Source organism: Thauera sp. ZXT1-4 (assembly GCF_052598215.2).
Genome location: NZ_JBQWSN020000007.1, coordinates 56,279 through 167,310, shown reverse-complemented (window position 1 = coordinate 167,310; position 111,032 = coordinate 56,279). Strand labels below are relative to the sequence as shown.

103 protein-coding genes are annotated in these 111,032 nt (G+C 66.8%); 31 read left to right on the top strand and 72 right to left on the bottom strand.

Annotation, left to right across the window (positions count from 1 at the left end; genetic code table 11):
* Positions 1-479 precede the first annotated feature (479 nt).
* Together glmS and glmU are read right to left on the bottom strand one after the other, a co-directional pair.
* Complete coding sequence (gene glmS / locus ACUH78_RS08235) at positions 480-2,318, bottom strand: glutamine--fructose-6-phosphate transaminase (isomerizing) (RefSeq protein WP_445333120.1); 1,839 nt, start codon at positions 2,316-2,318, stop codon at positions 480-482.
* A 99-nt stretch (positions 2,319-2,417) separates the two neighbouring features.
* The gene (gene glmU, locus ACUH78_RS08230; protein ID WP_445333121.1) at positions 2,418-3,779 is read right to left on the bottom strand and encodes a bifunctional UDP-N-acetylglucosamine diphosphorylase/glucosamine-1-phosphate N-acetyltransferase GlmU; all 1,362 of its coding nucleotides are present in this window, start codon (positions 3,777-3,779) and stop codon (positions 2,418-2,420) included.
* Between the two features lie 299 nt (positions 3,780-4,078).
* Here glmU and ACUH78_RS08225 point away from each other — a divergent pair, with 299 nt between their 5' ends.
* The 3 genes from ACUH78_RS08225 to ggt all read left to right on the top strand — a co-directional run bounded on the left by ACUH78_RS08225 (position 4,079) and on the right by ggt (position 8,512).
* Complete coding sequence (locus ACUH78_RS08225) at positions 4,079-5,485, top strand: bifunctional enoyl-CoA hydratase/phosphate acetyltransferase (protein WP_418365420.1); 1,407 nt, start codon at positions 4,079-4,081, stop codon at positions 5,483-5,485.
* A complete protein-coding gene (locus ACUH78_RS08220; protein WP_445333122.1) occupies positions 5,482-6,666 on the top strand; it encodes an acetate/propionate family kinase in 1,185 nt (394 codons plus the stop codon). The genes ACUH78_RS08225 and ACUH78_RS08220 overlap by 4 nt, the downstream gene beginning before the upstream one ends.
* Positions 6,667-6,769: 103 nt before the next feature.
* Positions 6,770-8,512: a gamma-glutamyltransferase gene (gene ggt, locus ACUH78_RS08215; protein WP_445333123.1), complete on the top strand. Its 1,743-nt coding sequence runs from the start codon at positions 6,770-6,772 to the stop codon at positions 8,510-8,512.
* A 2-nt stretch (positions 8,513-8,514) separates the two neighbouring features.
* Here ggt and ACUH78_RS08210 read toward each other — a convergent pair whose 3' ends face one another.
* Complete coding sequence (locus tag ACUH78_RS08210) at positions 8,515-9,117, bottom strand: LysE family translocator (protein ID WP_445333124.1); 603 nt, start codon at positions 9,115-9,117, stop codon at positions 8,515-8,517.
* A 135-nt stretch (positions 9,118-9,252) separates the two neighbouring features.
* On the opposite strand from ACUH78_RS08210, the gene ACUH78_RS08205 reads away from it, so the two are divergent.
* Positions 9,253-10,710, top strand: coding sequence for an aminotransferase-like domain-containing protein (locus tag ACUH78_RS08205; RefSeq protein WP_445333125.1), 1,458 nt, complete (start codon positions 9,253-9,255; stop codon positions 10,708-10,710).
* A gap of 18 nt (positions 10,711-10,728) precedes the next feature.
* On the opposite strand, the gene ACUH78_RS08200 is transcribed toward ACUH78_RS08205, so the two are convergent.
* From ACUH78_RS08200 to ACUH78_RS08190, 3 genes are all read right to left on the bottom strand, one after another.
* Positions 10,729-12,717: an LTA synthase family protein gene (locus ACUH78_RS08200; RefSeq protein WP_445333126.1), complete on the bottom strand. Its 1,989-nt coding sequence runs from the start codon at positions 12,715-12,717 to the stop codon at positions 10,729-10,731.
* A 155-nt stretch (positions 12,718-12,872) separates the two neighbouring features.
* On the bottom strand, positions 12,873-13,313 hold the full coding sequence (aroQ, locus tag ACUH78_RS08195) for a type II 3-dehydroquinate dehydratase (RefSeq protein WP_418365414.1): 441 nt from the start codon (positions 13,311-13,313) through the stop codon (positions 12,873-12,875).
* A gap of 81 nt (positions 13,314-13,394) precedes the next feature.
* On the bottom strand, positions 13,395-15,509 hold the full coding sequence (locus ACUH78_RS08190; RefSeq protein WP_445333127.1) for a diguanylate cyclase domain-containing protein: 2,115 nt from the start codon (positions 15,507-15,509) through the stop codon (positions 13,395-13,397).
* 42 nt (positions 15,510-15,551) lie between these two features.
* On the opposite strand from ACUH78_RS08190, the gene ACUH78_RS08185 reads away from it, so the two are divergent.
* A complete protein-coding gene (locus ACUH78_RS08185) occupies positions 15,552-17,054 on the top strand; it encodes an ABC transporter substrate-binding protein (RefSeq protein ID WP_418365412.1) in 1,503 nt (500 codons plus the stop codon).
* Positions 17,055-17,150: 96 nt separating this feature from the next.
* Here the strand turns inward: ACUH78_RS08185 and ACUH78_RS08180 are convergent, their stop codons facing one another.
* The 3 genes from ACUH78_RS08180 to ACUH78_RS08170 form a co-directional block, all read right to left on the bottom strand.
* Complete coding sequence (locus ACUH78_RS08180) at positions 17,151-18,614, bottom strand: glutamate synthase subunit beta (RefSeq protein ID WP_445333128.1); 1,464 nt, start codon at positions 18,612-18,614, stop codon at positions 17,151-17,153.
* Positions 18,615-23,297: a glutamate synthase-related protein gene (locus tag ACUH78_RS08175; RefSeq protein ID WP_445333129.1), complete on the bottom strand. Its 4,683-nt coding sequence runs from the start codon at positions 23,295-23,297 to the stop codon at positions 18,615-18,617.
* Between the two features lie 299 nt (positions 23,298-23,596).
* Positions 23,597-24,466: an REP-associated tyrosine transposase gene (locus ACUH78_RS08170; RefSeq protein WP_445333130.1), complete on the bottom strand. Its 870-nt coding sequence runs from the start codon at positions 24,464-24,466 to the stop codon at positions 23,597-23,599.
* Between the two features lie 290 nt (positions 24,467-24,756).
* Here ACUH78_RS08170 and ACUH78_RS08165 point away from each other — a divergent pair, with 290 nt between their 5' ends.
* Positions 24,757-24,945 (top strand): DUF4160 domain-containing protein, encoded by a 189-nt coding sequence (locus ACUH78_RS08165; RefSeq protein WP_445333131.1) that lies wholly within the window; start codon positions 24,757-24,759, stop codon positions 24,943-24,945.
* Between the two features lie 96 nt (positions 24,946-25,041).
* Here ACUH78_RS08165 and ACUH78_RS08160 read toward each other — a convergent pair whose 3' ends face one another.
* The 3 genes from ACUH78_RS08160 to ACUH78_RS08150 form a co-directional block, all read right to left on the bottom strand.
* On the bottom strand, positions 25,042-26,166 hold the full coding sequence (locus ACUH78_RS08160; RefSeq protein ID WP_445333132.1) for a porin: 1,125 nt from the start codon (positions 26,164-26,166) through the stop codon (positions 25,042-25,044).
* 175 nt (positions 26,167-26,341) lie between these two features.
* On the bottom strand, positions 26,342-26,743 hold the full coding sequence (locus ACUH78_RS08155) for a type II toxin-antitoxin system VapC family toxin (protein ID WP_445333133.1): 402 nt from the start codon (positions 26,741-26,743) through the stop codon (positions 26,342-26,344).
* Complete coding sequence (locus ACUH78_RS08150; protein WP_445333134.1) at positions 26,740-26,970, bottom strand: type II toxin-antitoxin system Phd/YefM family antitoxin; 231 nt, start codon at positions 26,968-26,970, stop codon at positions 26,740-26,742. Before ACUH78_RS08150 ends, ACUH78_RS08155 begins: the two co-directional genes overlap by 4 nt.
* Before the next feature lie 152 nt (positions 26,971-27,122).
* On the opposite strand from ACUH78_RS08150, the gene ACUH78_RS08145 reads away from it, so the two are divergent.
* From ACUH78_RS08145 to rpoH, 5 genes are all read left to right on the top strand, one after another.
* Positions 27,123-27,431: a type II toxin-antitoxin system Phd/YefM family antitoxin gene (locus tag ACUH78_RS08145; protein WP_435751635.1), complete on the top strand. Its 309-nt coding sequence runs from the start codon at positions 27,123-27,125 to the stop codon at positions 27,429-27,431.
* Positions 27,428-27,718: a type II toxin-antitoxin system RelE/ParE family toxin gene (locus ACUH78_RS08140; RefSeq protein WP_445333135.1), complete on the top strand. Its 291-nt coding sequence runs from the start codon at positions 27,428-27,430 to the stop codon at positions 27,716-27,718. The genes ACUH78_RS08145 and ACUH78_RS08140 overlap by 4 nt, the downstream gene beginning before the upstream one ends.
* A gap of 105 nt (positions 27,719-27,823) precedes the next feature.
* Entirely contained in the window at positions 27,824-28,072 is a 249-nt protein-coding gene (locus ACUH78_RS08135; RefSeq protein ID WP_445333136.1) for a type II toxin-antitoxin system Phd/YefM family antitoxin, read from the top strand.
* Entirely contained in the window at positions 28,065-28,505 is a 441-nt protein-coding gene (locus ACUH78_RS08130; protein WP_445333137.1) for a putative toxin-antitoxin system toxin component, PIN family, read from the top strand. Before ACUH78_RS08135 ends, ACUH78_RS08130 begins: the two co-directional genes overlap by 8 nt.
* A 51-nt stretch (positions 28,506-28,556) precedes the next feature.
* Positions 28,557-29,408 (top strand): RNA polymerase sigma factor RpoH, encoded by an 852-nt coding sequence (rpoH, locus tag ACUH78_RS08125; protein ID WP_445333138.1) that lies wholly within the window; start codon positions 28,557-28,559, stop codon positions 29,406-29,408.
* A gap of 70 nt (positions 29,409-29,478) precedes the next feature.
* Here the strand turns inward: rpoH and ACUH78_RS08120 are convergent, their stop codons facing one another.
* The 11 genes from ACUH78_RS08120 to ACUH78_RS08070 form a co-directional block, all read right to left on the bottom strand.
* Complete coding sequence (locus ACUH78_RS08120) at positions 29,479-30,081, bottom strand: SCO family protein (RefSeq protein ID WP_445333139.1); 603 nt, start codon at positions 30,079-30,081, stop codon at positions 29,479-29,481.
* Between the two features lie 152 nt (positions 30,082-30,233).
* Complete coding sequence (locus ACUH78_RS08115; RefSeq protein ID WP_445333140.1) at positions 30,234-30,692, bottom strand: nuclear transport factor 2 family protein; 459 nt, start codon at positions 30,690-30,692, stop codon at positions 30,234-30,236.
* Between the two features lie 10 nt (positions 30,693-30,702).
* Positions 30,703-31,617: an SDR family NAD(P)-dependent oxidoreductase gene (locus ACUH78_RS08110; RefSeq protein ID WP_445333141.1), complete on the bottom strand. Its 915-nt coding sequence runs from the start codon at positions 31,615-31,617 to the stop codon at positions 30,703-30,705.
* Positions 31,614-32,147: a DUF3833 domain-containing protein gene (locus ACUH78_RS08105; RefSeq protein ID WP_445333142.1), complete on the bottom strand. Its 534-nt coding sequence runs from the start codon at positions 32,145-32,147 to the stop codon at positions 31,614-31,616. The genes ACUH78_RS08110 and ACUH78_RS08105 overlap by 4 nt, the downstream gene beginning before the upstream one ends.
* Before the next feature lie 11 nt (positions 32,148-32,158).
* Positions 32,159-33,649, bottom strand: a complete 1,491-nt coding sequence (locus ACUH78_RS08100; protein ID WP_445333143.1) for an MFS transporter — start codon at positions 33,647-33,649, stop codon at positions 32,159-32,161.
* Complete coding sequence (locus ACUH78_RS08095) at positions 33,646-34,194, bottom strand: chalcone isomerase family protein (protein ID WP_418365125.1); 549 nt, start codon at positions 34,192-34,194, stop codon at positions 33,646-33,648. The genes ACUH78_RS08100 and ACUH78_RS08095 overlap by 4 nt, the downstream gene beginning before the upstream one ends.
* Positions 34,194-35,435 (bottom strand): class I SAM-dependent methyltransferase, encoded by a 1,242-nt coding sequence (locus tag ACUH78_RS08090; protein WP_418365126.1) that lies wholly within the window; start codon positions 35,433-35,435, stop codon positions 34,194-34,196. The genes ACUH78_RS08095 and ACUH78_RS08090 overlap by 1 nt, the downstream gene beginning before the upstream one ends.
* Complete coding sequence (locus ACUH78_RS08085; RefSeq protein ID WP_418365233.1) at positions 35,435-36,193, bottom strand: DUF1365 domain-containing protein; 759 nt, start codon at positions 36,191-36,193, stop codon at positions 35,435-35,437. The genes ACUH78_RS08090 and ACUH78_RS08085 overlap by 1 nt, the downstream gene beginning before the upstream one ends.
* 86 nt (positions 36,194-36,279) lie before the next feature.
* A complete protein-coding gene (locus tag ACUH78_RS08080) occupies positions 36,280-37,653 on the bottom strand; it encodes an NAD(P)/FAD-dependent oxidoreductase (RefSeq protein ID WP_418365127.1) in 1,374 nt (457 codons plus the stop codon).
* 5 nt (positions 37,654-37,658) lie between these two features.
* Positions 37,659-38,465: a GTP cyclohydrolase FolE2 gene (gene folE2, locus ACUH78_RS08075; RefSeq protein WP_418365128.1), complete on the bottom strand. Its 807-nt coding sequence runs from the start codon at positions 38,463-38,465 to the stop codon at positions 37,659-37,661.
* Positions 38,462-38,701, bottom strand: coding sequence for a hypothetical protein (locus ACUH78_RS08070; RefSeq protein ID WP_418365129.1), 240 nt, complete (start codon positions 38,699-38,701; stop codon positions 38,462-38,464). Before ACUH78_RS08070 ends, folE2 begins: the two co-directional genes overlap by 4 nt.
* 202 nt (positions 38,702-38,903) lie before the next feature.
* Here ACUH78_RS08070 and ACUH78_RS08065 point away from each other — a divergent pair, with 202 nt between their 5' ends.
* The 3 genes from ACUH78_RS08065 (at position 38,904) to recQ (ending at position 43,667) form a co-directional block, all read left to right on the top strand.
* On the top strand, positions 38,904-40,586 hold the full coding sequence (locus ACUH78_RS08065) for a Na/Pi cotransporter family protein (protein ID WP_418365234.1): 1,683 nt from the start codon (positions 38,904-38,906) through the stop codon (positions 40,584-40,586).
* 125 nt (positions 40,587-40,711) lie between these two features.
* Complete coding sequence (locus tag ACUH78_RS08060) at positions 40,712-41,626, top strand: MerR family transcriptional regulator (RefSeq protein WP_418365130.1); 915 nt, start codon at positions 40,712-40,714, stop codon at positions 41,624-41,626.
* Between the two features lie 103 nt (positions 41,627-41,729).
* On the top strand, positions 41,730-43,667 hold the full coding sequence (recQ, locus tag ACUH78_RS08055) for a DNA helicase RecQ (protein WP_445333144.1): 1,938 nt from the start codon (positions 41,730-41,732) through the stop codon (positions 43,665-43,667).
* Positions 43,668-43,784: 117 nt separating this feature from the next.
* Here recQ and ACUH78_RS08050 read toward each other — a convergent pair whose 3' ends face one another.
* The 5 genes from ACUH78_RS08050 to ACUH78_RS08030 all read right to left on the bottom strand — a co-directional run bounded on the left by ACUH78_RS08050 (position 43,785) and on the right by ACUH78_RS08030 (position 48,583).
* Positions 43,785-44,567, bottom strand: a complete 783-nt coding sequence (locus ACUH78_RS08050; protein WP_445333145.1) for a VWA domain-containing protein — start codon at positions 44,565-44,567, stop codon at positions 43,785-43,787.
* A 438-nt stretch (positions 44,568-45,005) separates the two neighbouring features.
* The gene (cyoE, locus tag ACUH78_RS08045) at positions 45,006-45,914 is read right to left on the bottom strand and encodes a heme o synthase (RefSeq protein WP_445333146.1); all 909 of its coding nucleotides are present in this window, start codon (positions 45,912-45,914) and stop codon (positions 45,006-45,008) included.
* 81 nt (positions 45,915-45,995) lie between these two features.
* A complete protein-coding gene (locus tag ACUH78_RS08040; RefSeq protein ID WP_445333147.1) occupies positions 45,996-47,087 on the bottom strand; it encodes a COX15/CtaA family protein in 1,092 nt (363 codons plus the stop codon).
* Positions 47,088-47,097: 10 nt separating this feature from the next.
* Positions 47,098-47,700: a redox-active disulfide-containing membrane protein gene (locus ACUH78_RS08035; protein ID WP_435750478.1), complete on the bottom strand. Its 603-nt coding sequence runs from the start codon at positions 47,698-47,700 to the stop codon at positions 47,098-47,100.
* Positions 47,687-48,583: an SURF1 family protein gene (locus ACUH78_RS08030; RefSeq protein WP_445333148.1), complete on the bottom strand. Its 897-nt coding sequence runs from the start codon at positions 48,581-48,583 to the stop codon at positions 47,687-47,689. Before ACUH78_RS08030 ends, ACUH78_RS08035 begins: the two co-directional genes overlap by 14 nt.
* 26 nt (positions 48,584-48,609) lie before the next feature.
* Here ACUH78_RS08030 and ACUH78_RS08025 point away from each other — a divergent pair, with 26 nt between their 5' ends.
* Positions 48,610-48,831, top strand: coding sequence for a DUF2909 domain-containing protein (locus tag ACUH78_RS08025; protein WP_445333149.1), 222 nt, complete (start codon positions 48,610-48,612; stop codon positions 48,829-48,831).
* A gap of 54 nt (positions 48,832-48,885) precedes the next feature.
* Here ACUH78_RS08025 and ACUH78_RS08020 read toward each other — a convergent pair whose 3' ends face one another.
* The 6 genes from ACUH78_RS08020 to ACUH78_RS07995 all read right to left on the bottom strand — a co-directional run bounded on the left by ACUH78_RS08020 (position 48,886) and on the right by ACUH78_RS07995 (position 58,300).
* Positions 48,886-49,770, bottom strand: a complete 885-nt coding sequence (locus ACUH78_RS08020) for a cytochrome c oxidase subunit 3 (protein WP_445333150.1) — start codon at positions 49,768-49,770, stop codon at positions 48,886-48,888.
* 55 nt (positions 49,771-49,825) lie between these two features.
* Positions 49,826-50,353, bottom strand: coding sequence for a cytochrome c oxidase assembly protein (locus ACUH78_RS08015; protein ID WP_445333151.1), 528 nt, complete (start codon positions 50,351-50,353; stop codon positions 49,826-49,828).
* Between the two features lie 28 nt (positions 50,354-50,381).
* The gene (gene ctaD, locus ACUH78_RS08010; protein ID WP_445333152.1) at positions 50,382-51,992 is read right to left on the bottom strand and encodes a cytochrome c oxidase subunit I; all 1,611 of its coding nucleotides are present in this window, start codon (positions 51,990-51,992) and stop codon (positions 50,382-50,384) included.
* A gap of 3 nt (positions 51,993-51,995) precedes the next feature.
* Positions 51,996-53,162: a cytochrome c oxidase subunit II gene (gene coxB / locus ACUH78_RS08005; RefSeq protein ID WP_445333153.1), complete on the bottom strand. Its 1,167-nt coding sequence runs from the start codon at positions 53,160-53,162 to the stop codon at positions 51,996-51,998.
* A gap of 351 nt (positions 53,163-53,513) precedes the next feature.
* Positions 53,514-54,563, bottom strand: a complete 1,050-nt coding sequence (locus tag ACUH78_RS08000; protein ID WP_445333154.1) for a Glu/Leu/Phe/Val dehydrogenase dimerization domain-containing protein — start codon at positions 54,561-54,563, stop codon at positions 53,514-53,516.
* Positions 54,564-54,703: 140 nt separating this feature from the next.
* Complete coding sequence (locus ACUH78_RS07995; protein WP_445333155.1) at positions 54,704-58,300, bottom strand: indolepyruvate ferredoxin oxidoreductase family protein; 3,597 nt, start codon at positions 58,298-58,300, stop codon at positions 54,704-54,706.
* A gap of 471 nt (positions 58,301-58,771) precedes the next feature.
* Here ACUH78_RS07995 and ACUH78_RS07990 point away from each other — a divergent pair, with 471 nt between their 5' ends.
* Positions 58,772-60,112, top strand: coding sequence for a sodium-dependent transporter (locus ACUH78_RS07990; protein WP_418365145.1), 1,341 nt, complete (start codon positions 58,772-58,774; stop codon positions 60,110-60,112).
* Between the two features lie 46 nt (positions 60,113-60,158).
* Here ACUH78_RS07990 and ACUH78_RS07985 read toward each other — a convergent pair whose 3' ends face one another.
* From ACUH78_RS07985 to sucC, 15 genes are all read right to left on the bottom strand, one after another.
* Positions 60,159-60,617, bottom strand: coding sequence for an Lrp/AsnC family transcriptional regulator (locus ACUH78_RS07985; RefSeq protein ID WP_418365146.1), 459 nt, complete (start codon positions 60,615-60,617; stop codon positions 60,159-60,161).
* Positions 60,618-60,624: 7 nt separating this feature from the next.
* Positions 60,625-60,969: an FKBP-type peptidyl-prolyl cis-trans isomerase gene (locus ACUH78_RS07980; protein ID WP_435750488.1), complete on the bottom strand. Its 345-nt coding sequence runs from the start codon at positions 60,967-60,969 to the stop codon at positions 60,625-60,627.
* A 66-nt stretch (positions 60,970-61,035) separates the two neighbouring features.
* On the bottom strand, positions 61,036-61,581 hold the full coding sequence (gene msrA, locus ACUH78_RS07975; protein WP_418365148.1) for a peptide-methionine (S)-S-oxide reductase MsrA: 546 nt from the start codon (positions 61,579-61,581) through the stop codon (positions 61,036-61,038).
* Between the two features lie 104 nt (positions 61,582-61,685).
* Complete coding sequence (locus ACUH78_RS07970) at positions 61,686-65,852, bottom strand: translocation/assembly module TamB domain-containing protein (RefSeq protein ID WP_445333156.1); 4,167 nt, start codon at positions 65,850-65,852, stop codon at positions 61,686-61,688.
* 9 nt (positions 65,853-65,861) lie between these two features.
* Positions 65,862-66,662, bottom strand: coding sequence for an indole-3-glycerol phosphate synthase TrpC (gene trpC / locus ACUH78_RS07965; protein WP_445333157.1), 801 nt, complete (start codon positions 66,660-66,662; stop codon positions 65,862-65,864).
* Positions 66,659-67,702: an anthranilate phosphoribosyltransferase gene (gene trpD / locus ACUH78_RS07960; protein WP_418365151.1), complete on the bottom strand. Its 1,044-nt coding sequence runs from the start codon at positions 67,700-67,702 to the stop codon at positions 66,659-66,661. Before trpD ends, trpC begins: the two co-directional genes overlap by 4 nt.
* Positions 67,703-67,722: 20 nt before the next feature.
* On the bottom strand, positions 67,723-68,310 hold the full coding sequence (locus tag ACUH78_RS07955) for an aminodeoxychorismate/anthranilate synthase component II (protein WP_418365236.1): 588 nt from the start codon (positions 68,308-68,310) through the stop codon (positions 67,723-67,725).
* A gap of 82 nt (positions 68,311-68,392) precedes the next feature.
* Positions 68,393-69,865, bottom strand: coding sequence for an anthranilate synthase component I (trpE, locus tag ACUH78_RS07950; RefSeq protein WP_418365152.1), 1,473 nt, complete (start codon positions 69,863-69,865; stop codon positions 68,393-68,395).
* Positions 69,866-70,163: 298 nt separating this feature from the next.
* Entirely contained in the window at positions 70,164-70,838 is a 675-nt protein-coding gene (locus ACUH78_RS07945; protein ID WP_418365153.1) for a phosphoglycolate phosphatase, read from the bottom strand.
* Entirely contained in the window at positions 70,835-71,530 is a 696-nt protein-coding gene (rpe, locus tag ACUH78_RS07940; RefSeq protein WP_418365154.1) for a ribulose-phosphate 3-epimerase, read from the bottom strand. The genes ACUH78_RS07945 and rpe overlap by 4 nt, the downstream gene beginning before the upstream one ends.
* Positions 71,531-71,624: 94 nt before the next feature.
* On the bottom strand, positions 71,625-73,976 hold the full coding sequence (locus ACUH78_RS07935; RefSeq protein WP_445333158.1) for a GspE/PulE family protein: 2,352 nt from the start codon (positions 73,974-73,976) through the stop codon (positions 71,625-71,627).
* A gap of 78 nt (positions 73,977-74,054) precedes the next feature.
* Complete coding sequence (locus ACUH78_RS07930; protein ID WP_445333159.1) at positions 74,055-74,816, bottom strand: 3',5'-cyclic-nucleotide phosphodiesterase; 762 nt, start codon at positions 74,814-74,816, stop codon at positions 74,055-74,057.
* A gap of 118 nt (positions 74,817-74,934) precedes the next feature.
* Positions 74,935-75,627, bottom strand: a complete 693-nt coding sequence (locus ACUH78_RS07925; protein WP_418365157.1) for an FHA domain-containing protein — start codon at positions 75,625-75,627, stop codon at positions 74,935-74,937.
* Positions 75,628-75,784: 157 nt separating this feature from the next.
* Positions 75,785-76,678, bottom strand: coding sequence for a succinate--CoA ligase subunit alpha (gene sucD, locus ACUH78_RS07920; RefSeq protein WP_418365158.1), 894 nt, complete (start codon positions 76,676-76,678; stop codon positions 75,785-75,787).
* Between the two features lie 12 nt (positions 76,679-76,690).
* Positions 76,691-77,851 carry an ADP-forming succinate--CoA ligase subunit beta gene (sucC, locus tag ACUH78_RS07915; RefSeq protein WP_418365159.1) on the bottom strand — a complete coding sequence of 387 codons (1,161 nt, stop codon included), beginning with the start codon at positions 77,849-77,851 and terminating at the stop codon, positions 76,691-76,693.
* A gap of 460 nt (positions 77,852-78,311) precedes the next feature.
* Here sucC and ACUH78_RS07910 point away from each other — a divergent pair, with 460 nt between their 5' ends.
* A complete protein-coding gene (locus ACUH78_RS07910) occupies positions 78,312-79,967 on the top strand; it encodes a type IV pilus assembly protein FimV (RefSeq protein ID WP_445333160.1) in 1,656 nt (551 codons plus the stop codon).
* Between the two features lie 3 nt (positions 79,968-79,970).
* On the opposite strand, the gene ACUH78_RS07905 is transcribed toward ACUH78_RS07910, so the two are convergent.
* On the bottom strand, positions 79,971-80,720 hold the full coding sequence (locus ACUH78_RS07905) for a Nif3-like dinuclear metal center hexameric protein (protein ID WP_418365161.1): 750 nt from the start codon (positions 80,718-80,720) through the stop codon (positions 79,971-79,973).
* A gap of 71 nt (positions 80,721-80,791) precedes the next feature.
* Here ACUH78_RS07905 and ACUH78_RS07900 point away from each other — a divergent pair, with 71 nt between their 5' ends.
* Complete coding sequence (locus ACUH78_RS07900) at positions 80,792-81,955, top strand: Do family serine endopeptidase (RefSeq protein ID WP_418365162.1); 1,164 nt, start codon at positions 80,792-80,794, stop codon at positions 81,953-81,955.
* A gap of 53 nt (positions 81,956-82,008) precedes the next feature.
* On the opposite strand, the gene tatC is transcribed toward ACUH78_RS07900, so the two are convergent.
* From tatC to hisB, 10 genes are all read right to left on the bottom strand, one after another.
* Positions 82,009-82,830: a twin-arginine translocase subunit TatC gene (gene tatC, locus ACUH78_RS07895; protein WP_418365163.1), complete on the bottom strand. Its 822-nt coding sequence runs from the start codon at positions 82,828-82,830 to the stop codon at positions 82,009-82,011.
* Positions 82,827-83,318 carry a Sec-independent protein translocase protein TatB gene (gene tatB, locus ACUH78_RS07890; protein WP_445333161.1) on the bottom strand — a complete coding sequence of 164 codons (492 nt, stop codon included), beginning with the start codon at positions 83,316-83,318 and terminating at the stop codon, positions 82,827-82,829. The genes tatC and tatB overlap by 4 nt, the downstream gene beginning before the upstream one ends.
* Before the next feature lie 93 nt (positions 83,319-83,411).
* Positions 83,412-83,642 (bottom strand): Sec-independent protein translocase subunit TatA, encoded by a 231-nt coding sequence (gene tatA / locus ACUH78_RS07885; RefSeq protein WP_418365165.1) that lies wholly within the window; start codon positions 83,640-83,642, stop codon positions 83,412-83,414.
* A gap of 10 nt (positions 83,643-83,652) precedes the next feature.
* Entirely contained in the window at positions 83,653-84,000 is a 348-nt protein-coding gene (locus ACUH78_RS07880; protein ID WP_445333162.1) for a histidine triad nucleotide-binding protein, read from the bottom strand.
* On the bottom strand, positions 83,997-84,335 hold the full coding sequence (locus tag ACUH78_RS07875) for a phosphoribosyl-ATP diphosphatase (RefSeq protein WP_418365167.1): 339 nt from the start codon (positions 84,333-84,335) through the stop codon (positions 83,997-83,999). The genes ACUH78_RS07880 and ACUH78_RS07875 overlap by 4 nt, the downstream gene beginning before the upstream one ends.
* Entirely contained in the window at positions 84,332-84,727 is a 396-nt protein-coding gene (gene hisI / locus ACUH78_RS07870) for a phosphoribosyl-AMP cyclohydrolase (protein ID WP_418365168.1), read from the bottom strand. Before hisI ends, ACUH78_RS07875 begins: the two co-directional genes overlap by 4 nt.
* On the bottom strand, positions 84,724-85,482 hold the full coding sequence (gene hisF, locus ACUH78_RS07865; RefSeq protein WP_435750500.1) for an imidazole glycerol phosphate synthase subunit HisF: 759 nt from the start codon (positions 85,480-85,482) through the stop codon (positions 84,724-84,726). The genes hisI and hisF overlap by 4 nt, the downstream gene beginning before the upstream one ends.
* A gap of 22 nt (positions 85,483-85,504) precedes the next feature.
* Positions 85,505-86,254: a 1-(5-phosphoribosyl)-5-[(5-phosphoribosylamino)methylideneamino]imidazole-4-carboxamide isomerase gene (hisA, locus tag ACUH78_RS07860; RefSeq protein ID WP_435750501.1), complete on the bottom strand. Its 750-nt coding sequence runs from the start codon at positions 86,252-86,254 to the stop codon at positions 85,505-85,507.
* A 44-nt stretch (positions 86,255-86,298) separates the two neighbouring features.
* On the bottom strand, positions 86,299-86,937 hold the full coding sequence (gene hisH / locus ACUH78_RS07855; RefSeq protein ID WP_418365170.1) for an imidazole glycerol phosphate synthase subunit HisH: 639 nt from the start codon (positions 86,935-86,937) through the stop codon (positions 86,299-86,301).
* 61 nt (positions 86,938-86,998) lie between these two features.
* Positions 86,999-87,586, bottom strand: a complete 588-nt coding sequence (hisB, locus tag ACUH78_RS07850) for an imidazoleglycerol-phosphate dehydratase HisB (protein WP_418365171.1) — start codon at positions 87,584-87,586, stop codon at positions 86,999-87,001.
* Between the two features lie 168 nt (positions 87,587-87,754).
* Here hisB and hisC point away from each other — a divergent pair, with 168 nt between their 5' ends.
* A complete protein-coding gene (gene hisC / locus ACUH78_RS07845; RefSeq protein ID WP_445333163.1) occupies positions 87,755-88,828 on the top strand; it encodes a histidinol-phosphate transaminase in 1,074 nt (357 codons plus the stop codon).
* A 55-nt stretch (positions 88,829-88,883) separates the two neighbouring features.
* On the opposite strand, the gene hisD is transcribed toward hisC, so the two are convergent.
* Both hisD and hisG read right to left on the bottom strand, forming a co-directional pair.
* Positions 88,884-90,191, bottom strand: coding sequence for a histidinol dehydrogenase (gene hisD / locus ACUH78_RS07840; protein WP_445333164.1), 1,308 nt, complete (start codon positions 90,189-90,191; stop codon positions 88,884-88,886).
* A 10-nt stretch (positions 90,192-90,201) separates the two neighbouring features.
* Entirely contained in the window at positions 90,202-90,846 is a 645-nt protein-coding gene (gene hisG, locus ACUH78_RS07835; protein WP_418365174.1) for an ATP phosphoribosyltransferase, read from the bottom strand.
* A 151-nt stretch (positions 90,847-90,997) separates the two neighbouring features.
* On the opposite strand from hisG, the gene rnk reads away from it, so the two are divergent.
* On the top strand, positions 90,998-91,405 hold the full coding sequence (gene rnk, locus ACUH78_RS07830) for a nucleoside diphosphate kinase regulator (protein ID WP_418365175.1): 408 nt from the start codon (positions 90,998-91,000) through the stop codon (positions 91,403-91,405).
* A gap of 134 nt (positions 91,406-91,539) precedes the next feature.
* On the opposite strand, the gene murA is transcribed toward rnk, so the two are convergent.
* From murA to ACUH78_RS07780, 10 genes are read right to left on the bottom strand one after another with little or no spacing between them, the layout of a single operon-like run.
* Positions 91,540-92,790, bottom strand: coding sequence for a UDP-N-acetylglucosamine 1-carboxyvinyltransferase (murA, locus tag ACUH78_RS07825; RefSeq protein WP_445333165.1), 1,251 nt, complete (start codon positions 92,788-92,790; stop codon positions 91,540-91,542).
* Positions 92,791-92,797: 7 nt separating this feature from the next.
* Positions 92,798-93,055 (bottom strand): BolA family protein, encoded by a 258-nt coding sequence (locus ACUH78_RS07820; RefSeq protein ID WP_418365177.1) that lies wholly within the window; start codon positions 93,053-93,055, stop codon positions 92,798-92,800.
* Between the two features lie 10 nt (positions 93,056-93,065).
* Positions 93,066-93,863, bottom strand: a complete 798-nt coding sequence (locus tag ACUH78_RS07815; protein WP_510497558.1) for an ABC transporter permease — start codon at positions 93,861-93,863, stop codon at positions 93,066-93,068.
* Positions 93,864-93,885: 22 nt separating this feature from the next.
* Entirely contained in the window at positions 93,886-94,782 is an 897-nt protein-coding gene (locus ACUH78_RS07810) for an ABC transporter ATP-binding protein (RefSeq protein ID WP_418365179.1), read from the bottom strand.
* Positions 94,779-95,072 (bottom strand): STAS domain-containing protein, encoded by a 294-nt coding sequence (locus tag ACUH78_RS07805; protein WP_445333166.1) that lies wholly within the window; start codon positions 95,070-95,072, stop codon positions 94,779-94,781. The genes ACUH78_RS07810 and ACUH78_RS07805 overlap by 4 nt, the downstream gene beginning before the upstream one ends.
* Entirely contained in the window at positions 95,069-95,734 is a 666-nt protein-coding gene (locus ACUH78_RS07800; RefSeq protein WP_418365181.1) for an MlaC/ttg2D family ABC transporter substrate-binding protein, read from the bottom strand. Before ACUH78_RS07800 ends, ACUH78_RS07805 begins: the two co-directional genes overlap by 4 nt.
* Before the next feature lie 15 nt (positions 95,735-95,749).
* The gene (locus ACUH78_RS07795; protein ID WP_445333167.1) at positions 95,750-96,592 is read right to left on the bottom strand and encodes an MlaA family lipoprotein; all 843 of its coding nucleotides are present in this window, start codon (positions 96,590-96,592) and stop codon (positions 95,750-95,752) included.
* 31 nt (positions 96,593-96,623) lie between these two features.
* On the bottom strand, positions 96,624-97,091 hold the full coding sequence (mlaD, locus tag ACUH78_RS07790; RefSeq protein WP_418365238.1) for an outer membrane lipid asymmetry maintenance protein MlaD: 468 nt from the start codon (positions 97,089-97,091) through the stop codon (positions 96,624-96,626).
* 2 nt (positions 97,092-97,093) lie between these two features.
* Complete coding sequence (gene mlaE, locus ACUH78_RS07785) at positions 97,094-97,882, bottom strand: lipid asymmetry maintenance ABC transporter permease subunit MlaE (protein ID WP_418365183.1); 789 nt, start codon at positions 97,880-97,882, stop codon at positions 97,094-97,096.
* The gene (locus ACUH78_RS07780; protein WP_418365184.1) at positions 97,879-98,700 is read right to left on the bottom strand and encodes an ABC transporter ATP-binding protein; all 822 of its coding nucleotides are present in this window, start codon (positions 98,698-98,700) and stop codon (positions 97,879-97,881) included. Before ACUH78_RS07780 ends, mlaE begins: the two co-directional genes overlap by 4 nt.
* Positions 98,701-99,156: 456 nt before the next feature.
* Between ACUH78_RS07780 and ACUH78_RS07775 the strand changes: the two genes are divergently transcribed.
* The 11 genes from ACUH78_RS07775 (at position 99,157) to ACUH78_RS07725 (ending at position 110,750) form a co-directional block, all read left to right on the top strand.
* On the top strand, positions 99,157-100,605 hold the full coding sequence (locus ACUH78_RS07775; RefSeq protein WP_418365239.1) for a secretin GspD/PilQ domain-containing protein: 1,449 nt from the start codon (positions 99,157-99,159) through the stop codon (positions 100,603-100,605).
* Complete coding sequence (locus ACUH78_RS07770) at positions 100,602-102,305, top strand: GspE/PulE family protein (RefSeq protein ID WP_445333168.1); 1,704 nt, start codon at positions 100,602-100,604, stop codon at positions 102,303-102,305. The genes ACUH78_RS07775 and ACUH78_RS07770 overlap by 4 nt, the downstream gene beginning before the upstream one ends.
* The gene (locus tag ACUH78_RS07765) at positions 102,302-103,501 is read left to right on the top strand and encodes a type II secretion system F family protein (RefSeq protein ID WP_418365186.1); all 1,200 of its coding nucleotides are present in this window, start codon (positions 102,302-102,304) and stop codon (positions 103,499-103,501) included. The genes ACUH78_RS07770 and ACUH78_RS07765 overlap by 4 nt, the downstream gene beginning before the upstream one ends.
* 4 nt (positions 103,502-103,505) lie before the next feature.
* Positions 103,506-104,969: a hypothetical protein gene (locus ACUH78_RS07760; protein WP_445333169.1), complete on the top strand. Its 1,464-nt coding sequence runs from the start codon at positions 103,506-103,508 to the stop codon at positions 104,967-104,969.
* On the top strand, positions 104,966-106,195 hold the full coding sequence (locus ACUH78_RS07755) for a hypothetical protein (protein ID WP_445333170.1): 1,230 nt from the start codon (positions 104,966-104,968) through the stop codon (positions 106,193-106,195). Before ACUH78_RS07760 ends, ACUH78_RS07755 begins: the two co-directional genes overlap by 4 nt.
* Before the next feature lie 38 nt (positions 106,196-106,233).
* Positions 106,234-106,923 carry a type II secretion system protein gene (locus ACUH78_RS07750; RefSeq protein WP_445333171.1) on the top strand — a complete coding sequence of 230 codons (690 nt, stop codon included), beginning with the start codon at positions 106,234-106,236 and terminating at the stop codon, positions 106,921-106,923.
* A gap of 40 nt (positions 106,924-106,963) precedes the next feature.
* Positions 106,964-107,596 carry a prepilin-type N-terminal cleavage/methylation domain-containing protein gene (locus tag ACUH78_RS07745; protein WP_418365190.1) on the top strand — a complete coding sequence of 211 codons (633 nt, stop codon included), beginning with the start codon at positions 106,964-106,966 and terminating at the stop codon, positions 107,594-107,596.
* A gap of 244 nt (positions 107,597-107,840) precedes the next feature.
* Complete coding sequence (locus ACUH78_RS07740) at positions 107,841-108,830, top strand: KpsF/GutQ family sugar-phosphate isomerase (RefSeq protein WP_418365191.1); 990 nt, start codon at positions 107,841-107,843, stop codon at positions 108,828-108,830.
* A gap of 3 nt (positions 108,831-108,833) precedes the next feature.
* Entirely contained in the window at positions 108,834-109,415 is a 582-nt protein-coding gene (gene lptC, locus ACUH78_RS07735) for an LPS export ABC transporter periplasmic protein LptC (RefSeq protein ID WP_435750520.1), read from the top strand.
* On the top strand, positions 109,412-109,939 hold the full coding sequence (gene lptA / locus ACUH78_RS07730) for a lipopolysaccharide transport periplasmic protein LptA (protein ID WP_418365193.1): 528 nt from the start codon (positions 109,412-109,414) through the stop codon (positions 109,937-109,939). The genes lptC and lptA overlap by 4 nt, the downstream gene beginning before the upstream one ends.
* Before the next feature lie 34 nt (positions 109,940-109,973).
* A complete protein-coding gene (locus ACUH78_RS07725) occupies positions 109,974-110,750 on the top strand; it encodes an enoyl-CoA hydratase (RefSeq protein ID WP_418365194.1) in 777 nt (258 codons plus the stop codon).
* Positions 110,751-111,032 lie beyond the last annotated feature (282 nt).

Here is a 111,032-nt window from a genome sequence, read left to right as displayed (position 1 = left end):
ACAATTACATCAATGCGTTAGGCTGGATTTCCGGCTAAGCGAACACGGATTCAGGAAATAGTCAATTCGTTTGGTGTGCTCACTGGGATGTCGGAGTGTCGCGGCAGTCCCATAAACAAGCATTGAACGGCCGCTTGCGCGATAGCTCCACGTCTGCAGTGGCTCGATCACGGAAGGTTCGACAATTCGACGGCCTACCGTTCAATGGTGATGAGGGCGGTGCGGCAGCTTTCCACAATGCTGCTGCCGCTCATTCGGTGCATGTAGGCCGACAGCTTCGGCCGAGCACCTGCCGGCCACCGATCGCCCCTGCCAGCCAAGCACGCGTAGTTCAGTGATCGGAAGGCTGATCATCCACGCAAGCGAAAACGCCCGGACATCATCCGGGCGTTTTCGACTCTATTGCCACGTTTTCGACTTTATTGCCAAGTTTTCGACTTTAATGGCAAGGAACATCAGCGGCAGCGGTCCCTTGCCGCTTATTCCACCGTGACCGATTTCGCCAGATTCCTCGGCTTGTCCACATCCGTCCCCTTCACCAGCGCCGCGTGGTACGACAGCAACTGCAGCGGGATCACGTGCAGTACGGGTGACAGCATGCCGTAGTGCTCCGGCATGTGCAGGATGTGCACGCCTTCCGACTCGGGGATTTCGCTGCCAGCGTCGGCGAACACGTACAGCTCACCTCCGCGGGCGCGGACTTCCTGCAGGTTGGATTTGAGCTTCTCCAGCAGTTCGTCGTGCGGGGACACGGCGATGACCGGCATGTCCTTGTCCACCAGGGCGAGCGGGCCGTGCTTGAGTTCGCCGGCGGCGTAAGCCTCGGCGTGGATGTAGGAGATCTCCTTGAGCTTGAGTGCGCCTTCCATGGCGATCGGCCAATGGCTGCCGCGGCCGAGAAACAGCGCATGCTCCTTGCCAGCGAAGCGCTGCGCCCACTGCTCGATCTCGGGTTCGAGCTCGAGCACCTTCTGCACCGCGACCGGGAGGTGGCGCAGCGCGGCGAGGCGGCGCTCCTCGTCCTCGGCGGACAGCCGCCCGTTGATCTTGGCGAGCGCAAGCGTGAGCAGCGCAAAGGCGGCGAGCTGGGTGGTGAAGGCCTTGGTGGAGGCAACGCCGATCTCCGGGCCGGCGCGGGTGATGAAGCGCAGCGCAGTTTCGCGCACGATGGCCGACTCGGGCACGTTGCAGATCGCCAGCGTGCGCTGCATGCCGAGCGCCTTGGCGTGCTTGAGCGCGGCCAGGGTGTCTGCGGTTTCGCCCGACTGCGAGATGACGACGACCAGAGTGTCGGCGTCCGGCACGGATTCGCGATAGCGATATTCGCTGGCAATCTCTACCGTGACCGGGAGCTTGGCGATGGCCTCGATCCAGTAGCGCGCGACCAGGCCTGCGTGGTAACTGGTGCCGCAGGCCAGGATCAGCACGCGGCGCACGCCGTCGAAAACCTCTGCCGCGCGCGCACCGAAGTGCTGCGGCGTGACACCTGCGCCGCCGGCGATCAGTTCCAGCGTCTGCGCCAGGGCCTGCGGCTGCTCGAAAATCTCCTTTTGCATGTAGTGGCGGAACTTGCCCAGCTCCACCGCGTCGGCCGACAGGCTGGAGAGATGCACCTCGCGCTCGACCGGCGTGCCGTCGGGGCGAATGATGATGTAGCTGTCGCGCCGCAGCTCGGCGAGGTCGCCGTCTTCCAGATAGACGATCTTGCGCGTGACCTGCAGCAGCGCGGCCGTGTCGGAGGCGGCGTACATGCCGTCTACGCGCTCACCGCCCCCCACGCCCAGCAGCAGCGGCGAGCCGCGGCGGGCGACGATGATCCGGAACGGGTCGGCCTCGGCCACCACGCCGATCGCGTAGGCGCCGACCAGTTCGTTGGTGGCCTGGCGCACCGCCTCGAAGAGGTCCGGCGTGCCCTGCAGCTTGTCATGCACCAGGTGTGCGATGGCCTCGGTGTCGGTCTCGGACTCGAACACGTAGCCCTTGGCCTGGAGCACGGTTCGGATGGCCTCGAAGTTCTCGATGATGCCGTTGTGCACCACCGCGAGGCCACCGGAGATGTGCGGATGGGCGTTGCGCTCGGAAGGCACGCCATGGGTGGCCCAGCGCGTGTGCGCAATGCCGATGTGTGCCGAGAGCTGGCGCGCATCGGCCAGGGCAGCGAGCTCGGCCACGCGGCCGCAGGAGCGCAGGCGGGTCAGCTCACCGGACAGCACGGCCAGCCCTGCCGAGTCATAGCCGCGGTATTCGAGCTTGCGCAGACCCTCGAGCAGCACGGGGACGATGTTCTGGGTTGCGATTGCGGTGACGATGCCACACATGACGGGGCTTCCTTGTTCGGTTTTCGGGTATCGGCTGCAGGTGCGGGCTTTGGTAGCGGTGGACCTTTGCGGGAGGGCCGGCCTCGCTCCCGCGAGGGCTCAGCGCGGCTGCTTCACCGGGCGCTTCCAGTGTGCCACGCTCATCTGCCTGACGCGGGTCACGGTGAGCTGGTCGGGCGGCGCGTCCTTGGTCAGCGTGGTGCCGGCGCCCAGAGTGGCGCCGCGGCCGACGCGCACCGGCGCGACGAGCTGGGTATCGGAGCCGATGAAGACCTCGTCCTCGATGATCGTGCGGTGCTTGTTGGCGCCGTCGTAGTTGCAGGTGATGGTGCCGGCACCGATGTTGACCTTGCTGCCGACGTCGGCGTCGCCCACGTAGGCCAGATGGTTGGCCTTGGAGTGGTCGGCGATGACGCTGTTCTTGACCTCGACGAAGTTGCCGAGGTGCACGTCAGCGCCGAGCACGGTGCCGGGCCGGGTGCGGGCATAGGGCCCGATCACGCAAGCCTGGCCCATCGTGGTGCTGTCGATGTGGCTGAAGGGCTCGAGCCGGGTGCCGGCGCCGATGCGCGCGTTGCGCACGACGCAGTGGGCGCCGACGCGCACGCCGTCACCGAGCTCGACCTCGCCTTCGAATACGCAATTGACGTCGATCTCGACGTCGCGACCGACCGTGAGCGTGCCGCGCACGTCGATACGCGCGGGGTCGATCAGGGTGGCACCCTCTTCCATCAGGCGGCGGGCGACGTTGCCCTGGTGGATGCGCTCGAGCTCGGCGAGCTGCAGCTTGTTGTTGACACCCAGCGTCTCGGCGAAGGCGTCGGGCTGCACAGTGGCAACCTCGACGCCGTCGGCCACGGCGAGGCCGATGATGTCGGTGAGGTAGTACTCACCTTGGGCGTTGTCGTTGCCGATGCGGCCGAGCCAGTCGCGCAGGCGCGCAACCGGTGCAATCAGGATGCCGGTGTTCACTTCGTTCACCTTGCGCTCGTCGTCGGTCGCATCCTTCTCCTCCACGATGCGCACGACCTTGCCCGCGGCATTGCGCAGGATGCGCCCGTAGCCGGTCGGGTTGTCCATCTCGACGGTGAGCAGGGCGAGGCGTGCGTCGCCCGCGGCGGCGGCCAAGCGTCGCAGCGTGGACACGCCGATCAGCGGTACGTCGCCGTACAGCACCAGCGCCATGTCGCCATCCGTGAGGTGCGGCAGCGCCTGCTGGACCGCATGGCCGGTGCCGAGCTGCGGTGCCTGCCGCGCCCAGGCCAGATCCGGGGCGTCGAGCCGTTCGCGCACCACCTCACCGCCGTGGCCATACACCACGCAGATGCGCTGCGCATCGAGCGTACGCGCCGTTTCGAGCACATGGGCGAGCATCGGCTTGCCGGCAATGGGTTGCAGAACCTTGGGCAGAACCGAGCGCATGCGCTTGCCCTGGCCGGCAGCGAGAACGACGACTTCCATGTGGCGTTTCCGGTGGTTGGGGTGACTCGAAGAACGCCGTGCAGCGAAACGGGCGTCCGGCAAATGCAGCGTCGCGCGAAGTTTACCACCGACGTTGCAGCGCGGAATGTGAGGGAATGCATGGCGGGCGCGTCAACAAGGCTCCTGCCGCGCATACGCGATCACGCTGCGCTCACCCTCCACGCGCCTCCCGCGCATTTGATTGACGCATTGCACAATTCGATTGCGGTTCTTCTTATACTGGTCACGGACAACGTCTAGAATCCGCCCGTCGCAATACATCCAAGAACGAGTACGCCATGAAACCCGCAGCAGCACCCCAGATCATCCAGAACCGGACCTTCGACGAAATCCAGGTGGGCGACTTCGCGCAGCTCGTGCGCACCCTGCGCCCCGAGGACATCCATCTGTTCGCGGCGATGTCCGGCGACGTCAACCCGACCCACGTCGACCTCGAATACGCCCGCTCCAGCCAGTTCCGCGAGGTCGTCGGCCACAGCATGTGGGGCAGCACCCTGATCTCCACCATCCTCGGCACGGAGTTCCCCGGCCCCGGCACGGTGTACGTCTCGCAGGGACTCAACTTCTGGCGTCCGATCACGATCGGCGACACGCTGACGATCACCGTCACCTGCAAGGAAAAGTTCGACCACAACCATCACATCATCTTCGACTGTCTGGCGGTGAACCAGGACGGCCTGAAGGTGATCGACGGCATTGCCGAGGTCATGGCGCCGACCGAAAAGATCTCGCGCCAGCGCGTGGTGCTGCCCGAGGTCACCGTGTCCGACCGCGAACTGCGCTACCGCCACCTGCTGTCGGTTTCGGCCGGCCTGACACCGATCCCGATCGCTGTCGCACACCCCTGCGATCGTGAATCCCTGCTCGGCCCGGTGCAGGCCGCCGCCGCCGGCCTGGTCGACCCGATCCTGGTCGGTCCAGAGGCGCGCATCCGCGCAGTAGCCGAAGAAAACGAGATCGACCTCAAGGGCTTCCGCATCGTCGACACCGAGCACAGCCACGCCTCCGCCGAGGTGGCCGTGGGCCTGTGCCGCGATGGCGGCGCCGAAGCGCTGATGAAGGGCTCGCTGCACACCGACGAAATGATGAGCCAGGTGATCCGCCACCTGCGCACCGGCCGCCGCATCAGCCATGTCTTCCTTGCCGATGTGCCGACCTACCCGCATCCGCTGATGATCACCGACGCGGCGATCATGATCGAGCCCACGCTCGAGGATAAGGTCGACATCATCCAGAACGCGATCGAACTCGCCCACATCCTCGGGCTACCCGAGCCGAAAGTGGCGATCCTGTCGGCGGTCGAAACCGTGACCTCCAAGATCCGCTCCACCATCGACGCCGCTGCGCTGTGCAAGATGGCCGACCGCGGCCAGATCAAGGGCGGCCTGCTCGACGGCCCGCTCGCCTTCGACAATGCCGTGTCGCTGGTCGCTGCCAAGACCAAGGGGATCAAATCCGTGGTCGCCGGCAACGCCGACATCCTGGTTGTGCCCGACCTCGAATCCGGCAACATGGTCGCCAAGCAACTCGAGTACCTCGCCAACGCACTGATGGCGGGCGTGGTGCTCGGGGCGCGGGTGCCGATCGTGCTGACCAGCCGTGCCGACACTGCCGAGACGCGCACCGCGTCGTGCGCCGTGGTGCAGCTGATGGCACACAGGAAGCGCGAGGCGATGAAGGCATGAAGGCCGTACTCGTCCTCAACGCAGGCTCGTCGAGCCTGAAGTTCGCGCTCTACCCGATCAACGGCGACATTGCCGAGGCTCCCGCGGTTTCAGGTCAGGTCGAGGGCATCGGCGCCAGGCCGCAGGTCACCCTGAAGACGGCCGCGGGCGAGCGCTTCGAAGAGGCAGTCCCCACCGGAGGCAGCCAGGGCGAGCAGCACCGCGACGCGCTCAACCACGTGTTTGCGCTGCTCAACCGTCACAACCCGGCGCTCGACATCGTCGCCGCCGGCCACCGCATCGTGCATGGCGGCGAGCACTACAGCGCGCCCACCCGGCTCGACGAATCGGTGCTGCGTACGCTCGACACCTTCGTGCCGCTCGCCCCGCTGCACCAGCCGCACAACCTGCGTGCGGTGCGTGCGGTCGCGGCGCTGATGCCGGACGTGCCGCAGGTCGGCTGCTTCGACACCGCCTTCCACCGCACCCAGCCCGCGGTCGCCCAGGCCTTCGCGCTGCCGCGCAAATACTCGGCCGAAGGCGTCAAGCGCTACGGCTTCCACGGTCTGTCCTACGACTACGTCGCGCGCCAGCTGCCGGAGATCATCGGCGAGCGCGCCAAGGGTGCGGTGGTGATCGCGCACCTGGGCAACGGCGCCTCGATGTGCGCGCTGCGCGGCGGCAAGAGCGTGGCCTCCACGATGGGCTTCACCGCCGTCGAGGGCCTGATGATGGGCACCCGCACAGGGACCCTCGACCCCGGCGTGATGCTCTACCTCATGGAACAGAAGGGGCTGGACGCCAAGGCGTTGACCAACCTGCTGTACAAGGAGTCGGGCCTGCTCGGCGTCTCCGGCATCAGCCAGGACATGCGCACCCTGCTTGCATCCGAGGCCCCCGAGGCGAAGGAAGCGGTCGATCTGTTCTGCTACCGCATCGCACGCGAGCTCGGCTCGCTCGCCGCGGCCGCAGGCGGGCTCGACGCACTCGTGTTCACCGGCGGTATCGGCGAGCACGCAGCACCGGTGCGCGAGAAAGTCGCCGCCCTGTCGGCCTGGCTGGGCATCGAGATCGACCTCGCCGCCAACCAGGCCCATGCGCGCCGTGTCGACACCCCCAGCAGCCGGGCCGCGGTCGCCGTCGTACCCACAAACGAAGAGCGCATGATCGCGCGCTACACGGCGCAGACGCTCGGGCTCTGAGGCCTGACCGTCGGCCCCGCCCTCCCCCGGGGGGCGGGGGGGCTGCGGTGCTTTCACCCCCATCCCGTGCTACGGTCAGGGCTCCAGCCCCACGGAGCGCACCATGAAAGCACGCAACCTACTCGCCACCGCGGTCATGATGGCCGCCTTCGGCGCCCTGGCGAAGCAGCCGGTCGACAACGGGCACGGCGGCGCGGTCGCCACCATCTCGCACCAGGCCAGCCTGGCCGCACTGCAGATCCTCGATGCCGGCGGCAACGCCGTCGACGCCGCAGTAGCGGCGGCCGCAACGCTGGGCGTGACCGACCCGTTCAGCTGCGGAATCGGCGGCGGCGGGTTCATGCTCATCTACTCGGCGAAGGAGAAGCGCGTGATCGCGCTCGATCACCGCGAGGTGGCGCCGGCAAGCTTTCACCCCGGCGTGTTCCTCAACGCCGACGGCAGCCCGATGACGTGGAGCGATGCCGTACCCCAGGGCATCTCGGTCGGCGTACCCGGCACGGTGCGCGGCTGGCACGCGGCGCTGCGCAGATACGGAACGATGGACTTCGCGCAGGTGCTGGCGCCTGCGATCCGGGTCGCGGAAGACGGCTTCGAGGTCGGCCCCAACTTCCACCGCATCAACACGCTCAACGAAGCCAAGTTCTCGCGCTTCTCGAGCACCTCCGCGCTGTACCTGAAAGACGGCAAGGCCTTGCCGATAGGCAGCCTCCACCGCAACCCCGACCTGGCCCGCACCTACCGCGACATCGCCCACGGCGGCGTCAAGGCGTTCTACACCGGCCCGATCGCAGCCAGCATCGTTTCCACGGTGAACCATCCCCCGGTCCGCTCCGGGGTAGGCGTGGTCGCGGGCGACATGACGCTGGCAGACCTCGCGGATTACGAGGCCCGGCTGCGCCAGCCGGTGCGCTCGACCTATCGCGGCTACGAGGTCTACGGCATGCCCGCGCCCTCGAGCGGCGGCATCGCCATCGCCCAGGCGCTGAACCTGATGGAGACCTTCGACCTCGCCGGCAAGTCACGCAACGAGATCGAGCATCTGTACATCGAAGCCTCGCGCCTGGCCTTCGCCGACCGCAACGCCTACGTTGCGGATGCCGAGTTCGTGGACTTCCCGCAGGAGGGCTTGCTATCGAAGGCGTACGCACGTGAGCGCGCGGGACAGATCCGTATGCACGCCGCGCCCGGCGCGGTCGCAGCAGGCGACCCCTACCCCTTCGAGAACGACTTGTCGGTGCCGCTTCGCCCACAACAGCCGCAAGCGTTGGCGCAGGAGCCGATGCACACCACGCATCTGGCAGTGTCCGACCGCGAAGGCAACATCGTTGCCTACACCTTCACCATCGAGTCCTGGGGCGGCAGCGGCATCGTGGTGCCGGGACGCGGCTTCCTGCTCAACAACGAGCTCACCGACTTCGACTTCTCCGGCCCGCACCCCAACGTGCCCGAAGCCTTCAAGCGCCCGCGCTCGAGCATGAGCCCGACCATCGTCCTGCAGGACGGCGCGCCCGCCTTCACCATCGGCTCGCCGGGCGGTTCGACGATCATCACCACCGTGCTGCAAACGATCGTCAATCACATCGACCTCGGCATGAGCCTGGCCGACGCACTCGCCGCGCCACGCATGAGCCAACGCAATGGCGACACCACGCTGGTCGAGAAGATGCTGGAATTCCCAGGCGGCGCACAGGCCAAGGCACTGGAAGCACTGGGACATGCATGGCGCGAGACCGACCAGATCGGCGCCGCAAACGGCATCCGCTTCAATGCCGACGGCAGCGTCACGGCGGTCAGCGAGCCCCTGCGCCACGGCGGAGGCAGCGCGATCGTGCAGAAGCAATAGGTCTACAGCAGCGCCCTCGCCTCGTCCACGCCGATCCACAGCGCGGTTGCGGCGAGCAGCGCCGCCATCGTGTAGTTGAAGGCCATCAGCGCCGCCGGCTGCTGCAGCCAGGTCCGCAACCGTGCCCCCGCCACGGCCCACACGGTGATGCAGGGCAGGTTGACCGACATGCACAGCAGCGCCAGCCCGGCGGCCGTCATCCAGTCGGCGTCGCGCGGCAGAAACAGGATGGCGACGTTGAGCACCATCATCCACGCCTTCGGGTTCACCCACTGGAACAGCGCCGCGGCGACGAAGCCGAGCGGCGAGACCCGCCCGCCGCGACCTGGCTGGCCCGCGCGCGCCTGGCGCAACGCCAGCCACAGCAGATAGCCACAGCCCACCACCACCAGCGGCAGGCGCAGGGCATCGAGCCAGCCCATCACCCAGGCCAGGCCGCTGGCGACGATCAACACCTGAACGCTGTTGCCGACGCTGACGCCGAGCAGGTGCGGCAGCGTGCGGCGGAAGCCAAAATTGACCCCGGATGCCGCGAGCATGATGTTGTTGGGCCCCGGCGTCACGGACATCGTGGCGACGTAGGTCATCAGCGGCAGGTCGATCATGGCGTTCTCCTCGAGGGGCTTCGGGAGATCACTATACGAAGCGCAGCGCAAAGGTTACAGCTCCAGAAAAACAGGTTTATAGTGGTCACAGATCGTTTTACCAATCAGCTGTAACTATCCAAGGACGAGCCTACTGTGCCCCCTGCTGCTGCCACAGCCCCCCAAGGCGCCCCGCTCTACCAGGCACTGACCGAAGAACTGCGCGAAGCGATCCGCGACGGGCGGCTGGTCGCCGGCGCCCGCCTGCCCTCGGTGCGCGAGGCAGCGACCAGCCGCGGCATCAGCATCAACACAGTGCTCGCCGCCTACCGCCAGCTGGAGGCCCAGGGTCTGGTCGACGCGCGCCCGCAATCTGGTTACTTCGTGCGCTCACAGCTCGCCGTGCCACCGGCCCCACAGGCCGCTGCCGCCGAGCCGAGCTCTGCGATCGCCGCCGAGAGCGCGGTGTTGAGCCGCATCGCCAGCGTGCTCGCCGCCCAGACCCGGCCCGACACCATCGACCTTTCGCTTGCCTGCCCCAAGGGCAGCGACTTCTACCCCGGCGAGAAGCTCGGCCGCATCGTCGCCGACCTCACCCGCCGCCGCCCGGAGCTGCTGACCGACTATTCACTACCGCCCGGCCCGCTGCTGCTGCGCCGCGAGATCTGCCGCCACGCCACCGAGCTCGGCATGCAGTTGCAGCCCGACGCCATCCTGCTCACCAACGGCTGCATGGAGGCCCTGCAACTGGCGCTGCGCGCCACCACCCAGGCCGGCGACACGGTAGGCCTGGAGTCGCCGACCTATTTCAACCTGATCCCGCTGCTCGACCGCCTCGGCCTGAAGGCGATCGAGATTCCCACCCATCCGGAAGGCGGCCTGTCGCTCGATGCGCTGGAGCTGCTGCTGTCGGAAGGCCGGCTGCAGGTGGTGGTGACCATGCCCACCGTGCACAACCCGCTAGGCACGAGCATGAGCCCGGCCAACAAGCGCCGACTGGCCAACCTGGCACGCAGCTACAAGGTGCCGGTGATCGAGGATGCGCTCTACGCCGAGCTGCAGTTCAGCACGCCGCTGCAGCCGGCCGCGAAGGCCTTCGACCGCGACGGCTGGATCATCGTGTGCGCGTCCTACACCAAGACGCTTGCACCCGGCATGCGCGTGGGCTGGATGGAGGGGGGGCGCTTCGGCCGCGAGCTGGCCGAGATCAAGTTCTGCTCGTCGGTGGCACAGCCGGCACTGCTGGGCGAGGCGATCGGGCGCTTCCTCGAGAGCGGCGGGTACGCCCAGCACATCCGCCGCCTGCGCCGCACCTATGCCGCGCAGACCGAGCGCCTGCGCGGCCTGATCCACGACGCATTCCCTGACGGCACACGCGCCACCCAGCCCAGCGGTGGCTTCCTGGTGTGGGTCGAGCTGCCCGAGGGCTGCGACACCAACCGCCTGTTCGACCTTGCCCTGCGCCACGGCATCGGCATGACACCCGGCAAGCTCTATTCACCCTCAGGCCGCTACACCCGCCACCTGCGCCTATCGGGCTGCTACCCCTTCAGCGATCGCCACGTGCATGCACTGATGACACTGGGGGAGCTGGCTGGGGCGCAGCTGGGCTGAGGCCGAGTGGCGCCAAGCTCAGACCTCGGGCGCGATTTCGGCGCCGGCGCCCTGCGGTGCGGTGTCGAGCGTCGCCTCCACCGCCACCTCCTCGGCCTCGAGCTCCACCGTCTGCAGCGCCGGCTTGTCGGCTGGCGCCTGCAACGCATGCTGGGCACCACTGAAGAGATCGCGCTTGAGCACGTCGATGGCTTCGACCCAGGCGGCCGAGGACTCGCACCCCCCCACCAGCTCGCCGCTGCGACACACCGTCAGACGCTTGCCGTTGAGGGTGAAATGTACACCGGGCAAGGGGCGCACACGCACCAGATCGTCGCTACGCGCGGCAAAGCGCAACATCGTGTCGCGCTCATCGCCAAGCAGGTCGAGGATCAGCGCCGGCAGCGCGTAGATCGGCATGTCGCCCGTACGCACCGGGCCGCGCCGGCCGTCGATCACGACCAGCGGCGTGGCGACCAGGGTGCGGAACATCTCGTCGTCGAACTCACCGCGGTTGGGCGCGAGCAGACCGGACTCGACGTAGCCCCCGTGATTCCAGCCGAGCGAAGGCAGGTGATCGCCGAACAGCACGACGATTGCGTCCGGGTCGCGCCTGCGCAATTCGTTGAGGAAGCTCATAAGCTCGCGCGACTTGTAGTGCACGGTGTTGGCGTAGGCCTGCACCAGGCCGTTGTCCGAGTCCGTGGAGATAACCGCCGGGCGGGCCTCGTTGAGCGGGTAGTCGAGATGGCCGAAATAGGTCAGCACATAATTGAACACCGGCTGCGCACCGTCGAGCGCCGGGCCGACGCGTTCGAGCACCTGCCGGTACAGCGAGGCATCGCTGAGGAACTCGCGGTTCATGTCGTCGAGCACGAAGTCGCGATCGGACCAGTACTGCTCGAAGCCCACGCGCCGGTAGGCGTTGATGCGGTTCCAGAACGGCGCTGCGTTGGGGTGCGAGGCGAAGCTGCGGTAGCCAGCTTCACCGAGGTGGCGCGGCAGGCAGGGCACGTCCCGGCGCAGGCGGCCTTCGAAGAAGACCGCGTCGGTCTGCACCGGGAAGCCGCACAGGGCCTCGAACTCGGCATTCGCCGTGTAGCCGCCGAACACCGGCGACAGCGCCCGCGCGTTGCCGGTAGCCTTCCACAGCTTGCGGAACGCGGGATCGAGCGGATCGGCCGACAGGCCGGCGGCCTTCAGCGCCATCGGATCCCAGAAGGACTCGAGCACGATCATATGCACATTGCGCCCGCCCTGGCCGGGGCGCGCCGCAGCCTCGAGGAAGGGGCTGGGCTGGCGCGCGCCAAGCAGCATCATCGCCGCATCGACCTCATCTGCGGCCGGAGTGTGCCCGCGCCGGGCAAGGTTGCGGGCGGTTTCCTGCATGAGATGGATCGGCAGGCCGCGCATCTCGTAGTTGCCGCGCTGGTTCCACACCCAGTCACCGAAGCGGGCATCCAGCCAGCCAGTGACCAACGCTGGCTGCACCTGCAGACCCAGAACGCCCGCAACCACCGCTGCGAGCGCTACCCAGGCGCGCGGCCTGCGCCAGGCAAACATCCACAGCAGGCCTGCGATCGGCAGCGCAAGCATCGCCACACTGCCCCAGAGCTGCCAGCCTTCCAGCAACAGAAAGAGATTCTTCGCCGCGACGAAGTCGTCCGGCATCACCGGCCCGCCAAGCACCGCAAGCTTGATTGCATTGCCCACGGTGAAGGCGCTGAACAGCACGACCATCGCCACGCCGAAGCGCAACACGCTGCGCGACATCGTGAACAGCAGCCCACCGACGAGCAGGTGGGCGACAAGGTCGTGCCGCCAGGCCTCACGCCCCGGCGCGACCCCCAGGAAGTGCGCCAGTACCAGCTGCGCAACCACGTACCACAGCGCCACCAAGCCCAGCGCGCCCATGCATTCGCCCGCGACCGATCGCCACGACCGACCCGCCCGCGCCCGTCCGGCAACCTCGGGAGGCGACAGCGGAACAGCACCATATTCGGCGGAAAGACTTGCAGGCGCGAGCACGGCAATACTCCGGGGCAGGTTCAGGAGCCCGGATCATACGCCCGTAACATTCTTGTGAATCGAGCTGCACCTCGTTATCGCGGCAACGCAACATCGCAAATTGCGACAAGGTTTTTCAGTCCACCGGGGGCCGCGGCAACGGATACATCCCGCGTTCAGGCGCGCATGCGGGCCACGATATATTGCAGTGCGAGCGCGTAACCCTGGGTGCCGAAACCTGCCATCACCGCCTCGGCCACATCCGAAAGGTAGGAATGGTGGCGGAAGGCTTCGCGCTTGTGCACGTTGGAGATGTGCACCTCCACGAACGGAATCGCCACCCCGGCAAGCGCGTCGCGGATCGCAACGCTGGTATGCGTGTAGGCGCCGGGGTTGATGAGGATCCAGCCCACACCCTCGCCACGCGCCTGATGGATGCGGTCGACGATCGCACCCTCGTGATTGCTCTGGAAGCACAACACCTCGACCCCAAGCGTCCCACCCTGCGTACGCAGGCCGTTCTCGACATCCGCCAGCGTGGTGGCACCGTAGATCTCGGGCTCGCGCGTTCCAAGCAGGTTGAGGTTGGGGCCGTTGATGACGAGAACCGTGGACATGAAGCGAGTGCTCCGGAGACGATGAGGATCTGGGTTTGCAGCATAGCAGCCGCAGCGCAGCGCCGGGGCACTGCAGAGCGCTCAGGCCTGCGACACGGCCTCCGCTGCAGACGAGCGGGGAAGGATGGGCGCGGAAACACCGCCAGGCTCGGGCGCGGCAAACAGGATCGCCCGATTGCGGCCCAAGCGCTTGGCCTCGTAGAGCGCAGCATCGGCCTCCTCGAACAACCGCTGCGCGAGGGGCGGCAAGGCCCCACCCTCCCGCTCGCCCTCGGCATGTACGCCCGCGCAGCTCTCGCCCGCCGCTCGCACCTGGACACCCACGGAAGCGTCCGGCGCAAGCCAGGCCACACCGATACTGATCGTGACACAGGGCGCCGTCGGCGATGCGGCATGCGGAAGCTGCAGCGCCTCCACGACAGCGCACAAGCGCCGCCCCAGCGCCAGGGCCTCGTTACCGTCGGACAGGGGCAGCAGCACCGCAAACTCCTCACCGCCGTAACGCGCAACCAGGTCGCCCGCGCGTCCGACACGCGCCTGCAGGGCCTCGGCGACGGCCTTGAGGCACTGGTCGCCCGCGGGGTGACCGTAGTAATCGTTGAAGGCCTTGAAATGATCGACGTCGATCATCAGCAGCCCCAGGGGCGTGCCGCCACGAACGGCCAGCGCCAGCTGGAAGCCCGCGGACTCGTCCAGTGCTCGCCGGTTGGCGACACCGGTCAGCGGGTCGAGCCGCAACTGCGCTTCCAGGCGCACCCGGTGTTCTGCCAGCTCGGCCTCGACCGCCTTGCGCACACTGATGTCCTGCACCACCCCGATCACCCGCCGCTCGCCTTCGTCTCCCTCCTGCATGGACTTGCTCCACACTTCCACCCAGCGCCGGGTGTGCGGCGCATCGGCCGGATGGATCCGATACTGCAGGCGCTTCACTTCCTCGCCACGCGCCAGCTGCGCCGCCACCGCGGTGACACGCTCACGGTCCGCGGGGTCGATCAGCTCGACCCAGGCGGCGAGATCCAGATTCTCCTCGTCAACGCCGTAGATCTGGCGGCACAGCGCAGACAACTGGATGCGGCCCCGCTTGGGATCGATGGCGAAGTGACCGATGGCAGCAGCCTGCTGCGCGCTTTCAAGCCACCACAGGTTGCGCTGCAAGGCTTGCATCAGCTCACGCTCACGATGCGCCGCACGACGCAGCATGACGACGAAGACCCCGGCGGCGGCCAGCAGAAGCAGGCTTACCGGCAGGGAGAGGGCGAACAACTCGCGTGTGCGCACACCGGCGAAGACCTCGGCCACCTCGACCGCGGAAACCAGCAGCCAGCCGGTACCGAACACGGGACTGGCCATGGCCATCACCTCACGGCCAAGCTCGTCGCGGGCATAGAAGACGCCGCGCATGCCCTCGAGGGCCTGGGTGACGACGGTGGGCGCTGCATCCAGCGGATACGCGTATTGCAGGACCTCGACACGAACGCCCCGTGGCGCATTGAGATAGCGCGCCGCCTGCCCCTCGCGCCAGACGATGCTCGAGCGCGCGGTCTGGCTCGGTGTCGGCCAGGGCTCGACCAAGGGGAGAAGTTCAGAGCGCAGGTCCTGCACCAGCCACACCGCACCGATCGCACGCACCCCGTCGTACAAGGGCGCAAACACCCCGGCGAAGGGGAAGGCGAAGACCGGATCGGACACCGGGTCGCTCATCACTGGCACGGCGGTGGACAGGGCGCCCTGCAGGGCATGGTGCTCGGTAGCGGGCACGCGCTCGATACCCGGGCCGCTGCCCCCGGGGCGACTGCTCAAGCGCACCTTACCCTGCGGATCCACAAAATGCACCGCAGTGTAGTGCCCCAGTTCCTCGAGCGTGCGCAGGCGCTCACGCACTCGCTCGCGCGCCTCGACGTCACCCTCTCCGAGCCAGCGCCCAAGGGCTTCCGCCAGTAGCGTATCCTCGACCAGCATGCCTGCGTCGCGCAACGATTGCTGCCGCCATCCAACCATCGCCTGCAACTGCAACTGATTGATAGACTGCAGCTCACGCTCGGCCTGGTGACGATGGCGGTTCTCCCGCTCGACATAGACCCCATGCAGCCAGAAGATCAGCGCCGCGAGGACGAAGACAAGCAGGGCAGCCGCTGCGACGGCGCCCTTTCGACACTTGCGGTTCGATTCGGAAACGGGACGGGGCTTGCTGGACAAATCCGGCTCGTTGGGAAGTAATGAAAACAGGGAGGAGAACATATGCGCGCTTCCATCGCTTGCGCAGTATGGCAGACAGTCTCGCGCTGCCTGCTGATCGGCTGCCTTGTCGGCTTCGCGTACGCGCCAGCCTACGCGAGCGCGAAGGATCATGTCGTGTTCGGGATCACGCTCGAGCCGAATTCGCTCGATCCAACCAGTGCTGCCGCTGCGGCGATCGGCGAGGTCGTGCACTACAACGTGCTCGAGGGGCTCGTGAAGATCGAGGAAAACGGGGAGACCTCACCTTTGCTGGCCGAATCCTGGCAGGCCTCGGCCGACGGCCGCAGCTACACCTTCCGGCTACGCCCGGACGTCCGCTTCCATGACGGCCAGCCTCTGGATTCGGCCGCAGTGCGCTTCTCGTTCGAGCGCGCCAAGGCGCCCGGCTCGGGCAACAAATCACGCACCAAACTGTTCGACAACATCGAGCGCATCGACACCCCTGACCCACTGACCGTCACGCTTACGCTGCTCCATCGAGACCCACACCTGCTGTACCGCCTCGGCGAGAGTCCGGCGGTGATCCTGCACCCGGCGAGCGCCGGGCAAGCGTCCGACACCCCGGTCGGCACCGGCCCCTTCCGCTTCGAGCGCTGGGACAAGGGACACTCCATCACCCTGGTGAAATGGCCCGGCTACCGCAATGCCGAGGCTGTCCCATTGCAGCGTGCCGTGTTTCGCTTCGTGAATTCCTTCGTGGAGGATGCCGAGCTGCCTGCGGAAGTGGACGTGTTCTTCAATTTCGCCACCCGTACGGTGCTGCGCAATCGCCTCAACGAGCGCTACCAGGTGCTGATCGGGGGCTCAAGCAGCAAAGCCTTGCTGGCCATGAACAATCGTCATCCGCCACTGGCCGACCTGCGTGTGCGCCGGGCGATCAACCACGCCATCGATCGTGCGGCCCTGATCCACCAGGTGCTGAACGGCCGCGGCAGCGCGATCGGCAGCCACTTCTCACCCACAGAGAGCGGCTACCTGCACCTGGCCGACCGCTACCCCTTCGACCCCGAGCACAGCCGCGCGCTGCTGCGGGAGGCGGGCTTCGAGCGCGGGCTGCAACTGCAGCTGAGCCTACCGCCGACGCCCTACGCGCGGGACGGCGGCCAGATCGTGGCGCAGCAGCTATCCGCAGTCGGTATCGAGGTCGTAGCCAAGCACGTGAGCTGGGCCGAGTGGCTGGCGGGCCCCTTCACCGGCGACTTCGAACTGACGCTGATCAACCACGTCGAGCCCCTCGACTACGACATCTATTCCGACCCGTCCTACTACTTCGGATACGACAGCGCCGAGTTCCGCGCCCTGGCCACCGCCCACCGCGACGCCGACCACCCGCGCCAGCGCAATCGGCTGCTCGCCGACATCCAGCGCAAGCTGGCGGACGATGCGGTGAACGCCTGGCTCTACGCACCCCAGATATCGACCGTGGCGCGCAAGGGCCTGGAGGGTTTGTGGGTGAACTACCCCATTTACGTGCACGACCTCGCTGCCCTGCGATGGCGCTGAGATCGGGGGCCTGGATCAACGCCAGCCCCCCGAAACGGAACGAGGCGCGCCACGGGCCACCCCGCGACGCACCTCGTCAGGCACGACTCACCACCGTCAGCGCGGCAGCAGGCTCTCCCCCATCAGGAACGCATCGACCGCGCGCGCGCACTGGCGACCTTCCCTGATCGCCCAGACGACCAGCGACTGCCCGCGGCGCATGTCGCCGGCGGCGAACACCTTGGGCACGTTGGTGATGTAGCAGCCCTCGCCGTCGGTGGTCGCCCTGGCGTTGCCGCGCGCGTCCTTGTCGACCCCGAAGGCCTCGAGCACGCCGCCCACAGGCTGGGTGAAACCCATCGCGAACAGCACCAGGTCGGCCTTGATCTCGAACTCCGAGCCCGGCACCTCGGACATCTTGCCGTCCTTCCACTCCAGGCGACAGGCCTTGAGCGCCTTGACCTTGCCGTTCTTGCCGATGAACTCCTTGGTGGCGACGGCGAAGTCGCGCTCGCAGCCTTCCTCGTGCGAGGACGAGGTGCGCAGCTTGGTCGGCCAGTACGGCCACACCAGCGGCTTGTTCTCCCGCTCGGGCGGCATCGGCATCAGTTCGAACTGGGTCACGCTCGCCGCGCCGTGACGGTTGGAGGTGCCCACGCAGTCCGAGCCGGTGTCGCCGCCACCGATCACGACCACGTGCTTGCCTTTGGCCGAGATCGGGTTGGGCTTGTCGCCGGCGACCTGCTTGTTCTGCGGGATCAGGAACTCGAGCGCGAAATGCACGCCACCGAGCTCGCGGCCCGGCACCGGCAGGTCGCGCGGCACTTCGGCGCCACCCGCGAGCACGACGGCGTCGAAGTCCCGCTGCAGCTGCTCGGCGCTGATCACTTCCTTGGCGTCATTGACGATACCTGCGGGCATGTCCTTGGCCGCCACCAGCACGCCGGTGCGGAAGCGCACGCCTTCGGCCTGCATCTGCTCGACACGGCGGTCGATCAACCCCTTCTCCATCTTGAAGTCGGGGATGCCGTAGCGCAGCAGGCCGCCGATGCGGTCGTTCTTCTCGAACACGGTGACGTCGTGGCCGGCACGCGCCAGTTGCTGCGCGGCGGCCAGGCCCGCCGGGCCGGAGCCGACGACGGCGACCTTCCTGCCCGTCTTCTCATCCGCCGGCTGGGGCACGACCCAGCCCTCTTCCCAGGCCTTGTCGATGATCGCATGCTCGATCGACTTGATGCCCACCGCGTCGGTGTTGATGTTCAGCGTGCACGCCGCCTCGCAGGGCGCCGGGCAGATGCGACCGGTGAACTCGGGGAAGTTGTTGGTCGAGTGCAGAACCTCAATCGCTTCGCGCCAGTGGCCGCGGTACACGAGGTCGTTCCAGTCCGGAATGATGTTGTTGACCGGGCAACCGTTGTTGCAGAACGGGATGCCGCAGTCCATGCAGCGCGCGCCCTGGATGGACGCCTGCTCGTCGGTCAGGCGAACGACGAACTCCTTGTAGGTCTTCAGGCGCTTGTCGACCGGCTCATAGGCCTCGGACAGACGCTGATGCTCCAGAAATCCAGTGGGCTTGCCCATTTATGCGGCCTCCTTCTCTGCTTCGCGCTGCTGCGCCATCTCGGCCAGCGCGCGGCGGTACTCGTGCGGGAACACCTTGACGAACTTCTTCCGCCAGACGCCCCAGTTGTTCAGGATCTCGCGTGCGCGCACGCTGCCGGCGAAGCGGACGTGGCGTTCGATCAGGCCCTTGAGGATGAGCTCGTCGCCCATGGTCAGGTGGTCGATGTCGACACGCCCGTGGGATTCGAGCTCGTCGCCCGACTCCGAGCCCTTGCGCGCGGCGATCTCGTCGGGCAGCGGCTCGAGCGCGACCTGCGCCATGTTGCAGCGCTGCTCGAAGCTGCCGTCCTCGTCCAGCACGTAGGCCACGCCACCCGACATGCCGGCGGCGAAGTTGCGCCCGGTTTCGCCGAGCACGACCACGGTGCCGCCCGTCATGTACTCGCAGCCATGGTCTCCCACACCTTCCACCACCGCGGTGGCACCCGAGTTGCGCACCGCGAAACGCTCGCCCGCGACGCCGGCGAAGTACACCTCGCCCTCGGTCGCTCCATAGAGCACGGTGTTGCCGACGATGATGTTGGTGCCCGTATCGCCGCGGAACTCGGCCTTCGGACGCACGACGATGCGCCCACCCGACAAACCCTTGCCCACGTAGTCGTTGCCCTCGCCCACCAGCTCCAGCGTGACGCCACGCGCCAGGAAAGCGCCGAAACTCTGGCCGGCGGTGCCGTTGAGGCGGATGTGGAGGGTATCGGAAGGCAGTCCGGCATGGCCGTAGCGCGCCGCCACCTGGCCCGACAGCATCGCGCCCACGGTACGGTTGATGTTGCGTACCGGGAGGTCGATGTTGACCTTCTCGCCCTTCTCCAGCGCAGGCGCAGCAAGCGCGATGAGCTGCTTGTCGAGCGCCTTGTCGAGCCCGTGATCCTGGGTCTCGGTGTGCAGGCGCGGCACCTCCACCGGCACGTTCGGCAGGTAGAAAATGCGCGAGTAGTCCAGGCCCTGCGCCTTCCAGTGCGCGATGCCCTTCTTCATGTCGAGCAAGTCGGCGCGGCCGATCAGCTCGTCGAAGCTGCGCACGCCCAGTTGCGCCATCAGCTCGCGCACTTCCTCGGCGACGAAGAAGAAGTAGTTGACCACGTGCTCGGGCTGGCCGGCGAAGCGCGCACGCAGCACCGGATCCTGGGTGGCGACGCCGACCGGGCAGGTGTTGAGGTGGCACTTGCGCATCATGATGCAGCCCTCGACGACCAGCGGCGCAGTGGCGAAGCCGAACTCATCGGCGCCGAGCAGCGCGCCGATGACCACGTCGCGGCCGGTCTTGATCTGGCCGTCGACCTGCAGGCGCACGCGCGAGCGCAGGCGGTTCAGCACCAGGGTCTGCTGGGTCTCGGCGAGGCCGAGCTCCCACGGCGACCCCGCGTGCTTGATCGAGCTCCACGGCGAGGCACCTGTGCCGCCGTCATGGCCGGCGACCACGATATGGTCGGCCTTGGCCTTGGCCACGCCCGCGGCCACCGTGCCGATGCCGATCTCGGACACCAGCTTCACCGAGATGCTCGCCACCGGGTTGGTGTTCTTGAGGTCGTGGATCAGCTGTGCCAGGTCTTCGATCGAGTAGATGTCGTGGTGCGGCGGCGGCGAGATGAGGCCGACGCCCGGCACCGAGTGGCGCAGGAAGCCGATGTATTCCGACACCTTGTGGCCGGGCAGCTGGCCGCCCTCGCCAGGCTTGGCACCCTGGGCCATCTTGATCTGGATCTGGTCGGCGTTGACCAGGTACTCGGTGGTGACACCGAAGCGGCCCGAGGCCACCTGCTTGATCGCCGAGCGCAGCGAGTCGCCCGCGTTCAGCTCCAGGTCGCGCGCGATGCGCTTCTCGCCGATGATCTGCGACAGCTTGATCGCCTCGGTGAGCGGCTTGAAGCGCATCGGATCTTCCCCGCCCTCGCCCGTGTTCGACTTGCCGCCGATGCGGTTCATCGCCACCGCCAGCGTGGTGTGCGCCTCGGTGGAGATCGAGCCGAGCGACATCGCGCCAGTGGCGAAGCGCTTGACGATCTCCTTGGCGGGCTCGACCTCGTCCAGCGGCACCGGGGTCTCGGCGGCCTTGAGCTCGAACAGGCCACGCAGCGTCATGTGGCGCCGGCCCTGGTCGTTGATGATCTTGGCGTATTCCTTGTAGGTCTCCGCCTTGCCCGAGCGCGTCGCATGCTGCAGCTTGGCGATCGCGTCCGGCGTCCACATGTGCTCTTCGCCGCGGATGCGGAAGGCGTACTCACCGCCGGCGTCGAGCATGTCGTGCAGCACCGGATCGGCGCTGAACGCAGCCTTGTGCAGGCGGATCGACTCTTCCATCACCTCGAACAGGCCAATGCCCTCCACTTGGCTGGTGGTACCGGTGAAGTACTTGTCGAGCAGCGCCTGCTTGAGGCCGACGGCCTCGAAGATCTGCGCGCCGGTGTACGACATGTAGGTCGAGATACCCATCTTGGACATGACCTTCATCAGCCCCTTGCCGATCGCCTTGACGAAGTGCTTGACGTACTTCGCCGCGGTTTCCTCGTCGCCGGCGAGATGTTGCAGAGTCTCGAGCGCGAGGTAGGGGTGCACCGCCTCGGCGCCGTAGCCGGCGAGCACCGCGAAGTGATGCACCTCGCGCGCCGAGCCGGTTTCGACCACCAGACCGGTACGGGTGCGCAGGCCCTTCTCCACCAGGTGCTGGTGGATGGCCGACAGCGCCAGCAGAGCAGGGATGGCGATGCGGTCGGCAGCGAGCTTGCGGTCCGAGACGATCAGGATGTTGATGCCGCCCAGCACCGCGTTCTCGGCGTCGGCGCACAACGAGGCCAGGCGCGCCTCGACCCCCTCGTTGCCCCATGCGGCCGGATAGCAGATGTCCAGCTCGGCCGAGCGGAACTTGTCCTGCGTGTAGCGCGCGATGTTGCGGATCTTGGCCATGCCCTCGAAATCGAGCACCGGCTGGCTCACCTCGAGGCGGAACGGCGGGTTGATCTCGTTGATCTCGAGCAGGTTGGGCTTGGGCCCGATGAAGGACACCAGCGACATCACCATCTGCTCGCGGATCGGGTCGATCGGAGGATTGGTGACCTGCGCGAAGAGCTGGCGGAAGTAGTTGTAGATCGGCTTGTTCTTGGAGGACAGCACCGCCAGCGGCGAATCGTTGCCCATCGAGCCGGTCGCTTCCTCGCCCGCCTTGCCCATCGGCTCGAGGATGAACTTGATGTCCTCCTGCGTGTAGCCGAAGGCCTGCTGGCGGTCCAGCAGCGGCGCGACGCGTTCGGCAGCGGCGGCCGCGTCGAGGATGGCCGGCGCATCGAGCGTATCGAGCTTGATGTTGATGCGGCGCAGCCAGTCGGCATACGGCTTGGCGTGCGCGAGCGACTCCTTGAGTTCACGGTCACCGATGATGCGGCCCTGCTCCATGTCGATCAGGAACATCTTGCCCGGCTGCAGGCGCCACTTCTTGACGATCTTGCTGTCGGGAATCGGCAGCACGCCCGACTCGGAGGCCATCACCACGAGGTCGTCATCGGTGACCAGATAGCGCGCAGGGCGCAGGCCGTTACGGTCGAGCGTGGCGCCAATCTGGCGGCCGTCGGTGAAGGCCACCGCTGCGGGGCCATCCCAGGGCTCCATCATCGCCGCATGGTATTCGTAGAAAGCGCGACGCTTCTCGTCCATCTGCGTGTGCGACTCCCAGGCCTCCGGGATCATCATCATCATCGCGTGGGCGAGCGAGTAACCGCTCATCACCAGCAGTTCGAGCGCGTTGTCGAAGGAGGCCGAGTCGGACTGGCCGGGGTAGATCAGCGGCCAGATCTTCTGCAGATCGTCGCCCAACAGCGGCGAATGCACGCCCTTTTCGCGCGCGCGCATCCAGTTGTAGTTGCCGCGCAGGGTGTTGATCTCGCCGTTGTGCGCGATGTAGCGGAACGGGTGGGCGAGGTTCCACTTCGGGAAGGTATTGGTCGAGAAGCGCTGGTGCACCAAGGACAGCGCCGACACTGCGCGCGGGTCGAGCAGATCGGGGTAGTACTCGCCGACCTGATTCGCGAGCAGCAGGCCCTTGTAGTTCACGGTGCGCGCGGAGCACGACACCATGTAGAACTCCTTGGCGTGCTTGAGCTTGAGCGCGCCGATGGCGTTGGCCGAACGGCGGCGCACAACGTAGAGCTTGCGCTCGAGCGCCTCGGTGACCATGACATCGGGGCCGCGGCCGATGAAGATCTGGCGGATCACCGGCTCCATGGCCTTCACCGTCGGCGACATCGGCATGTCACGATTGACCGGCACATCGCGCCAGCCCAGGACGACCTGACCTTCGGCCACGACCGCACGCTCAATCTCCTGCTCACAGGCGAGGCGCGAGGCGGCTTCCTTGGGCATGAAAACCATGCCGACGCCGTACTCGCCCGGCAGCGGCAGGCTCACGCCCTGCTTCGCCATCGCCTCTCGGTACAGCTGATCGGGGATCTGGATCAGGATGCCCGCACCGTCGCCCTGCAGCGGGTCGGCGCCGACCGCACCACGGTGGTCAAGGTTCTTCAGGATCTCGAGGCCCTGGAGAATGATGTCATGACGTTTCTCGCCCTTGATGTGGGCGATGAAACCCACGCCACAGGCATCGTGTTCATTGGCGGGGTCGTAAAGACCCTGCTTTTGGGGCTGATCCATCTTCTGTTCCTCAAACGACACGCAAGATCACGCGCACAGGGGCCGGACCGGGGGCTTGCGGAGTGCAAGCGCCGACAAACCGAACGCGCACAAAAAAGCCGGGCGCACGCGCACCGGCTTTGCGACATGCACCATGCTGGTGCAAAGGCAACGATTTGGCATAAAAACTCAAGCACTCGAGACCTGCATGCACCAATTTGGACACACTGGCCCGGCTCGTTGCCGTCGAAAAAAACTATACCCCTCAAAGGCCTGCAGACTCAACAGTTTTTTGCAGTGCGGCATCGGGGTCAGGTCTTTCATTTGCTCACAGCCCGCCGAAGCTGCCGGGCCGAACGGCCCTTGGCTACGATCCGACTGATCGAGCTGTAATGCAGGCCGAAGAACTGTGCGAGTTGTGCGTAGGTGAACGCACCGGAATCCGCCGCCTCGAGGATCGCACCGTCTCGTGAAGAGTTCCGCTCGACGTAGGCCTCGAGCGCCAGGCTTTGTGGGCGACGCTGCAGACGAGGTACCTCGCTCAAGCCTTCGTCGTCGGCGAACCTGCTCGCCATGCGACCGGCAAAGTCCTCGCTCCCCAGGTAGATCTGCGCATTCAGTGCCTGCCAGATCGGCGGCAGCCCGACGCCGGCGCGCACGAAGTCTTCGTAACGCCCAACGGCGCGGGCGCGGGTCTCGCCGAACTGACCCAGAACCCAGTCCGTCGCCAACCAGGATGGCGGCTCAACCCGGCCGAGCAGCGCGCGATGGCTGCTCCACGGCCACTCCGCCGCCTCCTTGCACAAGCCAGCGCGCACCGGATTGAGCACGACATATCGGGCAAGCTCTACGAGGTAGGCGTCCGCCTCCACGAGAATGGCCTTGTAGCGCCCCTGGAAAACGTGCCCGACACGACCATGGCGGCGATTGACCGCCTGCGTGTAGACCCCGTTCAGCTGCCGCATGCCGCGTGAGAGGTTCGCTTCGGCGGTCTCCACGACGAGATGGTAGTGGTTGCCCATCTGGCACCACGCATGACAGCGCCAGTTGAAGCGATCGCAGACCTCACCGAAGAGATCAACCCACGTCCGCCGGTCGGCATCGTCACCATAGATCATCTCGCGCCGATCGCCGCGCGAGGTCACGTGGTACACACCGCCCGCAAGCTCGATTCGCAACGGCCGCGCCATGATGCCCATCCAATGAAAGGAGAGCTCGAATTATGCGTATGCCATTTACCGCCCGCAAGCCCGTCATGCATCTATCAGCGCGGGATGAGCAAATGAAAGCCCTTCCTGATGCCGGAGCCTCGCGGAGGCTTGGGAGGCATGCAAACCCGCGCCGCTCGAGCGCCTCGGCAAAGGACGCGCACGGGGTGTTCCTTCCGAGGCTGCGGAACTCGTCGTCGCTACGCTCGACTCGGACAGTCCTCGCCTCTTCAGGAACACCCCGCACGCATCCACGGACCGCTCGTGAGCAAATGAAAGACCTGACCCCAAAGCGCTCAGGTTTCGACATTGCGGCCAACAAGCCCATCTTCGGCGAGCTGCCGCGCAACAAGCAGATGCTGGTGAATGCGTGGATCGAGCTACACAAGGAAGAGCTGATGGCGAACTGGCACGCAGGCAGGCTGTCGGGCGAGTTCTTCAAGCTCGACCCACTGCGCTAAAGCGTCGTGTAACGCGACGGTTGATGTGGTGAGCGTGCACGAAAAAACGGGAGCCGAAGCTCCCGTTTTTACTTTCAAACCTGTCGAGAGGACAGATTAGAAGCGGTGCTGCACGCCGAGGCCCAGGCCACGCTCGTAAGCGCTCTTGTAGCCGGTAAAGCCGATCAGGTCAGCGTCGTTGCCAAGGTCAAGCTGACCATACATAGCGTAGGCAGTCGTGCGCTTCGACAGAGCGTGGGTGTAGCCCACCGCCCAACGGTCGATCTCAGCATCGACACCCGACTCGTCAAGTTCAGCTTGACCGTAGACCAGCTGAACCGCACCAGCGGCACCAATCGGAGCCGAGGCGCCGACGAACCACTGCTTGACCTTAGCAGAGTCGCCGTCGCCTTCGATCTTGTCTTGACCGTAAGCGGCAGACAGCTTCACAACACCGAAGTCATAGGCAGCAGCGAGATCCCAAACCGTTTCCTCAATGCTGTTGAGAACCGCGTTGGAGGACTTCAGTTCGACCTTGTGGTAGTTAGCACCCAGGGTGAGCGGGCCGTTCTTATAGACAGGCGAGACCGCCCACACTTGAGCATCGACGCCAGCAAGAATCTCTGCATCGGTCGGAGCGCTCGGGTCAAGCGGAGCGAAGGTACCCTCGTTGCCGTTCGACTCTTGACCCAGAGCGTCCCAAGTGTAAGCAACGGTCACGGTCAGACCCGAGAAGCTCGGCGAAACGTAGGCAACGGTGTTGTCCAGACGAGTGGTGGCACCGCCAGTAATCAGCTGAGCGCCACGGGTGTAGCCCTCACCGTAACCAGCAACCGTGTTGGCGCTAGCAAACGGATCGATCGAACCCAGCAGCTTCTCTTGCGGCGTGGTCATGCGGCCAGCGGCCACGGTGCCGAAACCACCCGACAGGAACAGGATGTTGTCGCGAGCCGAAGCGCCGCTGCTGTAATACTCGCCATTCTCCGGGTTGATACGCTGCTGCAGGTCGAAACCAGCCTTAAGGCCGTTGCCCAACTCTTCCACACCGCGGAAACCGATGAAGCTGGGATCCTTCACGCCGCTGTCGATACCGTTGCGGCTGCTGACGTTGACGCCATCCTTCGACGAACCGAAGTTGGTGTAACCCATGTCCACACGACCGTAGATGGTGACGTTGGACTGAGCGAAGGCCGGAGCCGAAACCAGGCCAGCAACAGCCAGCGCGATCAGTTTCTTCTGCATGTGTTTCTCCTCAAATTTGAAGTTGAGACCGCGGCACCTGCCTCGGCCCTACTCACCTCTCTGGCGAGAAGTCGGACCCGATTCTGCAAATCTGCCGACGGGCATGCAAGCACGGGAGCGCTAAAACACCACATTCCGGGCTTTGTTGTTGCAGGCGTGCAACAGAACGACCCGATCAGTGCCGCGCGTCGAGCCGCGGCAGGGCCGAGTTCCATGCCAGCAGCTTCTCGTCCGCCGTCACCAGCGTGGCGTTGCGAATGCTCGCGGAGGCGGCGATGAAGCGGTCTGCCGGGTCGCGATGCAGATCCGCGAACCCTGCCGCCGCCAGCACGATGCGTCCATCGAGCGCAATCTCGACCAGCCCCGCGCCCAGCAGGCCTGCCCGCCAGCTTTCAACAGCAAGCGGCAGGACGATGCGGCCCTTCTCTACAAGCATCGCGCATTCCCAGAAGCTGATCGCGCTCACCGCGACCTCGCCCGCGCGCCAGGCCTGCTCGATGCGCACACGCGCCTGCGGCCCGAGCGCGGCATCGTCGGCATCCATCCAGATGAGCGCGTGGGTGTCGAGCACGATCACGACAAGGCCTCCCAGTCCTCGTCGGCGACCGGCGCCACGATGTCACCGAGAATGCGCACGCCCGGATGCAGCCCGAAAGGCGACGATGCGCGCGCGCCCTGATAGGGGTGCAGCTCGGCGACCGGCTTGCCGTTCTTGGTGACGACGAGGATCTCGCCGGAGGCCGCCACTTGGTCCATCAGGGCGAGGCAGCGGGCCTTGAATTCGGAAGCTTGAATGGTTTGCATGGTTGCGTTCCTTGGTCAATCGACATGACCATGATCATGACCATGGTTGCTTTTGCGATCAAGCGCAATCGACCCCCGCTGACACAGACGCTTGCCGCGCCGCCTAAAGTAGCTACTATGGATCTATCTCGACACTACTCAGGACACTCGTCATGAAAGTCATGACCGCACGCGAAGCAAAGAACCGGTTCGGCGAATTCCTCGATGCATCGCGCCGGGAGCCGGTCGTCATCACCAAGAACGATCGCCCTGTCGGCATCATGGTGTCGATCGAGGACGCAGCAGACACGCTGTTGCCCGAATTCCTGCTCGACAAGACACCCGGTTACGACGGCTGGCTCTTCGAGAAGGTCACGGCGACGCTCGAACGCATAGATGCGGGCCAGACCACGCTACATGCCCACGACGAAGCCATGGCGCTGCTACGCGAGCGGGTGGCAGCACGGAATCGTCGTGCATGAACATCCTCTGGACTGGCGAGGCGCTGGACGACCTTGAGGAGATCCTTGTTTATTACCACTCGGAGGCAGGCCCCCTGACTGCGGAAGCCGTCCATTCGCGCATCGTTGCCGATATCGAAGCCTTGCGCGTCTTCCCGGAGCGTATTCGGGCAAGTACGCGAATCCCGGGGGCACGTGAGCTCGTCGTTCGCCGACTGCCCTACATTGCCTTCGTGAAAGTGACGGATGACTCGGTGATCGTGCTCAACGTCGTTCATACCGCACGGGAATTTCCTGCGCGGCGCTGACGTGCTTGGCCAAGCCCGCCGGCAGCACGCCGCAGCTCGGCAATTGCGTACAACTTGTACAAAACATACAATTCAATCTCACCAAAACGAACAGGAGTCGCCACCATGCGCACCGTATCCGCCACCGAAGCAAAGCAAGGGCTGGCCGGCGTGCTTGACCTGGCCGCGCACGAACCGGTCGTGATCCGCCGCCAGAAGCGCGATGTCGCGGTCGTTCTGTCGATGAAGGAGTACGAGCGCCTCACACGACTCAACGTCGCCGAGTTCCAGCGCTTTTGCGACGCGGTCGGCGACAAGGCGGCAGCGGCGGGGCTGACCGAGGGCAAGCTCGCCGAATTGCTCGCCGATGACTGAATTCCTGCGTTTCGTCGTCGACACGAACGTTCTCGTCAGCCGCTTGCTGGCACCGCGCAGCCCCCCCGCCCGGGCGGTCGATCAGGCGCTCGCCCATGGCAATCTGCTCGGCTCGGAGGAAACCCTGGCCGAGCTCGCCGAAGTGCTGGCACGGCCCAAGTTCGACCCGTATGTATCTCGAGAAGACCGCCGCGACTTCATCCGTCTGCTCGGCGGCGTCATGCAGATCGTGCCGATCATTCGCAGGGTGGCGGTTTGCCGCGATCCGCGCGACGACAAATTCCTGGAGCTTGCGGTCGCGGGCGAAGCGGCGGCAATCATCAGTGGGGACAAGGATCTGCTTGTGCTGAACCCATGGCACGGCATTCCCATCCTGACGCCAGCCGACTTCGTCTCGACGCGGAGCCTTCCCGGAACTCCGCCTGTCCCTTAGCACTCTCACGCCCCGAGTGCTAATATTGAGGCGCAAGGAGGACCCAAGCCCATGTCACACGCCCTGACCTTTCCCGTCCCCGCCACTGGCAGCCTGGATCAGTACATCCAGAGCGTGAATCGCATGCCGATGCTGAGCGAGCAGCAGGAGGTGGAACTGGCGACGCGCCTGCGCGACGAAGGTGACGTGAATGCGGCGCGGCAACTGGTGATGTCGCATCTGCGTGTGGTCGTGTCGATCGCGCGCGGCTATCTCGGCTACGGCCTGCCCCACGCCGACCTGATCCAGGAAGGCAACATTGGGCTGATGAAAGCGGTCAAGCGCTTCGACCCGAGCCGCGGTGTGCGGTTGGTGTCGTTCGCGATCCACTGGATCAAGGCCGAGATTCACGAATACATCCTGAAGAACTGGCGCCTGGTGAAGATCGCCACCACCAAGGCGCAGCGCAAGCTGTTCTTCAACCTGCGCGGCATGAAAACGGACAGCACCACGCTGCAGCCCGCCGAGGTGCAGTCGATCGCCACCCAGCTCGGCGTGAAGCCCGAGGAAGTGGTCGAGATGGAAACCCGCCTCACTGGCCGCGACATTCCGCTCGACGCCGGAAGCGACGACGAGGACGAGCGCTTCGCCCCGATCGCCTACCTGCCCGACCCGCACGCCGAACCGTCAGCGCTGGTAGAGCAAGCCGAGCTTGCCCACCTGCAGGACACCGGCCTGCGCGACGCGCTCGCGAGCCTCGACGACCGCAGCCGCGCGATCGTCCAGCGCCGCTGGCTCGCCGAGGGCGACAGCGCCACGCTGCACGAGTTGGCCGCCGAATACGGCGTATCGGCCGAGCGCATCCGCCAGATCGAAGCCAAGGCGATGCAGAAGATGCGGGGGCTGCTGGCGGCAGTGGTGTGAAGCGCCCTCACGGAGCCCGGACAATAATGGCAGCAATCGCTGCCATTATTCGTTTACCCGCTGACAGGCCTCACTTCCCCGCCAGCAGCGCCTTGATATCCGCCGCCATCACCTGCGGGTCTTCGGCGTGCTTCATGTACAGGCGCAGCCGGCCGTCCGGGCCGAAGGCGTAGGTGCCGGCCGAGTGATCGATGGTGTAGTGGCCATCGACGTCACCGCTCTTGCGGTAGAACACACGGAAATCCTTGGCGATCTCGGCGATCTTGTCGGCGGGGCCGTACATGCCGAGGAAGCGCTTGTCGAACAGCGGGACGTACTCGGCGAGCAGCTCGGGCGTGTCGCGCTCGGGGTCGACGGTGACGAAGATCACCTGCACGCGGTCGGCATCGGGGCCCAGCGCCTCCATGACCGCGCTCATGCCCGACAGCGCGGTGGGGCACACGTCGGGGCATTGCGTATAGCCGAAGAAGATCGTGACGACCTTGCCCTTGAAGTCGGCGAGCGTGCGCGCCTGGCCGTTGTGATCGGTGAGCGCGAAGCGCTTGCCGTACTCGGCGCCGGTGATGTCGGTGCTCTTGAAGACGGGCTCGGAAGGGGTGCAGCCGGCGAGCAGGCCGATGGCGAGCAGCGGGGCGGCGACGAGACGGGCGACGGTGCGAGGGATTGAAAGCATGCGCGAACCTGTGTGCGGTGTTCTATCAGCGCTCCATGATAATCCCCTTGCCGGGATCGGGTCAGCAGCTCCGTGACCGATCGCCGCAGGAGACGGATGCGAAGCATGCATCCGAACGAGCGCCCCGCTCCCTCGCGCATGCATGGGGCCAGTCAGCCGCTCGCACTCAGCCTGCGCTTGATCACCCGCATCGCCCCCCCGAGCAGCGGCAGCTTCTCGTACAGCTCCTCGGCGGCATCCCAGTAGTCGCGGTGCAGCGTCACCCGGCCTTCGGCGTCGAAGCGCAGGTGCGTAACGCCCCGCACCGTGAGCGCGCGCCCGCGCAGGCGGAAGTGAAACGCCCACCCGAGCATGGCCTGGGCGCCCTGCTCGATACGGTCGGTGACCACGAAGCGCGGCGACTCGGTGGTGGCGAACATGTGCTCGAAGATGCGGCGGATGGCGGGGACGCCGGCGACCTCGTTGAAGGGATCCTTGAAGCGGGCATCGGGCGCGTAGTACTGGTCGAGCGTGGCGAGGCTGGCGGGCGTCAAGGTTTCATAGAAGTCGGCCAGGCGGCGCGCAGAACTCGGATTCGCACCCCGGTCAGGCACGGCAGCCTCATCGCTCATCGATGCCTCCTCAAAGCCCGGTCGCGCGGCGCACGAGCGGGAAGTACATCCGTCGCGGCAGCCACTGCAGCAGCTTCAGCACGCGGGTGAAGCGCTTCGGGAAGTGGATCTCGAAGTCGCCGCGTGCGAAGCCTTCTACGATCGCGTCGGCCGCCTGCGCCGGCGTCTGCAGCGCCGGCATGGCGAAGTCGTTCTGCGCGGTGAGCGGCGTGGCGACGAAGCCGGGGTCGATCAGGAAAACGTCTATGCCGCGCGGGGCGAGGTCGAGGTGCAGCACCTCGGCGAAGTTGATCAGCGCAGCCTTGGACGGGCCATACACCGCCGCCTTCGGCAGTCCGCCGTAGCCCGCGACGCTTCCCACCAGCGCGAGCGCCCCATTGCCCTGCGCGAGCAGGGTCGGCAGTACGGCGGCGACGCCGCTCATGGTGCCGAAGAGGTTGACGTCGAGGGTTTCGCGTACGGCGTCGGCGGTCAGCTCCCAGGCGCGCAGCGGGCGGTAGGTGCCGGCGTTGAACACGACAAGGTCGATGCCGCCCCAGTGGGCAAGGATGTCGTCGCGGACGCGGGCGAAGGTGTCAGCGTCGGTGAGGTCCAGCGCCAGAGCGAGACTGCGATCCGCCGCAAGCTCCGGCCGCAGCATTGTGGGAGCGGTACTGGAGGGCGCGGTGGCGCTCACGGCGTGGGCAGGAGAGATGGTGTTGGCCAGCGCACGCGCAGCGTCGCAGGCCGCGCACACAGCACGCAGCTTGACCGCGCCGCGCGCCGACAGTGCCAGGCGGGCGCCACGGCGCGCGAGCGCGAGCGCGAGTGCCTCGCCAATGCCCGTCGAGGCGCCGACGATCCACACCCGTCTGCCAGCCCAGTCGCGAATCGGTGTGTTGAGCGGGCCGAACAGGCGCTGCAGCACGCCCGCGCCTTGGCTCATTGCGGCGCCCGCTTGACGAAGCTCAGCGTGACCTCGCCCAGCCGGAAGCCGAACTTGCTCATCACCGAGCGGTTGAGCATGACCTTGTCGTCCATCAGGAACATCCAATCGTCGAAGTCGACGTTGTAGACCTTGCCGTCCACCGGCAGCGCCAGCACGTAGCGCCAGCGCAGCGCGTTGCCCGCGGCCTCGCCGCTGGCCTCGCCGACCACGTCGTCCGCGCGGCCGGTGTAGCGCCCTTCGCCGAGGCGGGTGAGGATCCACACACGGCGCTGCGTGCTGCCGTCGGAATAGGTGAAGCGCTCATCGAGCGTGCCGACCGCACCCTGCCAACTCGCCTCGATGACGACATGGAAGCGCTTGACCACCTTGCCCGAGCGGTCCTGGAACATGCCCCAGGCGTCGAGCGTGCCGTCGAAGTAGTCGCGCAGCTCGAGCACCGGCTGCTCCGCACGATAGTGATCCACATTCACGCTGCTGCACCCCCACAGGCCGAACACGGCCACCAAGATCAACCAGAAACGTTTCATTCGCCTTCTCCTCATTCAAGCTCATCTGCAGTCGCTCGCCGCAACGGTGGGAACGGGCCTGCCTGCGAATACCCCGGCTCGATCGCATGCCGCCACCGCCACAGCAGCACGATGGCCCCGAGCTTGAGCGCCAGCGGCGCAAAGCCATACACCCCGGCCAGCGCCGACACCGCCGCAGCGTCGCGCGCACCCGGCGCGTAGCCGAGCAGCGCGAGCAGCGGGAGCGCCAGGCCGGCCGCGAGCGCCAGGTTGGCCTTGGTGACGAAGTTCCACCAGCCGAAGCAGGCGCCCGCCGGCAGCGACTCGCACCGCGTGTCCGCCTGGCCCTGTACGCCGCATGTCGCGTGCGCCCCGCCCCGCCCGTCCTTCCCTTCCTCTACAGCCCCGCAGGCCGCTCCTGCCCCCTCGCCCTCTGCGCCGGTACCGACTGGCGCGACCACGGGCAGGGCTGCTCGCCCATGGCTGCGCGCAATCAGGTCGGCGAGGAGGGACGGCGGAAGGCTCAGGTCAGCGCCCAGCGCCACACCCGACAGCACACAGATCAGCGCGTAGGCGAACACATCCCCGCTGCCCAGTAGACCTGCCCACGCGAACACAGCCACCGCCAGCACCATGCCGGCGAGCCAGGCGCGCAGCTTGCCGACGCGGCGCGACACCCTCACCCACAGCGGCAGGCTCGCCGCCGCTGCGAAGAAGTACAGCGCGAGAAAGCCGCCCGCAAGCGATTCGGCCTGCAGCACGTCAGCGACGAAGAACAGCACCGTGGCCGAGGGAATCGCCGCAGCGATGCCATTGGCCGCGAACACCGCGAGCAGGCAGGCGAAGGCCGGCGCGCGCAGCACCGCGATCAGCCCGCGCCAGACCGGGGCCGCGCGGCCCGGACGAGGCGACGGGACGGGCGCACGCAGCAAGGTCCACAACCCGAAACCGGCGAGCAGCGGCAGGAACACCCAGGCCAGGCGCGCGAGCCCGGCCGCCTCACCGGCGCCCGCCGCGAGCACCCCGGGCAGCGCCGCCGCCAGCACCACGCCCACGAGCGCAAAGGCTTCGCGGCTGGCGACGAAGCGGGTGCGCGCATCCGGCGTATCGGCGACCTCGGCCCCCCATGCGTTATAGGCGATGGTCGCCACCGAGTAGGCTAGCGACACCCCGACCAGCAACGCGAACAGCCACAGCGCGCCTGCCCCTTCGGGCGGAATCAGCAGGCCGAGCATGCCCAGCGCAAGTGCCGGCAAGGCGAGCGCCACCCACAGCCGGCGCCGCGGCAGCCGGTCGTTGGCCCAGCCGATGAGGGGGTCGGTGACCGCATCGACGATACGCGCGGCGAGCAATACCGCGCCCACCAGCGCGAGCGACAGGCCTACCCCCTCCGCATACAGGCGGGGTACATGGACGTAGATCGGCAGCGCGGCGAAGGCAAGCGGCAGGCCGAGCGCGCCGTAAGCAACGAGGGACTGTCGCGGCACCGCGCCTCCGGCGGCACGCCCGGCCGGGGGGTTCATCGCGCGGCTTTCGCCAGCCCGAGCAACTGCGCGCGCAGTTGCGGCTCACGCGTGCGCGGATCGAGCCAGATGGCGAAGAAGGCGTGCGCCAGTTCGGGGTCGTCGATCTCGCCGCTGGGCCGGCCCTGATGCCAGAACCGAGCCCCCTCTCCCGGCCGGTGCAGCGCTGCAAGGGTGTCGCCAGCGGCCACCGAGGGCAGCGCGTCGGCAAGCGCCTCGCGCCAGCGCGCGAGCCGGACTTCGTCGGTGAAACCGAGGCGGCGCATTTCGTCAACACTGACGCTCACCAGCCGCTCGCCGCTGATCGCACGCGCGTAGCGGATCGACAGCACATGCTCGCCCTCGACCGCCGCCTCGCCGCGCGCACCCGCCCACAGCGCGGCGTCATAGAGCTTGAAGCCGAGCCAGCGCATCTCGCCCTCGCCGATGCGCTCCAGCGGCGCAGCGACCGCCTGCACCGCCGCAGGCAGGCCGACCGCGGCGGCCGGAACCGCTGCACCCAGTGCCAGCATCAGCGCAACGAGCACAGCCGGTGCGCGCAGCATCACCGCGCTCCCGGCCCTTGTCCGGCGTGCGCGAACACGTAGTGATGCACGTCGATGTCGCCGGTCTCGAAGCCCGCTTCGCAGTAAGACAGATAGAAGCGCCACATGCGCAGGAAACGCTCGGGAAAGCCCTGGGCGCGCACCGCGGTGGATTGCGCCTCGAAGGCGCGGTGCCAGTGCGCCAGCGTGCGCGCGTAGTCGCGGCCGAAGGCGAAATCGCCCACCACGTCCAGCCCCACGCGCTGCGCCTGCTGCGCCACCGCGCCCGGGCTGGGTAGCATGCCGCCGGGGAAGACGTGGCGCTGGATGAAGTCGGTGCCGCGGCGGTAGCGCGTGAACAGCGCATCGTCGATGGTGATCGCCTGCACCACGCAGCGCCCGCCCGGCTTCAACAGCGCGGAGAGCTGGGCGAAGTAGGTGGGCCAGAAGCGCTCGCCCACCGCCTCGATCATCTCGATGGAGACGATGTGGTCATACTTGCCGCGCACGTCGCGATAGTCGCAGAGCTCGAAATCCACCTTGTCGGCAAAGCCGCCACGCTCCGCGCGCGCGCGTGCGAACGCGAGCTGCGAGGGCGACAGCGTAATGCCGAGCACCTTGCAGCCGAACTCGGTGGCGGCGACCTCGGCGAAGCCGCCCCAGCCGCAGCCCACTTCCAGAATCGTCTGCCCGGGCCGGGCGCCGAGCTCGCCGAGGATGCGGCGGTACTTGCGCAGCTGCGCGTCGGCCAGCGACTCGTCCGGCGAGGCGAACACCGCCGCCGAGTAAGTCATGGTCGGGTCGAGCCAGAGCGCGTAGAAGTCGTTGCCGAGGTCGTAGTGGGCCTCGATGTTGCGCCGCGAGCCGCTGCGCGTGTTGGCGCGCAGCAGGTGCTGCAGGCGGTGGCTCAGCAGGCGGAACATGCGGCCGTAGATCGCGCCCTGCAGGCGGGTGCGGTTGGCCGACAGCAGGCGCAAGAGGCCGGTGAGGTCCTCGGTGTCCCACAGGCCGTCCATCCAGGCCTCGCCGAAGCCGATGTCGCCGCGCGCGAGCGCCTCGTCGAACACCGCGTGGTCGCGCACACGCAGGTGCGCCACGAGCGGGCCACGGCCTGCGCGCACGCGCACGCCGTCGGGCAGTTCCACCGCGAGCGCGCCACCGTCGAGGCGGTCGAGCATCTCCAGGCACAGCCGGGTCGCACGCGGCAGGCGCGCAAGGCGCAGGCCGGCAAGCGGCTGCAGGGCGTGGTCGAGTGCGTTCATCAGGAGATCTCCTCGATCGGCGGCGCGGGCTTGCGGAAGAAGCTCACCCGGCGCAGGGCCAGGCGCAACGCCTGCCAGTGGATGCGGGCGACGACGCCCAGGGTCATGAACGGCTGGCGCGCAAGCCACTTCGCCATGCTGCGCCCGGTGATGGCCTCGGCGCGGCCCGACAGGCGGGTGGACAGCTGACGCTGCCCGCCGTCCCAGAGCTCGATCGACACCGCATGCACCGTGCCGAGCCGTTCGAAACGGAAGCGGTATTCACCGCGCACCGGGAAGAAGGGCGAGACATGAAAGCGTTTGCTGGCGCGCAGTTCGTCGCCGGAGGCGATCGGGTGCAAGTCGGGGTGATGCACCAGGTAGTTGTGACGCTCGCCGAAGGTGTTGTTCACCTCGGCCAGCACGGCGCGCAGCGCACCCTCGCCGTCGTGGCAGAACCAGAAGCTCACCGGGTTGAAGACGAAGCCGAAGATCCGCGGCATGGTCTGCAGCACGATCTCGCCGTCGCACACCCGGTCCAGCCCGCGCTCGCTCAGCAAGGCGCGAATCCATGGCAGCAGGGGCGAGCCATCGCGTGCGCCATGGTCGCGACGGCGGAAGCTGATCGGGCGGGCACGCTCGATGCCCAACAGCGGCACACGCAAGGCGTCGAGGCGGCCAAGCGGAAGACGCAGAAAGGCCGTCGGGTAGACGAAGCGGTTGTGCGCCTGCACGTGGCGTTCGTGCATGACCGCACCGAAGCAGACCACGGGACGCAGCGCAGAGGCCGTCTCGAGCGCCACATTGCCGCAGTCGGGGGCGGAAACCGCGGGCCGCAGTGCGTCCCGCGGACGGGTGCCCCCCATCACGCAGTCACCTCGCACGCCACGCCCGTCAAACCCTGCGCCGGCACGCGGCCACGCCGCCACGGCACATCCACGCCCATCGCCTCCACCACCGCGATGGCCGACTTGAGGCCATCCTCGTGGAAGCCGTAGCCGGTCCAGGCCCCGGCGAACCAGCAGCGGTCGCGCCCCTGGATCGCGGACAGCGCAGCCTGAGCGTCGATCGCGGCGTGGTCGAAGACAGGATGCGCGTATTCGATGCGGCGGAAGGTCTTGTCCGCCGCGGGCTCGGTGAAGGGGTTCAGCGACACCACCACCGGCGTGTCGAAAGGCAGCGGCTGCAGGCGGTTGATCAGGTAGCTCACCGAGACCGGGCGCGCATCGGGCGCGCCGGCGCCGGCGAGGTAGTTCCACGCCGACCACACCTTGGGGCGCCGCGGCAGCAGCGCGGTGTCGGTATGCAGATACGCGACGTTCGCCTGATAGCGCACGGCGCCGAGGATGCGGCGTTCGTCCGCGCTCGCCTCACCATCGAGAATGGCCAGCGCCTGGTCGCTGTGGCACGCGAACACCACCTCGTCGAAACGTTCGGGGCCGTCCGCAGTGTGCACCCACACCCCTTCGGCGCCGCGCACCACCTTGCGCACCGGCGCGTTCACGCGCACGTCGGGCAGATTGGCAAGCATGCGCCGCACGTAGGTCCGCCCTCCGCCCTTCACCGTGCGCCAGGTCGGGCGGTCCAGGATCTGCAGCAGCCCATGGTTATGGCAGAACTGCACGAAGGTCGCGAGCGGGTACGCCAGCATGGTGCGCGTCGGGCAGGACCAGATCGCTGCGGCCATGGGCAACAGATACCAGTCGCGGAAGGCCTGCGAGTAGGCCTCGGCATCGAGGTATTCGCCCAGCGACAGCGCCGGCATCGTGCCCTCCGTCGCCATGCGGGTGGTCTCGCGGTTGAAGCGCAGGATGTCGCGCAGCATGGAGAGAAAGGCCGGACGCACCAGGTTGGCGCGTTGGGCGAATACGCTGGCGAGGTCGGTGCCGGCCCATTCGATCTCGGGCTCGGCGAGGCTGACGCCGAAGCTCATCTCGGTTTCGACCGCCTCCACGCCGAGCATCGCAAACAGCGCACACAGGTTGGGGTAGGTGCGGCGGTTGAACACCAGGAAGCCGGTGTCGACCGGATGGGTGAGGCCGTCGATCGTCACGTCGATGGTGTTGGTGTGGCCGCCAACGTAGCTGCCCGCCTCGAACAGGGTGACGTGCTCGTGCGACGCGAGCAGCCAGGCCGTGGACAGCCCGGCGATGCCGCCGCCGATCACCGCCACCCGCCGCCCCCCGGCGTGTGCCCCCCGCTGCGCCGCTTGCAGGCGGTCAATCTCGCCCATCTTCATGGCGTTTACTCCGGCGCGTTCTCGCCCTCGATCAGGGCGTAGGCGGAATGGTTGTGGATCGACTCGAAGTTCTCGGACTGCACCCGCCACGAGGCCACGCGGGCATCGCCACGCAGGCGCAGCGCGATGTCGCGCACCAGATCCTCGACGAACTTGGGATTGTCGTAGGCACGCTCGGTGACCCACTTCTCGTCCGGGCGCTTGAGCAAGCCAAAGACCTCGCACGAGGCTTCTTCCTCGGCCATGCGCACCAGTTCGCGCAGGCCAAGGTCGCCACGCAGCGTGGCCGAGATCGTGATGTGCGAGCGCTGGTTGTGCGCACCGTAGTCCGAGATCTTCTTCGAACACGGGCACAGGCTGGTGACCGGCACCACCGCCTCGAGCGTGGTGCGCACCTCGCCGCCTTCGGGTTTCTCGACCACCATCCGGGCGTCCATGTCGAGCAGGCTGTCCACGCCCGAAACCGGCGCGGTCTTCTTCATGAACCAGGGGAAGCGCGCCTCGATGCGGCCACTGGAAGCCTCGAGCCGCTCCAGCATGCCGGCGAACAGCGTGCGCATGCCGTCGAGGTCGAGCGCTTCGCGCTCCGCCTCGAGCAACTCGACGAAACGCGACATGTGCGTACCCTTCACGTCGGCCGGCAGCCCCACGGTCATCTCCAGCGTGGCGACGGTGTGCTGCACGCTGGCGTCTACATCGCGAATCGACATCGGGTAGCGCAGGCCGCGCACGCCCACATGCTGGATGACGAGCGCGCGATGGTCGGCGCTGGACTGGACGTCGGGCAGGAAGAACTTTTCCGGGGCGTTCATGGTTTGACCTCTTGCGTGGCGGGATGGGGGCGGAGCGGCAGATCGGGACGATGGAGCAGCAACATCAGTTCGAGCGTGGCAGGCATGGACGCCCCCGCACCGGTCGGGCCCTGCACCACCGCAGCGCCCGCCTGCGGCGCGTGCTCGACCACCGGAGCGGACGCCGAAGCGGCCGACACGAGGAGCAGGGCGGCGGCGAGGGAGCCTGCACACCGGCGCAACACATTTGCGCTCATAGCTATGTCCTGGACAAGAATTGATGACGATCTCACCTTAGACCGAGTCATTCTCCATGTCAATCGTTTGTCCAGGACAAACTGGATTTTTTGTCCAGACATGAAACAAGCGTTTGCGCCCTGTTGCGCATAATTCACACCCCGGTCGGACGCCGCGGTATTACGCTTCCGTGACAACGATCATTGCCCAGCGGAGGCCAACCTGGACACCAGCCACATCGACGCCTACACCATCTCTGCCGGCCTGCTCGGCGGCATCGGCCTGTTCCTGCTTGGCATGCACATGCTCACCGAAGGCCTGAAGCTGGCGGCCGGCCGTGCACTCGAGGGCCTGCTCGAACGTGGCACCGCCACGCCTGTTCGCGGTCTGGGCGCGGGGATGACGATGACCGCGCTGGTGCAGTCCTCAACCGCGGTCACGGTGGCCAGCATCGGCTTCGTCAACACCGGTCTGCTGTCGCTGCAGAACGCGATGTGGGTGATCTTCGGCTCCAACGTGGGTACCACCCTCAATGCCTGGCTGGTGGCGGCGCTGGGCTTCAGCTTCAAGATCGACGCCTTCGCCCTCCCCTTCGTCGGCATCGGCGCAGTGACGATGCTGGCTGGGCGCACCGTGCGCCAGCGCGCGCTGGGCCAGGCCCTGGCGGGCTTCGGCGTGCTCTTCCTGGGCATCGACGTGCTCAAGGACACGTTCTCGGGCTTCGGTGCGGAGATGAACCTGCAGGACCACATCAGCCCGGGCGTCCTCGGCTGGCTGACGCTGGTCGGCATCGGTACCTTGCTGACGGTGCTGATGCAGGCTTCGGGCGCCGTGATCGCAATCATCATCACCGCCGCACAGGGCGGACTGATGTCGATCGAGGCCGCCTGCGCAATGGTGATCGGCACCAACATCGGCACAACCTCCACCGCCATCCTGTCCGCGCTCGGCGCGACCTCGAATGCACGACGCCTGGCCGCGACCCACGTGATCTTCAACCTCGTTACCGGCGCGGTGGCGATCGCGCTGCTGCCGGTGCTGATCAGCCTGCTCGGCCTGCTGCGGGAATGGTTCGAGCAGCCGGCGACGCCGGCGGTGATGTTGGCAATGTTCCATTCCGCGTTCAACCTGCTGGGCGTATTGCTGATGGTGCCGCTGGCACGCCCGCTGCAGCGCTTCCTTGCCGGTCATTTCCGCAGTCGCGAGGAAGAGATCGCCCGCCCCCGGCATCTCGACGCCCCTTCGCTGGCGGTGCCGGACCTCGCCCTGCGCGCACTGCGGCTCGAGCTCAGCCGCACGCAGTCCTTCGCCGTGACGGCGCTCACCGCCGCCTCCCGCGTGCCCCCGGACGAGCCCTGGATCGAACGCCAGGCGAGTGCGCTCGATGCCCTTGCGCCAGCCATCTCGAGCTACGTGAGCAAGCTCAGTGCAGGCCGCCTGCCGCCCGCACTGGTCGAGGGGCTCGCACACAGCCTGCGCGCACTGCAGTACCAGGAGAGCGCAGTGCTCGCCGTGCGCCAGGCCTGCGCACTGGCCACCACGCTGGGCGCGCCGCCCGATGCCGAACTCGAGCACGCTGCCGCCGCCTTCCGCCAGGCGACCGCCACCCTGGCCGCGGGCGCAGACGCGGCACGCGGCGACTTCAGCGCGGTGGCCGTCGAGGTGCGCCTGGAGGAAACCGAAGCGCGCTACCAGGCGTTCAAGGAGGCACTGCTGCTTGCCGGCGCGCATGCCCGCATCGACATCGGCACGATGCAGGACTGGCTGCGTCTGGCGAGCATGGAGCGGCGCGCCGTCGAACAGGTGGCCAAGGCCGCACGCATGCTGGCGGTGCTGGACGGCGATCTCAGCCCGCAGCAGGCCAAGGACGCAGCGGAACAGGAATCCGCGCACGAAGGCGCATGAGTCCGGCACCCTCCTTCGCCCAGCGAGACAGCCCCGTTTCCTGACCCAGTTTGTCCTGGACAAACTGGGGGCGGATGCCTAAGATCAGGTCAATCGCTCCCTGTAACGAATTGAACACGTCCTCGATGAACGCCCCCACCCAACCCGAAGCCGCTTTCAGTATCGCCGCCGTCGAGCGTGACACCGGCCTGGCCAAGGACACGCTGCGCGTGTGGGAACGACGGTACGGCTTTCCTGCCCCGTCACGCGATGCGAATGGAGAACGTCTCTATCCGACCGAGCAGGTCGAGAAGCTGCGCCTGATCCGACGCCTGATCGACCACGGACGGCGCCCGGCGGGTATCGTCGGCGCGAGCGTCCAGGAGCTGAGCGAGATGCTCGACGGCTGCCTGTGCCCGAACGTGAGCGCCACTGGCCGTTGCGACGACGGCTTGCTCGAGCTGGTGCGCCTTCACCGCAGCGCCGAGCTCGCCGCCGCGCTGCGCCAGACGCTGTTGAAGCAGGGCCTGCAGCGCTTTGTCGCCGACACCATCGCCCCGCTCGCCGCGGCGGTGGGCGAGGCGTGGATGCGCGGCGAGGTCGACGTGGCCGAAGAGCATCTGTTCACCGAGCAGGTGCAGAACGTGCTTCGCGGCGCAATTGGGACCCATGCCGCCAACGGCGGACGACCGCGGGTGCTGCTGACCACCTTCCCCGAGGAGGAGCACGTGCTCGGCCTGCTGATGGCCGAAGCCATGCTCGTGCCGGAAGGAGCCAGCTGCCTGTCGCTCGGCACCCGCACCCCGCTCGCCGACATCCGCAGCGCTGCCATGAGTGGCGGCTTCGACATCGTCGGCCTGTCCTTCAGCATCGCCTATCCCGCCCGCCAGGCGATCGACGGCCTGCTCGCGCTGCGCGAGATGCTGCCGCCCGAACTCGACATCTGGGCTGGTGGCGCGGCGGTCCGTGACAAGCAGAAGCGACTCCCGGGCATCCAGGTGGTAGGCGGCCTCGATGACACCCTGGCCGCCCTGCAGGACTGGCGCACGAGACACCCCTGATCGGCGGCCAGGGCAACCGCCCGTCCCACCAATCCCGTCCAGCTCATTCGCGCCCCCCTCGATCGCCAGCCCGAGCCTTGAGCTGCGGCGGTAAAATGCGCGCATGTTTGCCGACCCCGACGCCCAGCCCTTCCCCAACACCGACACCCACCGCCCTTCCGCCGCCGAACCGGCGCCTCCGCACGCCGTGGCGGGCGAGCCTTGCGCGGTCGCCGGTGACGCGGCCCTCACCGAGTCGGCACACCGCATTCTCGAGCACGTCTTCGGCTATCCCGCCTTCCGCGGCGAGCAGCAGCAGATCGTCGAGCACGTGGCCCGCGGCGGCGACGCGCTGGTGCTGATGCCCACCGGCGGCGGCAAGTCGCTGTGCTACCAGATTCCCGCGCTGCTGCGAGAAGGCACCGCGATCGTCGTTTCACCGCTGATCGCGCTGATGCAGGACCAGGTAAGTGCGCTGGTCGAAGCCGGCGTCAACGCCGCCTTCCTCAACTCGAGCCTGGACATGGACGCCGCGCGCAGTGTGGAGCGCGCGCTCTGGGACGGCACGCTCGACCTGCTCTACGTCGCCCCCGAACGGCTGATGACGCCACGCTTCCTCGACCAGCTCGACCACCTGCGCGACACCGGCCGGCTGGCACTGTTCGCGATCGACGAGGCGCACTGCGTATCACAGTGGGGGCACGACTTCCGCCCCGAGTACCTGCAACTCTCGATCCTGCCCGAACGCTACCCCGCCATCCCGCGCATCGCACTCACCGCCACCGCCGACCGCCAGACCCGCGAAGAAATCGCCGAGCGGCTGAACCTGACCCGCGCGCGCCGCTTCGTCTCCAGCTTCGACCGCCCCAACATCCGCTACACCATCGTTGACAAGGACGACGCGCGCCGCCAGTTGCTGCACTTCATCCGCGAGGAATGCCCCGGCCAGGCGGGCATCGTGTATTGCCTGTCGCGGCGCAAGGTGGAAGAGACCGCTGCCTGGCTGCAGGAGCAGGGCCTCAACGCCCTGCCCTACCACGCAGGTATGGCACAGGAGATGCGCGCCGAGCACCAGACGCGCTTTTTGCGCGAAGACGGCCTGATCATGGTGGCGACCATCGCCTTCGGCATGGGCATCGACAAGCCCGACGTGCGCTTCGTCGCGCACCTCGACCTGCCGCGCTCGATCGAGGGCTACTACCAGGAAACCGGCCGCGCCGGCCGAGACGGCCTGCCGGCGCAGGCGTGGATGGCGTGGGGGGCGCAGGACGTGGTGCAGCAGCGGCGCATGATCGACGAATCCGAGGCGAGCGAGGAGTTCAAGCGCCTGGCCCGCAACCGGCTCGACGTGCTGGTCGGCCTGGTCGAAGCCACCACCTGCCGCCGCCAGCACCTGCTCGCCTATTTCGGCGAGGAATCCAGCTCCTGCGGCAACTGCGACAACTGCCTCAACCCGCCGCAGACCTGGGACGCCACCGAAGCCGCACGCAAGGCGTTGAGCTGCGTGTATCGCACCGGACAGCGCTATGGCGCCGGCCACCTGATCGACGTGCTGCGCGGCGAACGCACCGACAAGGTCGTCGAGCGTGGCCATCAGGACATCACCACTTTCGGCATCGGCAGCGAGTTCGACGAGAAGCGCTGGCGCACGGTGTTCCGCCAGCTCGTCGCGCGCGAGTTCGTCGCGGTGGACCACGAACGCTACAACGCCCTGCGCCTTACCGACGCCGCGCGCCCGCTGCTGCGCGGCGAGGCCGAATTCCACCTGCGCCTCGAGCGCGAACGCAGCCGCAGCCGCGGCAAGCGCCGCAGCAGCCCCCCGGCCGACCTCCCCGCGGGCATCCCCACCACCCTCTTCGACCGCCTGCGCGCCTGGCGCTTCGCCACGGCCAAGGAGCGCAACGTGCCCGCCTACGTCGTCTTCCCCGACGCCACGCTGCGCGAGATCGCCCTCCACCGCCCGCAGTCGCTGGCCGAGCTCGCCGGCATCAGCGGTGTGGGCGATCGCAAGCTGGAACACTACGGCGCGGCGATCCTGGAGATCGTGGGCGAGGCCCGCTGAGTCGACGCGCGCCGCCTTCCAAAGAACACCGGCCCGCCCCGCGCATCGGAGAGGGCCGGATCTGGAGGGCGGCCAAGGGGGCACCCTCTTGATTCACATCGAAGTTTCCGAAGTGCCTCAGGCGGCAGTCTGCAGCATACCTTCGTCGCGACGACGGCGCATGGCGGCCAGGCCGAACATGCCCAGACCAAGCAAGGCGAGGCTGGTGGGCTCAGGCACCGTGCCGCCACCGGTATCATCCACCACACGGCGGACCTTGGCGGCCAGCGCCCCTTCGTAACCCGCAAAACTGTTCACCGTCAGCACGAAACCCTGCTGCAGCGGATTCGGCAGGGCGTTCGGGTCGCTGGTCGTGACACCAGGATTCGGCGACACGAGGGCCTCAAGGTAGGTCAGATTGAACGAGCCGATCGCCTCGGCGCTGATGCTATCCCAACCGGCGGTGACGAGTGAGTTTCGCAGATCCAACGCTGCAGGCCCGGAGCTCGAACCATCGGTACTGATGTTCAGAAGACTCAAGTCTCCGAACCCCAAGCCCGTGTAGGCTGTCGTAAGCGCCGTGGTCGCGGTCGAGATGTTGGTGCCTCCGCCCGTGTAGGTGAGGCCGCGAATGATGTCTTGCAGGGACACCAGATTCCCGGAGGTGACGATCGTCGGCGCCAGATCCAGCGTCGCCGTGCTCGCAAAGGAGGAAACTGCGATGCGGTACTGGTTGGTCCCCGAAGTCGGGATCAAGGACAGCGCGTTGGCCAGCCCATTGACGACTGTGCTCCAGTTCGTCCCTCCGACGCTGCCGGAACGATCCAGCGCAAAACCCAGGTCGATCAAAGCTGCCTGCGCCGGCCCCACTCCCACGCCGAGGGCAATGACCACCCCGGCAAAGCATTTACGTAGCTTCATGTTGGCTTCTCCGCAAAGTATCCGAAAAACGACTGCACGGACAATACAAGCAGGAATGATGCCAAAATAATTTACAGTTATATTTCATGCAGTTACGAAAACGCACGCTCCATCCCAGATTTGATGTGTAAATTCTTCCGACAGCACCGAACGCTGCTCCACACGCAGAAGCCCCCGGCTGCACTCCGAAGAGCCGACAGAATGTCGGAAACGAGCAGACGCCCTCGCAAGGCGCCCTGGGCGCGATCGAACCGAACCCCATTGCCCCTATCCGCCGCCCACAGCCTGCCGGCGGGCGCCGCACCGTACCCCGCCTGACCGAAGACCCGCCCGCAGACACAGGCGAAGCTGTCCGGCATCAGCGGCGTCGGCGACTGCGAGCTGGAGCACTATTGGGCGGCGATCCCGAAGTTGCTCGCCAAAGAGCGCGGCCCTCGATCACAGATAGTGATCCACCAGCAGCACGAGGAACAGCAGCATCAGGTGGGTGATCGAGAAGCGGAAGGTGCGGATCGCGGTGTCGGCACGCGGGGCGAACTTGAGCCGCCAGGCGTGGCGCAGGAACTGCAGGTTCAGCGCCAGGCCGCCGGCGAGGTAGAGCAACCCGCTCATCCCCACCAGATACGGCAGCAGGCACACCGCCAGCAGGAGCACGGTGTACAGCAGCACCAGGGTGCGGGTGAATTCGATGCCGTGGGTGACCGGCAGCATCGGCAGACCGGCGCGGCGGTAATCCTCGACCCGGTGGATGGCAAGCGCCCAGAAGTGCGGCGGGGTCCATGTGAAGATGATCATCATCAGCAACAGGGCCTCGGCACCGACGCTGCCGGCGATCGCCGTCCACCCCAGCACAGGCGGCAGCGCCCCCGCCACCCCGCCGATGACGATGTTCTGCGGCGTGGCGCGCTTGAGGAACACGGTGTAGATCACCGCGTAGCCGAACAGGCCGGCCAACGTCAGCCATGCGGTGAGCGCGTTGACCGTGACCAGCAGCAGCGTAAATCCCGCCGCGGAAAGTGCGAAGGCGAAGCTCACCGCCTGCGCGTTGCTGAGCCGACCGGAGGGAAGCGGTCGCATCCGCGTACGGGCCATGCGGGCATCGATCTTTTGGTCGAGCACGTGATTGAAGGCGGCCGCCGCACCCGACACCATCGCGATGCCCAGGCTCGCCACCGCCATCCGCGCGGGATCGGGCAGGCCCTCGCTGGAGAGCATCATGCCCACCCAGGCGGTCAGCACCAGCAGCGCCACCACCCGCGGCTTGGTGAGCTGCCAGAAGGCGCGACCGAGCGCGAGCGCCTCGCCCAGGCTGGCCGCCACCGTCGGAATACGCTTGTAGCCGTCCATGTTCGTCTCCCCTTCATCTCACTGCTGGGCCCGGTTCGCGGCATGGCGCCGCGCGCTTTACTTGGCGCCCCTTGACATCAGCTACCGGGCCTTCACCGGGCTTTCAACCACCATCGCACACGAGCGCCCGACCGGCGACTGCCTGCAGGAAGCTGCGTTCCGCCCCGCCTGCACGTGCAACTGCCGGATCAGCAGCACCAGGGTGGCAAGCAGGCAGGCGGCGGTGAGGTTGTGCGCGACTGCGTTCAGGAGTGGTACCTGGCCAATGACGTTGATCAGACCGAGCGTCACCTGCAGCGCGAGCAGCCCCCCGACACCGGCCGCCAACTGGCGCAATCGCGCGTCTGCCGCGTGGCGCCAGCACAGCAGCACCAGGCTGCCGACCACGCCGGTGGCGACCAGCGCGCCCATGCGGTGCAAGACGTGGATGCTCATGCGCGCCTCGTAGGGCAGCACGCCGAATTCATAGGTCTCGTGACCGAGCGGCAGGCTGAAGGCAGCGCGCAGCGAGAACTGGGCGCTCCAGCCGCTCTCGCAGAAGGGCAACTGGTAACACACCGCGGCCGCGTAGTTGGCCGAGGTCCAGCCTCCGAGCACGATCTGCGCCAGCAACACGACAAAGGCCAGCCAGGCGAGCGGCAGCAGGCGGGCGCCCCAGGGGCCGCCTGCTGCCGATGCCGGCGCGGGTCGCGGCAGCGTCGCGCCGACATCGCGGCCGAGTTCGAAGCGCAGCAGCGCCAACAACGACAGCAGCGCGAAACCGCCGCAGAGGTGCGCCACCACCACCACCGGCATCAGGTTCATGGTCACCGTCCACATGCCGAGCGCAGCCTGGAACACCACCAGCCCCAGCAGCGCCGCGGCCAACCCGCGCCCGCGCGGCAGGCGGCGCGAGACGACGAAGATCGCCAGCACGCACAACCCGAGCAGGCCGGCAAGGTAGCGGTGCACCATCTCGTTGCGTGCCTTGAAGGGATCGACCCGGGCGTCGGGAAAGCGTGCCTGCGCCGCGGCGATGTGCGTGTCGTGCACCGGAGGCGTGAGCCGGCCGTAGCAGCCGGGCCAGTCCGGACAGCCGAGCCCTGCATCGGTGAGCCGGGTATAGGCGCCGAGTGCGATCACCGCGAGCGCGAGCACCAGAGTCACATTCACCAGCCAGCGCGCACGTTTCATCGCCACCTCCTCATACCCCGCTGCGGTCGTAGTTCATCAGCCTCAGCAGGTCGCTACGGATTTCGCCCGCCACGCGCTGCGCCTGCGCAGCCCCCGGCTCAACCGCATAGCGCAGCAGCGCCAGGCCGCGCGGATCGACCAGCACGATACGCCCCAGGAGCGCGGTATCGCTGATCTGCGCAGCCTGCCATGCGATATGTGGATAACGTGCCCGTGCCGCTGGGTCCTCCGCCGCCAGCACCAGCGCCTGCACCCGAGCCTGCTTGCGTCCGAGCCCGGCGTGGAGTTGCTGCAGGATCAACAGCGCCTGCTCGCAGCGCGTGGCCGGGGCGACCGCCCGGGTCGTCGTTGCACGGTCGCCATCCGTCCTGGCCGACGCATCCTGCCCATCAAGACAAGTCAACTCGCCCTCCCCCGCCGGCACATAGACCAGATGCCATTGCCCGCCACCCTGCGCGGGCGGGGGCAGCAGGCGCAGCTCCTGCGTCAGCCACTCGCCGTGGTTGACCGTTGGTGCTGCGGCAAACCAACCAAAGCGCAAACTCGCCCATGCCGCCGCCAGCGGCACCAGGGCGCAGAGCAGGAACAGGCTGAGAAACTTACGACTGCTCATGAGCGATCTCCCGAGAGGCGGCGGGCAACCGGCGCGCGCTGGCGGCGAGCGCGACGCCGATCACCGCCAGCGCGATCAGACCCCACTGCAGCGCGTAGCCGCGGTGGCGCTCGGGTGGCAGCACCACCGGCCGGTAATGGACGTGGAAGGGCGAGCCCTGCTGCTGGTAGATCAGCCCGGGCGCCAGCGGCACCGCCAGCCAGCCCGCGAGTTGCGCCGGGCCAGCCTGCTGGATGCGCATCGGCCAGCGCCCGTGGTCCTCGACGTTGGCACCGAGCAAGAGGCCGGTGACGTCGGTGCGGAAGATGCCCTGCACGCGCAGCTGCGACGGGATCGCCGGCAGCGGCAGCGCATCACGCCCGCCCTCGGCCGCGATCCAGCCCAGATTGACCAGCGCCGCACGCGGCGCCGCGCCGCTGCTGCCCGCGGCGCGCGCATCGGCGACGTCTTCGACCGCGATCACCACGTCATAACCGGGCTGGCGTTCGACGATGCGGTTATCCACCAGCCATACCATGGGCGCGATCCAGCGCGCTTCAAAGTCGAGCTGCATGCCATCGAGCGTGACCGGCACGCCCTGCGCCGCCCGGTCTTCGACCAGCGTGCGGGTCGAATCGCCGCTCTGCGCTGGGGTGGTGCGCGCGGTGGCCACACCGGCCGCCTCGCGTCCCACAGGCGCATGCAGTTCCGCCAGCCGCGCCAGGCCCACCGCGCCCTCGCGCTCCCACTGCGCGATGCGGGCCAGCGTCGCCAGCTTGTCCTCGCCACGCTGCCACTGCCACACTGATAGCCCCACGGGCACCGCGGCGACCGCCAGCACCGCGAGCACCCACGGCCAGCGCAGCACCCAGCAGTGGCCGAACGCGCTAACCTTCATCGCCATACCTCGCCACCCGCCGGAGAATTTTCATGACCAGCTCGCTCGCCATCAAGCTCGTGATCGTGGTGCTGCTCGTCCTGGTCGTCGTGAGCCTTTTCCAAGCGCTGTTCGTGATGCTGAAGGGCGGCGACAGCAGCACCCGGATGTCGAAACACCTCGGCCGCCGCCTCGCGTTCTCGGTCGCGGTGATGGCGCTGCTGCTGGCGCTGCTCGCCACCGGGGTGATCACGCCCAACGCCCGACCGTACTGAGCCCGCCCGTACTGAACCCACCCATCTCGATCGCCTGCCCGCATCGCTCCAGCCTCACAGCACATAGACGAAGATGAACAGGTTCAACCACACCACATCCACGAAGTGCCAGTACCAGGCCGCAGCCTGGAAGCCGAAGTGGTGCTCGGCGGTGAAGTGGTCCTTGATCACGATCCGCAGCAGCATCACCAGCAGGATCAGCGCGCCGATGGTGACGTGCAGGCCATGAAAGCCGGTGAGCAGGTAGAAGGTGTTGCCATACACGCCCGAGTCCAGGCGCAGGCCCAGGTCGTCGTAGGCGTGCATGTACTCGTAGCCCTGCAGGAACAGGAAGCTCACCCCGAGCAGCACGGTGATCGCCAGGAAGAGCTTCAGGCGCAGCCGATTGCCCTGCTCGATCGCCACGTGGGCCACCTGCAGCGTCACCGACGAGGCGAGCAGGATCAGCGTGTTCCACAGCGGCAGGCCCGACCACGGCATGGCCTGGGTCTCGGTGCCGCCGGGGGTCTTCAACAGCGGCCACGCGGCCTCGAAATCCGGCCACAGGATCTCTGCGGTCATGGCGTTGTTGCTGGCGCCATCGAGCCAGGGCACCGACACCATGCGCGCATAGAACAGCGCACCGAAGAAGGCGAGGAAGAACATGACCTCGGAGAAGATGAACCAGCTCATGCACTGGCGGAACGAGCGGTCGAGCTGGGCGGAATACAGCCCGCGCTGGGATTCGTCGATGACCTTGCCGAACCAGCCGAACAGCGTCACCACCAGCAGGGCCACGCCCGCGGCGAGCACCCAGGGGCCGCTGCGCGCGTCGGGCTGGTCGAGCTGGCTGAGCCACAGCGCCGCGCCATAGCCGATCAGCAGCAGCGCGAGCGCGCCGACGATCGGCCAGGCGCTGTCGTGCGGCACGTAGTACTTCTCATGCGTGGTCGTGGTCATGTTGCCCCTCCCTTGCTGCGGGCCCGAGCGCAGCCTGCGCCCGGGCCGCATGACTTCAGCGACTCGCCGTCTGGCCCACGCTGCGATACAGGCGGTAAGACAAAGTCATTGTCTTGAAGCGCGCAGGTAGCGCCGGATCGACGTAGAACTGCACCGGCATGGACTTGCGCTCGCCCGGCGCCAGCGGCTGCTCCTGAAAGCAGAAGCATTCGATCTTCATGAAGTGGCGGGCCGCCTCGCCGGGCGACACGGAAGGCACGGCGGTGGTGACGATCGGCTGGTCGCTGCGGTTCTCGACCATGAACTCGACCACCTGCAGGTCGCCCGGATTGAGCTGGATGCGCGCGGTCTGCGGCGCGAAGTCCACCGCCACGGCCGGATCATGGGTGGCGAGGAACTCGACCGTGATCTCGCGCCCGCGGTCGATGCGGTCCGGGGCCGCGGCGGCAACCTTGTCGGTCTTGCCGTTGATGCCGGTGATGTCGCAGAACACGTCGTACAGCGGCACGAGTGCAAAGCCGAAGGCGAACATCGCCACGCAGGCAAACAGCAGCTTGTTGATCAGGCTACGGTGGGCAGACATTGCACGTCCTCCCTGCGCCGCCGTGCGCTTACTTCACGACCGGCGGGGTGTCGAAGGTGTGGTACGGCGCGGGAGACGGCACTTCCCACTCCAGCCCCTGCGCGCCTTCCCACACCTGGTCGGTCGCCTTGTCGCCGATGCCGCGCATGCAGCGCACCACGCCCCACACGAACAGCAGCTGCGACAGGCCGAAAAGGAAGCCACCGATGCTCATGAAGGCGTTGAGGTCGGCGAACTGCAGCGCGTAGTCGGGGATGCGGCGCGGCATGCCGGCCAGGCCGACGAAGTGCATCGGGAAGAACAGCATGTTCACCGAAACCAGCGAGCACCAGAAATGCACCTGGGCGAGGCGCTCGTTGTACATCACGCCGGTCCACTTCGGGATCCAGTAGTACACCGCGGCGATGATGCCGAACACCGCGCCGGTCACCAGCACGTAGTGGAAGTGGGCGACGACGAAGTAGGTGTCCTGGTACTGGAAGTCGGCCGGGATGATGGCCAGCATCAGGCCGGAGAAGCCGCCGATCGTGAACAGCACGATGAAGGCGAGCGAGAACATCATCGGCACCTCGAAGCTCATCGACCCGCGCCACATCGTCGCCACCCAGTTGAACACCTTCACCCCGGTGGGCACGGCGATCAGCATGGTGGCGTACATGAAGAAGAGCTCGGCCACCACCGGCATGCCGGTGGTGAACATGTGGTGGCCCCAGACGATGAAGGACAGGAAGGCGATGCTGGCGGTGGCCACCACCATCGACTCGTAGCCGAACAGCGGCTTGCGCGCGAAGGTGGGGATGATGCTGGAGACGATGCCGAAGGCCGGGAGGATCATGATGTACACCTCCGGGTGGCCGAAGAACCAGAAGATATGCTGGAACATCACCGGGTCGCCACCGCCCGCGGCGTCGAAGAAGCTGGTGCCGAAGTACTTGTCGGTGAGCACCATGGTGACCACGCCGGCCAGCACCGGCATCACCGCGATGAGCAGGAAGGCGGTGATCAGCCAGGTCCACACGAAGAGCGGCAGCTTCATCCAGCCCATGCCAGGCGCGCGCATGTTCCAGATGGTGACGATGACGTTGATCGCACCCATGATCGAGGACACGCCCATCAGGTGCACCGCGAGCACGAAGAAGGCGGTGGAGTCGCCGCTGTAGGTGGTCGACAGCGGCGCGTAGAAGGTCCACCCCGCCGCCGGCGCGCCGCCCTCCATGAACAGCGTGGACAGCAGGATCGTGAACGCGCACGGCAGGATCCAGAAGCTCCAGTTATTCACCCGCGGCAGCGCCATGTCGGGCGCGCCGATCATCAGCGGAATCATCCAGTTGGCCAGGCCGACGAAGGCCGGCATCACCGCGCCGAACACCATCACCAGGCCGTGCACCGTGGTCATCTGGTTGAAGAAGTGCGGATCGACGAACTGCAGCCCGGGCTGGAACAGCTCGGCGCGGATCACCATCGCCAGGCTGCCGCCGATGAACAGCATGGTCAGCGAGAACAGCAGGTAGAGCGTGCCGATGTCCTTGTGGTTGGTGCTGAACAGCCAGCGCGCGAGGCCGCGCGGCTTGTGGTCGTGGTCATGCGCGTGACCTGCAGCGCCATGCGCGTCCAGGGTGCCTGTGATCTGGGTGCTCATCGCTTACTCCCCCTTCTCGATCGCGGCCGCAACATCGGCTGGCTGCACCATGTCGCCCTTGGCGTTGCCCCAGGCGTTGCGCTCGTAGGTGATCACGGCGGCGAGTTCCTTCGCGCTCAGCTGCTTGCCGAAGGCCTGCATCGCGGTGCCGGCCTTGCCGAACAACACAATGTGGAGGTGCGCCGCCGCATCGCCGGTAGCGATGGTGCTCCCCTTCAGCCCCGGGAACACGCCGGCCAGGCCTTCGCCGTTGGGCTGGTGACACGCCACACAGGCGCGGTCGTAGACCTCCTGGCCGATCGCCATCAGCTCGTCCATCGCCATCGGGCCGGCGGTCGCGGCCTCGGCCTTCGCCTGCTCGGCGGCCGCGACCTGCTGCGCCGCCCAGGCCTCGAAGTCCTCGGGGGTCTTCACATCGACCGCCACCGGCATGAAGCCGTGGTCGCGGCCGCACAGCTCGGCACACTTGCCGTAATACAGGCCCGGCTTGTCGACCCGCGTCCAGGTCTCGTTGATGAAGCCGGGCACGGCGTCCTTCTTGATTGCGAAGTCGGGCACCCACCACGAATGGATCACGTCGTCGGCGGTGAGCAGGAAGCGCACCTTCTTGCCGGTGGGCAGCACCAGCGGCTTGTCCACCGCCATCAGGTAGTCGGGGGCCTTGTCAGCCTCATTGGCGATCTGCGCGCGCGGGGTGGCGAGAACCGAGTAGTACTCGATCGGGTAGTCGAGGTACTTGTAGTGCCACTTCCACTGCGAGCCGGTGACCAGCACGGTGAGCTCAGAGGCCGAGACGTCCTCCATTGCGACCAGCGTGCGCGTGGCCGGCACCGCCATCGCCACCAGGATCAGCACCGGGATTGCGGTCCACAGGATCTCGATCTTCATGCTGCCGTGGAACTGTGCCGGCACCGCCCCCTTGGACTTGCGGTGATGCACGATGGACCAGAACATCAGGCTGAATACGACCAGCGCGATGGCGACGCAGATGTAGAAGATCGTCATGTGCAGGTCGAAGACCTGCTGGCTGATCTCTGTGGCGCCGCGCGTCATGTTGAAGCGGGCTTCCTGCGCGCCCGCCGGGAAACTGGCCGCGAGCAGCGTGGCTGCGGCCGTGGGATGGTTCAGATACGTCCTTGCTTGCCTCAACCCGGATGAATGGTGTCTCACTGCCGACCCCCTCTTATCGTTATGGGTGTGATGCCGCCGGAAAAGCGCAAATGAAGGTCTGCGGGCTCCCTGTGTACGTGTGTGAGATCTGGCGCGGGGACCGTGTTGGGGTGTGACTGCCCGCCGCTCGCCACCTTGACGACCCGGCCAAGGCGACCGGGACTTTAGATTCACTATAAGCAGCAGAACCAGAAAGGCAAGGAAGGATGCGAACGAACGCGCAAGCCATTCGCATTAGCGCCTCCGACTGATCCTGCCGGCCGCCGGGCCAAGCGCCGAGTCCACGGCAGGTCCGGCGGACCGAGAGTCGGTCGACACAGGGGCGCCTGATGCACGGCGCCCCTGCCCCGCTCAGCGCTTGAAGCGCTCCTCGGCGATGGCGTCCGCCACCTCGCCGGTTGGCCGCTCTTCCTTGCGCGCGCGCTCGAAGACCTCCATCAGGTTGTCATGGATGCCCTCGATATGCTTGAGCAGCGCGCTGCGGTCGAAGCCGATGCGCTCGTGATAGACGTCGATGATGCCGCCGGCGTTGATGACATAGTCGGGCGCATACAGGATGCCGCGCTTCATCAGCTCGAGGCCGTGGCGGGCCTCGGCGAGCTGGTTGTTGGCGGCGCCGGCGACGATCTTCGCCTTCAGCTGCGGGATGGTGCTGTCGTTGAGGATGGCACCGAGCGCGCAGGGGGCAAAGACATCGACGTCGAGGCTGAAGATCTCCTCCGGCGCGACCACCGTGGCGCCAAGCTCGCGGCCGGCCTGCACGAGCGGCTCGCGATGGATGTCGGTAACCCACAGCTGGGCGCCGGCCTCCTTGAGCTGGCGGACGAGATCGAAGCCGACGTTGCCCACGCCCTGCACGGCGACGCGCAGGCCGTCGAGCGAATCGCGGCCGAGGCGCTCCCTCACCGCAGCCTGGATGCCGATGAAGGTGCCGTAGGCGGTGGCGGGCGACGGGTCACCGCTGCGCGTGCCCTCGTCCGAGGGCTTGTCGTGGATGCCGGCCACATGCTGGGTGAATTGCGTCATGTACTTCATGTCGGCGACGCTGGTACCGGAGTCCTCGGCGGCGATGTAGCGGCCGTTCAGCTGCTCGAGCGCGCGTGCGAAGGCGGCCAGGAGCTCAGGTGTCTTCTGCGTGCGCGGGTTGCCGATGATCACCGACTTGCCGCCACCGAGCTTCAGATTGGCCATCGCCGACTTGTAGGTCATGCCGCGCGACAGGCGCAGCACGTCGCGGATCGCCTCGTCCTCGCTGGCATACGGCCACATACGGCAACCGCCGAGCGCGGGGCCGAGGTTGGAATTGTGGACGGCGATGATCGCCTTCAGTCCACTCTTGTCGTCGCTGACGAAGACCACCTGCTCGTGGTCGGCGAAGTCGCTCAGGGAAAATACGGCCATGCTGTGTCTCCTTCCTTGTGGGAACGTGGGTATGCGCCGTCCCGCCCGGCGCTGCTCGTGGCAGGCCGGGGCAGGCAGGGCGTGAAACGCGGTGCTCTGAATCGACGGGTCGGATCAATGGGGTCAGACCCCATTGATCTTCAGCCGGGGATGATGGCGATGGTCTTGCGCGCCTTGGTTGCGAGCGGGGCGCTGGGCGGGCGGCGGTGGCGGAAATCCTCGAGCAGGGCAGCCTGGCGCTTGCGGGCGCTGGCGAGGTAGCGCTCGCGCACGTGGCCATAGCCACGGATCTGGTCGGGGATGGCAGCCAGCTCGATCGCCGCTTCGTGGTTGCTGTGATCGAGGTTCGTGATGATCTCCTCAACCACGCCCTCGTAGTCGGCAATCAGCTCGCGGTCGAGCCTACGATCGTGGCTGCGGGCGAAGGGGTCGAGCATCGAGCCACGCAGGTGACGGAACTTCGCCAGCGTTCCCATCGCTTTGAGCATCCAGGGGCCGTAGGCCTTCTTCTTCAATTCGCCGGTCTGCGGGTCCTTGTCCGCCAGGGTGGGCGGGGCGAGGTGGAAGACGAGCGTGTAGTCGCCCTCGAACTGCTCCTCCACGCGCTTGAGGAAGTCGGTCGCGGTGTACAGGCGCGCGACCTCGTACTCATCCTTGTAGGCAAGCAGCTTGTGGTAGCCCCGCGCGACCGCCTCGGTCAGCAGGGTGATGCCGGGCGCGAGCTTCGCTTCCGCGGCACGCACGCGCTCGACCAGCTTCGCGTAGCGCTTGGCGTAGGCGGCGTTCTGGTAGTCCGTGAGCTGGGCCTTGCGGCGGACGATCACCTCGTCGACGCTGGTCGAGAGCTTGTGGTGTTCCGGCGTGCCGAACTGCGGCTTGGCCGCCTCAATCACCGCCTTCAGATCCAACGCCGCGCGCCGGCCCCACAGGAACGCAGCCTTGTTGGCCTCGACCGCGGCGCCGTTGATCTCGATCGCACGCTCGATCGCCTGCCGCGACAACGGCACCAGGCCGCGCTGCCAGGCATAGCCGAGCATGAACAGGTTGGTGGCGATCGAGTCGCCGAGCAGGTCGGTGGCGATGCGGGTGGCGTCGAGGAACTCGGCCTTGTCCGCACCGACCGCATCGACGATCTGCGCTTCCATCGAGGCCGCCGGGAACTGCGGGTCCGGGTTGGCGCTGACGTTGCCGCTGCGCGCCTGGGCGGCGAAACCGCGCACGAACTCGCTGGTGTTGGTCTGGTCGCGGTTGATGACGACGCGGGTGAGGCCGTGCTGCATCTTGGCGAGCGACTCGTCGCTGGCCGCCACCACCAGGTCGCAGCCGATCACCGCGTTGGCCTCGCCGGCGGCGACGCGCGCGGCATGGAGCAATTCCTGGCGGTCGGCGATGCGCACATGCGACCACACCGCGCCACCCTTCTGCGCCAGGCCCGCCATGTCGAGCACCGAGATGCCCTTGCCTTCGAGGTGGGCGGCCATGCCCAGCAGCGCGCCGATCGTCACCACGCCGGTGCCGCCAACGCCGGTGATCAGGATGCCCCAGGGCGCGGAGGTGGACGGCAGCTGCGGCTCGGGGAGTTCGCCCGCAAGACGGCCGCCGAGTGCGCGCGCGCCGCTGGCTTTGCCCTTTCTCAGCTTGCCGCCCTCTATGGTGACGAAGCTCGGGCAAAAGCCCTTCACGCAGGAATAGTCCTTGTTGCACGAGCTCTGGTCGATGAAGCGCTTGCGGCCGAATTCGGTCTCCACCGCGCCCACCGACATGCAGTTCGACTTGTCGCTGCAGTCGCCGCAGCCTTCGCACACATGGTCGTTGATGACCACGCGCTTGGCCGGGTCGGGGAACTTGCCGCGCTTGCGGCGGCGGCGCTTCTCGGCGGCACAGGTCTGGTCGTAGATGATTGCGGTCACCCCCGGCACCGTGCGCAGTTCACGCTGCACGGCATCGAGTTCGTCGCGGTGGCGCACGCCGACGCCGTGCGGCAGGTCGGCCGGACCATAGGCGCGCGGCGTGCCGTCATTGACCACCACCACGGTGCCCACGCCCTCGGCAAGCAGCTGGCGGGCGATGATCGGTACCGACAGCGTGCCGTCGTGCGGCTGGCCGCCGGTCATCGCCACCGCGTCGTTGTAGAGGATCTTGTAGGTGATGTTCACCTTCGCCGCCACCGCCGCGCGGATGGCGAGGATGCCCGAGTGCATGTAGGTGCCGTCGCCGAGGTTGGCGAAGACGTGCGGGGTATCGGTGAAGGGCGCCTGGCCAATCCAGGGCACGCCCTCCCCACCCATCTGGCAGAAGGTCTGGGTGTGCTCGGGCGACAGCCAGGTCGCCATGTAGTGGCAGCCGATGCCGGCGATGGCGCGCGAGCCCTCGGGCACCTTGGTCGAGGTGTTGTGCGGGCAGCCGGAACAATAGTGCGGCACGCGCGCAATCGACAGCCGCGGCCGCGCGAGCGCCGCCTCCTTGGCCTCGATGAAGGCGAGCCGTGCCTTGATGCGGTCCGAGGTGTGGAAGCGCGCGATGCGCGCGGCGATAGCGCGCGCAATCATCGCCGGCGTCAGCTCGCCGGCGGCGGGCAACAACCAGTCAGCATGCGGCAGCGCCCACTCGCCCTTCTCGTCGAACTTGCCGATCACGCGCGGGCGCACCTCGTCCTTCCAGTTGTAGAGCCCTTCCTTGAGCTGGTACTCGAGGAACTGGCGCTTCTCCTCGATCACCAGGATCTCATCCAATCCTTCGGCAAACTTGCGCACGCCTTCGGCCTCGAGCGGCCACACCATGCCGACCTTGTACAGGCGCAGGCCGATGGCGGCCGCCTTGGCTTCGTCGATGCCGAGGTCGTCGAGCGCCTGGCGCACGTCGAGGTAGCTCTTGCCGCTGGTGATGATGCCCAGCTTCGCGTTCGGGCTGTCGATGACGGTGCGGTTGAGCTGGTTGAGCCGGCAGTAGGCGAGCGCGGCGTAGAGCTTGTGGTGCAGCAGGCGCTTCTCCTGCACCAGCGGCGGGTCGGGCCAGCGCAGGTTCAGTCCGTCTTCCGGCAGGGGGAAGTCCTCGGCCGACGGAATCAGGGTCTGCACCTTGAACGGATCGACCTCCACCGAGGACGACGTCTCGACCGTGTCGGTGAGCGCCTTGAACGCAACCCAGCAGCCCGAGTAGCGCGACAGCGCGAAGCCGTGCAGGCCGTACTCCAGATACTCCTGGATGCCTGCCGGCGCCAGCACCGGCATCATCAGGCCCTTGAACACATGCTCGGTCTGGTGCGGCAGCGTGGACGACTTGGCGGCATGGTCGTCGCCGGCGATCACCAGCACGCCGCCGTGCTTCGACGTCCCTGCGGCGTTGGCGTGGCGAAACACGTCGCCGGTGCGATCCACGCCCGGCCCCTTGCCGTACCAGATCGAGAATACGCCGTCGTACTTGGCATTCGGGTCCAGGTTGACCTGTTGTGTGCCCCACACCGAGGTCGCGGCGAGGTCTTCGTTCAGCCCGGCCTGAAAGCGGATCTGCATCGGCTCGAGGAATTTCTTCGCCTTCCAGAACTCCTGGTCGACGTTGCCGAGCGGCGAGCCGCGATAGCCGGTGACGAAGCCGGCCGTGTTGAGTCCGGCGGCTTCGTCACGCATCTTCTGCATCATCGGCAGGCGCACCAGGGCCTGGATGCCGGTCATCCAGGCGCGGCCGGACTTGAGGGTGTATTTATCGTCGAGGCTGACGGGGGGCACGGTGTTCGACATGGTGGTGTGAACCGCCGCCGGAGAACACCTGCACGCGGGTGGCGCGCAGCGATCACAGGCAGGCGTTGTCTCCTTGGGTAGTGAGTTCTGTGGTTCGTCCGGTTTCCGCGGACAACGCATCGCATGCTACGGAGCGCGGAGGAAATAATTTTCCTGTTTTCGGCTGCGCAGCACCGAGATAAGAAAAACTATTCCACCCATCACACTTACTATTCGCCGCGTCCGACTACGGCCACCCCGCCAGCGGGCATGAAAAAAAGTACAAGGGCCATCTGGTTCGCAACCAGCTCACGTCTGCACCGCACAAACGGCAAGGGCGCGTCTACACTGCGGCCTTTTTTGCCCTCCGCGCCACGAGCGCCGACATGAATGAGGAGACTACCGTGATCCAATCCGCCACTTCCGGCCACGTGCGCCACCCCGCACGCCCCTTGGTGCGCCCTGCGCCGACCGCACGCAAGGAGTGCTGACATGAGCGCCACCACGCACGCCCAATGGTCGTCGCGGATGGGCTTCGTGCTCGCCGCCACCGGTTCCGCCGTCGGCCTCGGCAACATCTGGAAATTTCCCTACATGGTCGGGCAGAGCGGCGGCGCCGCCTTCGTCCTCGTTTACCTGCTGTGCATTGCACTGATCGGCGTGCCCATCCTGGTGTCGGAATGGATGATCGGCCGCCGCGGCCAGAAGAACCCGATCAACACCATGGCGCAGCTCGCGCAGCAGCACGGGCATACGCGCAACTGGGCGGTGGTCGGCATCGTCGGCGTGCTTGCGGCCTTCCTGATCCTGTCCTTCTACTCGGTGATCGGCGGCTGGGCGTTGGCCTACATCCGCGACGCCGCCACCGGTAGCTTCACCGGCCTGGACAAGGGTAGCGTTGGCGCGATCTTCGAAGGCTTCCTGGCCAGCCCCGCCGAGCTGCTGAGCTGGCACACCGTGTTCATGCTGCTCACCGTGATCATCGTGGCGATGGGCGTGTCGTCCGGCCTGGAGCGGGGCAGCAAGATCCTGATGCCGGCGCTGGCGCTGATCCTGGTTGTTATGGTCGGTTACGGCATGACGACTGGCGCGTTCGGCCAGGCCGTCGCCTATCTGTTCAACCCCGACTGGAGCAGGCTTGACGGCTCGGTGCTGCTCGCCGCGCTCGGACACGCCTTCTTCACCCTTTCGCTGGGCATGGGGATCATGATGGCCTACGGCTCCTACCTAGGCGAGGACGTGAATCTGCTGCGTACCGCGCGCACCGTGGTGATCATGGACACCGTGTTCGCGCTCTGCGCCGGCCTGGCGATCTTCCCGATCGTGTTCGCCAATGGCCTGGACCCCGCGGCCGGCCCCGGCCTGGTGTTCGTCACACTGCCGCTGGCCTTCGGCAACATGGGCGGTGGCCTGGTGCTGGGCAGCCTGTTCTTCCTGCTGCTGACCTTCGCCGCGCTGACCTCGTCGATCTCGCTACTGGAGCCGGTGGTCGAACTGCTCGAAGAGCGCACGCCAATGAATCGCGTCACCGCCACCGTAGTGGCCGGCGTGACGATCTGGGCGCTGGGCATCGCCGCGCTGCTGTCGTTCAACATCTGGGGTGACGTCAAGCTGTTCGGGCTCAACATCTTCGACCTGCTCGACTACGTCACCAGCAAGTTCATGCTGCCGCTGGCGGGCCTGGGCGCGATCGTGTTCGCGGCGTGGAAACTCGAGCAGGCGAGCGTGAAGCGCGAACTGCGCCTCGGTGACACAGGTTTCGCGTTGTGGACGGTGCTGGCGCGCTACGTAGCGCCGCTGGGCGTGCTCTACGTGTTCTGGAACAACCTGTAAGACCTCGCGCCTCACGGCGCGATCGAAGGAAACGGCCCTGCCCGCCTCACAGCGGCAGGGCCGTTTCGTTCTTGATCTCGCGCAGCGCCACCGCCGAGTGGGTGACGTCGATCTCGGGGATCTTGAGCAGGAAGTCGTGCATGAAGACCGAAAGCGCCTCCAGATTCGGCAGGTAGAGCTTGAGCAGGCAGTCGGTCTCGCCGAGCAGTTCGTAGCACTCGACCACCTCTTCGCAGGCCTTCACCACCTTCTCGAAGCGTTCGAGCACGTCGGCACTGTGCTGCTTCAGCTTGACCCTGACCCAGACGCAAGTGCCCAAGCCCACCTTCTGCCGGTCGACGAGCGCGACGTAGCCGCGGATCACACCCGCCTCCTCCATGTCGCGCACCCGCCGCCAGCACGGGGTGGGCGACATGCCGACCTTGTCGGCCAGCGCCTGGGTGCTCAGCGTGGAATCCTTCTGCAGCAAGGTCAGGATGTGGCGCTGCGCCGGGTCAAGTTTCATGGCGGGCTCAGAGCACCTTGAGCAGTTCGACCTCGAACACCAGGGTGGCGTTGGGCGGGATGACGCCGCCGGCGCCGCGCGCGCCATAGCCGAGCTCGGGCGGGATGGTGAGCTTGCGCTTGCCGCCTTCCTGCATGCCCTGCACGCCCTCGTCCCAGCCGCGGATCACGTGGCCGGCACCGAGCGGAAAGGCGAACGGGTCGTTGCGGTCCTTGCTCGAGTCGAACTTGCGCCCGTCCGTGAGCCAGCCGGTGTAATGCACCGAGACCATGCGGCCGGCAACGGCAGTGTCGCCGGTGCCGACTTCAAGTTCTTCGATGACGAGGCCGCTGGGGGTGGTCTGCTGGGTCATACCGTTCTCCTGTCTTGGGTGGAAGCGCGCATTCTACCCGCTGTACCACAGCCGCAGCGGCGGCGATCAGCCGGCGAAGCGCATGCGGTACTTGGCAACCTTGGGCGCGACGACATACTGGCAGTAGGGCTGATGACTGTTGTTGGCGTAGTAGTCGTGATGCTCGGGCTCCGCCGCCCAGAACATCGGCGCGGGCAGCACCTGCGTGACGATGGGCGCGGGAAACGCGCGCTCGCGGGTCAGCTCATCGATCAGGGCAAGCGCGCTGTCGCGCTGCGCATCGCGGGTGGTGAAGATCACCGAGCGGTACTGCGGACCGACGTCATTGCCCTGGCGGTCGGGCGTGGTGGGGTCGTGGATGGTGAAGAAGATCTCGAGCAGGCGCCTGTAGCTCACCACCGACGGATCGAAGTCGATCTTCACCACTTCGGCGTGGCCGGTGGTGCCGGTGCACACCTGGCGATAGCCGGGATCATCGACGTGGCCGCCACAGTAGCCGGGCACCACTTCCTCCACGCCATCGACGAGGTCGAAGACGGCTTCGAGGCACCAGAAGCAGCCACCGCCAAGGATGGCGGATTCCGTTGCTGCGTGTGATGTTTGCAGGCTCATCGGGTTCTCCTTGATCGTGTTGCCCCTTGGGAGCCGGCCAACGCACGAATGTTCCCGCCCGACTGCACCTCGCGCGGCTCCATGCGGAGCGAGCCGACAGGCCTTCAGCGGAACGAGAAGCCGTACTGCAGGTCGAGGGCCGTGTCAGTGCCACCGCGCGCGATCACCGACATGCGGCGCGAGAGCTGGTAGGTGAGCTTCACCAGGGTCGCCGCACCGCCCAGGCTCTGCTCGAAGGACAGGAACAGGTCCGGGCCGAGGCGCTTGCCCAGGCTGAGCACCTGCCCCGCCACCGAGGGGCCGCTGGCCACCGTCGACCCGCTCCCGACCACCCGGCTCGAGGCAGCACGGCTGGTGCTGTTGAGCTCGCCCTGGCCGAAGGAAAAGGAATCGAAGCCGAGGCTGCGCGACAGTTCCTCGGTCATGCCACCGCCCGGACCGCCGAGTAAGCCGGCCGCCGCCGGCAGCAGCAGGCCGAGATCGGCGCCCGAGCCGGCGTCCGGTGCGCGCCCGAGCACGATCCACGACAGCTTGGCGGGGTCGGGCACGTTGGGCTCGGACACGAGGCGGATCTGCGGGCGCTTTGCGCTGCCGGTGACAGACACGCCCGCCTCCACCTCCAGGCCCTTGCGCAGCGCAACGATGTTGAGACCCGGCGCATCCAGCGGCCCCTGAAAGTTGATCAGGCCGCGCTCGATGGTGAGGTTCTGCCCGTAACCTCGAAAGCCGCCGCCTACCGTAGAGATCGTGCCCACCGCCGACAGCGGCCGCCCCGGTTGCAGGCGGATGCGCAGGTCACCCGCAAGCCGGGTCTCCAGTCCCATTGCCGACAGGTAGAGCGCATCGCCCAATCCCACGCGCACGTCGGCATCCACCGTGAAGGCACCGCCGCCCTCGGCCGGGGCTTCGCCCTTGAGCACGATCACGTCATCCGACAGGCTGGGCGGCAGCGATTCGGCGAACTCGATGTAGCCGGCGTCCGCACGGAAGCCGGCGTCGAGCACCAGCGAGGTCCAGGTGCTGCGCGCACTGCCCTCACCCGAGACCAGCATCCAGCGATCATCGCGCTGCAGCAGCGGCAGACGGTCGGCATCGAAGCGGAAGTTGCCTGCGCCACTGGCAAGCACCACCTCGCCGCGCGCCGTGAAGCGTCCCGGCGTGGCGGTGAGCCGCTCGAAGGGAATGCGGTTCTCCGGCGGGCGCACACGGTTGTCGGAGACGAACTCGAGCCGCTCCAGGCGCACGCGCTCGTCGTCGAAGTCGAGATCGAGCTCGCCGCCGGCGAGGATCAGGCCCTGATCGATGAGGGTGAAGGCGAGCTCGCGGCCCTCGACGCGCCCGCTCGCGCTCGGCGCCTCGAGCGTGCCCCCAAGGGTGAACTCACCGGCGATGCGGCCGGCGGTCTCGACATTCTCACGCGCCAGGCGGCCGAGCCAGGTGATCGAGGGCATATCCAGCCGGGCAGCACCGCTCAGCGCGGTCGCGGGCGGCACGCTCCACATGCCGTCGGCGTCGCGTCGTGCACGCAAACCGGCCTCGGCCTGCACGCTGCCGAACTCGCGCCCCCGTGCATCGAGCGTCACGCGCAGCCGGTCGCCTTGCGCACGCAACACGGCCTCGAGCCCCTCCAGCCCGAGCCGGGTGCGGATCTCGCCTTCGACGCTGAGATCGCCGGACTCGCGGAACACGCGCGCCTCGCCTTCGAGCGTCTTCCCGACCGCCAGATCCCACTTCGCGCCGAGCGTGAGCGGGTCGGCGTTGCGGCGCGGGCGGCCGTCCGCGCGCGGCGGGCGCAGGTCGAGCGCCAGCCCGGCCAGCTCGCCACGCAGCACGCTGCGCGTGGGCGACCAGGTGGTTTCCTGAAGGCGGATGCGGCCCTTCTGCCCCGCGTCGATATTCGCTGCACCGAGGCTGACGCGGTCGGCAGCCAGGGACAACGGTGCCGGGGCGAGCAGCCTGGCCGCAAAGCGCCCGGCGGTCTCGAGCGCGGCCAGCTCTCCGCGCCAGCGCGGCGCATCGCCCTCGAGCACGCCTCCCTGGAGCACGAGGCGCAGGGTGTCGGCGACCTCGTCCTGCTCCGGGGTCTGCGCGCTGAGTTCGAACCTGTGCTGCGCACGCGAGCCCTCGGCCGCGACTTGCGCGCCCGCCAGCCAGTCGGGCTGCGCCTTGCCGTTCGCGCCGGGGCTCGCGGGGCCGAACCCGGACAGGCCCAGCGCGAGCGCGAAGGGTCCGTCGATGCCGCGCTCGAGGCGGACGCTGCCGTTGACGCCGTCCAGCGCCACGTCGCCGGGCAACACCAGCTTCTCGCCGAAGAACTGCAGCTGGCCGTTGGGCGCCTCGACCGTCCCGCCCACCTGCCCTTCGGCACCCAGCCTGCCGGCGAGCTCGAGGCCGAGCGCCTTGCCGAGCCGGGACAGCGCCGGCGCATCGAGGCGCAGCGAGAGCGTGTCCGCCGCCCCCCCGAGTGCCCCTTGGGCGGCCAGCGTGTTGCCCGCCGCGTCGAGACGCACGCGCAGTTCGGGCAAGCGCTCGCCCTGCAGCCGCACCCGGCCCTCGCCGCTCAGCGGCAAGCCCTCGAGCACGCTGTCCGGGATCGTGAAATCGAGCGCGGCGACCTTCGGCAGGCCTTCGGCGGGCAGCTCGGCCTCGGCCACGAGATCGAGATCGAGGCGCGCCCTGGGCGCCTCGGGTAGAACGGCGCGCGGATCAAAGCCACGGATACGGGCGTCCACCCGGGCGACGCGCAGCGCCGGGAGCGTCGCCGCCTGGCCCGGCGTCTGGCCAGTCTCCGCGGCCTCGTCGTTCGTCTGCCCGGCTGACGGCCCGCTTGCCGCGAGCGCCTCGAGCGCGGCCTCGGCGTCGATGCGCGCGGCGCCCACGTCGAGTCCGATCCGCGCGCTCTGGCGGTCAGCATCGGCCTCGGCATCGACGCGGCCGGCGACGATCTGGCGCGGCAGCCGGGTATCAAGCGCCTGCGTGTCGATGCCGGCCAGGGCCAGCGCCGCGACCACCCGGCCAAAACCGTTCGGATCATCCCCATCGCTCGGCGGCGCCCAGGCGAGGCTGCCGTCGATACGCCCCTCGCCGGGCAGGCGGATGGCGAGCGCGTCGAGCGCGATCCGACCGACGCGCCAGTCGAGCACACCTTCGAAATGCTGCAGCGGAATGCCCCCCGCGTCGGCCGCCGCCGGGAGGCGGTTGTCGAGGCGAAGCGGGCCGGTAAGCAGGCCTTCGCCGTCGGCGGGCGCCGCGAGCTCGGCCACGAGCCCCAAGGCAGCCGTGGGTGCACCGTCGACGAAGGCGGCCGGGTCGAGTTCGCCCGCTTCGAGGTGCAGGCGGCGCAGGGGATTCGGCGCGAAGCTCTCGGCCGCAGCCTCGAGTCGCACCTGCAGGCCGTCGGAGCTCGCTTCGGCGCGCAGTTGCGGCTCGAGCAAGGAGTTGCCGAGCGTGACCGACACCGACAGCGGTCGCGACTCGATGACGCCCTCGAAGCCACCCTCGCCTTCCAGCTTGAAAGGCGAGGCGCCGGCCAATGCCAGCGCCAGCCTCGCCCTGCCCTGCGGCACATCGACGACGAGCTCGCGCAGGTGGTGCAGCCTGCCATCGCTGTCGAGCGCAGCCTCGAGCCCGGTGAAGATCAGCCCCTGCTCGGCCGCCACCTCGGTGGTCGCCTCCGCAGCCTGGGCGGGGTCGGAGGCTGCGTCGGCGGCGCGTTCCAGGGTTTCGGCGGCCTGCTCGAGCACACCCTCAGGCGCGCCGGGCGCGGGCAATTCGTGCATCGCGAACACGCCGATGGCGAGGCGCGCGATCTCGACCGCGAGCGGGATCTCGAGCGAGCCCGGCGGCTGCGGCGGCGGAGACGCAGGCTCATCTTCGGCGACGACCTGGCCCAGATCAACGCGCGCGACGCTCAGCACGTCGACCTGCAGCCGGCGCGACAACAGCGCCGAGGGCTGCCAGACGAGCGTAAAGTCCCTCAGCCCGAGCTCAAGCGCCGGCGAGCGATAGTCGAGCCGCTCGATGTCCAGGCGGCCGAGCACACGGCCGCGCGCGCCCTGCACCTGCAGCGCGCCAGCGGTGACGCGCTGCGCCAGCGCGATCGCTGCGTCCAGGCCCGACTGCGTACCCAGCAGCCACGCCGCAGCACCGATCACGAGCGCGACCGGCAGCGCCACAGCCCAGCCCAGCGCCTTCAGCACGCCACGGCCACGCGACCGCACCGGGCTCGGGCTGGTCGCGGGCTGTGCGGGATTCGCTGCGTCGTCGCCCATGGGCGTCCGTCAGCCGCCGAACAAGGCCTGCAACTCCAGACCCGGGTCGGGCGCGCGCATGAAGGCTTCGCCGACGAGGAATGTATGCACGTCGTGGCTGCGCATCAACGCGACGTCCTGCGGCTGCAGGATGCCCGACTCGGTGACCACGACGCGCCCGCCTGGGCCGCTGGCGATGCGCGGCAGCAGGTCGAGCGTGGCCTGCAGCGAGACCTCGAAGCTGCGCAGGTTGCGGTTGTTGATACCGATCAGCGGCGTCTGCAGCTGCAGGGCCTGGTCGAGCTCGGCGCCATCATGCACCTCGACCAGCACCGCCATGCCGAGCGCGATCGCGAGCAGCTCCATGTCGCGCATCTGCGCGAGATCGAGGCAGGCCGCGATGAGCAGGATGGCGTCGGCACCCATCGCCCGGGCCTCGAACACCTGGTAGGGATCGATCATGAAGTCCTTGCGCAGCACCGGCAGCCTGCACGCAGCGCGGGCTTGCTGCAAGTAGGCGGGGTCACCCTGGAAGAACTGGCGGTCGGTAAGCACCGACAGGCAGGCGGCGCCAGCGCGCTCGTACGCGGCGGCGATCTCGGCGGGGTGGAAGTCGGCGCGGATGACACCCTTGGACGGACTGGCCTTCTTGATCTCGGCGATGACCGCAGGGCGGCCGGCCGCATGCTTCGCGCGGATCGCGGCGACGAAATCGCGCGCCGGCGCCGCCGCCTCCGCCTGCGCACGCAGCGCGGGCTGGGGCAGCTCGGCGCGCGCGGCGGCGACCTCCTGCTCCTTGACGGCACAGATCTTCTGCAGGATGTCGCTCATTTGCCGCTCCGGAACTGCTGGGTGAAGCGCACGAACGCGTCGAGCCTGGCCCGCGCGGCGCCGCTCTCGATGGTCTCGCGAGCACGCAGGATGCCGGCGCCGATGGTATCCACCAGGTTGGCGGTGTACAGCGCCACGCCGGCGTTGAAGACGACGATCTCGCGTGCAGGCCCGGTCTGGTTGTCGAGCACGCCCAGCAGCACCGCGCGCGACTCTGCGGCGTCCTCGACGCGCAGGTTGCGGCTGCCCGCCATGGCGAGGCCGAAATCCTCGGGGTGAATCTCGTACTCGGTGACCTTGTTGTCCTTGAGCTCGCCGACCAGCGTGGTACCGCCGAGGCTGACCTCGTCCATGCCGTCCAGGCCATGCACCACCAATACGTGGTTGGCGCCAAGGCGCTGCATGACGCGCGCCTGGATGCCGACGAGGTCGGGGTGGAACACACCCATCAAGGTATTGGGGGCACTGGCCGGATTGGTTAGCGGGCCCAGGATGTTGAAGATCGTGCGCACGCCCATCTCGCGCCGCACCGGAGCGACGTTCTTCATCGCCGCGTGATGCGCCGGGGCATACATGAAGCCGATGCCGGTCGCCTCGATGCACTCGGCGATCTGCTGCGGCGTGAGGTCCAGGTTGACGCCGAGCGCCTCGAGCACGTCGGCCGCGCCCGATTTGGACGAAACGCTGCGCCCGCCGTGTTTGGCCACACGCGCACCGGCCGCGGCAGCAACGAAGATGGTGGCCGTGGAGATGTTGAAGGTGTGTGCGCCATCCCCCCCCGTCCCGACCACGTCCAGGAAGTGATCGTGCGGCGGCTGCACGACGACCTTGGTCGACAGCTCGCGCATCACGGTGGCTGCGGCGGTGATCTCGCCGATGGTTTCCTTCTTGACCCGCAGCCCGGTGAGGATGGCCGCGGTCATCAGCGGCGAGATCTCGCCGGCCATGATCTGTCGCATCAGCGACAGCATCTCGTCGTAGAAAATCTCGCGGTGCTCGATCGTGCGTTGCAGGGCTTGCTGGGCAGTAATCGTGGTCATGATGGTCTCGCAGCGAGGTCTCAGGCGGCGGCCGGCAGGCGTGCGCCGCGGTCGAGGAAGTTCTTCAGCAGCGCGTGTCCGCACTCGGTGAGGATGGATTCGGGGTGGAACTGCACACCCTCGATGTCGAGTGTCCTGTGGCGCACACCCATGATCTCATCGTCGTCGGTCCAGGCGGTCACTTCCAGACAGTCGGGCAGCGTCGAGCGTTCAATCGCAAGGGAGTGATAGCGCGTGCAGGTCAGCGGATTGGGCAGACCGCGGAACACGCCGGCATCCTTGTGATGCACGGGTGAGGTCTTGCCGTGCATCAGCTTCTGCGCGTGCACGATGCGCCCGCCGAAGGCGGCACCGATGCTCTGGTGGCCAAGGCACACGCCAAGGATGGGGAGCTTGCCGGCGAAGGCCTTGATGGCCGGAACCGAGATGCCGGCCTCGGCCGGCGAGCATGGCCCGGGCGAAATGACGAGGTGATCCGGCGCGAGGCGCTCGATCTGTTCAAGGGTGATCTCGTCGTTGCGGAACACCTTCACCCTGGCGCCCAGTTCGCCGAAATACTGCACGAGGTTGTAGGTGAAGCTGTCGTAGTTGTCGATCATCAGCAGCATGGTCTTCCCTTCGCGAAGGCCGGCGGAGTGGGCCGGCTTCGTAAGCATTCAGGTTACACAGGCGCGGGGCGCGCCAGAGCACTCAGGCCCGGGTGTCCAGCCCGCCTTCGGCCATCTCGGCGGCGCGCAGCATTGCACGCGCCTTGCTCTGCGTTTCCTGCCATTCGGCTTCGGGGTCGGAGTCGGCGACGATGCCCGCGCCGGCCTGGACGTGGATCTGCCCGTCCTTGACGACCGCGGTACGGATCGCGATCGCGATGTCCATGTCGCCATGAAAGCCGAGATAGCCAACCGAACCCGCATAGATGCCGCGCTTGACCGGCTCCAGTTCATCGATGATCTCCATCGCCCGCACCTTCGGCGCGCCCGACACGGTCCCGGCGGGGAAGGTAGCGCGCAGCACGGCGAGCGCATCGAGCCCCTCCTTGAGCTTGCCCTCGACATTGGAGACGATGTGCATCACGTGCGAGTAGCGCTCGATGGTGAAGCGCTCGGTGACCTTGACCGAGCCGATCTCGGATACGCGCCCGGCGTCGTTGCGGCCAAGGTCGAGCAACTGCACGTGCTCGGCAATTTCCTTCTGGTCGGCGAGCAACTCCTTTTCCAGCGCGAGATCCTCGGCCACCGTGGCGCCGCGCTTGCGCGTGCCGGCGATCGGGCGCACGGTGACGACGTCGTCCTCAAGCCGGGTCAGGATCTCGGGCGAGGCGCCGACGACGTGGAAGTCCTCGAAGTTGAAATAGAACATGTAGGGCGAAGGATTGAGCGAGCGGATGGCGCGGTACAGCGCCATCGGACTGGCGGCGTAGGGCTTGCTCATGCGCTGCGACAACACGACCTGCATCACGTCGCCGTCGACGATGTACTGCTTGGCGCGGCGCACCGCGTCCTTGAAGCCTTCTTCGCCGAAGCTCGACACCGCGGGCGCGGACTCGGCTCGGATCTCCTCGGGAATCTGCACCGGCGCCCGCAACCGGGCGAGCAACTCGCGCAGACGCTTCTGGGCGCGCTTGTACGCACCGGGCACCTCCGGCTCTGCGTACACGACGAGCGTGAGCTTGCCGCTGAGGTTGTCGACGATGGCGACCTCCTCGGACAGCAGCAGCAGGATGTCGGGAGTGCCCAGCGTATCGGTCTTCTCGGTCTTCGCCAGCTTGGGCTCGATGTAGCGCACCGTGTCGTAGCCGAAGCAGCCCACGAGCCCGCCGGCGAAGCGCGGCAAATGCTCGCGTGGCGGCACCTTGATGCGGTTCATGAACTCGGCGACGAAGTTGAGCGGATCGCCGTAGTCGCGGCGCTCGACCAGGCGGTTGCCGGTGAGCAGCAGCGCCGAGCGGCCATAGACCTCGATGCGCGTGGGCGACGAGAGCCCGATGAAGGAGTAACGGCCGAAACGCTCCCCTCCCTGCACCGACTCGAGCAGGTAGGTGTAGGGCTCGTTGGCGAGCTTCAGGTAGATGGAGAGCGGGGTATCGAGATCGGCGAAGGTCTCGAGGGTGAGCGGAATGCGGTTGTAGCCCTCGGCGGCGAGGGCGTTGAACTCGTGTTCGAGCATGGGGGCTCCACGTGGATCGTTTGAATCGGAAGGGCTTGCAGCAGGCGGGGCAGGGATGCGGCGGATGCGCCGCAGACCCCGCGGTGGGAGGTCGCGTTCAGTGGCCCAGAGGCCAACGCCAGCCACCGTTCCAGACCGGCTGGACGGAGGGCGAGGCGGCGATGAAGCGATCCCGGGTTGCGAGCATCACGATGTCGATCTTGAGTGGATATGAACGATTGCGCGAGAGAACTGCGTTGGAAAACCGCGCGAAAGATCCGCGCGAGAGTCCGGCCGACGACTGCAGAGCGTTGGTTCGCTATGCACAGGCGATATGATCCAACACTTCGAGTGCGTTCGATAGTAGCCCATCGCATTCTATGGTGTCCACCGGCATGCCCTCGCTGTATCCGTAGCGCACCAGCAGCACCGGCATGCCCGCGCTGCGGGCGGCGAATGCGTCATTGGCCGAGTCGCCGATCATCAGTGCGCGCGGTGCCTCCACCCGCATCCGCTCGCAGGCCAGATGCAGTACAGCCGGATCGGGCTTCTTCACCGCAAGCGTGTCACCGCTCACCACGGTATCGAAGAAATGCGCGATCTCCATGCGTGCGAGCAGCGGCAGCGTGAAAGCCTCCGCCTTGTTGGTCACCACCGCCAGCGGCAGGCCTCGTGTGCGCAAGGCGCCCAGCAACTCGACGACGCCCGGGTAGATACGGGTGCGAGCACCATTGACGAGGGCGTAATGGCGGCGGAACACCGTCACTGCAGTCGCGATCTCCTCCTCGCGCGCATGACTGCCCTCCGTCATGCAGCGATGCACGAGGTTGGGAATACCCTTGCCGACGAAGCTGTGGATTTCGTCCTGACTACGGACCGGGCGACCGAGCTCAACCAGCATCCGGTTGGCGGCATCGGTGAGATCGGCGATAGTGTCGAGCAGGGTGCCATCGAGGTCGAACAGCACGGCCTGCGGGGCAAAGCGTGCGCTCATGCAGCCACCCGGGCAAGCTCGCTGCGCAAGGCACCGATGATCGAGTCGTAGCGGTGGGGGTCGCCCTCCTTGCCCGCGCCGAATACCGCGGAGCCGGCGACGAAGGTGTCGGCGCCCGCACGCGCGATGTCGGCGATGTTCTCGGTCTTCACCCCGCCGTCGATCTCGAGCAGGATGCGGCGCCCGGTACGTGCCTCGTAGGCATCGAGCCTCGCTCGCGCCGCTTGCAGCTTGACCAGGGTCTCGGGAATGAACTTCTGGCCGCCAAAACCGGGGTTGACGCTCATCAGCAGCACCACGTCGATCTTGTCCATGACGTGGTCCATCCAGGCCAGCGGCGTGGCGGGATTGAACACCAGCCCGGCCTGGCAGCCCGAGTCGCGGATCAGGCCGAGCGAGCGGTCGATGTGCTCGGAGGCCTCGGGGTGGAAGGTGATGATGCTGGCACCGGCCTTGGCGAAATCGGGAATGATGCGGTCAACCGGCTTCACCATCAGGTGCACATCGATCGGCGCGGTGGTGTGGGGACGGATCGCCTCGCACACCAGCGGGCCGATGGTGAGGTTGGGGACGTAATGGTTGTCCATCACGTCGAAGTGGATCCAGTCGGCGCCGGAGGCGATCACGTTGCGCACTTCCTCGCCGAGGCGGGCGAAGTCGGCGGACAGCAGGCTGGGGGCGATGCGGTACATGGCGGTCTCCGGAGGCAGGGGGTCAGTCCGGATTCTAACCGCAGCAGACACGCGCTTGTGGCCGCCAGCAGCCACAAACGCAGCAACTGTGCGCTCAGCGCACGCAGACCTTGCGCACCTGTTTCATGTCGGTGATGCCCGCCAACACCTTCTCCATGCCGTCCTGGCGCAGGGTGCGCATGCCCTCGTGCAGCGCCTGGCCAAGTACCTGGTCTACGCGGCCACGCTCCTGGATCAGACGCTTGATCGCTTCCGAACCCTGCATGAGCTCATGCAGGCCCACCCGCCCCTTGTAGCCGTGGTTGCAATGCTCGCACCCCACCGGGGCATAGAGCGTGAAGCGCCCCGCCTTGTCGGCGAATGCCTCCTTCCAGCGCGCAAGCACCCTTCCCCGCGCGCCTTCCGGGTCGGCCCGGAACTCGTCTACGAGGTGCATGTCCTCGCAGTACTCCTCCAGCATGCGATGCATCTCGTCCTCGTCCGGGTGATAGGCCGCCCGGCACTTCAGACACAGGCGCTTGGCGAGGCGCTGGGCGAGTACGCCGAGCAGGGCGTCGGCGAAGTTGAACGGGTCCATACCCATGTCGAGCAGGCGAACCACCGACTCGGGCGCGCTGTTCGTGTGCAGGGTCGAGAACACAAGGTGGCCGGTGAGCGAGGCCTCGATACCCACGGTAACGGTCTCGTGGTCACGCATCTCGCCCACCATGATCACGTCCGGATCGGCACGCAGGAAGGCACGCATCATGGTGGCAAAGTCGATGCCGGCCTTGCGGTTGACCTGAACCTGGCGCAAACCCTTCTGGGTGATCTCCACGGGGTCCTCGACCGTCCAGATCTTGGTGTCGGGCGTGTTGATGTAGTTGAGGATGGAGTGCAGCGTGGTGGTCTTGCCCGAGCCGGTGGGACCGCACACGAAGAAGATGCCGTAGGGCTTGGCGATCGCCCCCTTGAGCCGTTCGAGATTGAAGGGCAGCAGCCCGAGCTTGTCGATCTGGATCGGCTCGCTGCTCGCGAGCAGGCGCATGACCACATCCTCCATACCCCCTTGGGTGGGCAGGGTGGCCACGCGCAGCTCGAGATCGATGGGCGCGAACTTGCGGAAGCGGATCTTGCCGTCCTGCGGCTTGCGGCGCTCGGCGATGTCGAGATCACACATGATCTTGATGCGGGTCACGAGCGGATTGCGGTAGCTCGCCGGCACCTCGATGTAAGGTACGAGGGAGCCGTCCTTGCGGAACCGGATCAGGGTCTTCTCCCGCCCGGGGCGCGGCTCGATGTGGATGTCGGAGGCACCCTGCTTGTAGGCGTCGATGATGACCTTGTTGACCAGCTTGACCAGTTCGTTGTCCGCTGCAGCGGTGACATCGTCCTTACGCGCAACGCTTTCCTCCTCGTGCTCGTCGAGCCCGGAGAGCAGGTCGTTGACCGAGGCATCGCCCAGGTCGACGCCGAAGAACTGTTCGATGGTCTGCTCGAAATCACGCTCGGTCGTGACGCGGTAGCTGAGGCGCTTCTTCAGAAACACGTTCTGCGCGACACCCGAACTCCTCACCTGCTCGGGATCGATGCACAGGATCACCACGCCTTCGGTGGTTTCCTCATAGGGTAGCCAGAGGCTCTGCTCGACATACTCGCGCTTGATGTTGCGCAGCAGGTCCAGCGGTTTGACGTGGTTGGCCACGAAGGGCTGGTACGGCACGCCGAAGAAGCGTGCCGCCGCTTCGCCCAGCTCTGCAGTCCCCAGGCCGAACTGGTCGATCAGAACGGATTCGGTGCCGTTGCCATTCTCGCGTGCATCGCGCGTGGCATCGGCGAACTCCTCGGCCGTGATCCGCCCGTCCATGACCAAGGCGTCAAAGCGGGAGCGCAGCCTTGCGGGCTGGCTCGCATGGCGCAGAAAAGCGACGGCCAGCGTCTGCGCAAGCCCCTGCACGCCCTCCTCCGCAATCTGGGAAAAAGGCGCCCCGCTCAGCGTGTTGATCAGCTGCAACACACCAAGTAGCTTGCCGCTCTCCGGATCGCGGATCGGGGCGACGAGCATCTGGCGGGAGTGGAAGCCGGTACTGGCATCGACCTCGCGCCTGAGCTTGAGCCCAGGCGAGATCTGGTGCAGTTCGGAGTCGTCGTAGGCGTCCCGGATGTTAACGAGTTGCCCACTGAGCGCGACAAAGCCTGCGATGCTGTTCTCGGCGATCGGCAAGCGAATGCTCTGCACGCCGCTCAGCCCGGTCTTCACCCGGGTGATGATGGAGTGCCCGCTCTCATCCACAGTGTAGATGCTGAAGCGCTCGGCCTCGAACAGGGCACAGAACTCTGGCGCAAGCTCAAGGAGGAGCTCGTCGACATTCCGGCTCGCGTGGATCCGGTTCGTGAGCGTCTGCAATCCCTTGAAAAAGGCCAGGCGGCGCGTCACGGCGCTGACGGGGGGCGCATTCTCGGTCATTCTCTCCTCGCTTGCTCTTCGTTCTGGATCAGGCAGGCGCTACCTGCCCGTCGCTGCGGCACCCCCGCACCCGCTCGCTCAGAATTCGAGCACGTCGCCCTGGCCGAGCCGACGCAGGATCCGTCCTCCCACGTGCAGTTCTTCCATGATGCGCAGGCTTGCGCCTGGCTTGAGGTGACTGACGTGCACCCGGGGCGCTCCGCCGATGCGGTCGAGCATGGCATGTGCGGAGCTCGGGCACAGATGCCGGGACGCGCTCGCCAGCGCCTGCTGGTCTTCGGCGAAGGCGGTCTCGAGGATGAGGTGGCGCAGTTGCGGGCAGGCATTGATCGCATCGATCAGTTCTTCACAGTACGCAGTGTCGCCAGAGAAGACCAGTTGCCCATGCCCGCTGTCAAGCCCATACGCCACCGAGGGGATGGTGTGCCGCGCAGGCAGCGCGGTAATGCACCTTCCATCGAGCTCGACGGAGTCCCCCACCTGCAGGGGGCTGAAGCGCATGAAGGGCCGCTCACGGTCGGGAATCGCGGTGAAATCCGGCCAGATCTGCCAGTTGAAGATGTGCGCCTGCAGGGCTGCGATGGACTCGCCGAGCGCATGCACCACGAGCGGCGAGGCCCTCAGCTCGCCCACCGTATCCACCAGCAGAGGCAGGGCTGCTATGTGATCGAGGTGGACATGGGTGAGGAAAACGTGATCGATGCGGCGAAGCACCTCCAGCGGCAGGTCACCCACACCCGTGCCGCAGTCGATCAGGATGTCGTCGTCAACAAGGAAGGAGGTGGTGCGCGACTGCGAGCCACCGATTCCACCACTGCACCCCAGAACCTCGAGCCTCATCTCTCCGACCACCCATCGCGCGCCCGACCTGAGGTCAGCGCAGAATCCTCATGATGCGATCAAAGTTAACACTTCGGGCTCCGGCTGCCGCGGCACAAAATCACGGCTCGTCGCGCGCTCAGGCGCGCAGGAAGAACTCCATCTTCACGCCAGCCAGCTCGATGATGTCGTGGTCGCGCAACGGGCGCGCCTGGGCATCGATTGCCTTGCCGTTGACGAGCGGAAAGCTCGCGCCTTCGACATGGGTGATGAAGAAGCCGTGCGGTCGCCGCGTGATGACCGCAACCTGACGCCCGGGCTTCCCGAGCGTCGTCAGCGACTTGGTGAGTTCCAGTTCACGCCCTGCATTGCCGCCGCTGAGGACCTGGATCACGCCAGTGACAGCGCCCGCCGCCGGTGCAGCCTGGGTACCGGACAGCCCGACATCGGTTGCAACCTCGGCATCGACCATGGTACCGGGCATCTGGAACGGCTTGAGGGCAACCGAGTCGATCATCTCGGATGCCGCCAGTCCGGGCTTGGCGTCGTCGACGATGTACTTGATGCGGTACTTGCCCAGCTCGATCACGTCGTTGTTGCGCAGGACATTCTTCTTGACCTGCTGGCCGTTCAGATAGGTGCCGTTGGTACTGTTCTGGTCTTCGAGAAAGGCATCGTTGGTGATGCAGGTGATCACCGCGTGGTGCCCGCTGATCGCCAGGTTGTCGATCTGGATGTCGTTGTCCGGCTTGCGCCCGATGGTGGTGCGCTCCTTGACGATCGGCAGCTCCTTGAGCACCAGACCGTCCATGCTGAGAACCAGTTTCGGCATGACCCTACCCGTCGAAGAGTTCCTGTTGCAGTCCCTGCGCGCACCGCAAGTCGCAGCGGAAACAACGCACGAGCGCATTCTACAGCGCGACCGCAACGCGTTAACAAAAAAGGCGCCGGACTCGCCGGCGCCTCTTGTCTGCGTCATGCAAGAACGATCAGAGCATCGCCTTGAGCAGCTTGCCCATTTCGGAGGGGTCACGCGTGACCTTGAAGCCGCACTCTTCCATGATGGCGAGCTTGGCGTCGGCGGTGTCGGCACCGCCGGAGATCAGCGCGCCAGCGTGGCCCATGCGCTTGCCGGCCGGGGCGGTAACGCCGGCGATGAAGCCGACGATCGGCTTCTTCATGTTGGCCTTGCACCACATCGCGGCTTCGGCTTCGTCCGGACCGCCGATCTCGCCGATCATGATCACCGCGTCGGTGTCCGGATCGTCGTTGAACATGCGCATCACGTCGATGTGCTTGAGGCCGTTGATCGGGTCGCCGCCGATACCGACCGCCGAGGACTGGCCGAGACCGATCTCGGTGAGCTGAGCCACGGCTTCATAGGTCAGCGTGCCGGAGCGCGACACGACGCCGATGCGGCCCTTGCGGTGGATGTGGCCGGGCATGATGCCGATCTTGATCTCGTCGGGCGTGATCAGGCCGGGGCAGTTGGGGCCGAGCAGCAGGGTTTCCTTGCCGCCAGCGGCAACCTTCTGCTTCATCTTGTTGCGCACCATCAGCATGTCACGGACCGGGATGCCTTCGGTGATGCAGATCGCCAGGTCGAGGTCGGCCTCGCAGGCTTCCCAGATGGCATCGGCAGCACCCGCGGGCGGCACGTAGATGACCGACACGGTGGCGCCGGTCTCGGCAGCGGCTTCCTTGACCGAGGCGTAGATGGGGATGTCGAAGATCTTCTCGCCCGCCTTCTTCGGGTTCACGCCGGCGACGAAGCAGTTCTTGCCGTTGGCGTATTCCTGGCACTTCTCGGTGTGGAACTGACCGGTCTTGCCGGTGATGCCCTGGGTGATGACCTTGGTGTCTTTGTTGATCAGGATGGACATTCGAAGCTCTCCTTACTTGACCGCAGCGACGATCTTGGTCGCGGCATCCGCCATGGTGTCGGCGGTGATGATCGGCAAACCCGACTCGGCGAGGATCTTCTTGCCGAGGTCTTCGTTGGTGCCCTTCATGCGCACCACGAGCGGGACGGAGAGGTGAACTTCCTTGGCTGCAGCGACCACGCCGGTGGCGATGGTGTCGCACCGCATGATGCCGCCGAAGATGTTGACCAGAATGCCCTTGACCTTGGGGTTCTTGAGCATGATCTTGAAGGCTTCGGTGACCTTCTCGGTGGTCGCGCCGCCGCCGACGTCGAGGAAGTTGGCCGGCTCGGCGCCGAACAGCTTGATCGTATCCATGGTAGCCATGGCCAGACCGGCGCCATTCACCAGGCAACCGATGTTGCCGTCGAGGCTGATGTAGGCAAGGTCGAATTTGGATGCTTCGAGCTCGTCAGCGTCCTCTTCGTCGAAGTCACGGAAATCGACGATTTCCGGGTGACGGTAGAGGGCGTTGGAGTCGAAGTTGAACTTCGCGTCGAGCGCCTTGATGTTGCCGTTGCCCTCGAGGATCAGCGGGTTGATTTCCGCGAGCGAGGCATCGGTTTCCATGTAGCAGGTGTAAAGGCGCTTGAGCGTGTCGACCGCCTTGGCCACGGAAGCGTCGGGCACCCCGATGCCGCGGGCCAGGTTCTCGGCCTGAGCGTCGGTCAGACCGACGAGCGGATCGACGAACTCCTTGAGGATCTTCTCGGGGGTACTGTGGGCGACTTCCTCGATGTCCATGCCGCCTTCCGAGGAGGCCATCATCGCAACCTTCTGCGTGGCACGGTCGGTCAGCGCGGCGACGTAGTATTCGTGCTTGATGTCGGCGCCTTCCTCGATCAGCAGGTTGCGCACCTTCTGGCCCTCGGGGCCGGTCTGGTGGGTCACGAGCTGCATGCCGAGGATGTCATTGGCGTGCTGGCGCACTTCGTCGAGCGAACGGGCGAGCTTTACGCCGCCGCCCTTGCCGCGGCCACCCGCGTGGATCTGGGCCTTGACCACCCAGATCTTGCCGCCGAGTTCCTCGGCCGCCTTGACCGCTCCGTCGACCGACACGCAGTGGAAGCCGCGCGGCGTAACGACGCCGTATTTTCTCAACAGTTCTTTTGCCTGATACTCATGAATCTTCATGGTTGCCCTTCGATCGAAGCCGTGACGGCACTGACCGTCACGAACAGGTTGATGGCACGACTCGGAGCACGCGCTCCGCCACGGGCGTCGTCTCCCTCGGCCGCCGCCCGTCGTATTGAATCGGGACCCCCCCGACCCGACCCGCAAGCCGGGCGCACAAATGCCCCGGTGCAAGACTCCATAATTATAACCCGCTTTGGACGGCGCACTGGTGCACTGCAATTGCGCGATACAGGCTGGACGGGAGCACAATTCCGGGCCCACCCCTCTCGCCGCCGTCATGGAGCAGCACGACCAACCAAGCGCCCGAAAGCGTCGCAAACAAGGCGTGATGCGGTGCGCACACCGTCGAAGCGAGTACAATTTCATGCACGATCATGCGACAGAGTTCCTGGAGCGGACCTTGCAGGCCTGATAAAAAAAGTCCCACTCGAACAACCCAGCGCCGGACGCGCGGACGATGAACACCAAACTCATACCGCTTTCCCTTGCCATTGCAGCCGCCCTGCTGACGCAGACGCCGGCGGTGCACGCGGCTTCGCTGGGCGAAATCCAGGGAACCTCGGCGCTGGGAGAGGCCTTCCGCGCAGAGATTGCACTCATCGGCGCCGGCACTGAAGTCGGTTGCTTCCGGGTGGCCAGCGTTCGGGCCGAAGAAGACGGGATTCCTGCCATCGGCAGCGGGCAGATCACTATTGAGGGGCGTGGCACACAGGCCCGACTTGTGATCCGTAGCAGCGCCCGCGTACACGACCCCATCGTCCGCATCGCGGTCGAAAACATCTGCGAATCGCGCCTGCACAAGGAGTTCACCCTCCTGCTCCCTTTCACCTCGGCGGCCGATACCGCAGCTCCGCAGCCCAGGCCGCAAGCGCGCCCCCGTCCTGCATCGCGCCCAGGCGCGGGAGCGCCTCCGGCCACGACGCCGAAGAAACCAGCAACCGCCCCCGCCAAAGGTGAGCCTCCCGCGCGCACTGCATCCAAAGGCCGTCCCGCAGGAGGAGAATCGTCCAGCGATCGCCTCGTCGTCGACAAGGCGGAGCCCCCGGTCGGTGCGAACACACGGGGCGAACGCACGCCCGCAGAGCCCTCGGCCGATCTGCTGACCCGCGAGCGCGAACTCGCGGCCGCCATCGACCGCAGCATCATTGCCGAGATGGAACTACTCGCGCGCATCAAGGAATTGGAAGAGATCCAGGCCCGACTGGAGGCTCGGCTGCGAGCGGCAGTCGCGAGCGCGCCGGCAGCAGCGCCTGCCATTCCGTCCATCCCTGCAGCAAGCGCGCCCGTCGCTGCAGCGCCCGCAGCGCAAGCGCCGACTGCGACCGATACGATACAGAACGACGTTTACCTGTTCGCCGGCTTGGGGGCTGTCGCCCTGCTGCTGGCGCTGTGGCTGCGCGGCCGGCGCAACGAACCGCCCCCCGTAGCGAAACGGCCGACGGATGAGGACGCACGCGAGAACGTGCGACGTGGCGTCGCGCGTGCGGAGGATACCCTGTTCGCAAGCCCAACCACGGTTTCCACGTCCACAGTCACCCGCCCCCCCACGCCGGCGGAAGCACGGGCCGAGGCCTTCTCCCTTGCGCCGCCGCCGGAAGTGGTCGACACCGAATCCATGGAGGAGCACAAGTCCGCGGTCGAGCTCGCCGAGATCATGATGAGTTTCGGCCGCGTGCGCGGCGCTGCGGACACGCTCGCCGAGTTCATCCGCAGCAACCCGCGCGAAGCCGTCACGCCGTGGTTGAAGCTGCTGGAGGCCTATCGCGCAGGCGGCCTGCGCGAGGAGTTCGATGCCGTCGCACGCGAGCTCAACAAGACCTTCAACGTCAACACCGTCACTTGGGACAATTACGACACCCTGCGCAACATTTCGGCAAGCCTCGAAGACCTCTCGCACGTTTCCGAAAACCTGCAGCACAGTTGGGGCACCACCGTTTGCCAACGCTACCTGCAGCACCTGTTGCGCGACAACCGGGACGGCACCCGCGCAGGCTTCCCGTTCCCCGTGGTGGACGAAATCCTCACCTTGGCGGCAATCCTCGACGACCAGCTCGGACCGTACAAGTCCGTGATGGAGCAGGTCGCTCCGCCGGCCTCCACCTTGCCGCGCTAGGGGCTACACCGGGTTGTCGAGATCGACAAAGTCGGCCTGCAATCCGAATTGCCGCGCGAGATGCTCTGCCACGGCGCGAGCGCCGTAGCGTTCGGTCGCATGGTGACCCGCAGCAAGGTAAGGCACTCCGGACTCGCGCGCGAGGTGCACCGTCTGTTCCGAGATCTCGCCTGACACATACAGATCCGCGCCGGCGAGGATCGCCTGCTCGAAATACCCCTGCGCGGCACCGGTGCACCAGGCCACCCTTCGCACCACACGCCCGGCGTCGCCCACCAGCATCGGATCGCGCCGCAGGCTCGCGCCGATCGTGACAGCAAGGTCGCCTGCCGTCATGTCCGCCCGGGCGGGACGACCGATCCAGCCCAGGTCCTGATCAGCGAAGCGACCTTCGACCTGCCAGCCCATCAGCGCCCCGAGCTGCGCGTTGTTGCCGAGTTCCGGGTGCATGTCGAGCGGCAGATGGTAAGCGAACAGGCTGATGTCGTTGGCAAGCAGGGCACGCAGGCGACGACGCCGGTAGCCGGTCACCCGTCCATCGTCGCCACGCCAGAACAGGCCGTGGTGGACGAACACCGCATCGTAGTCGCCGCCCACGGCATGGTCGATCAAGGCCTGGCTGGCGGTGACACCACACAGCACACGTGCAACCTCGGCACGACCTTCCACTTGCAGACCGTTTGGGCAATAATCCTTGAGCCGCGGGGTATCCAGGAGCGCGTCCAGTTGCGCCCCAAGCTCGGCAAGTTGCATTCGATCCTCTCCATTCCATGGACGGGCTTGCGCTTCCTCTGCGCCCCACCCGACACCATCAGGCCCACATTATGCGCCGCTTGTGGCTCATCTTCGCGCAGGCCGTCACCGTCAGCGTGGCCGTGCTGTTCGTGCTCAACACGCTCAAGCCGGAGTGGCTGCGCACAGCCACCCCGGCATCGGTTGTCGCGATTCTCGAAGCGCCGGACAACGGCGAAGCGCGCGCCCAGGCGACAAGCTCCTACGCCGACGCCGCGCAACGCTCGATGCCGGCGGTGGTGCACATCTTCACCACCAGCGCCGGCCGTGGCCAGCGCCACCCGCTGTTCGACGATCCGCTGTTCCGTCATTTCTTTGGCGACCGCCCACAACAGGAACGAGGCCAGCGCGAAGCCGGCCTGGGCTCGGGCGTCATCGTCAGCCCTGAGGGCTATGTCCTCACCAACAACCACGTCATCGAAACCGCCGATGCGATCGAGGTTGCACTGAACGACGGACGCAAGTTCTCCGCCCGCCTGATCGGCCGCGACCCGGAAACCGACCTGGCCATCCTTCGCATCGAGACGGATGAACCGCTGCCGGTGATCACTTTCTCCGGTACCGACAGCCTGACGGTGGGCGACGTCGTGCTCGCCATCGGCAACCCTTTCGGGGTGGGCCAGACCGTGACCATGGGCATCGTGTCTGCGCTTGGGCGCAGCCAGCTCGGCATCAACACCTTCGAGAACTACATCCAGACCGACGCCGCCATCAACCCCGGCAACTCGGGTGGTGCCCTCGTCGACAGCCGCGGCGATCTGGTAGGCATCAACACCGCGATCTACTCTCGCTCTGGCGGTTCGCTTGGCATTGGTTTCGCGATCCCGGTATCGATCGTGCGCGACGTGCTGCAGCAGATCGTCGCCAGCGGCGAGGTGGTGCGCGGCTGGGTCGGCGTGGAGATACAGGACCTGACCGCCGAACTGGCGGCCTCGTTCGGCCACCCGGACGCCAACGGCGCGCTGATCGCGGGCGTGCTGCGCGGCAGCCCCGCGGATCGCGGCGGCGTCCGCCCGGGAGACATCCTGATCGCGGTCGACGGGCGCAGCGTTCGCGACCCGAGGGCGATGCTGGACATGGTCGCCGCCCTCCCTCCCGGCAGAAAGTCCGGCTTCACGGTGAAAAGGAACGGCGAGCAACTCGAGCTCACGGTCGAAGTCGGTCGCCGGCCAACACCCGCCAGCACACGGCGCTAGGTCAGAACCGCGCGCAAAACCGCGCGCATTCCGGCGCACGGCCCGGAGAGCTGTCAGGACTTCCCGCCCTTGCCCTCTTCGGCCTCGATACGATCGAGCTCGCGATCCATGTCTTCGATCGAGGGCGGCTCATAACCGGCAGCAGCCTCTTTCTGCGGCGAGGGTTTCGTAATCATGCGTGCGAGCACGATGCCCAACTCATAGAGCAGACACATCGGCACGGCGAGCATGAACTGCGAGACCACGTCGGGCGGGGTGACGATCGCGGCGATCACGAACGCCCCCACGATCACGTAGGGACGCATCTCCTTGAGCTTGGCCACATCGACGATGCCAGCCTTGACCATCAGGATCACGGCCACCGGAACCTCGAAGGTGATCCCGAAGGCGATGAACATCGACATCACGAAGGACAAGTACTGCTCTATGTCCGGCGCAGGCACGATGCTCTTGGGGGCGAACTCGGCGATGAAGCTGAATACCATGCCGAACACGAAGAAGTAGCAGAACGCCATGCCGATCAGGAACAGCAGGGTACTGCCGAGTACCAGGGGCAGCGCCATGCGCTTCTCATGTGCATAAAGCCCGGGCGCGATGAAGGCCCAAGCCTGATAGAGCACCCAGGGCAGCGCAAACACGAAGGCGACCATCATGGTTACCTTCACCGGCACGAAAAAGGGCGTGACCACCCCGGTGGCGATCATGTTGGTGCCCGCGGGCAAGGTGTCCATCATCGGCTTGGCGAGGATGTCGTAAATGTCTCCCGCCCAGGGCATCAGCACCACGAAGACGATGACAACCGCAAGCAGCGCGCGGATCAGCCGGTCTCGCAGTTCAACGAGGTGCGAGATGAAGGTTTCCTGTTGTGTGCTCATGCCTTGCCCTTGTCCGGGGTGGGAGCCGAAGCCGGGGCGGCCCCGTCAAGACCGAGCTCGAGCTGTGGCCGGTGTTCCGTACCGCTCGCAAGCAGCGCACCGCCCCGGACCGGTCCGGGGTCTGCGGCCGCTTCCGCACTGCCGCCCTCGCCCTTGACCGGCGCAGTCTCGCTGGCGCGCGTGCCGTTGGGCAGAATCGAGCGCACCTCTTCCGCGGCCTGCCCCACCTCGGACTCGACGCTCGCCACACCCTGACGCACGGTGGACTCGAGCTCTTGCGCCTGCTGCTTGACCTGCTCCTGAAGCTTCTTGAGCTCTTCGAGCTGCATCTCACGCTGGATGTCGGATTTCACGTCCGTTACGTAGCGCTGCACGCGCCCGAGCAGGTGCCCCGCCGTGCGCGCGACCTTGGGCAGGCGCTCGGGCCCGACCACGATCAGCATCACGACGCCGATCACCATGAGTTCCGAAAAGCCGAAGTCGAACATGTGTGCTCGCTCGAGACACGGACCCGAGCGGGTCCGCAGGAAAACGAAGGGGCGCTCCGTTCAGGGCGCCCCTCGGATTGCGAGACGCGTCGCTCAGGACCGGTTCTGGTCTACCTTTTCGCGCGCCTCGCCCTCGATGGTCTGGTCCTCGGCAATCTTCTGCTGCGTGCCGGAGGCATTCGCATCGCCCTCCTTCATGCCTTCCTTGAAGCCCTTCACCGCCCCACCGAGATCGGAGCCGATGTTGCGCAGCTTCTTGGTACCGAACACCAGCAGGACAATGACCAGCACGATGAGCCAGTGCCAGATGCTGAAAGAACCCATACCGCTCTCCTTAACGCTTCAACATGGGCGGCAGGGGATTCGGCCCGCCCAGAATGTGGAGGTGCAGATGATACACCTCCTGCAAACCGACTCTTCCGGTATTGACGATGGTGCGGAAGCCCTCGGTGCAGCCCTGCTCGCGCGCGATGCGCCCGGCTGCAACCATCAGACGCCCCATTGCCGCCTCGTGTTCCTCGGACAGGTGCGCCATCGAGTCGACGTGCACTTTCGGCACGACCAGCACATGTACCGGCGCGACCGGATTGATGTCGTGGAAGGCGTAGACGTGCTCGTCCTCATAGACCTTCTTCGACGGAATCTCGCCGTGCACGATGCGGCAAAAGATGCAGTCGCTCATGCACCCGCCCCCTGCGCGGTACGCGACTTCTTCTCATCGATACCCGACACGCCCTCGCGGCGACGGAACTCGGCGAGTACGTCGTCCACCGAAAGGCCGTGATGGGCGAGCAGCACCATGGAGTGGAACCAGAGGTCGGTGACCTCCCAAACCAGGTGCAACATGTCCTTGTCCTTGGCGGCCATGATGGTCTCGGCGGCTTCCTCGGCGACCTTCTTGCAGATCGTGTCGGTGCCCTTCTGGTAAAGGCTGGAGACGTAGGAGGAATCCGGATCGGCCTTCTTGCGCGCAGCCAGGGTTTCGGCCACGCGATGCAGCACTTCGATATCGATCATTTGTAGATCTCCTGCGGGTCTTTCAAAACCGGTTCGACGGCCTGCCAGTGACCGTCATCGAAATACTTCTGGAAGAAACAGCTATGGCGCCCAGTGTGGCAAGCGATGCCGCCAACCTGCTCGATCTTCAGCAACACCACGTCGTTGTCGCAGTCGATGCGGATATCGAGCACCTTCTGCACATGACCGGACTCTTCACCCTTGTGCCACAGCTTACGGCGCGAACGCGACCAGTAGATGGCTTCGCCGGTCTCGGCGGTGCGCTGCAGGGCCTCGCGGTTCATCCAGGCGAACATCAGCACATCCCCGGTGGAAGCCTCCTGCGCGATCACCGGAACCAGGCCATGCTCATCCCACTTGACCTCGTTCAACCAGCGCGTGTTCTCGCTCACAGCCGTACCTCGATCCCTCGCGCGCGCATCAGCTCCTTGGCCTCGCGCACGGTGTGCTGTCCGAAATGAAAGATGCTCGCCGCCAGCACCGCGTCTGCACGGCCTTCCGAGACGCCCTCGGCGAGGTGCTCCAGAGTACCGACACCACCGCTGGCGATCACCGGGATGCGCACCGCATCCGACACCGCCCGCGTGAGCGCGAGATCGAAGCCGCTCTTGGTGCCGTCGCGATCCATGCTGGTGAGCAGGATCTCGCCGGCGCCGAGCGACTCGACCTTGCGCGCCCACTCGATGGCGTCCAGCCCGGTGTTGTTGCGCCCGCCGTGGGTGAACACCTCCCACTTGCCGGGCGCGGTCTGCTTGGCGTCGATCGCCACCACGATGCACTGGCTGCCGACCTTGCTCGAGGCGTCATTCACCAGTTGCGGGTTGTTGACCGCCGCGGTGTTCATGCTGACCTTGTCAGCGCCGGCATTGAGCAGGCGGCGCACATCCTCGACCACACGCACGCCGCCACCGACGGTGAGCGGAATGAAGACCTGCTCGGCGACCTGCTCGACCACATGCAGGATGATGTCGCGGTCGTCCGAACTCGCGGTGATGTCGAGGAAGGTGATCTCGTCAGCGCCCTGCTCGTCGTAACGGCGGGCGATCTCGACCGGATCACCGGCGTCGCGTAGCTCGACGAAATTGACGCCCTTGACCACACGCCCGGACTTCACGTCCAGGCAGGGAATGATGCGTTTGGCGAGCATCAGCGGCACTCAGCGGAGAAGGTCATTCGGCGGCACCGCGCAGCTCGTCGGCGCGCGCCTGTGCGGCGGCGAAATCGAGCGTACCTTCGTAGATCGCACGGCCGGTGATCGCGCCCATGATGCCTTCGTCCTCTACCGCGCACAGCGCGTCGATGTCGCGCAAGTCGGTGATGCCCCCGCTGGCGATGACGGGAATGCGCAGCGCGCGTGCCAAGCGCACAGTGGCCTCGACATTGACTCCCGAGAGCATGCCGTCGCGACCAATGTCGGTATAGATCACCGACTCCACGCCGTAGTCCTCGAACTTCTTCGCCAGGTCAACGACGTCGTGGCCGGTGAGTTTGGACCAGCCGTCCACCGCCACCTTGCCGTCCTTGGCATCCAGGCCCACGATGATGTGGCCGGGGAAGGCAGTGCAGGCATCATGCAGAAAGCCGGGGTTCTTCACCGCGGCGGTGCCGATGATGACGTAGGTGATGCCGTTGTCGAGATAGTGCTCGATCGTGTCGAGGTCGCGGATCCCGCCGCCAAGCTGGACCGGAATGTCGTCGCCCACCTCGTCGGTGATCGCGCGGATCGCAGCGCCATTCTTGGGCTTGCCGGCGAAAGCGCCGTTGAGGTCTACCAGATGCAGGCGCCGCGCCCCGGCATCGAGCCAGTGGCGAGCCATGGCACCGGGATCTTCGGAGAACACCGTGGCGTCGTCCATCTCGCCCTGTTTCAGGCGAACACATTGACCGTCCTTGAGGTCGATGGCGGGAATGAGCAGCATACGGGGGGTCAGCAATGATGGATCGGATGAAGGGCGCTGGCCGCTCAGGGCTGCCAGCGAATGAAATTGCCCAGCAGGCGCAAGCCAGCCGCAGCACTCTTTTCGGGGTGGAACTGGGCCGCGAAGATATTAGCCCGCGCTACCGCACTGGTAAAGCGAACACCATAGTCGGTCTCCGCCGCGGCCAGGCCGGGCGCGGCAGGCACCACGTAGTAGCTATGCACGAAGTAGAAGCGCTCGCCGTCGGGAATGCCTTCCCACAGCGGATGCGGGCCGCACTGCCGGACCTCGTTCCAGCCCATGTGCGGCACCTTAAGCCGGCTACCGTCCGCCGCGAGCATCTTCGCATCAGGAAAGCGCACCACCTCACCCGGCAGTACGCCCAGCCCCGGCACATCACCCTCGGCGCTATGCTCGAACAGCATCTGCTGGCCGATGCAAATACCGAGAAAGGGCTTCTCGGCCGCCGCGGCGAGTACAGCCGGGCGCAGACCGCGCGCATCCAGTTCGCGCATGCAGTCGGGCATGGCGCCCTGACCGGGGAATACGACGCGCTCGGCCGCGGTGACGCGGGCCGGATCCGAGGTGATGAAGACATCGTGCCCGGGCGCGACGTGCTCGATCGCCTTGGCGACCGAGCGCAGGTTGCCCATGCCGTAATCGATGATGGCCACGGTGGTCATCGGCTTGACTCGCTATTGGACGAAACGGCGGCGGCACCCGGCCGCCGCGGGATGGGAAGAATCAGAGCGCGCCCTTGGTCGAGGGAATGGTGCCCGCGGCCCGCTCGTCATGCTCAGCCGCCATGCGTAGCGCACGGGCAAAGGCCTTGAACACGGTTTCGCACTGATGGTGAGCGTTCTCGCCGCGCAGGTTGTCGATATGCAGCGTGACGCCCGCGTGATTGACGAAGCCCTGGAAAAACTCGCGCGCCAGATCCACGTCGAAATTGCCGATGCGTGCGCGGGTGTAGTTCACGAAGTAGTGCAGCCCAGGGCGGCCGGAGAAATCGACCACCACGCGCGACAAGGCCTCGTCGAGCGGCACATAGGCGTGACCGTAGCGGCGCAGGCCCTTCTTGTCGCCAAGCGCCTTGGCGAATGCCTGGCCAAGCGTGATTCCCACGTCCTCGACGGTGTGATGATCGTCGATGTGCGTGTCGCCCTCGCAATGGATGTCCAGGTCGATCAGGCCGTGGCGCACGATCTGATCGAGCATGTGATCGAAGAACGGCACGCCGGTATCCAGCTTGCCCTGGCCGCAGCCGTCCAGGTCGATGCGCACGGTGATCTTCGTTTCGAGGGTGTTACGTGTGACTTCTGCTTGCCGCATGGGGGCTTCTGGCCAAAGGGTTAAGGTCGGGGCCATGATACCATCGCGCGGCAAACCCGCAGCAAAGTGCGGGCTATTGTCCACAATGGCGCCGGCTATCGCGATGCCCCGCGGGCATTTAAGTGCTTGCGCGCCGATCCCGTTCCACCTCGAACCGCAGACATCCGCATGAGCCGCTTCTGGAGCGCCGTGACCCACGGCCTGACCCCCTATGTGCCGGGCGAGCAACCCAAGCTCGACAACCTGGTCAAGCTCAACACCAACGAGCACCCCTACGGGCCTTCGCCGCGGGTACTCGAGGCGATCCGTGCCGCAGCCGGCGACGGTCTGCGCCTCTATCCCGACCCCAACGCCGATGCGCTGAAGGCCGCGCTCGCACGCCACCATGGCGTGCAGCCGCAGCAGGTCTTCGTCGGCAACGGTTCGGACGAGGTGCTTGCTCACGCCTTCATGGGGCTGCTCAAGCACGAGCGCCCGCTGTGGTTTCCCGACATCACCTACAGCTTCTACCCGGTGTATTGCGAGTTGTACGGCATCGACTACCGCACGGTCCCTCTCGCCGACGACTACTCGATCCGGGTAGAGGACTATCTGCCGAAAGGCGACGACTACGCCGGCGCGATCATCTTCCCGAACCCCAACGCCCCCACCGGCCGCCTGCTCGACCTCATGGACGTCGAGCACATCGTCGCCGCAAACCCGGAGGCGGTGGTGCTGGTGGACGAAGCCTATGTCGATTTCGGGGGCGAGAGCGCAGTCGCGCTGGTCGACCGCCATCCCAACCTGCTCGTCACCCACACCTTCTCCAAGAGCCGCTCGCTGGCCGGCCTGCGCGTGGGCTACGCGGTGGGCCATGCCGAGCTGATCGAGGGCCTGGAGCGGGTGAAGAACAGCTTCAACTCCTACCCGCTGGATCGCCTCGCGCTTGCCGGCGCCGTAGCCTCGGTCGATGACGGCGAACACTTCCGCGCCAATTGCGCACGCGTGATCGCGACGCGCGAAAACCTCACCGCCGCCATGCAGGCGCTCGGCTTCGAGGTACTGCCCTCGGCAGCCAACTTCATCTTCGCTCGCCATCCGGCACGCGACGGCGCCGAGCTCACCGCCGAACTGCGCAAACGCGCGATCATCGTCCGCCACTTCAAGGCACCACGCATCGACCAGTTCATGCGCATCACGGTGGGCACGGATGAACAGTGCGCCACGCTGGTCGATGCGCTGAAGGACATTCTCAACCGCTGAAGCAGCGCTGGGGCGCGGCCGGCGGGTGACCGCACTCCGCCAACGCTGCGCCGGCTCAGGCCTTCAGCCGCATTTCCGCCGAGCGCGCGTGCGCCTGCAGGCCTTCGCCATGGGCAAGGATGGACGCCACCCTGCCCAAGTGCTGCGCGCCGGCCTGCGAGATGTTCACGATGCTGGTGCGCTTCTGGAAGTCGTAGGTGCCAAGCGGCGACGAGAAGCGCGCGCTGCGCATGGTCGGCAGCACGTGGTTGGGGCCGGCGCAGTAGTCGCCGAGCGCCTCCACCGCCCAGTGGCCGACGAAGATCGCGCCGGCGTGGCGGATATGATCGATCCAGGCCTCGGCATCGTCCATCGACAGCTCGAGGTGCTCGGGCGCGATGCGGTTGGCGATCGCGCAGGCCTGCTCCAGGCTGTCGACATGGATCAGCGCACCGCGGTTGGCGAGCGACTTGGCGATCGTGTCGCGGCGCGGCATGGTGGGCAGCAGGCGGTCGATCGCCTCGTGCACCGCGTCGATGAAGGCCACGTCAGTGCACAGCAGGATGGACTGCGCAAGCTCGTCGTGCTCGGCCTGGGCGAAGAGATCCATCGCCACCCAGTCGGCGTGACCGGAACCGTCGGAGATGATCAGCACCTCGGAAGGACCGGCGACCATGTCGATGCCTACTGTGCCGAACACCCGGCGCTTGGCCTCGGCCACATAGGCGTTGCCCGGGCCGACGATCTTGTCCACCTGCGGGATGGTCTGCGTGCCGTAGGCCAGCGCCGCCACCGCCTGCGCGCCGCCGATGGTGAACACGCGGTCGACGCCGGTGATCGCGGCGGCCGCCAGCACGAGCGGATTCTTGTCGCCGCGCGGCGTGGGCACGACCATGATCAGTTCGCCGACGCCGGCGACCTTGGCCGGGATCGCGTTCATCAGTACCGAGCTCGGATAGGATGCGCGTCCGCCCGGCACGTAGAGGCCGACGCGGTCGAGCGGCGTGACCTTCTGCCCCAGGCGGGTGCCGTCGGCCTCGGCGAATTCCCACGACTCGCCCTTCTGGCGCTCATGATAGATGCGCACACGGTCAGCGGCGATCGTCAGCGCCTCGCGCTGCGCGGATGACAAACTACTGAGCGCCGCATGCAGCTCGGACTTCGGCAGTTCCAGCGCCGCCATCGAATCCACGTCCAGGCCATCGAAGCGGCGGGTGTACCCCACCACCGCGGCGTCTCCAGTGGTGCGCACCGCGCGCAGGATCTCGGTGACGGCGGTGTCGATACGCTCGTCTGCTTCGGACTCGAAGGCGAGCAACGCATCCAGCGTGGACAGAAACTCGGGTTCGCGCGCGGCAAGGCGGCGGATGGGCGTCTGGCTCATGAAGCAGTCCTTACGGTTTGATCGCGCCGGCGAAGGCGTCGAGCAGCGGCTGGATGAGTTCGCGCTTGAGCTTGAGCGAGGCCTGGTTGACGATCAGCCGCGAACTGATGGGCATGATGTCCTCGACCTCCTCGAGGTTGTTCGCACGCAGCGTACCGCCGGTGGAGACCAGGTCGACGATGGCATCGGCCAGTCCGACCAGCGGGGCGAGCTCCATCGAGCCGTAGAGTTTGATAAGGTCCGCATGCATGCCCTTGCCGGCGAAATGCGCCTTGGCGGCGTTGATGTACTTGGTCGCGATGCGGATCCTTCCGCCAGGGCGGGTCGCAGCGGCGTAGTCGAAACCCTTCTGCACCGCGACGCACAACCGACACTTCGCGATGTTGAGGTCAAGCGGCTGATACAGGCCCGCTCCACCATGCTCGATCAGCACGTCCTTGCCGGCAATGCCCAGATCCGCCGCGCCATACTGGACGTAGGTGGGCGTATCGGTCGCACGCACGATCACCAAGCGCACATCGGGCCGGTTGGTGCCGATGATGAGCTTGCGCGAGGATTCGGGATTGTCGGTGGGCACGATGCCCGCGGCGGCGAGCAGCGGCAGGGTTTCTTCGAAGATGCGCCCCTTGGACAGGGCGAGCGTGATGCTGGACACGTGGAAGACCTTGATCTGACGGACGGCGCATTGTAACCCGGCGCCGCTTCTGTTAACCTTCGCGCAACTGGCTGAACCGCAGGTGGCGGTTCGGCCTTTTCTTTTGTTTTGCCGCTGCGTCGGCGCGCACTTCAGGCAGGAAACCCGCACCATGAAACCGTCGATCATCGTCTCCAGCAGCGACCTCGAGCGCCTCGAGGGCCTGCTGACCCTCCCCGCCTTCCGCAGCCGCAGCGACCTGGACGGCCTGCGCGAGGAGCTCGAGCGTGCGGACGTTCGCGAACCCGAGGACATGCCGTCCGACGTCATCACCATGAACAGCCGCGCACGCTTCGTCGAGGAAGGCACCGGACGCGAGTATGAACTGACCCTTGCCTATCCCAAGGACGCCAACGCCGAAGCACACCGGGTATCGATCTTCTCGCCTGCGGGCAGCGCCCTGCTGGGTCTGTCGGCCGGACAGTCGATCGACTGGAAGGCGGCCGACGGGAAAGAGATCCATCTGAAAGTGATCGAAGTCACCTGGCAGCCGGAAGCCCACGGACAATTCGACCTCTGAGCGGCCTCTGAGCGGCCTCTGAGATCTACGCACTGCGCTGCGCGCATTCGGCACCACGCGTGACGAAGGCAAGGCCCTGACGAAGCGGACAACATCGCGTCGTCAGGGCCCGCCTACTTGCGGTTCGCCCGCCTTCAGGCCAGTCGCCTGACCTTCGCACCAAGCGCGGCGAGCTTTTCCTCGAGGCGCTCATAGCCCCGGTCAAGGTGATAGATGCGCTCGATCACCGTTTCGCCCTCGGCCACCAGACCCGCCACCACGAGCGACGCCGAAGCGCGCAGGTCAGTCGCCATCACGGTAGCCCCCTCCAGCCTCTCCACGCCCTGAACCACAGCAGTGTTGCCGTCGATGCGAATGTCGGCCCCCAGGCGCTGGAGTTCGACCGCGTGCATGAAGCGGTTCTCGAAAATGGTTTCGCGAATCATCGCCACACCGCTGGCGACACTGTTGATCGCCATGAACTGCGCCTGCATGTCGGTCGGAAACGCAGGATAGGGCGCGGTACGCAGGCTCACCGCATGGAGCCGGGGCGGTGCAGCCAGGCGAATCGCATCACGCTCGCAGACGATCTCGCAACCTGCGTCCATCAGCTTGTCGATCACCGCATCCAGATAGCTCGAACTGGTGCCCGTCAGGCGTATCGAACCGCCGTTGGCCGCAGCCGCGCACAGGTAGGTGCCGGTCTCGATGCGGTCAGGCATGATCCGGTGCGTCGCGCCGTGCAGACGCTCGACACCGCGGATACGGATCACGTCGGTTCCAGCACCGGAGATCTGCGCCCCCATCTCCACCAGGCAGCGAGCGAGATCGACCACCTCGGGCTCGCGTGCAGCATTCTCGATCACCGTCTCGCCGTCGGCGAGGGTGGCCGCCATCATCAGATTCTCCGTTCCCGTCACCGTTACCATGTCGGTGAACAGGCGCGCGCCCTTGAGACGCGGCACGGTGGCATGGACGTAGCCATGCTCGACCCGCACCTCCGCACCCATCGCCTGCAGCCCCTTGATGTGCTGATCGACCGGACGCGCACCGATCGCGCAGCCACCGGGCAGCGACACCCTTGCCTCGCCGCAGCGCGCCACCAACGGCCCAAGCACGAGGATGGAGGCGCGCATGGTCTTGACCATCTCGTAGGGCGCCACGGGGTTGTTCAGGCCCGAGGCGTCCACCATCACGGTGTCACCGCTGCGCTCGACCTTCACCCCCATCTGCCCGAGCAGGGCGAGCAGAGTGCCGATGTCCTTCAGCTGCGGCACGTTGGTGAACGTGACCGGCTCGGAGGTCAGCAGCGCCGCACACAGGATGGGCAGTGCTGCATTCTTGGCACCAGAAATGGCGACCTCGCCCGACAGGCGGGCGCCGCCTTCGATCAGCAGCTTATCCATTGCCGCCTCACATACCCAACTCGCCGCGCCCTTCCTCCCACTGCGCGGGCGTGAAGGTCTGCAGTTGCAGGGCGTGGATCTCGTTGCCCATCAGCCTGCCGAGGGTGGCGTAGACGGCCTGGTGCTGACGAACCTTCATCTTGCCCTCGAAGGTCGAGCTGACCACGATGCCGCGAAAATGCACGCCATCCTCGCCCTCGATGAACACCATCTCGCAGGGCAGACCCTGCTCGATCAGGCGCTTGATCTCGCTTGCTTCAAACATCTGTAATCCTTTACGAACGCAGCTTGTAGCCCCGCGCGAGCATCCCCAGGGTGAGCGCCGCGAGTACCACGAAACAAAAGCCCACCACGCCCAGCGAAAGCCAGGGCGAAGTGTCCGATTGACCGAAAAAGCCGTAGCGGAACCCGTCGATCATGAAGAAGAACGGGTTGAAATGCGATACATCCTGCCAGAACTGCGGCAACGAGTGGATGGAGTAAAAGACCCCCGACAGCATCGTGAGCGGCAGGATCAGGAAGTTCTGGAAGGCGGCAAGCTGGTCGAACTTGTCCGCCCAGATCCCGGCGATGACCCCGAAGGATCCGAGAATCACCCCACCCAGGACCGCGAAGCTCAGCACCCACAGCGGATTGGCCATCGGCACCTCGACGAACGCCGCTGACACCGCCAGAACGCCAGCGCCGACCATCAGGCCGCGCAGCGTGGAGGCGATCACGTAGGCAGCATAGAACTCGCGGTAGGACAAGGGCGGCAACAGCACGAAGATGATGTTACCGGTGATCTTGCTCTGGATCAGCGAGGACGAGCTGTTGGCGAAGGCGTTCTGCAGCACCGACATCATCACCAGCCCGGGCACCAGGAAGCTGGTGTAGGCGACCTCCCCATAGACCGTGACGTGGCGGTCGAGCACATGCGAGAAGATGAGCAGGAACAGGAGCGCATTGAGCACCGGCGCGGCGACAGTTTGGAAGCTGACCTTCCAGAAACGCAAGGTTTCCTTGTACAGCAAGGTGCGAAAACCTGTAAGCGGCGATTCGGCGGCCATGGGCTCGATACGCGGCGAAGCCATGAGCTCGGTCCCGGTTGAGCGGTCAGGCACGGTGCATCACCTCGACGAATACGCGCTCGAGATCCGGCTCGCCAAGTTGCATCTCGGTGAGGCCGGCCTGGGCCTCACGCAGGCGGGCCAGCAACGCCTCGACATCGGCAAAACTGTCGAAACCGAACTCGACCCAGCCACCTTCACCCGAAACACCACCGAGCACGACTGCCCGCTCCGGATGGTCGAGCCGCACGCGCAGGCTATGGGTCGCGAAGCGGCGCAACAGGTTCTCGGTGGTATCGAGCGCCACGACCTTTCCGGCCTTGAGCATGGCGATGCGTCCGCACAAGGTTTCTGCCTCTTCCAGATAGTGGGTCGTGAGCACGATGGTATGGCCGTCCCGGTTGAGCTTGCGTATGAACTGCCAGAGCCCCTGGCGGAGTTCGACATCCACCCCCGCAGTGGGCTCGTCGAGCACGATCACCGGCGGCCGATGCACCAGCGCCTGCGCCACCAGTACGCGCCGCTTCATCCCGCCCGAGAGCATCCGCATGTTGGCATTGGCCTTGTGCGTGAGATCCAGGCTGGCGAGGATCTCGTCGATCCAGGCGTCGTTATGGCGTATGCCGAAGTATCCGGACTGAATGCGAAGCAGCTCACGCACCGAAAAGAAGGGATCGAACACCAACTCCTGCGGCACCACGCCAAGCTTGCGGCGGGCGTTGCGATAGTCGGCGACGACGTCGTGTCCCATGATAGCGAGCGTGCCGGCGTCGGCCCGAACCAGTCCGGACAGCGCCGAGATGAGCGTCGTCTTGCCTGCGCCGTTGGGGCCAAGCAGTCCGAAGAACTCCCCCTGTGAAATCTCGAGGTCAACCCCGCCCAGCGCCTGCAGCGAACCATAACGCTTGCTGACGCCCTGGATGCTGATCGCAGGCAGCGTCATTCAGCCGGTTCCAGCGGCAGCAGCGTGTCGATGTCGTAGAGCGCGGCAAGGCTCACCATGCCCGCAGGCAGGCCGCGCACGGTGAGGCGGTTGCCGGCGGCACGCGCGCAGCGCATCCAGTCGAGCAGCAGCGCCAGCGCAGCCGAATCAGCCGCCTCGACGGCCTTGAAATCGACCACGAGACTGCCTGCACGCGCCAGCCGCCGCCCCTGCTCGAGCACCTCGGGCGCCGAAGCCATGGTCAGGTCGCCCTCGGGGGCGAACACGGTGACGGGAGCAGGCACGCTCATGCGCTCGGACCGCCTGCTTCATGCTGCAGCCCGTGCTGATCGGCAAGGCTGCGGTTGCGCTCCTCCAGCGACCGGATCAGTCCATCGATGCCACCCCGGCTGATCTCCTGACCGAAGCTGCTGCGATAATTGGTCACCAGGCTCACGCCCGCGACGATGACGTCGAACACCTTCCAGCCCTGCTCGCTCTTCTCGAGCATGTAGTCGATACCAACCGGCTGCGCGCCGGCCTGAATGACTTCAGTGCGGACCTGCACGCGTGTATCCGCCGATCCGAAACGCGAGGGGCGAAACTCGATGCGCTGATCTCGGTACTGGGTCAGCGCATTGGAGTAGGTGCGCACCAGCAGGGTACGGAAGGCATCGACGAGCCTTGTCTGCTGCTCGGGCGAAGCCTGACGCCAGTCACGGCCGACGGCCAGCATCGTCATGCGGCGAAAGTCGAAATGCGGCAGGACCTTGGCGTCGACGAGCTCGATGACACGCTTGGTGTCACCCGACTGAATGGCCTTGTCGGCACGCACGATCTCGAGCACCTCGTTGGTGACATCGCGGACCAGCACGTCCGGCGCCCTGGCGTCCGTGCTTGCGGAAGCGGGCAGGGTGCCGACCAGGGTCAGGCAGAGCAGGGGCAGGAACAGGCGATTGAGGATTCTTTTCATGGTCTTGGTTCAGTTTCAGCGGTTTGACGATGCACGCCCGGCGCTGGGTGCCCATTGCCCGGCATCGACGAGTTCGAGACGCTCCACCGCAGCGCTCGCGGCAGCATCCACCCCTGCCCCCGGCTGTACGGCGGGCTGTTCGTCGAAATCTTCGTACACGCGCTCCTGCTGGCCGTCGTTGATCTTGTAACGACGTTGTTCAAGATAGAAGTCGCGCACGAAAGCGTAGCGGTCGAGTGCGGCCTCTTCCAGGGTGCGATCGGCCCCCAGCAACATCGAGCGGGTATGCACGATACGCGTTGCGGTGACGGTGTTACGCGTGGGCACATGGTCGATACCGAAGGGCGTGTTGCCCATCATGTCCGCGGGCAGCGCCACCGCGTCGCGCACCGTGCGCGGACCGAAGAAGGGCAGGACGATGTAGGCGCCTTCACCCACGCCCCAGCGGCCAAGCGTCTGGCCGAGATCCTCGTCGTGCTTGGCCAGCCCGGCTTCGCTCGCGATGTCGAGCAGACCGAGCAACCCCCACGTGGAGTTGAGCGCGAAGCGCATCAGGTCGCTCATGCCCTCGGCGACCTTTCCCTGGAGCAAGTTGTTGAGCGCAATCCACGGGTCGGCGAGGTTGCTGAAGACGTTCCCCACGCCGGTGCGTGCCGGCTGTGGCAGGACTGCCTCATACACCTGGGCGACGGGCTTCACGACGGCCTTGTCCAGTTGCTCGTTGAAGCTGAACATCGCGCGGTTGTAGCCCTCGAGCGGGTCGCTCGGGTTGCCGGTGCTGGCACAGCCCGCCGCCAGCGTTGCCGAAAGCACGACCACGACGACCCCCTTGCGGGAAGAGCGGAAAACGTTTCGCATTGTTGTTTTCTCCGGAAATCCAGTGCGCCCCTTACTGCGCCGGCGCATCCGCGGCACGGTCGAACATGAACTGCCCGATGAGCTTCTCGAGCACCACGGCAGACTGCGTGATCAACACGCGGTCGCCGCCCTGCAGCATCTCGATGTCGGCGCCGGCCTCCAGTCCCACGTACTGCTCTCCGAGCAGGCCCGAGGTCAGGATGGAGGCCGTCGTGTCGGCAGGAAACGCGTAGCGCCTGTCGATCTCGAGTTCGACCACCGCGCGGTAGATCTCCGCATCGAAGCGGATGCTGGCGACACGACCGACGAGCACCCCCGAGCTCTTGACGGGCGCGCGCACCTTCAGCCCGCCGATGTTGTCGAAGGGCGCTTCCACACGGTACGTCTCGCTACCGTTCAGCCCAGAGAAATTGCCGACCTTCATCGCCAGAAACACGAGCGCGGCGAAACCGATCGCAACAAAAATGCCGACCCACAGGTCGAGCGCGGTACGACTCATCATCAACCCCGGAACATGAAAGAGGTAAGCACGAAATCCAGCGCCAGGATGGCCAGCGCGGACGTGACGACAGTGCGGGTGATCGCGCGCGACACGCCTTCGGCAGTCGGATGGCAATCGTAGCCTTCGAACACCGCGATCAGCGACACCACCGTACCGAAGACCGCAGACTTGATCACACCGTTCATCACGTCGTACTCGAATTCTACGGCCGCCTGCATCTGCGACCAGAACGCGCCGTCGTCGACGCCGATGACCACCACCGTGATCAACCAGCCACCGAAGATACCCATGGCGGAGAATAGCGCCGCCAGCAGCGGCATCGACAGCACGCCCCCCCAGAAGCGCGGCGCGACCACGCGCGCGATCGGATTCACCGCCATCATGTCCATCGCCTTCAGCTGCTCGGTGGTCTTCATCAGTCCGATTTCGGCGGTGATGGCCGAACCCGCACGACTGGCGAAGAGCAGCGCGGCGATCACCGGCCCGAGCTCGCGCAGCAGCGACAGCGCCACCATCACCCCGACTGCATCGGCCGAACCATAGCGCTGCAGGATGTCGTAGCCCTGCAGACCGAGCACCAGGCCGACAAACAGGCCGGACACCACGATGATCAGCAGGGACAGCACGCCGCTGAAGTAGAGCTCACGGATGGTGAGATGGATGCGGCGCAACGACTGCCCGGAGTGCATCAGCACGGCAATCAGGAAGCGGGTAGCAAAGCCCAGCCGCCAGACGCCGTCGATGGTCAGCGCGCCGATGCGCCGCAGTGCGGCTGTAATGGCGTTCATGCGCCCTCCCCGCCGAGCAGGCTGTCGATCGGCTCCGCCGGATAATGGAAGGGCACCGGTCCGTCTGCCTCGGCATTGACGAACTGATGCACGAAGGGATCGGTGGAGGCGCGGATCTCGTCCGGCGTCCCCTTGGCCACGATACGTCCATCCGAGACGAAATAGATGTAGTCGACGATCTCGAGGGACTCGTGCACGTCATGCGTGACCATCACCGAGCTCGCGCCGAGCGCGTCGTTGAGCTTGCGGATGAGCTGGCCGATGATGCCGAGCGAGATCGGATCGAGGCCGGCGAAAGGCTCGTCGTACAGGATCAGCATGGGGTCGAGCGCCACTGCGCGCGCCAGCGCCACGCGCCGTGCCATGCCGCCGGAGAGCTCGCTCGGCTGCAGTCGCGCCGCGCCGCGCAGGCCAACCGCCTGCAGCTTCATCAGCACCAGATCCTCGACCATGTCTGCCGGCAGGCTCGTATGTTCTCGCAGCGGAAAGGCGACGTTGTCGAACACGCTCATGTCGGTGAACAGCGCACCGAACTGAAACAGCATGCCCATGCGCCGGCGCAGCGCATAGAGCGCACTGCCCGACAGGTGCGCCACATTGCGCCCTTCGACCTCGACCGTACCTGCAGTAGCGCGCAACTGACCGCCGATGAGTCGCAGCAAGGTGGTCTTGCCGCAACCACTGCCACCCATGATCGCGACGACCTGACCGCGATGCACGCTCAGATCGATGCCGCGCAGGACCTCGCGCGCGCCATAGGCGAAGCGCACGTCGCGCAAAGTGACCAGCGGGGAAGATTGTCCGGTAGGTGCCGACACGGTAGGAGAGAGGCAGAAAAATCGGCAAGTATATCAGAGCGATGCATCACAGGCCGGCAGTTGCTGCAACGCAACAGCACGCAGACATCACATCGGCGCCTCGCAGCCGACGCAAGATTATGCCAAAAGCCTGTTCACATCCACGCATAATGTCCTTAGCATTAATGCATGCCGAATGAGAATGCTCGCCAAAGCCTGAGCCTCGCCCTCCTGACCGCCCTGGCGCTCGCAACGGGCTGTGCGCCCCTCCAGCCAGCCCGCGATCCGATTGGCCATCTCTCCGCAACAGACACGCGTGCGCCCGCGCCGCCGCCCCAGGAGCCGACCAGTCCACCACACGCCGCGGAGGCAGGCCCGGGCGCGCCCCCGCTGCACGCTGCACCTGCCCTGCCAACCCCTGCAACATCCGCCTCATGGACAGCGGACAGGCTCACCTATTCCCTGGACGTGCAGGACATGCCGGTGACGCAGTTGCTCCTCGCCCTCGCACGCGACACTGCACTCGACCTCGATCTGCACCCCGGCATCGAAGGCAGCGTCACCCTGCAAGCACGCAATCGGCCGCTGCACGAACTGCTGGCGCGCATCGCAACGCAGGCGGACATCCGCTACCGGCTCGACGGCCGTCACCTCATCGTCCGCCCCGACCTGCCGGTGCTGCGCAGCTACACCGTGGACTACGTAAACATGAGCCGCGACATGCGCGGCACGGTCGCCACCAGCACCCAGATCGCCACCAGCAGCGGCAGCCAGAGCCGCGGCACGGAACACGGCAACACCTCGGTCACGCAGATCGAGACACGCGCGGCGAACGACTTCTGGGGCGCACTCGAGGGCAGCCTCGCCCTGCTCCTGGGCGGTCCGGCTCACGCCTGTGGAAGTACAGCCGAACCCTGCCGCCATCCTGACCTCACGGTCAACCGCGAGGCCGGCCTCCTCATGATCCGTGCCACCGCGCGCCAGCACGAGCAGCTTCATGCCTTCCTGACGGGCATCCAGGACGCCGCGCGCCGCCAGGTCATGATCGAGGCCACCATCGTGGAGGTCACCCTCGCGGACGGTTATCGCCAGGGCATCGACTGGACCCGCATCGGCATCCCGGGATGGAGCGTACGACCGCGCGGCAGCGGCGACGCACTGCCGGGCCAGCCCACGGTGAGCTATCTTTCCGCGCGCAGCGACGTGCGCCTCGAACTGCTGGAAACCTTCGGCACCGTGAAGGTGCTCTCCAGCCCACGCCTGTCGGTGCTCAACAACCAGACCGCCATGCTCAAGGTCGTCGAAGAGGTCGTGTACTTCCTCGTAGACAGCACCACCACCGAGTACGACGACCGCAAGCAGGCACGCATCACCGCCACCACCACGCCGCAATCGGTTTCGGTGGGGATGGTGATGTCGGTCACGCCGCAGATCAGCGCCGGGGGCGAGATCACGCTCAACGTGCGCCCGACCATCTCCGGCATTTCCGGCTTCAAGGACGATCCCAACCCGTCGCTCGGCAACATCCCCAACCGCGTCCCGCAGATCCGCACCCGCGAGATCGAATCCATGCTGCGCCTCCGCAGCGGCGAGATCGCGGTGCTCGGCGGCCTGATGGAAGACCGCATCGATCACGACACCGGTCGCATACCGCTGCTCGGCGACCTGCCGCTGATCGGCGAGATCTTCACCCGGCGCGACAACAACGTGCGCCGAACCGAACTGCTGATCTTCCTGCGCCCGGTCCTGATCGACGACCCCGGGCTCGAGGGCGGCTACGCGCCCTGGGCTGCGCAGCTACCCGACGCAGGCTTCCTCACCAACACCCCTTCCCCGGGGGAGCGCAACTTTCCGCACATGCCGCTGCGACCACTGCTCGCGCCGGCTAGCGCAAGCGCCACCGAAAGCCCTCTGACCCCGCCATGAACACGCCGCCCCCGCTAGGCCAGAGACTGCTCCGCGCCGGATTGCTCGGCTCCGACCAGCTACGTATCGCCCTGCACGAACAGTCCGTGCTTCAGCGCCCACTCGGGCATGTTCTCGTGGAGCTTGGCTTCGTGAGCGAGCGAGCGCTGCGCGAATCCATTGCGAACAGCAATGGCATGCGTGAGGTCGACCTGGACACCACGCTGCCCGACCCGGCCGCCATCCGTCGCATCCCGGACACGCTGGCACGCCGTCACCGCCTGCTTCCCTTGCGCTACGACCCGACCGGTCCTGCGCTAACGGTCGCCATGGCCGAAGCGCACGACATCGTGGCGCTCGATCGCCTGCGGGCGGAGCTCGGCCCCGACGCACACATCGAGGTCCGCCTCGCGGGGGATGCCGAGCTCGGGCGCGCAATCGCCCAGCACTATGGTGCAAGCGCCTCGATCGAAGACCTGGTGCAGGCGCTGGAGCGCCGACACGCCCGCGACGAAACCCACGGCCACGACCCGCAGCTGGTCGTGCGACTGGTCGACGCCCTGCTCGCCGAGGCGGTGTCCTGCGGCGCCTCCGACCTGCATTTCGAGCCGGAGGCAGGCTTCCTGCGCATCCGTCACCGCATCGACGGCATCCTGCACCAGACGCGCGCCCTGCACCGCGTGTGCTGGCCCGAGCTCGCGGTGCGGCTCAAGGTGCTCGCCGGCATGGACATCGCCGAATCACGTGCCCCGCAGGACGGCCGCATCAGCCTTGCGATCGGCGGACGACCGATCGACTTCCGTGCCGCCACGCAGCCCACCCTGCATGGCGAAAATCTGGTCCTGCGCATCCTCGATCGCGACAAGGGCATCGTGCCACTCGCAGCACTGGCGCTCGGTGACGGCCAAGCACGCGCACTACAGCGCATCCTCGCGCGCCCCGAGGGGCTGATCCTCGTCGTCGGCCCCACGGGCAGCGGCAAGACCACCACGCTGTACTCGATGCTCCAGCATCTGAGCTCCGAAGCGGTCAACATCATGACCCTCGAGGACCCGGTCGAATACCCGCTGTCGATGATCCGCCAGACGCAGGTAGGCGAAGCCTCGCGCCTCGGTTTCGCCGATGGCGTTCGTGCCCTCCTTCGCCAGGACCCGGACATCCTCCTGGTGGGGGAAATCCGCGACGCGGACACCGCGACCATGGCGCTGCGCGCCGCCCTCACCGGCCACCGGGTGTTCGCCACACTCCACGCAAACTCCGTGCTCGGAGCGATCCCGCGCCTGCTCGAGCTCGGCCTGAACACGGAACTGCTCGCCGAGAATCTCGCCGGCATCGTCTCGCAGCGACTGGTGCGCAGACTGTGTCCGGCCTGCAAGGCGTCCGGACCCGCAGATCCGGCACCCTGGCAAGGCACCCTTGCGCCCCTTCCTCCTGGCACGGTGGTGCATCGGGCCCGGGGCTGCCCCGCCTGCGACTTCCGCGGCTACCGCGGCCGCTTCGCGATCATGGAGATCCTGCCTTTCGACACCGAGCTCCATGACATGCTCGCGCGCAGCAGCGGAATCATCGAGTTGCACCGAGCGGTGCGCCGCATGGGCCTACCGACGCTCGCCGATGATGGCCTGCGCCGCGTCATCGACGGAAGCACCAGCCTGGAAGAACTCGGTCGTGTCGTGAACCTCGAGAACCTGCGCAGTCGCGCCTCCGGGCACACCGCATGAGCAGGTTCCGCTACCGCGCCCTCGATGCGGACGGCCGCCGCAAACGCGGCACCCTGGAGGCCTCCGGCATCGACGAGCTCGAGCGTGCGCTGCGCGCGCAGGCGTTGCTCCTCATCAGCGCGCGCGAAACCCGGCAGCACTGGTTCCCCGCGCGACGCATCCCGCGCCGCGAGTTGATCCCCTTCCTCTTCCAACTCGAGCACCTGCTCGGCGCGGGCATTCCGCCGCACGAGAGCCTCGCCACCCTGCACGAGAGCAGCACGGGCACGCGCCTGCGCGAAACAGCCTCCGCGCTGCTCGCCGCCGTGGAGCGGGGACGGCCGCTTTCGGATGCTGCGGCGTCTCGCCCCGAGGCCTTCTCGCCGGTCGCGACCAGCCTGCTGCGTGCCGGCGAGCAAGCCGGCCGGCTGCCGATGGCGATTCACGACATCGGCACCGTGCTTGCACAGGAGGAGGCGATCGCCGCGCACGCCCGCCGTATCGCGATCTACCCCGCCATCGTCGCCAGCATCCTGCTGGTCGCGGCGGTGGTCGCACTCACCCACGTCGTGCCCGAGCTCGAAAAGCTGCTGCGCAGCACCGGACAGGCACTCCCCCTGCCGACGCGCATGCTGCTCAGCCTGTCGCAGGCGGTGCGTGACTGGGGACTGGCACTCGCGCTGGGTTCGGCACTGCTCGTAGCTGCAACCGTCGCTGCGCTGGCCCGCTTCAAGGCCCTGCGCACCCGAATGCACGCCCTGCAGCTACGCCTGCCGCTGCTCGGTCCGATCCTGCACAAGCTCGCCCTCGCACGCTTCGCCTCGCTGTTCGGCGCCCTCTACAGCGCCGGAATCAGCATCGTCGAAGCACTGCGCACAAGCGAGGCAGCCTGCGCAAACCTCTCTCTTCGAGCCAGCCTGCGCTCCGCGCGGCAAGGTATCGAGCAAGGGCAACCCATCTCCAGCGCCTTCGAAACGGCAGGTGACTTTCCCCCGCTCGTGGTGCGCATGCTCCGCCTAGGCGAACAAACGGGGGCAATCGACCAGACCCTGGACAGGATCGCCACGCTCTACAGCCACGAGGCCGGCGATGCGATTGCCCGCCTGCAGGCGGCCATCGAGCCTGCGCTCACGGTACTGATGGGTGGTCTGCTGCTGTGGATCGCAAGCGCAGTGCTCGACCCGATTCATGCACTCATCACCCGTCTCCCGCTCTGACCCCATGCTCCGCAAACCGCTCCTGCTCCTGATCGACCCGCACGGACTGGAAGTGTGGCAGCACACCGACGGCCTGCTGCAAGCGCGCGCCGGCTTCGACGCCCACGGGCACGAGGCCTTCTCGAACTGGCTCGCAGGGCTGCAGCAGCGGCCTTCCTGCCGCGTGCTGGTCAACCTGCCGGACGAAGACTATGAATACGAGGATCTGCCGCGCACCCGTGGTCGTGACCGCCGCGCCCTGATCGCGCGCCGCTGCGCCGCATGGTTTCCGCACACGCCTTTCGTCCATGCCTGGGCCGCCGGCCCCGCGCCAAACCTGCGCAGCGGTGCGGAACGCTTCGTTTTCGCCGGTCTCGAGCGCCCCGCACCGCTCCAGGCGTGGCTTGCAGTGCTGCAGCGCAGCCAGGTCCGGGTCAGCCACCTGATCCCGGCTGCCAGTCTCGTTCCAACGCTACCCTCACTCCATCCCCATCGCAGCAACAAGCCCGATACCGGCACGGCCCCCGACGCCAGTGCGGCCCTGGTTGCAGGCTTCACCCGTAGCGGGCTGCGTCTGAGTCTGATACGTGGCCAGAAGCTGCTCTTCTCTCGGCTGATCCCCCACTGCACCGTGCAGTTCACGCCCGGGAGTCCGTCATGGGAGGAAGAGATCGAGCGCACCTGTGCCTACCTCCAGGCGCAACCGCTGCTGGCGGCCGACACGCCCCTGCGCGTGCATCTTCTCGCCGCGCCGGCCACACTCGCACGGCAGGCCGCGCCCGAAGGGCACTCGGGTACCACGGGACCGCGCTGGGTCCTCGCCCCCGCGCCACCCGGTCGTCAAGTCGCGGTGGCGCCCCCTCAACCCTCGCCGCCGCACGCCGACAGCGGCCGCGCAGCACTGGAAGACTTCGACACGCTGCTTCTCACCGCGCTCATCCGGGTGCGAGCCGCGGAGGGCTGGCCAGCCCGCAGCACCGGCGGAGCGACGGCCCCGCTCAGGCTCTCACGCACCCGGCTGGCCGTCGGCGGGCTTTTTGCGGCCGCAAGCATCGCGGGCGGAGCCTGGTTCGCGCACGGAACCGCCGCACCGACTCCCGTGATTGAACCTGCCTCCCTGGCCACCCTGCCGCCCGACCTCCCCGCCCACGGTGACGAAGCCGCCATTTCCGAGCCTGCCGCACATCCCGAAGCGCCACCGCAGCCCAAGGAAGCGATCGAGTCGCCACCAACGACCGCCCCTCCGCAGCGGGTCCCAAGAACGATCGAGGGCATCATCCATCATCACGGCGGGCGCACCCGGATCTGGGCGGATGACCGCCTGCTCGAAGCCGACAGCGCCGGGCTGCGCACCCTCAGTCCGACCATGCTGTCACCGCTCGAGCAACCACGGATCCGGCTGCGCGTGGGCGACACGTGGCCACTCCCGCCGCCACCGCCCGAAGATCGTCCCGGGGAGCCCCCCCTCCACGAGGGTGGAGCCCAATGAAACCGCGACGTCAGGGAGGCCAGGTCCTCCTCGCCCTCCTGCTTCTCGGGCTGGTGCTGGGCACCGGCAGCCTGCTCGCGAGCGGTGCCCTGCGCGCACGCGCCGAGGCTCAGGCGCATGCCCGATCCATCGCCGCGCTCGCCGAAGCGCGCAGCGCCCTGATCGGCTACGCGATCAGCTATGCCGAGCGCCACCCCGACACAGGGTATGGATTCCTGCCCTGTCCGGACAGGGACAACGACGGCTCCACCGATCTCGGCGCCTGTGGCGCGCGAGGCCACTTCACCCTCGGACGCCTGCCCTGGCGCACACTCGGCCTGCCCGAACTCCGCGACGGATGGGGCGAATGCCTGTGGTACGCGGTCGCGGGCAGCATCAAGCACAACCCCAAGCCGCTCAGTCTGAATTGGGACAGCCCCGGGCAGTTCGAACCACAGGGCGCAAACCGGGAGCCCCTGCGCCTGCAGACCGCCGACGGGCGTGCAGTCGCCGTGCTCTTCGCCCCCGGTCCGGCGCGCCGAGGACAGGCTCGCGCCGGACGCCGCCCAGGCACGTGCAGCGGCACCGACGCCTCCGATCTGCCCCAGTACCTGGACCACCCGTACCCACTTGGCGGCGCAACGCCATTCACGGTCATGCAGGGGGGAGAACCCGCAGACGCGGCGGGAGACTCGAACGACCTCCTGGCGTGGATCGGTGTCGACGAGATCTTCGCAGCCTGGCGGCGGCGCAGCGATCACACGGCCTACCTCGACAGCCTCCTCACCCGCGCTGCCAGCGCGCTGACCGCACGGCTCGCTCGCGCTGACCGGGACACCTGGCTCGATGCGCACGCAACACGCATCGGCATGCTCCACGCCGCACCGCTGCCCCCCGCCGCCGCACTGGGACTTCCCGCTCCCGAGCGCGGCGAGATCGATCAATGGCGCGACCAGATGCACTTCGCCGCCTGCCCGGCGGGCGACACCTGCATCACCGTCACGCGCACTCACGGTACCGAACCCTGCAGCGCTGTCCTCGGATTCGCGGGCGAACGCGTGCCCAGCGGACCCGCCGCCCAGCGGCGCAGCACCGCAACGCAACGGGCCGATCCTGCGCAGTACTTCGAGGGCGTCAACGCACCCGGCTTCGCGCAGGGCATTCCCGCGTTCGAGGGCGTGGCGACCGTCCCCCACCGCCGCGACAATCACCCCGGCACAGACGACGTCATCCTGTGCCTGCCATGAATCTCCGCATGCCTGGCCTGCAGGCATCCCCCGGCCCAATGCAAGAGCTTCGTACGCCCAGCGTCACCAGCGCCCGCGCGCGCGGCTTCACCCTGGTCGAAGTGGCCATGGTACTGGTGATCCTCACCCTGCTCGGCGGTAGCCTGCTCATGCCCCTGAGAGTCCGTATCGAAGCACGCGAGCGCACGGCCACGCTGACGCAGTTGCGCGAGATCGATCATGCGCTGACCGGCTTCGCGATCATTCATGGCCGTCTGCCCTGCCCCAGTACCGAAGCCGACCCGGCGAGCCCGCAATACGGCATCGAGGATCCACCCCCCTGCCGTCACGGCATCGCCGGGCGGCTGCCGTGGCGCTCGCTGGCACTGTCGGCGACGGACGCCTGGGGCCGCCCCCGCACGCATGTAGGCGATAGCTGGGCAGGGTACTGGCACTATCGCGTCGACCCAGCATTCGCGAGCGGCCCCATCCGCGCCGACACGGTTCCTGCGGCAAACCTGCAGATCCATGCCCACGACGGCAGCCGCATCACCACACTCGATTCGCAGGCGATCGCCCTGGTGCACTCGACCGGGCCGAACCGGCGCGCCGACGGGCGCAATGCGAGCTTCTCGCCTGGCGCCCCGTCCTATCAGGCCGGTGAACCGGCCCCCGACTTCGACGACCAGCTGGTGTGGATCGGTCGCCCGCTGCTGATCGCACGCCTCGCCCAAGCCGGTCGTCTTTGAGCCGCCGCCCCATGACCCACTCGCAGAGGAGACACCCATCATGCGCACCCAACATGGCTTCACCCTGGTCGAACTTTCCATCGTGCTCCTCGTCATCGGCCTGCTGCTGGGTGGCGTACTGAAAGGACAGGCCTTGATCGACAGCGCGCGGGTGAAGAATCTCGCCCAGGATCTGCGCACCGTCCCCGCGCTGGCCCATGCCTACCAGGACACATACCGCGCCCTGCCGGGAGACGACCCCGGCGCCGTGCTCCACCTGTGCGGCAGCACACCGGCGTGCACCCGCGCCGGCAATGGCAACGGCTCCGTGGATGGGGACTGGGACGCAAGCACCGATCTGGAATCCGTGCGCTTCTGGCAGCACCTGCGCCTGGCCGGAATCACCACCGGCAGCACCGATCTCTCATCCCCGGGGTATCTGCCGCGCAACGCACTCGGCGGGCGCCTGGGCGTGCAGCGCGGCGGCATACTCGGACTGCCCGGCACCCTAGCAGTGTGCTCCGGCGCAATTCCCGGCTCCATGGCACGCGCACTCGACATTGCACTCGACGACGGCGAGCCCAGCACGGGATCGCTTCGCACCGGGACGCAGGGTACGAGCGGGATCATCCCGGTCTCCAGCGCGAACCCCCTCGTCGATGCAAGCCTGTACACCGTGTGCGCAAGCCTCTGAGCCCAGCTCTCCATCCCTGGGGAGCGGGAGCAAGACAGGGGCGCCGAGCAGCCCGGCAGACAAGGCCCGGTGTCTGCCATACCGGGCTGCCGTCTCTCACCGTTGCCGTCTCTGTTAGCGTCTGGGGGCAGCAACGGGGGTTTGGTATACAATCTTGCCGACCCTCACCGTGCCTGCCGCCGGGACTCCGCGTCCGGCAACGCATTTGACCACGCCTTGCAGCGAACCTGATCGCATCCACTCCATGGACCCAATTCCCGCTTCCAGCGAAAGTCGCGCGGTCGCAATGGCACGCCGCGTGCTGCGCATCGAGGCCGAGGCCGTGGCCGCCCTCGCCGAACGCATCGGCGTCGAATTCGAACGCGCGGTGGACATCATCCTCAAGCGCCACGGGCGCGTGATCGTCACCGGCATCGGCAAATCAGGCCACATCGCACGCAAAATCGCGGCCACGCTCGCCAGCACCGGCACGCCGGCCTACTTCGTGCACGCGGCCGAAGCGGCGCACGGCGATCTCGGCATGATCACCGCACAGGATGTCGTCATTGCGCTGTCGAACTCGGGGTCTAGCGAGGAAGTGCTCACCATCGTGCCGCTGGTCAAGCGCCAGGGCGCGCGCCTGATCGCGATGACCGGAAAGGCCGATTCGCCGCTCGCGCGCGAGGCCGACGCGCACCTCGAGGCCGCCGTGGCGGAAGAGGCCTGCCCGCTCAACCTCGCTCCTACCGCGAGCACCACCGCTGCGCTGGCGCTTGGCGACGCGCTGGCCGTGGCGCTGCTCGATGCACGTGGCTTCGCAGCTGAGGATTTTGCACGTTCGCACCCGGGCGGAGCACTCGGGCGACGTCTGCTCACCCACGTCTCAGACGTGATGCGCCCGGCCAGCGCGGTGCCACAGGTCGGTGCCGATGTGCCACTCGCTCAGGCCCTGCTGGCAATGACCGCAGGCGGCATGGGGATGACTGCAATCGTCGGCCCCCAGGGGCGTCCCGAAGGCATCTTCACCGACGGCGATCTGCGCCGCGCACTGGAGAAGGGCATCGACGTGCGCAGCGCAAACCTTGCGGACGTGATGACACGCAATCCACGCAGCATCGGCCCTGCCGCGCTTGCAGTCGAGGCCGCCGAACTCATGGAACGCCACCGCATCAGCCAGCTGCTGGTGCTCGACCCGCACGGAGGGCTCGCAGGCGCGCTTACGACGCACGACCTGATGCAGGCCAAGGTCATCTGAATCATGCTCGTCGACGCCTGGCGCCTTTATCCCGTCATTGCACTCGCGGCGCTCGCGGGCGGCTCGATCTGGCTCGAGCGCGCCACCCGCACGGACGAACCGGTCGTCTGGGCCGAGCAGACCGGTCCGGACTTCGCCGCCGAATTCACCCGCGTGACCAGCTTCGGCGACGACGGCCGCCAGCGCTACGAACTCGTCGCCGATCGGCTCGAACACTTCCCTGCCGACGACACCACCCGCCTCCACCTGCCACGCCTGCATATGCTGGGCGAGGACAGCGAAACCTTCGTCACCGCCAACAGCGCAAACGTTTCGCCCGGCGGGGATCAGGTCGACCTCACGGGCGAGGTGCGCGTACGTCGTCCAGCCACCAACGACGCTCCGCCGCTCACGCTAGAATCCGAAACCCTCACCGTGTGGCCCGACGCGCACCGCGCCCTGACGCACTCACCCGTGCTGCTCACGCGCGGCGACGGGCGAACCACCGCACAAGGCATGCACGCCGACGACCTGTTCGGCACGCTCGAACTCATCGGCGAGGTCAGGACTCATTTGCCGCGCCGCCGCCAAGGATCGCCATCATGAAGCACTGGATCATCACTGCTGCCTGCGCACTGTTCGCAGGTCTTGCGCCCCCCGTCTTCGCCGAAAAGGCCGACCGCGAGCAGCCGGTCAACATCGAGGCGGACAACCTGACGGTAGATGACCGCAACAAGGTCCATGTCTTCGAAGGAAACGTCATCCTTACCCAGGGTTCGCTCGAGATCCGGGGCGACCGGCTAGTCGTCACCCAGGATGCGGCCGGCTTCCAGAATGGCGTGGCGACCGCCAGCAAGGGGCTCGCCACCTTCCGCCAGCGCCGGGAGGGCACGAGCGACTACGTGGAAGGCGAGGCCGAGCGCATCGAATACGACAGCCGCAGCGAGAAGGCGAAGCTGTTCAACCGCGCCAAGGTCACCAGCGGCGGCGACCAGGTCACCGGCCACTACATCGAATACGACGCCATCACCGAGAACTATCTCGCCACCAATGCCCCCGGCAGCAAGCCCGGCACCGCACCAGCCCGCGTGCGTGCCGTGATCCAGCCGAAATCCGACGGCGCGCAGTGAGCGCTGCCACCCCTGTTGAACGTAAGGAGACCCCATGAGCTTCGAGATGATCATTGCCGAGAAGCGCGGCCGCGTTGGCCTCATCACCCTCAACCGCCCGAAGGCGCTGAACGCCCTCAACGACCAGGTTGTCGACGAGATCGGCGCCGCGCTGGATGACTTCGAAGCGGACGAGAACATCGGCGCGATCGTCATCACCGGGTCGGAGAAGGCCTTCGCAGCCGGCGCCGACATCGGCGCGATGGCGAGTTTCTCGTACATGGACGCCTACAAGGGCGACTACATCACCCGCAACTGGGAACGCGTAAAGACCTGCCGCAAGCCGGTCATCGCCGCGGTCGCAGGCTTCGCGCTCGGCGGCGGCTGCGAACTGGCGATGATGTGCGACATCATCATCGCGGCCGACAGCGCGAAGTTCGGTCAGCCCGAGATCAAGCTCGGCATCCTGCCCGGCGCTGGCGGCACCCAGCGCCTGCCCCGCGCAGTGGGCAAGGCAAAGGCCATGGACATGTGCCTGACCGCGCGCTTCATGGACGCCTCCGAGGCCGAGCGTGCCGGGCTGGTTTCCCGCGTGGTCCCGGCCGACAAACTGCTCGACGAAGCGCTCGGCGCAGCCGAAACCATCGCAGGCTACTCGTTGCCGGTGATCATGATGATCAAGGAATCCGTGAATCGCGCCTTCGAGAGCAGCCTCAACGAAGGCCTGCTGTTCGAGCGCCGCGTGTTCCACTCCGCCTTCGCGCTCAACGACCAGAAGGAAGGCATGGCCGCCTTTGTAGAGAAGCGCAAGCCGGACTTCCGCCACGACTGATTTCCGCCCCCTGCCGCAACACCAGCGCCCCGCGACGCCCGCCCGGGCAGCGTCCGCGGGGCGTCTGGCCGTAGGGCGCACGGACCGCCCCGCGCGGATGTTGCGGTGCGGTCACAATGTCGAAGCACCAGATCTCCAGAATCGGGACAAGCTTGTCGATGCAGCGCAGCAGCAAGGTCTAAAACTAGCTCCGGAAACGCGCAGGCGATTGGGTTTCATAATCAATCTGCCATTGTGCGATGCACAAAAACGCGCTTGACACACTCCCCGGGGTCCGTATAA

Bases quoted from the DNA above. Each gene is read 5' to 3' on its own strand.
- mlaE (WP_418365183.1), bottom strand. From the start codon at position 97,882: ATGAACGCCATTACAGCCGCACTGCGGCGCATCGGCGCGCTGACCATC.
- ACUH78_RS07755 (WP_445333170.1), top strand. From the start codon at position 104,966: ATGAAACCGCGACGTCAGGGAGGCCAGGTCCTCCTCGCCCTCCTGCTT.
- ACUH78_RS08120 (WP_445333139.1), bottom strand. From the start codon at position 30,081: ATGCTTTCAATCCCTCGCACCGTCGCCCGTCTCGTCGCCGCCCCGCTG.
- ACUH78_RS07760 (WP_445333169.1), top strand. From the start codon at position 103,506: ATGCTCCGCAAACCGCTCCTGCTCCTGATCGACCCGCACGGACTGGAA.
- ACUH78_RS08150 (WP_445333134.1), bottom strand. From the start codon at position 26,970: ATGCAAACCATTCAAGCTTCCGAATTCAAGGCCCGCTGCCTCGCCCTG.
- ACUH78_RS08185 (WP_418365412.1), top strand. From the start codon at position 15,552: ATGCGCGCTTCCATCGCTTGCGCAGTATGGCAGACAGTCTCGCGCTGC.
- ACUH78_RS07800 (WP_418365181.1), bottom strand. From the start codon at position 95,734: ATGAAAAGAATCCTCAATCGCCTGTTCCTGCCCCTGCTCTGCCTGACC.
- sucD (WP_418365158.1), bottom strand. From the start codon at position 76,678: ATGTCCATCCTGATCAACAAAGACACCAAGGTCATCACCCAGGGCATC.
- recQ (WP_445333144.1), top strand. From the start codon at position 41,730: ATGTTTGCCGACCCCGACGCCCAGCCCTTCCCCAACACCGACACCCAC.
- ACUH78_RS08030 (WP_445333148.1), bottom strand. From the start codon at position 48,583: ATGGCGATGAAGGTTAGCGCGTTCGGCCACTGCTGGGTGCTGCGCTGG.
- glmU (WP_445333121.1), bottom strand. From the start codon at position 3,779: ATGGAAGTCGTCGTTCTCGCTGCCGGCCAGGGCAAGCGCATGCGCTCG.
- ACUH78_RS08210 (WP_445333124.1), bottom strand. From the start codon at position 9,117: ATGATCGACCTGCCGCTGATGACCTACGTCGCCACGATGTCCGTGACG.
- ACUH78_RS08080 (WP_418365127.1), bottom strand. From the start codon at position 37,653: ATGAAGATGGGCGAGATTGACCGCCTGCAAGCGGCGCAGCGGGGGGCA.
- glmS (WP_445333120.1), bottom strand. From the start codon at position 2,318: ATGTGTGGCATCGTCACCGCAATCGCAACCCAGAACATCGTCCCCGTG.
- ACUH78_RS07775 (WP_418365239.1), top strand. From the start codon at position 99,157: ATGCCGGTGACGCAGTTGCTCCTCGCCCTCGCACGCGACACTGCACTC.
- ACUH78_RS07935 (WP_445333158.1), bottom strand. From the start codon at position 73,976: ATGACCGAGAATGCGCCCCCCGTCAGCGCCGTGACGCGCCGCCTGGCC.
- ACUH78_RS07765 (WP_418365186.1), top strand. From the start codon at position 102,302: ATGAGCAGGTTCCGCTACCGCGCCCTCGATGCGGACGGCCGCCGCAAA.
- ACUH78_RS08100 (WP_445333143.1), bottom strand. From the start codon at position 33,649: ATGAACCCCCCGGCCGGGCGTGCCGCCGGAGGCGCGGTGCCGCGACAG.
- ACUH78_RS07875 (WP_418365167.1), bottom strand. From the start codon at position 84,335: ATGATCGATATCGAAGTGCTGCATCGCGTGGCCGAAACCCTGGCTGCG.
- ACUH78_RS08090 (WP_418365126.1), bottom strand. From the start codon at position 35,435: ATGAACGCACTCGACCACGCCCTGCAGCCGCTTGCCGGCCTGCGCCTT.
- tatA (WP_418365165.1), bottom strand. From the start codon at position 83,642: ATGGGTTCTTTCAGCATCTGGCACTGGCTCATCGTGCTGGTCATTGTC.
- tatB (WP_445333161.1), bottom strand. From the start codon at position 83,318: ATGTTCGACTTCGGCTTTTCGGAACTCATGGTGATCGGCGTCGTGATG.
- ACUH78_RS08135 (WP_445333136.1), top strand. From the start codon at position 27,824: ATGCGCACCGTATCCGCCACCGAAGCAAAGCAAGGGCTGGCCGGCGTG.
- hisC (WP_445333163.1), top strand. From the start codon at position 87,755: ATGAGCCGCTTCTGGAGCGCCGTGACCCACGGCCTGACCCCCTATGTG.
- ACUH78_RS08145 (WP_435751635.1), top strand. From the start codon at position 27,123: ATGAAAGTCATGACCGCACGCGAAGCAAAGAACCGGTTCGGCGAATTC.
- ACUH78_RS08130 (WP_445333137.1), top strand. From the start codon at position 28,065: ATGACTGAATTCCTGCGTTTCGTCGTCGACACGAACGTTCTCGTCAGC.
- lptA (WP_418365193.1), top strand. From the start codon at position 109,412: ATGAAGCACTGGATCATCACTGCTGCCTGCGCACTGTTCGCAGGTCTT.
- hisD (WP_445333164.1), bottom strand. From the start codon at position 90,191: ATGAGCCAGACGCCCATCCGCCGCCTTGCCGCGCGCGAACCCGAGTTT.
- ACUH78_RS07815 (WP_510497558.1), bottom strand. From the start codon at position 93,863: ATGGCTTCGCCGCGTATCGAGCCCATGGCCGCCGAATCGCCGCTTACA.
- rpe (WP_418365154.1), bottom strand. From the start codon at position 71,530: ATGTACCGCATCGCCCCCAGCCTGCTGTCCGCCGACTTCGCCCGCCTC.
- hisF (WP_435750500.1), bottom strand. From the start codon at position 85,482: ATGCTCGCCAAACGCATCATTCCCTGCCTGGACGTGAAGTCCGGGCGT.
- murA (WP_445333165.1), bottom strand. From the start codon at position 92,790: ATGGATAAGCTGCTGATCGAAGGCGGCGCCCGCCTGTCGGGCGAGGTC.
- ACUH78_RS07985 (WP_418365146.1), bottom strand. From the start codon at position 60,617: ATGAAACTTGACCCGGCGCAGCGCCACATCCTGACCTTGCTGCAGAAG.
- tatC (WP_418365163.1), bottom strand. From the start codon at position 82,830: ATGAGCACACAACAGGAAACCTTCATCTCGCACCTCGTTGAACTGCGA.
- ACUH78_RS07805 (WP_445333166.1), bottom strand. From the start codon at position 95,072: ATGAGCGTGCCTGCTCCCGTCACCGTGTTCGCCCCCGAGGGCGACCTG.
- ACUH78_RS08170 (WP_445333130.1), bottom strand. From the start codon at position 24,466: ATGGCGCGGCCGTTGCGAATCGAGCTTGCGGGCGGTGTGTACCACGTG.
- ACUH78_RS08105 (WP_445333142.1), bottom strand. From the start codon at position 32,147: ATGAAACGTTTCTGGTTGATCTTGGTGGCCGTGTTCGGCCTGTGGGGG.
- ACUH78_RS08165 (WP_445333131.1), top strand. From the start codon at position 24,757: ATGAAAGACCTGACCCCAAAGCGCTCAGGTTTCGACATTGCGGCCAAC.
- ACUH78_RS07955 (WP_418365236.1), bottom strand. From the start codon at position 68,310: ATGCTGCTGATGATCGACAACTACGACAGCTTCACCTACAACCTCGTG.
- ACUH78_RS07810 (WP_418365179.1), bottom strand. From the start codon at position 94,782: ATGACGCTGCCTGCGATCAGCATCCAGGGCGTCAGCAAGCGTTATGGT.
- aroQ (WP_418365414.1), bottom strand. From the start codon at position 13,313: ATGTCCACGGTTCTCGTCATCAACGGCCCCAACCTCAACCTGCTTGGA.
- rpoH (WP_445333138.1), top strand. From the start codon at position 28,557: ATGTCACACGCCCTGACCTTTCCCGTCCCCGCCACTGGCAGCCTGGAT.
- trpC (WP_445333157.1), bottom strand. From the start codon at position 66,662: ATGAGCGACATCCTGCAGAAGATCTGTGCCGTCAAGGAGCAGGAGGTC.
- ACUH78_RS07990 (WP_418365145.1), top strand. From the start codon at position 58,772: ATGAGCGCCACCACGCACGCCCAATGGTCGTCGCGGATGGGCTTCGTG.
- ACUH78_RS08020 (WP_445333150.1), bottom strand. From the start codon at position 49,770: ATGACCACGACCACGCATGAGAAGTACTACGTGCCGCACGACAGCGCC.
- ACUH78_RS08220 (WP_445333122.1), top strand. From the start codon at position 5,482: ATGAAGGCCGTACTCGTCCTCAACGCAGGCTCGTCGAGCCTGAAGTTC.
- ACUH78_RS07725 (WP_418365194.1), top strand. From the start codon at position 109,974: ATGAGCTTCGAGATGATCATTGCCGAGAAGCGCGGCCGCGTTGGCCTC.
- ACUH78_RS07970 (WP_445333156.1), bottom strand. From the start codon at position 65,852: ATGGGCGACGACGCAGCGAATCCCGCACAGCCCGCGACCAGCCCGAGC.
- cyoE (WP_445333146.1), bottom strand. From the start codon at position 45,914: ATGGACGGCTACAAGCGTATTCCGACGGTGGCGGCCAGCCTGGGCGAG.
- ACUH78_RS07750 (WP_445333171.1), top strand. From the start codon at position 106,234: ATGCAAGAGCTTCGTACGCCCAGCGTCACCAGCGCCCGCGCGCGCGGC.
- ACUH78_RS08050 (WP_445333145.1), bottom strand. From the start codon at position 44,567: ATGAAGCTACGTAAATGCTTTGCCGGGGTGGTCATTGCCCTCGGCGTG.
- lptC (WP_435750520.1), top strand. From the start codon at position 108,834: ATGCTCGTCGACGCCTGGCGCCTTTATCCCGTCATTGCACTCGCGGCG.
- ACUH78_RS08070 (WP_418365129.1), bottom strand. From the start codon at position 38,701: ATGAGCGCAAATGTGTTGCGCCGGTGTGCAGGCTCCCTCGCCGCCGCC.
- ACUH78_RS08025 (WP_445333149.1), top strand. From the start codon at position 48,610: ATGACCAGCTCGCTCGCCATCAAGCTCGTGATCGTGGTGCTGCTCGTC.
- ACUH78_RS07930 (WP_445333159.1), bottom strand. From the start codon at position 74,816: ATGAGGCTCGAGGTTCTGGGGTGCAGTGGTGGAATCGGTGGCTCGCAG.
- ACUH78_RS07770 (WP_445333168.1), top strand. From the start codon at position 100,602: ATGAACACGCCGCCCCCGCTAGGCCAGAGACTGCTCCGCGCCGGATTG.
- ACUH78_RS08175 (WP_445333129.1), bottom strand. From the start codon at position 23,297: ATGGATCAGCCCCAAAAGCAGGGTCTTTACGACCCCGCCAATGAACAC.
- ACUH78_RS08035 (WP_435750478.1), bottom strand. From the start codon at position 47,700: ATGAGCAGTCGTAAGTTTCTCAGCCTGTTCCTGCTCTGCGCCCTGGTG.
- ACUH78_RS08000 (WP_445333154.1), bottom strand. From the start codon at position 54,563: ATGGCCGTATTTTCCCTGAGCGACTTCGCCGACCACGAGCAGGTGGTC.
- ACUH78_RS08015 (WP_445333151.1), bottom strand. From the start codon at position 50,353: ATGTCTGCCCACCGTAGCCTGATCAACAAGCTGCTGTTTGCCTGCGTG.
- ACUH78_RS07905 (WP_418365161.1), bottom strand. From the start codon at position 80,720: ATGCAACTTGCCGAGCTTGGGGCGCAACTGGACGCGCTCCTGGATACC.
- ctaD (WP_445333152.1), bottom strand. From the start codon at position 51,992: ATGAGCACCCAGATCACAGGCACCCTGGACGCGCATGGCGCTGCAGGT.
- ACUH78_RS07745 (WP_418365190.1), top strand. From the start codon at position 106,964: ATGCGCACCCAACATGGCTTCACCCTGGTCGAACTTTCCATCGTGCTC.
- hisA (WP_435750501.1), bottom strand. From the start codon at position 86,254: ATGCTGCTCATTCCCGCCATCGACCTCAAGGACGGTCAATGTGTTCGC.
- msrA (WP_418365148.1), bottom strand. From the start codon at position 61,581: ATGAGCCTGCAAACATCACACGCAGCAACGGAATCCGCCATCCTTGGC.
- ACUH78_RS07980 (WP_435750488.1), bottom strand. From the start codon at position 60,969: ATGACCCAGCAGACCACCCCCAGCGGCCTCGTCATCGAAGAACTTGAA.
- ACUH78_RS07740 (WP_418365191.1), top strand. From the start codon at position 107,841: ATGGACCCAATTCCCGCTTCCAGCGAAAGTCGCGCGGTCGCAATGGCA.
- ACUH78_RS08180 (WP_445333128.1), bottom strand. From the start codon at position 18,614: ATGGGCAAGCCCACTGGATTTCTGGAGCATCAGCGTCTGTCCGAGGCC.
- rnk (WP_418365175.1), top strand. From the start codon at position 90,998: ATGAAACCGTCGATCATCGTCTCCAGCAGCGACCTCGAGCGCCTCGAG.
- ACUH78_RS07820 (WP_418365177.1), bottom strand. From the start codon at position 93,055: ATGTTTGAAGCAAGCGAGATCAAGCGCCTGATCGAGCAGGGTCTGCCC.
- ACUH78_RS07925 (WP_418365157.1), bottom strand. From the start codon at position 75,627: ATGCCGAAACTGGTTCTCAGCATGGACGGTCTGGTGCTCAAGGAGCTG.
- sucC (WP_418365159.1), bottom strand. From the start codon at position 77,851: ATGAAGATTCATGAGTATCAGGCAAAAGAACTGTTGAGAAAATACGGC.
- ACUH78_RS08060 (WP_418365130.1), top strand. From the start codon at position 40,712: ATGAACGCCCCCACCCAACCCGAAGCCGCTTTCAGTATCGCCGCCGTC.
- ACUH78_RS08115 (WP_445333140.1), bottom strand. From the start codon at position 30,692: ATGAGCGATGAGGCTGCCGTGCCTGACCGGGGTGCGAATCCGAGTTCT.
- ACUH78_RS08095 (WP_418365125.1), bottom strand. From the start codon at position 34,194: ATGCTGCGCGCACCGGCTGTGCTCGTTGCGCTGATGCTGGCACTGGGT.
- ACUH78_RS07910 (WP_445333160.1), top strand. From the start codon at position 78,312: ATGAACACCAAACTCATACCGCTTTCCCTTGCCATTGCAGCCGCCCTG.
- trpD (WP_418365151.1), bottom strand. From the start codon at position 67,702: ATGACCACGATTACTGCCCAGCAAGCCCTGCAACGCACGATCGAGCAC.
- ACUH78_RS07880 (WP_445333162.1), bottom strand. From the start codon at position 84,000: ATGAGCGACTGCATCTTTTGCCGCATCGTGCACGGCGAGATTCCGTCG.
- folE2 (WP_418365128.1), bottom strand. From the start codon at position 38,465: ATGAACGCCCCGGAAAAGTTCTTCCTGCCCGACGTCCAGTCCAGCGCC.
- ACUH78_RS07795 (WP_445333167.1), bottom strand. From the start codon at position 96,592: ATGCGAAACGTTTTCCGCTCTTCCCGCAAGGGGGTCGTCGTGGTCGTG.
- trpE (WP_418365152.1), bottom strand. From the start codon at position 69,865: ATGCTCGAACACGAGTTCAACGCCCTCGCCGCCGAGGGCTACAACCGC.
- ACUH78_RS07900 (WP_418365162.1), top strand. From the start codon at position 80,792: ATGCGCCGCTTGTGGCTCATCTTCGCGCAGGCCGTCACCGTCAGCGTG.
- ACUH78_RS07945 (WP_418365153.1), bottom strand. From the start codon at position 70,838: ATGAGCGCACGCTTTGCCCCGCAGGCCGTGCTGTTCGACCTCGATGGC.
- hisB (WP_418365171.1), bottom strand. From the start codon at position 87,586: ATGCGGCAAGCAGAAGTCACACGTAACACCCTCGAAACGAAGATCACC.
- ACUH78_RS08225 (WP_418365420.1), top strand. From the start codon at position 4,079: ATGAAACCCGCAGCAGCACCCCAGATCATCCAGAACCGGACCTTCGAC.
- ACUH78_RS07995 (WP_445333155.1), bottom strand. From the start codon at position 58,300: ATGTCGAACACCGTGCCCCCCGTCAGCCTCGACGATAAATACACCCTC.
- ACUH78_RS08040 (WP_445333147.1), bottom strand. From the start codon at position 47,087: ATGAAACGTGCGCGCTGGCTGGTGAATGTGACTCTGGTGCTCGCGCTC.
- ACUH78_RS08110 (WP_445333141.1), bottom strand. From the start codon at position 31,617: ATGAGCCAAGGCGCGGGCGTGCTGCAGCGCCTGTTCGGCCCGCTCAAC.
- ACUH78_RS08140 (WP_445333135.1), top strand. From the start codon at position 27,428: ATGAACATCCTCTGGACTGGCGAGGCGCTGGACGACCTTGAGGAGATC.
- mlaD (WP_418365238.1), bottom strand. From the start codon at position 97,091: ATGAGTCGTACCGCGCTCGACCTGTGGGTCGGCATTTTTGTTGCGATC.
- hisH (WP_418365170.1), bottom strand. From the start codon at position 86,937: ATGACCACCGTGGCCATCATCGATTACGGCATGGGCAACCTGCGCTCG.
- ACUH78_RS08160 (WP_445333132.1), bottom strand. From the start codon at position 26,166: ATGCAGAAGAAACTGATCGCGCTGGCTGTTGCTGGCCTGGTTTCGGCT.
- ggt (WP_445333123.1), top strand. From the start codon at position 6,770: ATGAAAGCACGCAACCTACTCGCCACCGCGGTCATGATGGCCGCCTTC.